Here is a 115,343-nt window from a genome sequence, read left to right as displayed (position 1 = left end):
TATGGTTTTGTTGATCAGACAGGAAAAGAAATAGTTCCTTGCAAATACGACGGTATTACTGCTTTTGAAAATGGGTTTGCTGTTGTGCAATTAAAAGGCAAAAGCGGGGTAGTTGATAAAACCGGAAAAGAAGTAATTCGCTGTATTTATGATGAAATAATTAATAAGCAGAATTGGATAACTATAAGCAATAAAAATGCTAAAACTCAATATTTAATCAAGTCTTCAGATGTTTTGCTAACTAAAAAATACGATGAAGCAAAAACTTTATCTCCAGAAATTACAGCTGTAAAACTAAATAATAAATGGGGTTTTATAGATGTGGTTGGAGAAGAGATAACTCCGAAATATGACGAAATAATTGACTTTGCAGATAGGTTTGCCGTTGTGAAATTAAATGGCAAATTTGGTATCGTGGATCAGATTGGGAAAGAGGTTGTTCCTCCAATTTATGATCAAGTTCAAAATTTTAAAGAAGGTTTCGCAGTAGTAGAATCTAATAATAAGTTTGGGGTAATTAGTGAAGAAGGGAAAATTGTAGTTCCTGTTAAGTACGATATGAATTTTTATTTTAAGGATAATGTATCTATTGTAAAACAGGAAAATAAATATGGCATTTTGGATAACGACGGAAAAGAAATCGTTTCATTAAAATACGATTTTATGTTTTTAAATGATGACTTAATTCAAGTGAAAATAGGCGATAAATACGGATTGATTGATAAAACAGGAAAAGAAATTGCTCCAATTAAATATGATGTAATTGAATCGTTTAAAGACGGAATTGCTGTGATAAAGTTGGATGGAAAATATGGTTTTATTGATAAAGAAGGGAAAGAAATCGTAATGCCTAAATATGAAAAAGCAGATGATTTTAAAGAGGGTTTAGGTCTTGTTAGAATTGAGGCTTCGAAGTAAATTTAGATTAGGGTTCTTTGATAATTTTTTAAATAATTATAATGAGTGAAGAAATTACAAGTCAGATTGAAAGAATTAAGAAGAAGCTGATTTTAGCAAAAGATATAGACAAAGACTTTAAAGTTTTTGGTGCAGAATCTCATGAATATATTTTAGGCGAAACGGTAAATGAAGATGATATTTTAGAATTTGAAAAAGAGTGTATTCTTTCTCTGCCAGAATCGTATAAAGCTTTTTTGCTTTGTATTGGAAATGGTGGGATTTCATATCAAAATTCTGCTGCTGGTCCTTCGTATGGTATTTATCCTTTAGGTAAGTATATAAATGAATTTGTTTATGATAATCCCGAAAATTATTTAAGGAATGATTGTGTTCTTTATCCTGAAATGGCAGATCAGGAATGGCAGGAATTAACTAAAAAGATAGATGAGAATGATGATATTTCTGATGAAGAATTTGATAATGAATTAGGAAAAATGTTCGCTGGAGTTTTACCTATTGGCAGTCAAGGATGTTCTTATTATTATGGATTGGTTTTAAACGGAAAATTTAAAGGGCATGTTGTATATATTGATGTAGACAGACAAAAACCATTTTTTCCTTTTGAATCTAATTTTTTAGACTGGTATGAACGCTGGTTAGATGAAATTACAGCAGAAAATACAGAGGTAGATAATGACTTATTCTCTTATACACTTGGTGGTGCTATAAATCATATTTTGGATGTATACAAATTTGCGGATGATAAAGAAACAAAACAACAATGCTTGTTGGGGATTCTAAAAAAGAAAAATGTAGATTCACAGACTTTAGATTTTTTAGAAAAGGAGTATAAATTAAGTGAAAATGAAATTCAAAAAAGTCTGCTGCAGATACTTACTAAATTTGATTATAATCGTGCGTATCAGTATTTACTTGATTTTGCTGAAAAAGATTTATTAAGTGTTTTTAAATTTGTATACTGGTATGCAAAGAATAAAAGTGCTGATTGGTTGCAATTCATTAAAACTAATATTGAAAGAATTAATGATGAAGAAACATTTCGATTTTGTACTTATTTGTTGAAGGAAATGAATATAGATTACGGTTCAATAATTATTCCGTTTACTACTCATTTAAATGAAGAGATAAGAGTGACGGCTTATTATTCTCTTGGGAAATTAGAAAATAAAGCAGATTATTTGGATATTTTTATTACAGGTTTGAATGACAAAATAAATAGAATTGTACACACTACTTTACAGGCTTTAGATGGTGTGAAAGAAGAAAAACTTTTAAAACATTATAAAAATATAGCAGAAAGGTTTCCGGTGGAACAGGATTATGTCTTGGTTAATTTGAATCATAGATTGAAAGATTATGGCTTGACAAATAAAACAATATTAACTTCAGATTTTGGTGCTTTGCCAAATAAAAGAGGGAAAAAATGGTATATATTTTGGAAATGAAATTTTCTAATTTTTTTGTAAATTTTTACGATTGTGTTTTCGCTTGTAATGCGTCTGTTTAAGCTGTTTCTGATCTTTCGAAATAATACTAATAGTTCCGTCAATTTCAAGCATGGCAAGTTTAATATCCGTTAGATGTTCTAAACCGTGTTCGCGTGCTGCTTCTTTTAGTTCTTCATGCGAAACATCTAATCTGCTTAAAGTTTTAAAATCTAATATGCCATCATGAATTAAGATTTCAGGTTTGTCAAGCAGCAAATCGCTAAGAGTTTTGAATTTCTTTGTCAATTTCTTAATAGCAAAGTTGATCGAAAACAAAACCAATGCAGCAACCAATCCTCCTATTAAACTTGTATCTGGACCAACCATCGCATTTTGAACAGAGTTGCTGATCAATAAAATTAGAATTATGTCGGCAGTATTTAGCTGTGAAAGTTCTTTTTTGCCAAAAACGCGAAGCGCAATTGTCATAAAGAAATACACAGCAACGCTTCTGATAATAATATCTAAATAAGGAAAAGTCATATTTTTTATTTTAAAGTTAAATAAAAAAGCTTTGCCAAAGTTTTAAACTTTGGCAAAGCTGCTAAATTATTTATGAGAAATTAAGTTTAAATGAACTTAATTATAGTTTAAAATTCTTTTCAATCGCTCTAATCATTTCGCCAGCTACATCTTTATTAGTTGCGCCTTCAATTCCTTCCAGACCTGGCGAAGAATTTACTTCAAGCAATAAAGGTCCTTTTGAAGAGCGAATGATATCAACTCCGGCTACTTTTAAATCCATTGCTTTTGCAGCTTTAATCGCGATCTTTTTTTCTTCTGCAGTTACTTTAATGACAGATGCGGTTCCGCCCAAATGAATGTTAGCTCTAAATTCGCCAGGCATAGCTTCACGTTGGATTGCGGCAACCACTTTTCCGTCGATTACAAAACAACGAATATCTTTTCCGTTGGCTTCCTTAATAAATTCTTGAACTAAGATATTAGCATTTAAACTTTTAAAAGCATTGATAACACTTTCTGCAGCTTTTTTGGTTTCGGCCAAAACAACGCCTTTTCCTTGTGTTCCTTCTAATAATTTTACAATTAAAGGTGATCCGCCTACCATTTTAATTAAATTGTCTGTATCAAGCGGAGAATTGGCAAATCCTGTAGTTGGAATGTCTATTCCGCTGTTTAAAAGTAATTGCAGTGAATATAATTTATCTCTCGATTGCGTAATTGCTGTAGCTGAATTTAGTACAAAGACTTTTAAAGCTTCAAATTGACGTGTCAAAGCGCAACCATAAAAAGTAATACTTGGTCGGATTCTTGGAATAATAGCGTCAAATTCGTTTAAGATTTTACCGCCTCTATAATGAATTTCGGGTTTTTTAGCGTCCAGTTTCATGTAGCATTCTTTAATATTTAAGAAATGCATCTCGTGCCCGCGCATTTCACCCGCTTCCATGATTCTTTTATTGCTGTATAATTCTGGATTACTGGCTAAAAGACCAATTCGTAAACCTGTCGTTGCTTTTTCTGAGTTCTGGTATAATTCTTTTAAGGATTCTGCTGTAGGCTGTCCTAAGAGATATTTTTGTTCTGGATCGACTAAAACCCTTCCGCTCATCGCTTCGCGTCCTAAAAGCATTCTAAATCCCATAGAATCGCGATTTGTTAGAGTCATTTCGATTGGCCATTTTGCATCGCCAATTTTTAAGTTGGTTTGGATCACATAGCGATGTTCTCTAAATCCGCTCGAACTTTTTACAATTCGCTTATCAACCAAAGGTGCTTCGCAATGAATAATGGTTTTGATATTATTCTGAATCGGGTTAATGTCGAATTTTACCCAATTCGCATCATTTTTTATAAAAGGAGCTATGTTTAGAGCGTGCATTGCCGAAGTTTTGGCACCAGAATCTACACGAGCCTTAATTGTCGGGATTCCTAGTTCTGGAAATGAGCACCATTCTTCGCTGCCTAAAATGACTTTGTTTTGAAGCATATTTTGTTTTGTATTATAGAATTTAAATTCAAAAATAGCTATTTGCTTTTATTAAAGATAGTGATTTTTGATAAAAAAAATACCCGTTATGTTATGAAAACGTAACGGGCATATTATGAATGTTATAAATTTTGACTAATTTATTGATTCGATGGCTCTTCGGCTTTGTGAATTTCAACTGATAATTCTTGAGAATCATCTTTTAAGTCCATCATGATTTCATCGCCAGAATGAATTTTTGAAGTGATAATTTCTTCGGCCAACAAATCTTCAACATATTTCTGAATTGCTCTTTTCAATGGTCGTGCTCCAAACTGTTTGTCAAAACCTTTTTCAGCAATAAATGCTTTGGCTTTGTCTGTTAAAGTTAATTTGTAGCCTAACTCTGCAATGCGAGAATATAGTTTTTTCAATTCGATTTCGATAATCAAATCAATATCTGATTTTTCTAAACTGTTGAATACAATTACGTCATCAATTCTGTTTAAGAACTCAGGAGCAAAGGTTTTCTTCAATGCATTTTCGATAATGCTTTTTGAGTTTTCATCAGCTTGTGCTGTTCTTGCAGCAGTACCGAATCCAACACCTTGTCCGAAATCTTTTAACTGACGTGCACCAACGTTAGATGTCATGATGATGATAGTGTTTTTAAAGTCAATTTTACGACCTAAACTATCTGTTAAATATCCGTCATCTAAAACCTGAAGCATCATGTTGAATACATCTGGGTGTGCTTTTTCGATCTCATCTAAAAGAACTACACAGTAAGGTTTTCTACGAACTTTCTCAGTCAATTGACCACCTTCTTCGTATCCAACGTATCCTGGAGGCGCTCCAACTAAACGAGAGATCGCAAATTTCTCCATGTATTCGCTCATGTCAATACGAACTAAAGCATCTTCAGAATCAAATAATTCTTTTGCTAAAACTTTAGCCAATTGCGTTTTACCAACACCAGTCTGACCTAAGAAAATGAATGAACCAATTGGTTTGTTCGGATCTTTAAGACCAGCTCTGTTACGCTGAATAGAACGAGCAATTTTAAGAACCGCTTCGTTTTGACCAATTACTTTGTTTTGAATTAGTTCAGGCAAGTGCGCTAATTTATTGCTTTCTGTTTGTGCAATTCTGTTTACAGGAATTCCAGTCATCATAGAAACAACATCGGCTACATTATCTTCTGTAACTTCAATTCTGTTGTTTTTAGAATCTTCTTCCCATTGTTCTTGTGCTAAAGCAAGATCTTTTTCGATACGTTTTTCATCATCGCGAAGTTTGGCTGCTTCTTCATATTTTTGTTTTTTAACAACCATATTTTTCATTTCGCGAACTTCTTCCAACTGACGTTCTAGATCCAAAATTTGTTTCGGAACATCGATGTTAGTAATGTGTACGCGAGAACCAGCCTCATCCATAGCATCAATCGCTTTGTCTGGTAAGAAACGCTCAGACATATATCTGTTTGTTAATTTAACGCAGGCTTCAATAGCTTCTGGAGTATAAGTTACGTTGTGGTGATCTTCGTATTTATCTTTTACGTTGTTCAAAATCGCAATAGTTTCTTCAACAGAAGTTGGTTCTACAATTACTTTTTGGAAACGTCTTTCTAAAGCACCGTCTTTTTCAATATATTGTCTGTACTCATCAAGAGTAGTAGCACCAATACATTGGATTTCACCTCTTGCTAAAGCAGGTTTGAACATGTTTGAAGCATCAAGCGAACCTGTTGCTCCACCAGCACCTACAATAGTATGGATTTCATCAATAAAAAGAATAATATCATCATTTTTTTCAAGCTCGTTCATCACAGCTTTCATTCTTTCTTCAAATTGCCCTCTATATTTAGTTCCCGCTACTAAGCTTGCTAAATCTAAAGTAACAACACGTTTGTGGAAAAGAATACGAGATACTTTCTTTTGAATGATACGTAAAGCAAGTCCTTCTGCAATAGCAGATTTACCAACTCCAGGCTCTCCAATAAGAAGCGGATTGTTCTTTTTTCTACGGCTTAAAATTTGCGATACACGCTCAATTTCTTTTTCTCGTCCTACAACAGGGTCTAATTTTCCTTCCTCAGCCATTTCTGTTAAATCTCTCCCAAAATTATCTAAAACAGGAGTTTTTGATTTTTTGTTTGACTTATTGGCGGGATTATTAAAACTGCTTTCTTTTAGACTGTCATCTTGTCCTGAATCGTCATTATACGATTCGTTTCTTGGCAAGTTTTCTAAGAATTCTTCTTCGTTTGGAGTCATATTTAAGTACTGTTCTTTAGCTACGTCATAATCTATTTTTAGTTTATTCAATAGCTTGGTTGTTGGATCGTTTTCGTTTCGTAAGATGCATAACAGCAAATGTGCGGTGCTAATCGATGAACTTTGAAATACTTTTGCTTCCAGAAAAGTGGTCTTCAGGGCTCTTTCGGCCTGTCGGGTAAGATGAAGGTTTTTCTTTTCAGCATTTACCTCAACGCTCAGGTTGGCAGGGCTCAGTATTTCTACTTTTCTGCGTAAATGATCTAAATCGACATCTAGGTTATTAAGTATATGAATAGCTTTTCCGTTACCATCTCTTAAAATACCTAGCATAAGATGTTCTGTACCAATAAAGTCGTGCCCTAGACGTAGAGCTTCCTCTTTACTGTACGTAATAACATCTTTTACTCTTGGTGAAAAATTATCATCCATAATATATAATTGGTATTGTAAATTTAGTGAATTACAGTTTTAAAAACAAAAACCGTACCCATCGACATCTCCTGTCAGCTAATAGACGAAAAAAAAGACAATAAAAGAGTTAAAAAACGTTTAATTTATTAACTAAAAGCCAAAATAAAGTTGTTAATAAATCATTTAAATAAGTGTAAGGAAATAGCTGAAAAAATTTTAAAAAAACGTATCTTGGCACGCTTTGAAACTATTATAATTATTTAATATAACAACTTATGTCTGAAGGAGAAAAGTTAATTCCTATTAACATTGAAGATGAAATGAAATCAGCTTACATCGATTATTCGATGTCAGTAATTGTATCGAGAGCACTTCCTGATGTTAGAGATGGCTTGAAACCAGTGCATCGAAGAGTTCTTTACGGAATGTATGATTTAGGTGTAACATCAAGATCTGCCCATAAAAAATCTGCAAGAATCGTGGGAGAGGTTCTGGGTAAGTATCACCCACACGGAGATACCTCTGTTTACGACGCAATGGTTCGTATGGCTCAAGAGTGGAGTATGCGATATTTATTAGTTGATGGTCAGGGTAACTTTGGTTCTGTCGATGGAGATAGTCCTGCAGCAATGCGTTATACTGAGGCCAGAATGCGTAAAATTTCTGAAGAGATTATGGCCGATATCGAAAAAGAGACAGTTGATTTTCAATTGAACTTTGACGATACAATATATGAGCCAAAAGTAATGCCAACAAGAGTTCCTACTTTATTAGTAAATGGAGCAACAGGTATTGCAGTTGGTATGGCGACAAACATGCCGCCACACAATTTAACTGAAGTTATCAACGGTACTTTAGCATATCTTGATAATAGCGATATTGAAGTAGATGAATTAATAACTCATATTAAAGCGCCTGATTTCCCTACAGGAGGTATTATCTACGGATATGAAGGTGTTCGTGAAGCTTTTAAAACGGGTAGAGGACGTATTGTAATGCGTGCTAAAGTCGGTTTCGAAGAAGTGGACGGAAGAGAATGTATTATTGTTACAGAAATTCCATATCAAGTTAACAAAGCCGAAATGATCAAACGTACGGCTGATTTGGTTAACGATAAAAAAATTGAAGGTATTGCCAATATTCGTGATGAATCGGATAGAAATGGTATGCGTATCGTTTATATCTTAAAACGTGATGCTACACCAAACGTAGTTTTAAATACTTTATACAAATACACTCAATTACAATCTTCATTTAGTGTTAATAATATTGCATTAGTAAAAGGACGCCCTCAATTACTGAATCTAAAAGACATGATTCATTACTTCATTGAGCACCGTCACGATGTGGTAGTTAGAAGAACGCAATTTGAATTACGTAAAGCAGAAGAAAGAGCACATATTTTAGAAGGATTAATTATTGCTTCTGATAATATCGACGAAGTAATCGCGTTAATTAGAGGTTCTAAAAACACAGATGAAGCGAGAGAGAAATTAATCGAAAGATTTAAATTGTCGGATATTCAAGCTCGTGCAATTGTTGAGATGCGTTTACGTCAGTTAACAGGTCTGGAGCAAGATAAATTAAGAGCTGAGTTTGACGAGTTAATGAAGTTAATCGAGCATTTAAAAGCTTTATTAGCAGATGTTAATTTGAGAATTGATTTGATTAAAGAAGAGCTTACAGAAATCCGTGATAAATACGGTGATGAGCGCCGTTCTAAAATTGAATATTCTGGAGGAGATGTAAGTATTGAAGATTTGATTGCTGATGAAAATGTGGTAATTACCATTTCGCATGCAGGTTACATCAAACGTACGAACTTGACAGAATACAAAACTCAAAATAGAGGAGGAGTTGGTCAAAAAAGTGCTGGAACAAGAGATCAGGATTTCTTGGAACACATGTTTGTGGCAACAAACCACCAATATATGATGTTCTTTACGCAAAAAGGAAAATGTTTCTGGATGCGTGTTTATGAAATTCCAGAAGGAAGTAAAACGGCAAAAGGTAGAGCAATTCAGAACTTGGTGAATATTGAAAGTGATGATAAAGTAAAAGCTTTCATTTGTACGCAAGATTTAAAAGATAAAGATTATATCAATACTCATAATCTTGTAATGGTAACTAAACAAGGACAGGTTAAGAAAACTTCTTTAGAGAAATATTCTAAACCTCGTGTAAATGGAGTTGCCGCAATTACAATTAAAGAAGGTGATGAGTTGCTTGGTGCTCAGTTAACAAATGGTGAAAGCCAAATTATCTTAGCGGTTAAATCTGGTAAATTAGTTCGTTTTGAAGAAACTAAAACACGTCCGATGGGAAGAACAGCTTCTGGAGTACGTGGAATTACCTTAAAAGATGAAACTGACGAAGTAATCGGAATGGTTACGGTTGATAAAAATGATATTTCTGAATCACAAATCTTAGTGGTAACCGAAAACGGATACGGAAAACGTACTAAATTGGTTGACGAAGATGGAGAAGATGTTTACAGAATCACAAACCGTGGAGGTAAAGGGGTTAAAACGCTTAATATTACTGAAAAAACCGGTAAATTAATCTCTATTAATGCAGTAACTGACTCAGATGATCTGATGATTATCAATAAATCAGGATTGACAATTAGAATGGCAATCGAAGATTTACGTGTTATGGGACGTGCAACTCAAGGTGTTAGATTGATCAATTTAAAAGGAAAAGATTCTATTGCTGCTGTAACAACTGTAATGAAAGATGATGTAGAAGAAGTAGAAGTAGATGAAGATGGAAATGTAATTGGGGCAATCGAGAGAGTTAAACCAGACTTGGAAGTTCTTGAAGATGACGGATCTGCGGAAGATGACGATGATTCTGATGATGAAGAGGTAGAAGATGAAGACGATGCTGAGGCAGAAGATGAAGAATCTGAAGAATAAGTAAAAAACAAAAAATTAAATACAAATAAATACCATTATGAAAAGTAAATATGTAATACTTGCATCAGCATTACTGATCTCTGTAGCTACGTTTGCTCAAAAAGATCAAATTAAAAATGCTGAAAAAGCATTAAAAGGAGGAGATGCGCAAGGTGCTCTTGCTCAATTAAAAGATGCAGAGAGTTTAATTGTGAATGCTAAAGATACTGAGCAGGCACAGTATTATTTCGTTCAAGGAAATGCTTTTCTTGAACTTGCAAACAAAAAGGTTGAAGAAAGTAAAAACTTATTAGCAGCAGCTGATAGTTACAAGAAATTAATTGAAGTAGAAAAAACTTCTGGAAAACAAAAATATTCAACACAAGCTGCGGCTTCAATTACAAACATTAAAGGTTTGTTAATCAATTCTGCAATTGCTGATACGCAGGCTAGCAAACATGTTGAAGGTGCAAAAAAATTGTACGAAGCATATGAATTAGACAAAAAAGATACTATTAACTTGTACTATGCAGCTTCTACAGCTGTAAATTCACAAGATTTTGATCTTGCTTTGCCAATGTACGAAGAGTTGAAAAAAATTAATTATTCAGGAAAAGGAACGTTGTATACAGCTATAAACAAAGCTTCTGGAAATGATGATAGTTTTGCTAATGCTAAAGAAAGAGATTTAGCTGTTAAATTAGGCACTCACGAAAAACCTAAAACTGAAGCTATTCCTTCTAAAAGAGGTGAGATCTACAAAAACTTAGCATTAATCTTAGTTCAAAAAGGACGTACAGAAGATGCTAAAAAAGCAATCGCCGATGCTAGAAAAGCAAATCCAGAAGATTCTTCTTTAATTTTAACAGAAGCTAATTTATATCTAGAGACTAAAGACTACGATATGTACAAAAAATTAGTTAATGAAGCTTTAGAGAAAGATCCTAAAAATGCTGACTTAGTATTTAATTTAGGGGTAATCAGTGCTGGAGCTAAAAACAATGCTGATGCAGAGAAATATTACTTAAAAGCAATTGAAATTAATCCTGAGTATACAAATGCTTATTTGAATCTTGCGGCATTAAAATTGGAAGCTGAAAAACCAATCATTGATGAAATGAATAAATTAGGTACTTCTGCTAAAGATATGAAACGTTACGATGTTTTAAAAGCACAAAGAGAGGCTGTTTTCAAAGGAGTTATTCCTTACCTTAAAAAAGCGAATGAATTAGATCCTAAAAATGAGGATGTTTCTAAAACATTATTAGGAGTTTATAGCGCTCTTGAAATGACTGCAGAAGCTAAAGCTTTAAAAGCAAAAATGTAATTATTGGCATTATAAAATAAAAAAAAACCATTCACAATTGTGAATGGTTTTTTTATGTCCTTAACTGATTAGTTCAGTAGATAAAGTAATAGTTGTATTTAGCAGTTTTGAAATCGGACAGATTTCTTTGGCTTTTGCAGCTGTTGAAGCAAATTCCTCTGCAGATATGGATGGAACTTTACCTTTCAAATCTAAGTGGATCAAAGTGATTGATCCATCTTCAAAAGTTACTGTAGCTTCTGTATTTAAATCATCGGCTGTAAACCCAGCTTCATTTAGTAAAAAGCTTAATTGCATCGTAAAACAGCCAGAATGAGCTGCAGCAACCAATTCTTCAGGATTTGTTCCAACGCCGTCAGCGAATCTTGTTTTAAAAGACAATTGTGCATTATCTAAAGTTGTACTTTGTGTACTGATTGTTCCTTTTCCTTCCATACCGGTTCCTTTCCAGTTGGCGTGTGCTTTTCTTGTAAATTTCATATTCTCCTTATTTAAAATTAGTATTAAATGTTATTTGCTTGATTGCTAGTTAATAGTGGTAACTCAAATATAATCAATATTTTGCAGAATAGTTTTATGAAATTTAATGAGATTGTTAAGTTTCAGGTTTTTGAATTTGGATTTAACCGTAAAGCGAACAATCGTGATGGCTATCGGGATACGCAAAGTTGGCAAAGTCTTTAAGTAAAGCTTTGCGGGCTTTACGTTAAAAAATAAGTGCAAAAAAAAAGTGTAACAATTGCTCGTTACACTTTATTATTCTTTAGAATTTGACTAGAATTACTCTTGTCCTAAGTTTCTTAATTGTTTCAATTTGTCTTTCCAAACCTCAAGGCTCTCTTTGTGAATTGCAATGTTTTTACGAACCTCTGTAACAATTGAATTCTCTTTTTTAGCATTTTTTGTGTTGGTAAAGAACTGAATGTTATTCTCTAATTGGAAAATTTCATTTTGAACTTCTTCAATTTTACGCATAATAAAGATCTTTTCATTGTCTAATTTACGCGTATCATTGCTGTCAGATAAAGAATCAAGACGATTTGCAAAACGCATCATTTCAGATTCTTTTTTGCTTAAACTTAGTTTTTCAAAAAGAGCATCTAAGATTTTATTAAATTTTCCTTCAATATGCCTTCTAGAAAAAGGAACTTTTCCAAAACCTTTCCAAGTTTCAATATGTGCTTTAATGGCATCTAAATCAGTTTTGTGATCTCCAGTTAATTGGAAAGCTCTTAAAACATCCAAGTAAGCTTTCTTATTGTCAAAAGCAGCAACTTCATCACTGTTCTCTTCAGATTTGTGCTCTTTTAATTTGTCAAAATAATGGTTGCAAGCATCCTTAAATTCTTTCCAGATTTTGTCTGAATATTTTTTAGGAACGTGCCCAATTTGTTTCCATTCTTCCTGGATCTGTTTCATTACAGGTGTAGTAGCTTGGAAATCGGTGCTTTCCTGCAATTCTTTAGCTTTTGCTACAAGAGCCAGTTTTTTATTTAAATTATCGTTTTGGTCTTTTTTAATGTCTTTATAAAACGAATTTTTAAAAGCGTTGAAATTTCTAACCGCAGTTTTAAAAGTCGCCCAAGTTTCTTCATTAACTTCAGAAGGTACTTTTCCAGCTGCAAAAAACTCATTTCTTAGCTCTTCTACTTTTTGAATTTGAACAAGCCATTGAGAATGAGAATTTACTTTTTCGCTTCCAAGTGCTTCAATTTTAGCAATAATTTCTTTTTTGGCTTCAAGATTTTTTTGCTCATTTGCTCTTTGACTTTCAAACAAAAGTTCTCGTTTGTCATGTATTTTCTTAGTCAGTTCACTAAACTGATTCCAGATGGCATCACGATGTTCTTTAGAAACAGGTCCGATTTCTTCTTTCCAGATTCTGTGTAAATCTTGTAATTCACGGAAAGATTTGCTCACATCGGCATCGTTTGCCAATTCTTCAACGCGCGCTATAATTTTTTGTTTTAATTCTAAGTTATGTTTAAAATCTAAATCCCTAGCCTCACGGTCTAAATGAAGATAATCGTAGAAATTTTCTACGTGGAAATGGTAATTATTCCAAACGTGATTGTATTTGTCTTTTGGAATAGCTCCAGCGTTTTTCCATCTTTCTCTTAATTCATTAAAATGCTTAAGAGTATCTTTTATGTTTTCCTGCGGATTGATTAGTTCTTTTAACTCTTCAACAATAGCTAGACGATTTTCTAAGTTGCTTTTTAAATTCGTCTGTAAATGTTTAAAATGAGCATTTCTTTTCTCTCTAAAAACATTATAATATTCGTCGAATTTTGATTTTAACGGAAGGTGATATTCAAATTCTTCATTCGGATCTGGATTAGAAGCTAAAAATTCTTCTTTTTTCTCTTCTATAAGATGATGATATTGTAGCAAGAAAGCTTTTTTGATTTCTTCAATATGATCTTTTACAGACATTACCTTGTCTATATTCACCAATTTTTTAAGTTCATCAACAAGTGCGTCCAGAGTAAATGTATTGTAATCTTGCATAGGAATGTCGTGACGTTCCTTTAGCGTTTCGTCTTCACTTTCAGCAGCGTTCGAATTGGTAATAACATCTAATGCCTCCTGATGGGCATCTTCTTGTTTTGTTACTTCGTTTTCAGTTTCTGAGACCAAATCTTCGGTCAAAGTTTCAGAATCTGAGATTTCGATTGCATCATTTGCTACAGAATCATTTATTTCGATTCCTGATTTTCCGTCTGCTTCTTGCAGGTTATCATTCTTTTCTTCTAACATCTTTAAAAATGTATAAGGTTTTTATTTTAAACAGTGCGAAAGATAGTAAAGGTGTTTCTAACTACAAAATAAATCCTTTGTTTATACGCTAATTTGCGATGAAATTCTTATTGTTTACTTCAATTTGACAGTATGATATATTAATTTTTGTTGTTTTAATTGATAAGTTGGAAATAATATTTTTTTCGATTTTTAATTGAAAAACATATAAATCTTAAAAAGTCAAGCTGAAATAGCAGTTTGTTCAAAATCAAAACAAAATCAGCATCCCGACTTCCATACCAAAATTGTATGATTTTTCGCCACCAAAAGCTATGCTGGGGTGTACATAGACTAAGTTTGTTGGAGTTATTTTTCGGCCAAATTCCATAAAAGCATTATTTTGAAAGCCATCCAGGACGTAATTGTATCTAAATGCTACATCTGTAGCAATCCAATTTTTCCCGAAGAACCATAACAAGTTGTTTTCAAGCAGCGTTACGCTTACATCGCTACGATTGCTTGATCCCGCAAAACTCTGAGAATGTTCCAAAGTCGCAAACCATAAGAATCTCTTGTGATTGAAGTATTTTGCAAAAATACCAGCAGGAATTACGACCCATTTTCCACTTCCAAAACTTGGATCAGCGGCAGAATTTGAGATGACACGGGTTCTAAGGCCAATTCCGTTGTTTTTCTTGAAATAGGGTATAAAACTAACTCCAGCACCTACATCACCAAGTCCAGTTTGATTGATAGAATTGGAGTTGGTTGAAATTAAAGGCAAATCAAATCTCAGATTCCAAGCTTTATTTCCTATTGGCTGTAAAACACGTAAATTTGTGGTATTGTACGAACCGTTCTTGGTGTCTAAATATTCGTTGTATAGTAAAATGGTTTGCAGAAAGTAATGATAACGAGGTTCGGCAAACGGACTTTCGCTTCTATCGATATCCTCGTCTTGGGCCACTGCAAAAAATGGAATAAGAAAAAAAATGCTAAAGTAAAGTAATTGTCTCTTCATAACTGTCTGCAAATGAGTAGACTAATTTACGAAAATTACTTTAACGTTTTATCTTTATTTGTTCCAGATTTTCCAAGCTTTTTCCGCTTGAAAAATAAGCATATCGTGTCCATTTTTAATTACAGCTCCCATTTCTTTTGCTTTTCGCAAGAAAGTGGTTTCTGCTGGATTGTAGATTAAATCGTATGCAATATGTTTTTCTGTAAAAAATTCATAAGGCAAATTTGGACAAGCATCAACATTCGGACTTGTTCCAACTGGCGTACAATTGATTATAATTTGAAAATTATCAAAAGTAGTAGCATTAATCAAATCATAATCAATAATGTTTTCTTTTGCTTCTCTAGAAACAAAAGTATACGGAATGTCTAATTCATCCAAAGCAAAAGCAACGCCTTTAGAAGCGCCTCCTGTACCTAAGATAAGAGCTTTTTTATGATGTGGTTCTAATAATGGCTTCAAAGACTTTTTAAACCCGTAATAATCGGTGTTGTAGCCTTTTAATTTGCCATTTTTAGTAAATTTGATTGTATTGACAGCGCCAATTAGAGCGGCTTTTTTTGATAGTTTATCTAAGAAAGGAATAACTTGTTCTTTGTACGGAATAGTAACATTTAACCCTTTTAAATCAGGATTGTTTTTAATTAATTCTGTGAAATAATTAATTTCAGAAATGTCAAAATTCTCATAGCTGTTGCCAGCAAAAACTTCATTATTAAATTTTTCTGTAAAATAACCTTTTGAAAAAGAGTAGCTTATGTTGCGTCCTAATAATCCAAAACGTCTTCTTAATAAAATATCAACCATTCTTATTTACGATGTTTTTCTATATAATTTTTTACTGTTTTTTTTGTCCAAACCACAGGAAACAAATCTTCTATCAAGATATAATTGTCAAAATTTAGACGTAAACCATTGCTTAAATGAAATTTAGCTTTTGTATTATCCTGAATCATGAAATACAATCCTGCTAAACGGTATTCGATTTCATTTTCTTCAGGAAAATATTCTGTAGCCTGCAATAAAGTCTGGATCGCAGTTTCAAATTCTCCTAAAAATTGAAGAATATCAACCCAGTATAACCAAGTATCTAATGCATAATCTCCAAATTCAACTGCTTTTCTAAAACCAAATTCGGCTTCTTCAAAGAAATTCATTTGTTTGTTGATTGTCGCATATCTTTTCCAGTACAAACGATTTTGATTGTCGATTGCCAATGCTTTATTGACAAAAAACAATGCTTTTTGATAGTTTTTCTGGCGAAGATGAAAATCTGTTATCGCAATCCAACCTTTATCTAAAAGCGGATCTTCATGTACAGTTTGGTTATAGTATTGGATTGCTTTCGCTAAATTTCCAAGTTTTTCATAACATTTTCCAATGCGAAGCAATGCATACGATGTTGCATCATCTAATTCGATGGTTCTGTTATAGCTTTCAATTGCTTCATTGTATTTTTTAAGGCGTTCATAAGCTTTTGCTTTTTCCATGAAAGCTCCTAAAAATTCGTCATCAATCAATGTTGCGTAGTCAAATGCGCGAATAGCATTTTCATACTCTTTTACGCCATAATGAAGACGTCCAAGCTGATGCCACGCAATTTCGCTATACGGATTTCTGTTAATATATTCGTTAAGATATACAATAGCCTCTTGGTTTTGATCTAAAAATTCAAAACAATAGACTACGTTATAAAGAGCAGATTGGTCTTCTAAGTCTTCTTCAAGACACTTGATAAAATTCTCCTTTGCCAGCTCGAGATTGTCCATAAATAGATATTCCATTCCAATCAAATTGTACACGTCAGCGTAATCATCAGTGTATTGAAGCGCGATTTTTAACAGTTCGACTGCTTTTTCGTGCTGATCTCTTTTTGAACAGATATTGGCTTTCTGGATATAGATTTCCTCGTTGTTAGGTTCAATTGCGTATAACTCATTCAAAAGCTTTTCAGCAATCTCGAGTTTGTCATCATAAACTAGCATTTCTACTTGTACTAATTTTAAGCCTGTAGATTTTGGATGCTGGTCTAATGCAAGTTTTAAGGCCTTTTTTGCTAAATTAGCCTTGCCTATGTCTAAATAATGAAGAATTATTTCTTCGAATTCTTCAGAATCAAAAAAGAGCACTTTGTTAGTTTTTAACATCGACTCAAATTTGGATAGGGATAGGTTATAATCTTCTTCTTCGTTGCTTAATTGCATACTTCGTATATTTGAAATTAGCCTGTTATAAATTTAGGCAACCATATAATTGTTGTAAGGATAGGAAATTAATTGTTTTGAACAATTTAATTAACAAAATATGGCGTTTTTTATTCTGTTTTGGGAAGAAATCTCCTTTGTAATTAAGGGATTAACTTCAATTTTGTCATTTTTTTAATTAAGGGGAAAGACTAAGCTGAAATTTAATTGTAGTGTTGTTTCCTGTTTTGTTTGTGGAAATCACGCATCAATATTTCAAAAAGAAATTTTCATTTTAGCTGTTTTTCCTTTTCATTATCCCATCCATAACCTCTAAAATAATGGCACATCCTTCTCTAATTTCGTCTTCAGAAATGGTCAAAGGAGGTGTAATTCGTATAGCACATCCTTCAAATAAAAGCCAAAATAAAATAAGTCCTCTGTCTTGACAGGTTAAAATGACTTCGTTGGTAATGTCTGCCGATTCTGTCATAGCAGCAAGCATTAATCCTTTTCCTCTAACTTCTTTAATCAAAGGGTGTACCAAAAGCGATCTGAAGAGTTTTTCCTTCTCCAGCGTTTCTGCCATTAAATTTGTTTCAGTTAATTCTTGCAAAGTAGCCAAACAAGCTGACGCAATGACAGGGTGACCACCAAAAGTGGTAATATGTCCTAATTTTGGATTTTCTGTTAAAAGATCCATTTTTTCAGCAGAAGCAGTAAAAGCACCAACTGGCATACCGCCGCCCATTCCTTTTCCCATAACTACAATATCTGGAACAACATCATAATTTTGGAAACCAAAAAGTTTTCCTGTTCTTCCAAAACCTGGCTGGATTTCGTCAACAATCATTAAAGCTCCAACCTCATCACAGCGTTTGCGTACTTTTTGGAGAAAATTGTTTTCTGGTTGAATAAAACCTGCTCCACCTTGGATGGTCTCTAAAAGAATCGCTGCCGTTCTAGTAGTTATTTTTTGTAGATCTTCTTCGTTATTGAAAGTAATAAAATCAACATCTGGTAATAAAGGTCTAAAAGCCTGTTTACGCTCTTCAAATCCCATAACACTCATAGAACCCATTGTGTTTCCATGATACGCATTGTGGCAAGAAATAAGCTGACTACGGCCTGTAACTCGTTTTGCTAATTTTAGCGAACCTTCGATTGCTTCTGTACCTGAATTAACTAAATAGGTTTTATTTAAAGATTCAGGCAGGAGAGAAGCCATTAATTTGCAGTATTGAACTGCTGGACTCTGAGAATATTCTCCGTAAACCATTACGTGCGAATATTTATCTAACTGATCTTTTATAGCTTGATTTACTCTCGGATGCTGATGTCCTAAAGTACAAGCCGAAACTCCGGCAACAAAATCTAAATATTTTTTATCGTCTGTATCGTAAATGTAAGAGCCGATGGCATGCGAAACTTCTATTCCGAGTGGGTAAGGAGAGGTTTGCGCTTGATATTTTATAAAATCTGGATTCATTTTTTTAGCTTCTAAGTTGCTGAGATACTAAGATTCTGAGCTTCTATAATTTTTAACTGTAAACTGTGACCGCGACTGAAAACTTTTTAGGTTCAAAGTGGCGAAGGTACTAAGGTTCTAAGTTTTTTTACTTTACGCTTAAGTTAACTTTGTGGTTTAAACAATCGTAAAGTGCTATAAACTGTAACTGTGACTGAAAACTACTTGCTTTTAGCTTTTGTGTCTGTCTTAGTAGCTGGGTTTTTCTTATCGTAATTCAAGGTTTCCTTCCTGACTTTCAAAGGAACATTTTTACCTTTTTCTTCTTCGTCTTTACCTTGTTTAATCAGTTTTTCATTCATTTCATTTTCTTCGGCGGTAAAAATATCATCTTTCGACTTTATTCTTTCGTTTCCACGCCAATTCATGCCTCGCAGTTTACGAGCATTTTCGGGAAGTTCATCCTCAGGAAAAATATCTCCATCGACTTTATTGAAGAACGTAATGGTTTCAATCGCATTATTCTCCAATATCATATTGATTTTACTGCTGACATTTTTATTAATACCAATCAATTCATTGGCATCATTACGCATATAATAAATTACTTCGGTATTTTTGATGACATCAACATCATGAAGTTTTCCATCCCGGAATTTTCCAAACAAATTGAGTCCCTTGACTTGATTAAAACCGGTTCCGAGCGTGTCCTTCGATAAGACAAAAGTGTTGTTTAGAACTTTCAAAGAATCAATTTTTCTCGTCTTATTGTCACCAATTAAGTGCATTAAATCTCCAGTAATCTGATTGTCACCATTCCAAAGAATCGGATTTCCAATCAATTTTGTTAAAGCAGTTTTAGAATTCGAATGAATAGAATCGCATTTACCGCTCATGTCTGTTTTATAGAAACGAACATTTTTAAAAGCTCTAAGGATTCTTTCTCCTTCTTTACCAGTAACCATTAATTTTTGTCCGTGAATGTAAACCGAATCATTTTCAACTAGATTTACAGCGACAGCTCTTTTGGTTACAAACATGGAGTCTTTCAGTTTGTAAAGTTCTGCATAATGGCCTTTTACAATTCCTTTATTGATAGAATCGGTAATTTTTACATTTCGAGTTGCCGAAGCAAATTCGGTATTTCGATTATAGTATAAACTATCGCCTTCTATACGCCGATCGTCGTATTTGATATATGATTTTCGAAGAAAATGTGCTAAGTTTTTCTTTGTATCGTAAAAGCCTTTCTCAGTATAAATGTAATTGGCTTTACTGGTAATAGTAGAAGGTCCAAGAAGATAAGTGTGCCCAGAATTGCTGTAATAATCCAAGTGATTAGATTTAATTACATATTTCGGATTCGTAATGGTAACTTCAGTTAAAAACTGAAACTTCTTTTCTTTTACAAAATACCTTCCCGATTTGCTGACCAAAGTATTGTCTTTGTTTACAATAGTTCCTTTTGTATTGTAAAATGCTTCTTGAATATTTCTATCAAAATTAATAGTATCAGTCTGTAAAGTAGCATCAGGCGAAGTTAGAACCGCATTTCCTGTTGCAAAAGCTTTTTTTTCATTACCGCTATACTCTGCGTATTTACTATTTAAAAACAAAGTATCTCCCTGTACCAATTGTACATTTCCAAATGCTTTTAGATAATTCTCTTTTTGAAAAAAATAGGCTTTGTTGCAAGTTAATACAACTCCATCATGGTTTACTTTTACATTTCCAGTAAGTAAAAGTGCATCAGGTACATTAACTTGATCCACGTCAGAAAAGTCAGCATTCTCGATGACAATTGTTTTTGGAGATTGTGCAGGTTTTTTTGCTTGCGCGAAAGTAAATTGAACGCTTAAAAAAGACAGGCAAATAAATATGAAAAAGAGTGATTTCTTCAACTGATTAAATTTTTGTCAAATTTATAAAAAAGGTTAGAACCTGTGGCGGTTATTAGCATTAATTTATAATTAGTCATTAACAGTCTAATGTTGAATTTGAATGCGATTTAATTTTTCAACAAAATCTCCAACTCTCACGTTGTAGTAGTTGTATTTTGAACAGAAAAGGATGTAAATTAGATAAATCGTTTTCGGGGTTTTAAAAAATGAGCTATTTTTAGAAATTGTTCTGATGCTTTTTGGTATCAAAATTAGATAGACAAGACAAGAATAGCCCAAAATATATGATAACTAAAAAAATAATTGCAGCCGGAATTACATTAACGGTACTTTTTTCGGCCTGTAAAACAAAAGAACTAAAAATGAGTACTGCAAAAGAGCAAACTGCAACTGATAAAAAAGTTGTAGTGTATCAAGTTTTTACACGCCTATTTGGAAATAAAAATACAAATAATAAGCCTTGGGGAACAATTGAAGAAAATGGTGTAGGGAAGTTTAATGATTTTACAGATAAAGCGCTTCATGAAATAAAAGATTTAGGGGTTACCTATATTTGGTATACGGGAGTTCCGCATCATGCTTTGGTGCGTGATTATACAGCGTATGGAATTTCAAATGATGATCCAGAAGTAGTAAAAGGCCGTGCCGGTTCTCCGTATGCAGTAAAAGATTACTACAATGTAAATCCAGATTTGGCCGTAAATCCTGCAAAACGATTAGAAGAGTTTGAAGCTTTAATCAAGCGTACTCATAATGCAGGTTTGAAAGTGATTATCGATATTGTTCCAAATCATATTGCTAGAAAATATGAAGGAAAATCAAATCCAGAAGGCGTAAAAGATTTTGGTGCAGATGATGATGTTACGGTTGAATATAAGCGTGATAATAATTTCTATTATATTCCGAGGCAACATTTTGAAATTCCTGACGGAGATATTCCTTTAAACGGAGAAAAAAATGTACTTATTGATGGGAAATTTGACGAAAACCCTGCTAAATGGACAGGAAATGGTTCTCGTAAAATTAAACCAGACCAAAACGACTGGTACGAAACGGTAAAAGTAAATTACGGAGTGCGTCCAGATGGCACTAAAGATTTTCCTGAACTTCCTGCCGGTTTTGACCAGAAATCGTATGAAGAACATTTTGCTTTTTGGCAAGATCAAGATGTTCCTGATTCCTGGAAAAAGTTTAGAGACATTGCGTTGTATTGGACAGCAAAAGGCGTGGACGGATTCCGTTACGATATGGCAGAAATGGTTCCGTACGAATTTTGGAGTTATATGAACTCTTCCATAAAAATGAAAAATCCGAATGCATTTTTATTGGCCGAAGTTTATAATCCGAATGAGTATCGCAATTACATTCGTTTAGGCAAAATGGATTATTTGTATGATAAAGTGGAAACGTATGATAAGCTGAAAGATGTAATTCGCGGAAAATCTTCGCCAGACGAATTAACCAAAATTCAAAACGGAATGGCAGATATCGAGCATCATATGCTGCATTTTTTGGATAATCATGATGAACAGCGTTTGGCAAGTCCTGAGTTTGCAGGAACTCCAGAGAGAGGGAAACCTTTAATGGTGGTTTCGGCAACAATTAGCACTTCGCCCACTATGATTTATTTTGGTCAAGAAGTAGGAGAGGCTGGAAATGAAGATGCTGGTTTTGGAAAACGCTCTAGAACATCAATTTTTGATTATATCGGAGTTCCAAATCATCAGCGTTGGATGAATGATGGTAAATTTGATGGAGGACAGCTTTCTGAATCTGAAAAACAGCTTCGTGATTTTTACAAACGCTTACTAAATTTTACGATTAATAGCAGTGCTTTAATGGGAAGTTTTGAAGAAATTCAAACCGTAAACCGACAAAACAATGAAGGCTATGATTCTTTGCTTTATTCTTATGCGCGTTGGTCTGATAGCCAGAAACTGATTGTAATTGCGAATTTTTCTTCTGAAAAAGGAAGCGAGTTTAATTTGAAAGTGCCTTCGTCGCTTATTTCTAAATGGAATTTGAAAGACGGAGAATATCAAATGAAAGATCAATTGTATCAGAATAAAATTTTTATGCTAAAAGTGCAAAATGGAGTAGGTGAGGCTAAAATTTCTATTCAGCCTTCAGAATCTTTGATTTTGGAATTGAAATAAAAATGTTTGAGATCATAGAAAAAACTTGTTTAGAATGTTCTAAGCAAGTTTTTTTTGCTTTTAAACCTTTTTAAGCAAAGAAAAAATCTCTCTAATAGAAAATGTCGCACCACAGACAAATTCGTCTGAAGCGCCGTAATAAACGATTAGTGTTTCGCCGTCTGGTTCGACAATATGACCGTTTGTAAAAACCACGTTTCCAAAGAAACCGCTTAACTCGTAACTCGTTTTTGGAAACATAATTGGAGTTTCTGTTCTTGAAATGACTTTTGTAGGATCTTCTAAATCCATTAAAAAAGCACCTAGACAATATTGGTGAAATTCATTGGCTCCGTGATAAATTTCAAGCCAGCCCAGTTCTGTTTTTATAGGAGCAGCTCCAGCACCAACTCTTTTGCTGTCCCAGCTTTCTTTTCTGGTTTTGACAATGCATTTATGATTTCCCCAATGAATGCCATCTGGAGAAGAAGCAATCCAAATATAATTTCCGCCAATATCTACGCTGCTTGGTCGATGTAAGGCGTAAAATAAGCCATTGATTTTCTCTTCAAAAATGGCGCAATCTTTATTGTGCGGAGGAAATATTAATCCGTGTTTTTGAAAATTCTTCCAATCTGTAGTAGTTCTCAAGCCAACGGCAACACCACTAGGAGAGACAGATGTAAAAGTGAGATAATATTTTCCTTCAATGAGAGAGACACGACAATCTTCGATCCCAAAAGTTTCTAATATTCCTTCGCCAACCAAATGCGGATAATTTTCAGGTTCATAAAACCGTTTTCCGTCTTCACTGCACAATAATCGAATATGAGATAAAGTAGTTAGGTAATCAATTCCTTGATAGTTAATTACTCGAGCATCTGTTGCAATAAGTTCAGGATGATCTTTTAAAATTTCGATAATTTGAATGGTTCCTGCTTCTGTTAAGATTGGGAATGAGATGATGTTTTCAACTTGTTTTGGTCTTTCTGCAACGCGTACTGCCAGCCATGTTTTATTTTGAAACTGAAACACGCCAGGATTCAACAGACAGGTGATTTCTAAACCTTCTCTGCTGGGCGGTATATCAGATGGCGACAATAAAGGATTTTCTGTAAAACGATTGGCAATATCTTTCATGATCTTCGTTTAAGTACCTAAAAGGTATAAAAAAAAGCTGATACTTACTTGTATCAGCTTCTTTTCTATACTTTTTTAACCTTTTTGAGTGCTTCAACGTAATATTCGTTTACTTTTTCCCAATTTATATGATTGTAAAAGGCATCAATATAGCTGCCTTTACGATTTTGATAATCTAAATAATAGGCATGTTCCCAAAGATCAATTCCCATAATTGGAGTTCCTGGAATCAAGGCGTTTTTCATTAACGGATTATCTTGATTGTCTGTTGTGGTAATTTGTAATTTGCCATAACGGTCTACAACCAACCAAACCCATCCAGAACCAAATTGCTTTTCTGACTGTGCTTTAAATTGATTCGTCAGATTATTAAAAGAACCAAATTCTTTATCAATAGAACCTGCGAGAGTATCTTTTGGTGTCTGCTCTTTTGGAGTCAGAATGTTAAAATACAAAGTATGATTGTAATATCCACCTGCATTCTGACGAAGTTTTAAATTCGTAAGAGGCATTTTCTTTAAAATGTCTTCAATAGGCATATTCTCAAACTCAGTCGATACAATTTCTTTATTAAAAGCGTTGGTGTATGACAAATAATGTTTAGAATAATGTGTTTCTAAAGTCAGAGTTCTAATGTCTGGGGCAAGTGCATCATAATTAAATGGCAGTTTTGTCATTTCAAAAGAACCAGGATCGGCTTTAACATCATTTGGTGAACCAATAGTTATTTTTTCTTCTTTTGTTGGAAGAGGAACTTCAACTACTTCAACCAGCTTATCTTCTTTACAGGAAAATAATAGTAAAAATGAAGCTAAAGTGCTGAAAAGAACAACGTTTTTCTTCATAATGTTTTTATTTTGATGTTAATGAATTGATGATTTCGATATAATTTTCTTTGGCTTCGTCTACAGACATATGGCTAATCTGCATCCAAGCATTGGTTTTAAAAGCATTTCGCAAATCAAAATTTTCAGATTGATTGTAGACTGCTGTACCAAAAGTAGCTTGTTTGTAAAAAGCGTAAAGTCTTAACTGCACATCTTGTGGCAGCGAAGCCTGAGTCATTGTCATAGCAGCTTCTACGGCTTTAGCGAAGCGAATATCTAAATCTTTATCGGCCATTTATGCTTTTGTAGCAATAATTGTTTTTCCTCCAATCGCTTTTTGATTCAACTCAACATTGATTGGTGTACCTAAAGGTAAAAATAAATCTACTCTTGAACCAAATTTAATAAAACCAGCATCAGTTCCTTGTACAACTTGCATTCCTTCTTTAGCGTAGTTAACAATTCGGCGAGCCAAAGCTCCTGCAATTTGTCTGTATAGAACAGCACCAAAAGTTTCGTTTTCGATTACTACAGTAGTTCTTTCGTTTTCTTCACTCGCTTTTGGGTGCCAAGCCACTAAGAATTTACCTGGGTGGTATTTGCTAAATTTAATAATACCATCCATTGCGTAACGTGTTACGTGCACATTGATTGGCGACATAAAAATAGAAACCTGTAAACGTTTATCTTTAAAATATTCTCCTTCATAAACTTCTTCGATCACCACCACTTTTCCATCAACTGGAGCTAGGATATGATCGCTGTTTCTAACTGCAATTCTCTTCGGGTTTCTGAAGAATTGTAAAATAATAATCAAAATCACAAGCGCTGCAATTTGAACAAGCATTCTAAGCCAATTGATATCTATAAATCTTTCAGCAATTAAAAGTACAGCTACAGTAAATACAGTACCTAATAAAATGGACGGGCCTCCCTCTTTATGAAACATAATATAAAATTTGATAAAATAAAAATATAATTGGTGCTACAAATATAACACTATCTAATCGATCTAAAATACCTCCGTGGCCTGGCATTATCGAACCGCTGTCTTTTATGCCAGCAATTCGTTTAAATTTGGATTCTATTAAATCTCCAATAGTACCAAATATGCTCACAATTAATGCGATAATCGTCCAAATTAAGATCGATGTGTTGCTAAATTCAGGCTTAGGCTGAATGTAGAGTTTAGAAATCAAAAAGCCGGCAAAAGCTGCAAAAACAACCCCGCCAAGAAAACCTTCGATTGTTTTTTTAGGAGAAACTCTCTCGAATAATTTGTGTTTTCCCATTGATTTTCCAACGAGATAGGCAAAAGTATCGTTGGTCCAGATTAAAACAAATAATCCTAAGATGATTTTCGGATTATAATCATTTGTTCCAAAAGAGATTTTTACAATAAAAATAAATGGAAGGGTAATGTATCCAAGAAGATATAAATACTTTGAAGAAGTGCTTATTTTCTGAATAGAATCATAAAATAAGAATATGATACATTTTATTGATACAACAATAGTAACAGCAAGAAGAATTAAGTCCAGCTGTTTAATGTTAACTTCAAGGTTTATGTTGGAATTAAAAGTATCGTTTAAGAATTTGCTTGTCTGTTTATTGTAATGACTTACTAGAATAGTGGTCGAATAAATCAGAATTCCAAAAAGTATAGAAAACACTTTATTCAGGTTTACTATATTAGAAAATTCATATATCGTAATAATTAAGAAAACGCCAAAAAGAGTAATGAAGCTTTCAGTAGAAAACAATATTGAAGTTAATAATAAAGCGATATAAACAGCACCAGAAATGGTTCTCTTCAGTGTTTCGTTCATCTTAAAGATCTTCTAAAAGCAATAAATAAAGGTTCTTAGCAACACTTCCGTATTGTGTAAAATCTTCTTCTTTCGCTTTTTCGAAATATTTTATGGTAGTGATATTAGTAGGATAGTCCCTTTCGTATTTATGTTTTATTGCACTTAATCCGTCACTTTTCATAGGAAGGATTTGGCTGGTAGTGGCTATTATGACAATATTTGCGGGTAATTCGTTTGGTTTGTTTTGTTTAATTTGTCTAGACGAAAATAAGATAGAACCTTCATCGGCAATAAGGTTTTCACAGCTTGCTAATAAGAACCTTGGTTTGGTTGGTGCACTGTAAAAAAGTTTGTTTTCTTCTAGTAAACCAAATAAAGCAGGTTCATAGCATAAAACTTCTTGTTCAAACCAGTCATTTTCTTCTAAAATGTTTTCAAACTGTTCAGAAAGTTCTCCTGTATTTTCGCAGTACAAAAATTTACCTCCATTTTTTTTGAAATTGAAAATAAATTGCTCGTCTAAAGATAAATGACTGTTCTGCGCAGAAGTTCCCGCATATTCGCTTTCGTTCTCTTCGTCAGAAGCGGCTTCACTAGAGCCAAATATTTTTTTGAAAAAATTCATTTTTTATATGAAATGCTTTACATGTTAATTGAAAACGTTCAAAGATAAAAAAATCTTAATTCAAAAGGATGTTTTGAATTAAGATTTTAAAAAATTATTACGTATTTCGTAATTACTTATGAAACTACTTCTTCTAAATTTTTGTCAAAAGTACGTTTTCCGAATATGTTTTCTAAGTCATCTTTAAAGATTACTTCTTTTTCAATCAGAATATCAGCAAGTTGGTTTAACTTGTCTTTGTTTTCCTCTAAAATCTGAATTGCTCTCTGATATTGACCTTCAATTAACTCAGAAATTTCTTTGTCAATAATTTTTGCAGTCTCATCAGAATATGGTTTAGAGAAGTTGTATTCGCTTTGTCCAGTTGAATCGTAATACGTAACGTTACCGATTTTGTCATTCAATCCGTAAATAGTTACCATAGCACGAGCTTGACGAGTTACTTTTTCTAAGTCGCTTAATGCGCCAGTCGAAATTCTGTCAAAAGTTACTTTTTCAGCAGCTCTACCTCCCATAGTAGCACACATTTCGTCTAACATTTGATCTGTTCTAACGATTTGTCTCTCTTCTGGTAAATACCATGCAGCTCCTAAACTTTGTCCACGAGGAACAATTGTTACTTTAATAAGTGGTGCAGCATGCTCTAACATCCAGCTTACAGTAGCGTGACCAGCTTCGTGAATTGCAATTGCTCTTTTTTCGTCTGGAGTAATGATTTTGTTTTTCTTTTCAAGACCACCAATAATTCTATCAACAGCATCAAGGAAATCTTGTCTGTCAACCGCAGCTTTGTTGTTACGTGCAGCAATAAGAGCGGCTTCGTTACAAACATTGGCAATATCAGCACCAGAGAAACCTGGAGTTTGTTTTGCTAAGAAATCTAAATCTAGACCTTCGACTTTTTTGATAGGAGCTAAGTGTACTTTGAAAATTTCAGCTCTTTCGCGAATGTCTGGTAAGTCAACAAAAATTTGTCTGTCAAAACGTCCAGCACGCATTAAAGCTTTGTCTAGAACGTCAGCTCTGTTTGTTGCAGCTAGAACAATTACGTTAGAGTTTGTACCAAAACCATCCATTTCTGTCAGTAATTGGTTCAAAGTATTTTCTCTTTCGTCGTTTCCGCCAGACATATTGCTTTTTCCTCTCGCTCTACCAACAGCATCGATCTCATCAATGAAGATAATAGCAGGAGATTTTTCTTTAGCTTGTTTAAATAAGTCACGTACACGTGAAGCACCAACTCCTACGAACATTTCTACGAAATCTGAACCTGATAAAGAGAAGAAAGGTACTTGCGCTTCACCAGCAACTGCTTTTGCTAATAAAGTTTTACCAGTTCCCGGAGGTCCTACCAATAAAGCTCCTTTTGGAATTTTACCTCCAAGATTCGTGTATTTTTCAGGGTTTTTAAGGAATTCAACAATTTCTTGAATTTCTTCTTTAGCGCCTTCTAAACCTGCAACATCTTTAAATGTAGTTTTAATGTCTGTTTTTTCATCAAACAATTTAGCTTTAGATTTTCCGATGTTGAAAATCTGTCCGCCTCCACCAGCGCCTCCGCCAGACATTTTACGCATAATGAAAATCCACACACCAACAATAATGATGATAGGAAGTAAGCTAATTAAAATATCGCTCCAGTTATTTTTTTGAAGAAAGTTGAAGTCTTTCAATTTCCCTTCGCTAACTGCTTTTTCTAATTTAGTCTGAAAGATTTGATCATTACCAATTTCCAAAGTATAATGTGGACCTTTGTTTGGCTGTTTGAAAATATCTTCAGCAACTTTTTTGTTTGCTGGGTCTTTAAGAGCCGCAGCATTCAAGTATACCTCAGCTTCTGCTTTGTTATAAACAATTACTTTTTCAATTTGTCCTTTTTCTAGAAGGGTGTTGAATTTAGAAGAAGTTAATTGGGCAGGTTCGCTTAAGCTTGATCCTCCTGTGGCAAAACTTATGAATAAAAAAACTAAAAGTATTGCGGTGTATATTAACCAAGGACTTATTTTAAATTTATTCGGATTTGGATTATTATCTTTAGCCATTTAATGAAAGTTTCTTTAGTATTTGTTCTCGATTGAAGTTATTTTGGCATCGCCCCAAAGGCTTTCGATGTTGTAATATTCGCGAATATGTTTTTGGAAAACGTGTACTACAATATGTACATAGTCCATTAAAACCCATTCTGCATTATCGGTTCCTTCTACGTGCCAAGGTTTATCTTTTAAGTCTTTTGATACAATTTTTTGAATTGAGTTTACGATGGCGTTTACTTGGGTGTTTGAGCTACCGTTGCAAATAACAAAATAGTCGCATACAGCAGTATCTATTTCTCTTAAGTCAAGAATATCGATATCATTTCCTTTTACTTCCTCAATCCCTTTGATTATGTTCGCCAGTAGAACATCATTATTAACAGTCTTTTTCGCCATGAATTATTTTATATGAATTTGTAAAGTTACCAAATTTTGTGATTATTTTTGAACCTTAACAAAATATTAAACTAAGATATTTAAATTATTTAATGAAACTAATCAAACTCGATGCCATAGATTCTACAAACGACTTCTTAAAAGCTTTGTCAAGTCAAGATGAACTGGAGAATTTTACAACGGTAACAGCTGAAAATCAGACAAAAGGCAAAGGACAAGTAGGTGGCGTATGGAAGACTGAAGCGGGTAAGAACTTAACTATGAGTGTCTTGGTGAAAGATTTTCTGTTTATTAACGACGAAGTTTTTAATTTGAGCGTCTTGGTATCTTTATCTGTTGCAGAGGTCTTAAAAGCATTAAATATTCCTGATATTTGTATTAAATGGCCAAACGACATTCTGTCATACAATAAGAAATTGGTTGGCATATTAATCGAAAATACCTTAAAAAGTGATGGCAGAATCGTGTCAGTTGCCGGAATCGGAATCAATGTCAATCAAACCGATTTTATCGAATTGCCAACTGCTTCTTCTATGGCAGTAATTGCGGGTAAATCTTTTGATAAAGAAGAATTAGCTATTTTAATTGTTGAAAAACTAAAAGAGAAAATCCAATTATGGAATACCTCAGCACAGATTTTCTGGGACGATTACTTTAATTTTTTATTTAAAAAAGGAGTTCCGACAGCATTCAGGGATAATAATGACCAAGATTTCATGGGAATCATTCAGGGAGTTTCTCCAATTGGAAAACTGCAGGTTCTATTAGAAGATGATTCTGTTGCAGAGTTTGAGATTAAAGAGGTTAAGATGCTTTACTAAGTTGCTAAGGTTCTGAGATGCTGAGATTCTAAGTTTTTTTAAGGTTTTCTGAAGAGACGTACTGTAGCGAGTAACGTGTTTATGAAATCTCGCAAAGATATTAATTCGCAGAGTTTTATAAATAATAAAGTTTAAATGTAGTTTGTCATTTCGACGTAAGGAGAAATCTCCACAAGTAGCTCTGCTCCTAAAATTGCCAATCTTTGTAGAGTTTCTCGTGAAGATTTCTCCTTACGTCGAAATGACAAAAATGCGGTGAAATTTTTGCGAACTTTGCGTAATTCCTTGTGTCATTTGCGGTTAAAAAAAATGTCCAACAATAGTCGGACATTTTCATTTATAATTTACAATTAATAATTTACCATTATTAAAGCTTGTTCATATTGTTTGCTAAAGTTTCAATAAACTTACTGATTGGACCTTTAACCATCATCGCCATCATCGCGTTGAATTCGCCCTCAAAAAATAACTGAACAGCGCTTTCTGAATCAGAAACAGTGTCAATGTTTGAAGTTAGTGTAAACGGAAGTTTATCACTTGCAGCACCCAAAACAATTTTGTTTGGAGCTACTTTATCTTTCATTTTTAATTTGATTTCAGGCATCCCTTTCAATCCAAAAATAAAAGCGTCTTCGCCAGTCACTTCAAATTTAGCAATGTTGTCTGGCATTAATTTTTCGAAATTCTTTACGTCAGTCAATTGATCGAATAAATCTTGAGCTGATTTCTGAACAGTAACTTTTGGACTTTCTAAGTTCATATTGTTTTTTGTTTTTTTTGTTTTACCGCAAATATTTTTTTACCGCAAAGACGCAAGGTTTTTATGTTATTTTGACTTTATTTAAGTTCGCAAAGCTAAAATTAAAAAAAAGAGCAGAGCGATTTTTAGAAAATCTAAAATCTAAAATCTTATTCCTGTCCCCAAGTAGATGGGCTTACGCTCCATTCTTGCAGAGTAGATTGCTGATCTTCTGTGATGTATTGCTTTTGAACTGCTAAATCTAATAGGTTTTCGTAGTTGCTTAAAGTGAACAAATCAACATTAGCTTCTTTGAAATTTTCTTCGGCAACACCAAAACCATAAGTAAATACAGCTGCCATACCTTTAACATTAGCACCTTCATTTCTTAAAGCTTCAACAGCCAATAAACTACTTTTTCCGGTACTAATTAAATCTTCTACAACCACAACATTTTGTCCTTTTTGTAAAAAACCTTCTACTTGGTTTTGTCTACCGTGTTTTTTTGGTTCCGGACGCACATATACGAACGGAAGACCTAAACTTTCGGCAACCAAAATTCCAACTCCAATGGCTCCAGTAGCAACACCAGCAATCACATCAGGTTTTCCAAATTGTTTTTCGATGTTTTTAGCAAACTCATCACGAACATAGTTTCTGATGCTCGGAAATGAAAGAATTAACCTATTATCGCAGTAAATAGGAGATTTCCAACCAGAAGCCCATGTAAAAGGATTTTCGGGATTCAATTTAATTGCATTTATTTGCAAAAGCAATTCGGCTGTTTTTTCGGCAGTATCTTTATTAAAAATCATAGTACAAATGTATAAAGTTTTTGTAAACGACAAACCACTTTTTTTGACAAATGAAATCTCGCGTGAAACAGATTTCCAATTGTTCTTGTTGGAGAGTATTGATATCGAACAGCTTATTATAAAAATTTTTCAAAATAAAATTCAAAAAGCCATTCTATATCATCCCGACGAAAGTGAGATAATGAAAACCCTTAAAGCCAAGATTCCTGTGAATAAAGCAGGTGGAGGTTTTGTCTACAATAAGAAAGGCGAAGTCTTGTTTATCTTTAGAAACGGAAAATGGGATCTGCCAAAAGGCGGAATCGAGAAAGGGGAAGACATTGAAGCGACGGCTATGCGTGAGGTAGAGGAGGAGACAGGAGTAAACCAGCTTCGTATTACGAATAAACTTCAAAAAACCTATCACATCTTTAAACGCAACGGAAAATACAAACTTAAAATTACGCATTGGTTCGAAATGTTCTCCGATTTTGAAGGAACACCACACGGACAAATCGAAGAAGGAATAGAAAAAGTAGCGTGGTTAAATCCAGAACAAATCAAAGAAGCACTTAAAAACTCCTACGAAAACATCAAATTGTTATTTGAAGAAGAAAAAAATCCAAAAGAAAAAATGGCTGCGCCAATTGCTTATCGCTCAGGCCCAGATTCTAAAATAAAAGATATTTAAAGTTTTTTAAATTAGAAATCAATCATTTGGACGTGCCACCAATAAAAAAGAGACCCAATCAACTTTGCGTTCATTGGGTCTTTTTTTTATTGCTGTCGGGCTTTCGCCGCTACTTCGGTAGCTTGGCTCTATCCCTCACGCGGCACTCGTCTTTAAAAGTTCATTTTGTTTGTAGTGAGAACTTTTTTATTCGCTATCCTCGTTTTTAATGCCTTTAAGCAACGCATAAATTGCCATTGCATGACCTTGCCCTAAGGCGAAATCATTTTTAAGCCAGTTTACAATATCTCCAGCTTTTACTTCAGGTTTTAATTCGCCGTTTGCAGTAAAACCATTTTGCTCTGCCAAAGTTCTAAACTCAGCAGGACCATTTCCTGTTTTTTCTTTAATCGTTTTTAGGTATCCTTGAAATGACATAAAATATAAGTTAGAAGTTAAGTAAAACGAAAATACAAATTAAAAGTAGGATTAATATTCGGTTTTTTGAATTTCTTTAGCTCAACTTTTTTATAAAATTAGCCTAGTGCATTCTAGGACTATTTATTTTATTAGCTATAACTTATTTAACTTTTTTATAAACTTTGTACAGCAAATAAAGTATTGCTATCCCAAAAAGTAAACAAAAAAATTGCCAAGCCATCAACGAATAATCGTAATCTTTTATAACTGCATTCATAATGTCTAAAGTTTCTGTTTTACGGTTAAAAAAATAAGGTTAAGGTAATTTAAATTGATCTTTTTATTAATTATCAAAAGAGATATTTTAGAAAGCAAATTAAGACTTTTTTTTAATCTAATTTTAAGTTTGTCAAAGTTTTAAACTTTGACAAACTTAAAAGTTAACACCTTAGAATCTCAGAAACTTAAAAACTTACTTAATTTCATGTCTCAAAAATCGTACTTTTGTTTAAAACCTAGTAACTAAAAAGATTAAATCATTTTAATGGTACGATACCATTTAAATCTGTTTGTTACTAGATATTTGTTATGACCTTTTTATATTATCTTTGACTTATGAGCACACATACAAAACCAAGCCATATAGGGCGAAAAATAAGCCGAATTCGTGAACTTCGTGACATGAAGCAAGAAGCTTTGGCACAGGCTTTAGGAATGAGCCAACAAACTGTTTCAGCTTTAGAAAATAGCGAAGAGATTGATGATGAAAAGTTAAAGCAAATTGCTAAAGCTTTAGGAGTAACTGTTGAAGCGCTAAAAAACTTTTCAGACGAAGCAGCAATTAATTTTTTTAATAATTTCTATGACAATAGTGGAAGTCATGGCACTAATTTCGGAACCAATAATGTATGTAATTTCAATCCGCTTGATAAGCTAGTTGAAGTTTACGAAGAAAATAAAAAGCTTTACGAACGTTTGGTTCAAGCTGAAAAAGATAAAGTGGAGTACTTAGAAAAAATATTGAAGGATAAATAAGTTTTTTGTTCTTTTTGGATATAGAAAAGCCTAATAAAAGTTGTTTTTTATTAGGCTTTTTTGTTTGGTTTATTGTAGCTGGCGCGAGCGTCTCTTTCCGATAGCGCGGATTTGTAATGTGTGCCCACAAAATAAAACATCCTCGCTTTTTATAGTTACTTTTGTTACATGAAGGAATGTAAATCTGAATTATTGTGATTTCAAATGTTTAATGTAATTATCTAATAGGCCTTGAATTTGCTGGCTAGCGACAGGGTTCGCAGAATGCACATTAAACATTAAATTTTGCAAATCAATTCCAGATTCATAAACCAGCCATTTAGCGCAAGCGTAACCATCTTCGGCAACTTGATCATTTGCATCGAGACCTAAATCATTATCAAAACTAATTAATTCAGGAAGTCCTTTTTCTAGAATTACGGCTTTAAAATCCTCAAAATTTCTAACTATAACAAAATCATCATTAGTTAGATTTTTGTAAACGATGTTTACATCTCTAATATCGTCGAGAAAAAGTTTGTATGGCATTTTCAATTTTTTTAAAATTACAGAATATTTTGTCATTTCGAGGAACGAGAAATCACACTAGTAATTCCATGCAGAATATTGACAATCTTTGTCGAGCTACGAGTATGATTTCTCGTTCCTCGAAATGACAAACGTTGTGCAACAAAACTTTGAGCAAGAATTTTGACAAAGTTGTACACTTATAGCTTTGCGTTCTTATCGCAAACAAAACCCAATCAAAATCAAAAAAACTTAGCGCACTTTGCGTTAAAAAAAAAGCAATAAAAAATCTACAAAACGCGATAAACAGGATACTGCATATGCGCCTTTTCATAATAAACAGAATGCTTGTAAATCCAATCCAATTGCGCTTCTGCACTTTTAGCAAACTCGCGGTCGTTTTGCTTTTTTGTTTCTAATTCTGCTTTTAGAGCTGGGTTTTCTTTTAATAGTTGTCCAGCAGTATCTTCAAAAATATATTCTGAGTAATGCTCTTTTTGCTGTAAAATAGCATCAAAGAAATTCCAGTTAAAAAACGAATCAACGCCTTCTGGCTCAAAAGCTTCTAAAAGATATTTTACGCCTTTTTGGTTTGTTGGCACGATGTAATCTCCTTTGGCGAAAGCCATTTTAACGATTTTAGAAGTTACGGTTGTGTTTCTGTGCAAATAATGCCCTTCATAAGCAGACGGAACGGTTTTAAAATCGGCAATTCTGTAGCTTTCGACTTCAATAATCGTATCGTTTTTAATTTGTTTAAAGGAAATATTATTGTTTTTTAAAAGATCGATAATGTTCCAATATCCTCTTGGAACAACATAAGCAGTCGGAATCATGACTTCTTTAATCGATTTAAACTCTTTAATGTACGTAACATCTTTTTTGTACGGTTTTGTGCGGTCGTAATACAAACGATTTCCTGTTGTAGCGTCGCTTTTTTTGTAACCTGCTTCATAACCTAAAAACGAAAAAGTAGTCGCTTTTGTACTGTCCAATTCCCATTTTAAAGTGTATGATTTTTTTGGCTGATATTGCTCTAAATTCTGTACTCTTAAATCTTTTATTTTTTGATAATTAGCATCGGTAAAATCCAAAGTCGATTTCATGTATTCGTAGGTCATTTTTACACGTTCGGCATATTTTTTCAGCATGTGTGTTTCGACCACAAAACCAATCGTATTAAACAATGAAGTGTAACCCGTTGTATATCGTGGACTATCGACAAACTGCCCAAAACCTTTGTCTGGTGTATCTTTAAAAGAATCGACATAAGGCGTAGTTTCGATTTTCTTTTTCTGAAGATCTTTTACCAAAGCCGGCATCATTTCGTTATTCATAAAATCGCCCAAAACTGTTCCCAGTTTGTTGTGCTGTGTCATGATGTACGTCAGTTTGTATTGATAATCAGAGCCGTTACTTACATGGTTATCGATAAAAACATCGGCGTTTATTTTCTGGAAAATTTCCACAAAACTTTTTGTATTTCGAGTATCCGATTTCATTAAATCACGATTCAAATCATAGTTTCTTGCATTTCCTCTAAAACCATAAATTTCTGGTCCGTCTTGGTTGGCGCGAGTTGTAGAATTTCGATTTAAAGCTCCGCCAATATTATAAACTGGAATGGTAACCAAAACGGTGTTTTTTGGCGCTTTCATTTTTCCTGTTGCCAAATCTCTGTAAAATTGCATTGTCGCGTCGATTCCGTCAGGTTCTCCAGCGTGGATTCCGTTATTGACAAACAAAACGGCTTTGGTTTTCTGGATTTTATCAAAATCAAATTCCTTGTCAGGATTGAAGGTAATCATGTGTAGAGGTTCACCAGAATCTGTCAGTCCCATTTCTTTCATTTGAATCGTTGGGAAATCAGCAGCAAGCATTTTCCAGTAAGCGATAGTTTCCTGATAAGAAGCAGATTGATTTCCGTTTCCTTTCTCAAAAAAGGTATCGTATTTCTTATTGTTTTGAGCGGAAATAGTGATGGTGAAAAGTGAAAAGAGAAATGTAAAAAGTTTCATGGTTTTGGTTTTTTGATGGTCAAATATAATAGTTTTATTTGTTTCAGGTTTCAAGTTTCAAGTTGATACGCTTTGTGGTTATTAGTCTCTCGCAGATTTTGCAGATTTAGGAGATTTTTTATTTTGGTATTTGAAATTTAATCTGCTTGATCTGCAAAATCTGCGAGAAAAAATTTTTTCGATAGCTATTGGAATTGCCGTTAAGAGAACTTGAAACAAAGAAAACCTGAAACTTGAAACCTTTTAATTACTTTTGCAGCATGAAAAAACACCATTCCAACGATATACTTTCGAATTTAGGAATTCAGAGCCTGAACGAAATGCAGGAAATGGCACACGATGCTATTTTAAACGAAAACAACGTTTTATTACTTTCTCCAACAGGATCTGGAAAAACATTAGCTTTTTTGCTTCCTATTTTAGAATTGTTACAGCCTGAAATTCTTTCTGTTCAATGTTTAATTTTGGTTCCGTCACGTGAATTAGGGCTTCAAATCGAACAAGTTTGGAAAAAAATGGGAACGCAGTACAAAGTAAATATTTGTTATGGCGGACATTCAATTGACACTGAAATCAAAAACTTAAGCAATCCGCCAGCGGTTTTAATTGGAACGCCTGGAAGAATTGCCGATCATATTGACAGAGAAACTTTTAGAACCGATAAAATTCAGATTTTAATTTTAGACGAGTTTGATAAATCACTTCAATTAGGGTTTCACGAGCAAATGTCTTTTATCATTGGGAGATTACCAAAAGTCAATAAGAGAGTTTTAGTTTCAGCAACTTCAGATATTGAGATTCCGAAATATACAAGAGTTGTTAATCCGACGGTTTTAGATTTTATTCCAGAGGAAGAAGAAAAAGCCAATCTATCTATGAAAATGGTGATTTCGCTATCAAAAGATAAATTGGAGAGTTTATTCAATTTGATTTGTTCATTGAAATCAGAATCAGCAATTATTTTCTGTAACCATCGCGATGCGGCAGAACGTATTAGTGACACGTTAAACGAAAAAGGAATCTATTCGGTGTATTATCATGGCGGAATGGATCAAGAAGAACGTGAGCGTGCGCTGATTCAGTTTAGAAACGGAAGTGTAACGTATTTGGTTACAACCGATTTGGCAGCAAGAGGTTTGGATATTCCAGAAATGAAACATGTTATTCATTATCATCTGCCATTAAAAGAAGACGAGTTTACACATAGAAATGGTCGTACGGCGCGTATGCAAGCAACAGGAACGGCGTATATTATCATTCACGAAAGTGAAAAGCAACTAGATTATATAGATTATGAAATGAAGGTTTTGGATGTTGAAGGAAAAGTTTCGCTTCCGAATCCGCCTCAATTTCAGACTATTTACATCAGTGGCGGAAAGAAAACCAAGTTGAATAAATTTGACATTGTAGGCTTCTTTTCTCAAAAAGGAAAATTAGAAAAAGACGATTTAGGTTTAATTGAAGTAAAAGATTTTGTTTCGTTTGCTGCCGTAAAATACAATAAAGTAAAAGAACTTCTGAAAAATATCAAGGATGAAAAAATGAAAGGCAAGAAGTTTAAAATCGAAGTTGCCCGAAATGTCATCAAGAAAGTAGAGGAGGAGAAGAAAGGGAAGTATTGATTTTAGTTAATTAAAAGGAAAGATGCGATAAGCAAGATGTAGACATGAAGATTGGAATTTGTAATTTTAATTTTTGGTGTTTATTTTATTGTATTTCAATAGTTTAGAAGTGAGTGGCTAAGTTTTACAATTTTATGTTAAAAAAATAACGAATTGATAGGTGTTTTTTCAATATTTCTATGTTTTTTTGTGTTCGTAAAATTGTAACCCCAAATACTATATGAAAAAGATTATTACTCTTGCCGCATTGTTTTTTACTTTTATTTCGTTTGCACAGGTTAAGGTTCTAGAAACAGTTCCTGTAGAAAAATTAGGAAAAGTAAATAACAACTACATTCAGAAAATTGGTGACGAATACACTGTGTATTACACTATCGTTCAAAGTGATGACGATTCGACTTTGAGAAAATTTTCATTTAAAAACATAGATAATGCTTATAATTCTTTATATAACATTATCATGGGCGGATTTACAGCTTCTCCATTGTACGATATCAAATTAGAGTTACCTAACAACTATATTTGGTTGCACTACACAGGAAATGTGGTTCCAGACAAAGCTACAGTTCAATTTATGGTTTCTGGTAAAGAAAGAGACGCAGCAACAAACAATGTTTCTGAGCCATTCGTAAAAGACCAAATCAATAAATTATTCCAGAAATAATTTTCAAGAATAAACAAAAAAAGCTGTTCTAATAGAACAGCTTTTTTTGTTTTAGGTTCAAAGGCTCAGAGTTACAAAGGGACAAAGATTTTATTTTAGTTTGGAAACTTTGCACCTTTGTCTCTTTGTTTCTCTGAACCTCAAAAATTATATTTTTTTCACATACTGTGTAATAATCACAATCTGCTGTCCGTCTACTTTTCCTTCAATATATTCGGCGTTTTCGTGATCTAAACGGATGTTTCTAACAGCGGTTCCCTGTTTGGCAACCATGCTCGAACCTTTAACTTTAAGATCTTTGATTAAAACAACCGAATCTCCGTGTTGTAGTACTACGCCGTTACTGTCACGATGAACTAACTTATTTTCGTCATCTTCGCCTTCTCCCGTTGCTTTTGCCCATTCTAGAGTGTCTTCATCTAAATACATCATATCAAGCAATTCTTGTGGCCATCCCGCAGCACGCATACGGCTTAACATTCTCCAAGCCACAACTTGTACAGGAATATTTTCGTTCCACATGCTGTCGTTAAGGCATCTCCAGTGATTTAAATCAACATTATCTGGATTTTCGATTTGGTCGATACAAGTGTTGCAGGCTAATACAGCTTCATCAATTCCGCCTTTTCTAGTTGGCAAAACTTGATAGACTTTTAAATTTTCTTCACTACCGCAAAGTTCACATTTAGATCCGCTTCGTTTGCTTAATTCTCTCTCGATACTCATTGTTTGGTGTTTATTTTAAAAATGCGAAATTACTTATAATTTGCTTCGCTGGCAAGTTTGTTGATTTTTATTAGCTGAGATAGCAAATAAAAACTAAAAAGTTATTTTCTTTTGCTTTTGGATTCTAGTGAATTAACTTTCTTTTTTAGAGTGTTTATTTCTTTGTTTTGCTGAATTGTATATAGCGTTAATTCTTCTATTTTTTGTAATAATTTCAATTGAAAATCTTTCATATTTAGTCCGTTTTCAATCATTGTTTTTTCTGAATCTATTTCTGGAAGATGTTTATGAGTATTTACAAAGGATTCAAGTTCATTAAGTCCTAATAATTTATAGTCCTTTTCAAAAACAAAATCGCAACCTCCTTGCAAATCCACTTTTATTTCTTTAGCCCTGATTGTTCCGCAGACATCCAGTTTATATACAGGAACACTGGTACCAATGCCGATATTATTATTTAAGAAACTTAGATCTTCTATTGTATAAACATTTACAATGGTTCCTTGCGGATAGTCATTATTCATATCAGGAACTGCCATAGCATTGGGATTGTAATTTCTATTGATGGTTGCTTTATAGATATTTTGATTCTGTCCGTTAGTTTCTTCTACAAGTATATTTTTATTGCTATAGGTAGACCAATCAATTGTTTTCTCTAAGTGTGGTCCACTAATGACAGTTGCTTGTATTTGATTAGAAGTAATACCACTTATTTTAGGTTTTAAGATGTAAACTTTTACGGATGAGCCTTGTTCGAAATCGTTGTCCAGACCTTCAACAAACATTGCGCTTGGATTTATGGGTCTAGGAGTCGAAAAGTAATATGTTTTACTTTTGCTTCCATCCACTTTTTCTACGATTATGCTTTTAGTGCTAAATCTTGACCAATCAGTAGCTAATATCAAATGGGGACCGCTATAGACCGTCGCAATTACGCTTTGGGATATAGAGTTATTCGAAATAGAGAGTAAAATAAAAAGTATAATTATTTTTTTCATTTTGTAATAGTTTCGGGTTGTTTTTTAATGATTTTTATTTCTTAACCCTAACCGCACTCGGAACCAACATTTCATATTCACCACCATGACGCAATACATCGCGTACAATGCTCGAACTGATAAATGAGGTACTTGCAGCTGTCAGTAAGAAAACGGTTTCTATTTTCGAAAGTTTTCTGTTGGTGTGGGCAATGGCTTTTTCAAATTCGAAATCGGCAGGATTGCGCAAACCTCTTAAAATGAAATTGGCTTTTTCTTTTTTAGCGAGATCAATCGTTAGGCCTTCATAGGTAATTACAGAAACTTTTGGTTCGTCTTTGAAAGTTTCTTCAATAAAGCGTTTTCTTTCTTCTAAGGAAAACATGTATTTTTTTTCGGCATTGACACCAATTGCAATTATAATTTCATCAAATAAAGGAATTCCTCTTTTGATGATATCTTCATGTCCTAATGTAATTGGGTCAAATGATCCTGGAAATATGGCTTTTCGCATTTTTTTTGAGGTTCTAAGGTTCTGAGATTCTAAGGGACTAAGTTTTTTAGGATCGAAGTGACAAAGGTTCAAAGGTTTTGACTTCAACTTCGCTCAGTCTGACATTTGTATTAGGGTAAAAAACAAAGGTGCTAAAACTTAGAATCTTAGCACCTCAGTATCTTAGCGTCTATTTTAAAGCTAGTTCGATTGCGTTTGTGAACAAATCTTCTAGTGAAATTCCCGCTGCTCTTGCTTGCTGCGGAATTAAACTTTCGGTTGTTAAACCTGGAATAGTGTTCATTTCCAGCATGTGAGGCTCGTCATTTACGATAATGAATTCGCTTCTTGAGAAGCCTTTCATTTTTAATACTTCGTAGGCGCGTTTTGCGGTTTCGCTTACTTTTTTAGTCAATTCGTCAGAGATTCTTGCTGGTGTGATTTCCTGAGATTTCCCTTCGTATTTTGCTTCGTAATCGAAGAAGTCATTGTCTGATACAATTTCTGTAATTGGCAACACTTTAATTTCTCCTTGGTAGTTAATTACACCTACAGAAACTTCAGTTCCGTCAAGGAAACTTTCAATAATGATTTCGTTGTCCTCTTTATACGCAACTTCTATCGCGATTGGCAATTCAGCTTCGGTTTTTACTTTTGAGATCCCGAAACTTGAACCCGCTTTGTTTGGTTTTACGAAACAAGGAAGCCCAACTTTTTTAACGATTTCTGCTGTGTCGATTTCGTCTCCTTTGTTTAAGTAATAAGAAATAGCTGTTTTGATTCCGTATGGTTTTAAAACAGACAATAAATCTCTTTTATTGAATGTTAATGCCGATTGGTAATAATCGCAAGAAGACTGCGGCAATCCGATTAATTCAAAGTAAGCTTGCATTAATCCGTCTTCGCCCGGAGTTCCGTGAATAGCGTTGAAAACGCAGTCAAATGTGATTTTTTCGCCATTTACTGTAACAGAAAAGTCATTTTTATCGATTGGGAATTCGGCATCGTTTTGGTCTACATAAACCCATTTTTCTTTGAAAATGTGAATACGAAATCCGTTGTATTTTGTTTTGTCAAGATATTGATACACGACATTCCCGCTGATTAATGATATTTTGTATTCGCTGGAATAGCCGCCCATGATGATGGCAATGTTTTTCATGTTTTTGTTTCAGGTTTTAATTTGTTTCAAGTTTCAGGTTTTGATGTAAATCGTTTAAACCTGTTTTGAAACTTTATTTGATATATGTTTTTTAATAAATAACGTTCTTATGAAATCGAGTGCCCTAGCCCCGATAGAGCCGGTATCTCCCGATTTAGAAAAACAAGGCTTTTTAGCCGTAGTTTTTGTTTATCGGGAATATAGGCGAAAGCGGGAAATAGCTCCTGAAAATTATCCTTCGACTTCGCTCAGGATGACAATCATGCGAGTTTCTTGTTTTAAACAAAATTATCATTTTTTTTGAAACGAAATACTTTATCTTTGTCGCTATTAAAAATAAATTTATGAGTTTACGTCAGTATTTAACAAGCCGAGTTTTTTTCTTGCAATTGCTTGCGGCCGCAGCCATCATTGCGGTTATTGGTTATTTATTTATGCATTGGTTGACTTTTACAACAGATCACGGACATGAAATAGCTGTTCCGAATTTGTCAAAACTAACTGAGGAACAAGTGGAAAACAAATTGGACGAACTTGATTTAGATTACGTTCTTTTAGACAGTGTTGATTACAGAAGTGAATACCCAAAATATAGTGTTGTGGAGCAAGATCCGTTGCCTGGAACAATGGTAAAAGTGGGTAGAAAAATTTATATCAAGATTAATGCTTCTGGTTTTTCTTCTGTGAAAATTCCAGATTTGATCGAGAAAACATATCGTGAAGCTGTACCAACGTTAAAGGCGTTAGGTCTTGAGCCAGGAACGATCACGTATATTCCGAATCTTGGAAAAGATATGGTTTTGGAAATGCGTTACAAAGGAAGAAACTTAAAAGTAGGTGATAGAGTGCTTAAAGCTTCTAAAATTGATTTGGTTTTAGGAGATGGAAAAGCAAGTTATGTTGATGAAAGTCAGGCGACAGATAGTACTGCGGTGCCTGCAGAAACCCCAAATGATGAACAATAATATTGAAGAAAATTTAGATCTGGAAGACGAATTATTTGAGCACTACAGATTTGAAGTCCCAAAAGGTCAAGCGTTTTTGCGTATTGACAAATATTTAATGTATTTGATTCCGAATGCCACACGAAATAAGATTCAGAATGCGGCAACCAATGGAAACATTTTCGTAAATGAGATTCCAGTAAAATCAAATTACAAAGTAAAACCTTTTGATGTGATAACGGTTATGTTGTCGCATCCTCCATTTGAAAATCATATTCTTCCTGAAGATATTCCGTTGAATATTGTTTATGAAGATGATGCTCTTTTATTGATTAATAAAGAGCCTGGAATGGTTGTGCACCCAGGTCACGGAAATTATACAGGAACTTTGGTAAATGCTTTGGCGCATCATTTTGATAATCTGCCAATGAATAGCAGTGAGCGTCCAGGTTTGGTCCATAGAATCGATAAGGACACCTCCGGGCTTTTGGTTGTAGCTAAAACAGAAGCTGCTATGACGCATTTAGCAAAGCAGTTTGAAGCTAAAACTACTGAACGTGAGTATATTGCTCTGGTTTGGGGAAATGTTGTGGCTGAGAGCGGTACAATTGAAGGAAATCTGGCTAGACATTTAAAAGACAGAATGCAAATGGCCGTTTTTGATGATCCAGAAATTGGAAAACCTGCTATTACGCATTATAAAGTTTTGGAGCGTTTTGGTTATGTGACTCTTATTTCTTGTAAATTAGAAACAGGAAGAACGCACCAGATTCGTGCACATATGAAACATATTGGTCATCCGTTATTTAATGATGAGCGTTATGGAGGTCATTTGATTTTGAAAGGAACGACTTTTACGAAATACAAACAGTTTATAGAAAATTGTTTTAAAGCTTTACCTCGTCAGGCGCTACATGCTAAAACGCTTGGTTTTGTTCACCCAACTACGGGAGAAATGATGCGTTTTGATACAGAATTGCCTCAGGATTTTCAGGATTGTATCGAGAAATGGCGTGTTTATGTGAAATCGCATAATACGGAAGAAGAAAATTAATTAGATAATTTGTCAATTTGAAAATTAGATAATTCTTATACTAGATAAAAAAAGCTCCTTTTTGGGAGCTTTTTTGTTTTTATCATTAATGCATTAAGGTAAACCTTTTTAAAGCATTTTAATTCTTAAATTGGTTATTTTGACTTCTCCGTTGGTTATGAAGCCTAATTTTCCTTTTTGGTTTAGATTGCTTTTTTCAAGAGAACATTCTAATGAAGTTTGGCTGTCTATAGAAAAGTATAATTGGCTGTTTTGAACTCTAATTTTTATAGCATACCATTTGTTGTTTTCCAGCTTCATTGGTTTTTTGAATAAGGTTGGGCCGCCACGTTTGCCATACGAATCGTCTTTTTTATCATAAACTCCGTCGCCAATTACTAGGTTTTGATCAATTTGATATAAATATGTTCTAATATATTTTCCTTTGTCCAAATTGAGCATGGTTTCGAATAAAGATGCATTTGTCATGTTGACTTTAAAATCGATTTCATAATTCTCCGGAAGCTGTTTTTTTGAAACCAAAACTCCCCAAGGCGAAAGAGAGCCGTTTCCTGTAAGAGTATCATTTTGTAAAATCCATTCTTTAGAGTTAATCGCCCAATCTGATTTTAATTCTTTTGATGTACTAAAAGTATATTCTTTTTTTGCTGTTGAAATGGTGCTAGAGCAAGAAATCAACACGAATGGTAACAGTAGAAATACTGCAAATTTTATTTTCATTTAATTTAATTCTGATTGCTATTTTATTTTTCCGATTGAACCTGTTTCAGATGGTAAAAGTTCAAAAACAGAAGTAGGAGCAAGGCCCGATTCAATACGATGTGAAACGTAAAGTATAGAGACGTTTGTTTCTTGTTTTATGGTATTGATAAGCTGAATTACCAAATCTACATTTTCGTCGTCTAAACCTTCTACAGGTTCGTCTAGAATCAATAAAGGCGGATGTTTTAAAACGGCACGAACAATTAATGCAACACGTTGCTGTCCGATAGAAAGATCTATAAAACGTTTTTTACGCAAATGTGTCATTTCAATTACTTCAAGCCATTGTGTTACAATATTTTTTTGATGTGTTGTAGGTTCTGTATACAATCCGATCTGGTCAAAGAATCCCGATAATATCATCTGTTCAACCGTATGGCCTTTCTGAAACAGATCCATCATAGAAGTAGCGTAAATCCCGATTTGTTTTTTAATATCCCAAACACTTTCGCCAGTTCCTTTTTTTCTTCCAAATAAAAATAAATTCTGTCCAAACCCTTTCGGATTGTCTCCTGTAATCAAAGACAAAATAGTACTTTTTCCAGAACCATTTGGACCAACTAACTGCCAGAATTCACCTTGTTTGATTGTCCAGGAAATGTTGTTGAGAATCTTTCTTTCGTCATAACTAACTGAAACATTTTCAAGTCTTATTAATTCGTCTTCTGGAAAAGTATGAGTTTCTGTTGCTTTAGGAATTGCAGTTGTATTTAGTGTTTTGAAATGATTTTCGGCTTTTTTAAATGGATGCAATTCGAATGTATTGTCTTTAATTTGAGCTTTATTTGGTACAAATTCAAGCACATCTACCGTACGGTTTAAAAGCTGAATAATCGCAATATCATGGGTTAGCTCTTTTAACGAATTGGCTAAAACAATTCGTGAAGCTTGATCCAAATGATCAAAAGGATTGTCGAAAATAATGTAATCCGGTTTCTGATTGATACAGTATTTTAAAAACTCTTTTTTTCGTTCGCCAGAAGAAAAAGTTCGAAGTTGTCTGTGCGAATCTGGAGAAGCTTCAACGCTGTCGTATTGAAATTCTTTTTCTATAAATTTCTCGATCGCAATATCAGAAAACAGTATTCCTTTTTGATTGTTAAAAACAGCTAATTCTCCAGTTGCTTCGCCGTTTAATATATTTTCTATTAATTTCCTTTTATTTACCTGATTTGATAAAAGTATATCCCAATGTTGCATTGTAATTTTTATTTGTATTATTTTTTTTTAGCCACAGATTATAAGGATTAGAGAAGATTAATCATTCGAATCTTTTTAATCTGTCGCAAAAAAATATATTTTATTCTGTTTTTTGTGTTGCCATTTCGCGGTCGTTTCTTGACCATTCGCTCCAAGAACCAGCATATAATTTCGGAATTGGAAGTCCAGCGTAATCCATCGCCAATAACGTATGGCAGGCTGTAACGCCAGAACCGCAATGTACGATTGTATTTTCTGGTTTTTTATCTTTTAAAACGGCTTTGTACTTTTCAGCCAATTCATCTGCTGGTTTAAAGAATCCGTTTTCATTCAGATTTTCCGTTAGTGGAACATTAACAGCTCCTGGAATATGTCCTGCAATTAAATCAAGCGGTTCTACCAAGCCATCAAATCTATTTTTATCACGAACATCGATCACAATATTTTGATCGTTTTTGCGGGCTTTTTCGACTTCTTCGATATCGGCTAAAAGCAATTTCCATTTTTGAGAAGGATATGTTGTTTTATCAAAAGTCTCAATTCCAAAATTGGTTGGAAAACCTGCTTGAATCGCAGCTTGATAACCGCCATTTAAAACCTGAATTTTTTCATGTCCAATGGCGCGCATCATCCACCAGAAACGAGCAGCGAAATTAGAACCGTTTTTATCATCGTATACGACAACATGATCAGAAGGTGAAATTCCTAATGAAGAAAGTACTTTAGAAAAATCTTCTGGAGATGGTAAAGGATGTCTTCCTCCATTTACTGGATTTTCTGGAATCTTAGCCAGATCGCGATTTAAATCTACAAAACGAGCGCCTTTCAAATGTTCTTTTTGATAATTTTCAAAAGTATTCGCGCCGGCTCTAGCATCAACTAAAATGATTTTAGAATTTGCAATTAATTCTTGAGTTGAAATTATTGGAGATAGGGTAGTTGACATTTTTTATTTTTTCTTTGAATTGCCAAGCCAAAGCAAGGCATTCAGGATTAATTGACTTTGTGTTTTGTTTTCAAAAGTGTGCGATAAGGTTTTGTTTGTTCCTCCTTCATAATCAATATCATTATGTCCCATATTTATATACAGCATTTTGTATTTTTTATTGGTCCAAACAACTGGATAATAACCGCTATGCCAAATTTCATGTGCTTTTGGACCAGTTCCTAAAGGAAAACTAGATTCGTCTATTGCTAATAAAATTTCGATATCAGGATTTTTAGTCAAATCATTCGACCATCTATACCATTCGTTTGGAGCCGAAGAGAAGGTTTTAGGCAGGTTTTTAGTTACAGGATGCTGATTTTCTACTCTTAAAACTGCCGAAGTTGGTTTCCAAGTATTGCTTCCGTATTCGCCAGAACCTAAAAAAGTATTGTGATACCAATTCCAATCTTGCGGATAAGTCGAATTATTTAAAGCAAATGCCGAAAAGTGAAATCCGATGAAACCGCCACCATTTTCCATGTATTTTTGAAAGGCGTCACGCTGTTCTTTTTTCTCAGGTCGTGTGTCTAAAAACAAAACGACTTGATATTTAGATAAAAACTTCGCATTCAAATTATCCCAATTGCTAGTTGAATCATATTGAAAATGATTTTCTTCTGCTAGTTTTGGAAAGTATTTATTGGCTTCATGTACAAAACTAATATGTGCCTGATCGTTTTTTGCTGTATAAAAAGCAATGACTTTAAATTTCGGATTTTCTTTTTTATTTTGCGAAAAGCCAAAAGATGAAACAAGGAAAAGAATTAATAAAAGGCTTTTTTTAAAATAGGTTTGGTGGTTTTGGTTAAAAATAGTCATAAATGGTTAGGGAATTATACTGGAATTTTTTCGATTAAAATTTCATTGTCAGATTTGTCAAAATACGTGCAAGTCATTTCCACAATATCAACTCTCCATTTTGCAATTCCAGCTTGTGCACAGTGCTTGCAGAAAGTCATATAATCGGTTTCTCCATGCTGGTGTTTTACCAAATTTTCTATAAAAAGTTCTTTGTTAGGAAAATCGGCTACTTTTATTTCAGGATATTTTTCTTCTGCAGCTGCGGTGTAATTATTTAATCCATAGTAAACAACGCTTCCGTCATGTACAAAAGTGTCATATCCTTTCACGCCCAGAATTATTAAATCTTGAATGTAATTAGGAAAATCTGCGCCCGTTTTTACTTTTGAATGAGCTTCTTTTATTTGTTCTATTGTAAACATATTTTTAATTTTAGATTGTTGATTTTTAGATTTTAGATTGTTGATTTTGCCACGAATTCACGAATTTTATTCTAAAAAATATAATTTGTGAATTGCTTCGCCTGTTCGCTATCGCTCGAGTCGAGGCTAATAAACTATTTCAAAAATACAATTAATGCTTTTATAAATGAATCAAAAGATTCGATATGTGGCAAATGTCCTGTATTTGGAATCTCTACCAATTTTGAGTTCGGAATTTCTTTTTGGGTTCTTTTACCCAACTCGGCATAATTTCCCATTGTTTTTCTCACTTCTTCAGAAACCAATGGTTTGCCTAAGGCCGTTTTATCTCTTGTTCCGATAATCAATAATGTTGGGCATTTAATGTTTTTAAATTCATACAAAACGGGTTGTGTAAAAATCATATCGTACAAAAGAGCCGAATTCCAAGCCACAAGATCATAATCGGGTGCAGTTGTCCAGCCTGCGCCAAGTTCAGCCCATTTTTGATAATCGGTATTCCATTTTCCGTCATAATAATTTGCCATTTGGTATTGCTTAATGCCTTCGTAGTTCTGTTTCAATTCCGATTCGTACCACCAGTCAACTGGTTTGTACGGAACAACCAATTTCCAGTCTTCCAAACCAATCGGGTTTTCTAGAACCAATTTTTCTGTAGTTTCCGGATACATTAATGCAAAACGTGTTGCCAGCATTCCGCCCATAGAATGTCCTAATATAGTCGCCTTGCTAATTCCTAAATGATCTAAGAGTTTCTTGGTGTTTTCTGCCAGCTGCTGAAAAGTGTATTGAAAATGATCTGGTTTTGACGATTTTCCAAAACCAATTTGGTCTGGAACAATTACGCGATAACCTTCTTTTGTTAGTGCTTTAATTGTAGTTTCCCAATAAGCGCCATTGAAGTTTTTTCCGTGCAGTAAAACGACATTTTTCTGGTTATAGTTTTCGGGAATAATATCCATATAACTCATTTTTAGATACTGTCGCTGACTGCTCAACTCGATAAAATGAACAGGAAATGGATATTCGTAATTACTTAAATTAATATCTAATGCTTTTATATTTCCCTGTTGGGCAAAACTTAAGCAGGGAATAAGTATGAATAATAGTCTTAGGATTTTCATTTTAGAAGGCATTGTTTTTATGATTTATAAAGTTAAACGGAACCATTTTTAAAACAAAGCCTAAAATCTTAAAGTTATCAGAAAAAAAGAGTTTGAAATGATTTTCTTGTTTTTAATGCTAATAATCGATGTTTTGTTGAAATTTTATCGATTAAATGATGCTGATTATGAAAATACTGTATTTTAACGAATAATGGAGCACTTCAAAGGACTTCTTTTATTAATAGGAAAATAGGACGTAATTTAGTGTAAGAATGTTGTAAGCCTTAAATGATAGTATTATGAAAAAAACAATACTTTTGCTCCTGCTCACAGTCCCCACATTTGCCCAAGAACTCAATACTTTTGACTTCGCTGTTATAAACTCAACCTTAATTTCTGCCAATATAGATCTTGACAAAGGCCGAAGTGTCGTCGCGGCAAACCAAGATCAATATTCAGCTTATTTTCAGTACGCTCTTACAATGTGTGAAGACGACATCATTTTTGGTGCTGGAATTGACAAATCTAAAATCGATCGTACTTATGTGGGTTATATCGGAAAGATTTGCGATAAATTTAGAGCTACAATTGGCATAGGATATGTCGATTCTAGAAGTGGTTACGAGGGAACTTTTACAGGTTTTAGCATCTCATGGCATTTTTCTGAAAATACCTATATTGGTGGAAACTTAGAAAATTTACATTCGTCAATAATTGATTATGATACTGACGAAAGTTTTGATTATTATAAGAAACTTGTTCCCAAAGTTTTTGGGAGTTATGAAATTATCCCAAATATAATTGCTTTTGGACAGCTGAGTTCGAGAGTAAATGATATCGCTTTAAAATACCAGGTTCGCCGATTTTCAGCGGGAGGATTTTATTCTGGACATTCGTTTGGTGGGATTTTCGGAACCGTTAATGTCGGACGATTTGCCTTTTCATGCAGTACTACTTTTGAAAGAGTAAATTTTGGATTAAAGTTTGAATAACGAAATTAAAAATAAAGTTTGGTTAAGAGAAAAATCCCAAAGACAATATCAGCAATTGTTTTTGGGATTTTTTATAAGATTAAGATTTTCTGGTTTATAGCCCAACAAAATCATCACTTTTCGGGAAAATGCTCAAAGCTTGAATTGCAATTTCTGGTGTTGGAGAAGCCAATTTTCTAAGTTTGGTATCCATCCATGCGCCATCAACCGTAATCGTTGCGCAAAGTGTATCATCTTCTCTTCTAAATTCGTGAATGATAGACCAGCGTGAAGCATCGGCTTTCATTTTTGAAGTTTTAGTATGAATGAATATTTTGTCTGAAAGCTTTAATTCTTTTCTGAAAACACATTCTTCTCTAAATAAAACAGGACCAAAACCTTGTGTCTGCATTACTTTTAAAGTTAAACCTAGTTCTTCTAAGATTTCGATACGATGCTGTGCACCAAAATCGTAATAAGCACTATGACGAACGTGAAAATTAGGGTCAAGATCTGACCAACGGAAAGATATTTCTTTTACAAATGAAGCCATTTTATAATTGTAATTTTAATGAGAAATCGAAATTACGAATAAAAAATAAAAGAAAATTATAAAATTACTATGCATGCATATTTTTTTTTATTTCTAATTGAGTTTGAAAAAACTTTTTATCCCAATTCTAATTTAGAATAATTTTTTTTCTGTTCAGAAAATTTAAGTAGAAAATCGGCAATCATTTCAATTTCATCATTTGCAAAATTTGGATTAAAACTTTTTATATATGGAAGCAATTCGTTTAATGTGGTAATTTTTACATGTTGAAATTCTTCAATTGGTTTATTGTTTGTAAAGACAATAATGTTTCTGATTGGTATTTTCCTGTTTCCCCAAATATGCTGAAGAAAATTGTTTTTTAGGAGACCAATTTCATTATTTAAAAGAATATATAGTGCAAAATTTGTTCTAAGAATCTGTTCAACGGGAGATCGTAAATTTGGATTGTTTATTGATTTTTCGCTCCAATTTTTTGTTTCAATTAAAAAAATTCCAGCTGGTGAAATTAAAAGATGGTCAATTTGTATGGTGTGAATTCGGTCATTATTGCGTTTATTGTAAATTGGAGGATTGAAAGTGGAACAAAAATCATTTATTAAAATGTATTCATCAGACAGTTTTTTTAAAGTGTTTTCTACTTTTTGTTCGCCAATTGCGCCGTAAATGGTATTATTAAGATTTTCGATTAGTTCTTTTTTCAATCGAAATGTTTTTAGAGCATCGAGACTGCTTTCGTTTACAGCATCTTGAAAATTAGCAGAAACATATTCGTAGCGCTTGCTTTTTTGCAAATACAGTTTTTTTACTTGGCGATTAAAAAGGTAAACTTCGTAATGAAATTTAAGCTGTGCAGACCAAAATTGTGAGCATAGTATAAGATTGTACCAATAGTCTTTGATTGTTGGAATAATCTTAGAATTTGTCTCGGGAAGATTATCAATTTTTTGATTAAGATCGTCAAGTTTTTGTCGTAATTGAATTGACAGATCAGTTTTCTTTTGCGGAATTGTATCATGTAACTCGGAAAGATCTTTTTCGAGCATTATTTTTTCCTCTTCAATCAATAATTTGTGGGTTGAAATAATTTCCTCTTCGTTGATTTTATAATTTTTACGAAAATTAATTACTTCATTCAATGTGTGAAAATCATCAATTTGAGACCTAATTAAATGAATTTGTAAAGTATTAAGACATCCAATGATATTATAAACTCTGCACATATCCTCAATTCATTAATTATGATATAATTTATTTTATCATTTCATCTTCGATAATTCAACTTCCAGCTTATCAAAATTCTCTTCGTTTTTGTCGACTACATATTGTTTTAGTTTCTGGCATTCTGCTTCGGTTTCAAAAAGCATTTTGAAAACGACTTTGGTTTCATTTTCAGAAATGGCTTCAAATGTTGTTAGAATTTGAAAAAGTGGTTTAGAATGACGTTTCCATGCAATTAGATTCGGTTTGTCAATTTTGATGAATTCGCATTCATTTTCAAAATTTCCTCTTTCTGGGCCATGCATGGTAAATTTCCATATTCCGCCTTCGCGAAAATCAAATTCATGAAACGTATTAGTAAAGCCTTTTGGTCCCCACCAATTTTTCAAATGTTCAGGATTGCTCCATGCTTTAAAAACAAGTTCTTGAGGGAAATTCAAAATACGTGTGGTAACAATTTCTGAATCTGGGGTTGTCGAAAGAATCTCTGAAGTCATTTTTTTAAGTTTTAAATTAAACAAAAATTCACGGTTATAAAATTACGTCTATTTTTAAATACTTTCAAGATTGTCCCATTCGTATTCGATTTTATTAATTTTCATGAAATATGGAATTAATAGCAGAATTTCTAATCTAAAAGAAAAATGATCTTTTCCTGTACTAAAAGGAAGTATAAAGAGAGAAGCAATGCATATTGCAATTCCAACTATGGCATCTATTTTGGCAATCATAATGGCGTTGGGCTTTTCAAACCAAAGAGAATATGCTGCAAATCCTTTTAAAACCATAATAGAAATTATAAAAATTCCAGTTCCAGAATAGGCTGTATCGGTTGAGAATCCGTAAAGAGATAAATTTACGTTTGGAACAAAAAGATTTGTAATAAGAGAGCCTATTGCACATATAGCCATAAACATAAAAATCCAGCAGAAAACTTTTATCCACCAAGGCAGAAGTTTGCGTCTTATTATTTCTGGTTTTTCAAATTCATCAAAATGGCTTTTTAATTCTTGTTCCATGGTTTGTTTTTGGTTTAGACTGGTTGGTTAGATATATTTTGAGTTTAATTTTTAAGCTTTCTTTTTTCTTCTATTTCGTTTATTTTTTTGACAATCCATGGGAGCGTTAATCCTTGACCAATTAAGGTAAGAAGTACAACTGCAATAGAAATGAAAATAATAGCATTTCTAAGCGGAAATGGCGTTCCATCTTCTAAGAATTTTGGCAATCCAATTGCAATAGCCAGCGAAACAATGCCTCGCATTCCTGACCAGCTTATAATTAAGCTATTTCCGAAGTCAAGAAGAGCATTTTCGCTTACTTTTCGCTTTTTCTTGTCATTATTTCTAAAGGCTTTCTGAAGGTTTATTTTTTGAAGAAATATACGGACCATTCTCGTGAGTAATGCCACAATTGTTATTATCACTGCATAACCAATATAAGGCAAAATCATGTTATTTTCTATGTCTTCTAAAACGTATCTGAAATTGAGTCCGATTAAGATAAAAATTAATCCGTTGAGTAAAAAGATAATAACGTCCCAAAGGCTTTTAGAACTGTTTTTTAAGTGCTCAGGAAAAACTTTACTGCTTAAACGTGCCATTGCCAAACCTAAGAAAACAACTGCTATAACTCCAGAAACATGTAAATGTTCAGCAACAAGATAGGTGACAAAAGGCATTAAAAGCATAAAACTAACAACGACATTAGTGTTGTTCCTAACCGTTCTTAGTATGATTCCTAATACTTTCCCCATTACCGCACCTACCAAAAAACCTCCTCCCAATAAGAAAACAAATTGAAAAGCGGCTTTCCAGATTATAAAAGTAGCACCCATAACGGCAGCAACTGCAAAATGATAGGCAACTAATGCAGAGGCGTCGTTTATTAAGCTTTCGCCTTCGAGTATGGTTAAAGTTTTTTGAGGTATTCCGAGTCCTTTTGTAATGTTTATGGCAGCTAAAGCGTCGGTGGCTGAAAGTACAGCTCCCAGTACAAATGATAAAGGCCATGTCATGCCGGGAATCATATAATGGGAAACTACGGCGATCCAAAAGGTCGTGAAAAAAACTAATGGTATTGCGAGTGAACTAATTGTACCTATGTTGGTTTTGAAGTGTTTAGGCGAAATATTAAAAGAAGCATCATATAAGAGCGGAGGAAGAAAAATAAGGAAAATGATTTCGGGATTGATTTCGATTTCATTGATTGTTGGAATAAATCCGATGGCAACTCCAACAATTACAAGCAGAATCGGGTAGGGAAGTTTGGCTTTGTCGGCAAAAGCAGATAGTCCTATTACGATGGCAAGTATAAAGATGATAATGCTGTAGTTTTCCATTGTGTAAATGTGCTAGATTTATTTTGGTTTGTATTAAGACGATTAGAAAAAATGATTTTAAATGCTGTTATTGGTTGTTTTTTATCTCAATATTATTAGTTTCACTATTGTAAATCATTATTAAATGTCTGTCCCAGTTTAATAATTCATTACATGTAAATTCAAGCTTTGATTTCTCCCAGTTTTTAAATTCAATTAAATCCATTTGTATTGGACTTTCAATAGGGGATTTTTGTTTTATGCTTGTTGTAACTTTTTCAAAGTCGTAATTGTCGGCAAGAATAAAATCTCCATTCGGTGCAACTGTCAGATTTTGATATTGAGGATGATCCTCATAATCCATCAAATTTCCTGTTTCTCTGTCAAGTTGAAATAAGTAATCAGTAGTCAAGACTAAAACAATATTTCTGATTATCGAAATCGCAACTTCTCTCGGAAATCCACGAAAATGACCGCACCACTCTGTATAGTCATCATTTGTGAACTTTATAAATGTCCAACTTTGAGAATTCCATGAGTTTTCATTGTCGAAAATTCTTTCACTATACTCTCCCGAATATGGTTGATTTATTATTTCTGCTTTAAATATCATTTATAATACAAATTATTAAAATTCCACATGGCATCTAAACTATTGTAGTGTGTATGCGACTAAAATAAACTCTATTTTCGGTTTTGGCAAATCAGATATACAAATTGTCATTTTCTTTGACTTTAGAATTTGTAAAATCTTTAGATATTCTTAAAATTATAAAACGTTTCTCTCATTTTGCTTATGTCAGTTAATTAATAATGACATGATTATGTAAGTATGCCATGCATGTCAGAGACGCAAAATGTCATGTTGTCAGATGATTTTTAATGTGTCAACATGAAAACTGACAATTTTATTTGGTTTTTTATATTGGCACAAAGATTGACTTATGCCACCTGAGTTATTAAAATAAAATCAAAAATTAAATATATAAAAAATGGGTAAAATAATCGGAATTGACTTAGGTACGACGAACTCTTGTGTTTCTGTAATGGAAGGTAACGAAGCAGTTGTTATCCCTAACGCAGAAGGAAAAAGAACTACACCATCTATCATCGCTTTTGTTGAAGGTGGAGAAATTAAAGTAGGTGATCCTGCAAAAAGACAAGCAGTAACTAACCCTACAAAAACGATTGCTTCTATTAAACGTTTTATGGGACACACTTTTGCTGAAACTACAGAAGAAGCAAAAAGAGTTCCTTACAGTGTTGTAAAAGGTGACAACAATACTCCACGTGTGGATATTGATGGACGTTTATACACTCCACAAGAATTGTCTGCAATGACACTTCAAAAAATGAAAAAAACTGCTGAAGACTATTTAGGTCAAACAGTTACTGAGGCAGTTATTACTGTTCCTGCTTACTTTAACGATGCTCAGCGTCAGGCTACAAAAGAAGCTGGTGAAATCGCTGGTCTTAAAGTTATGCGTATCATCAACGAGCCAACTGCTGCTGCACTTGCTTACGGATTAGATAAAAAAGGAACTGATCAAAAAATTGCTGTTTACGATTTAGGTGGAGGTACTTTTGATATCTCTGTTCTTGAATTAGGAGACGGTGTATTTGAAGTATTATCTACAAACGGTGATACTCACTTAGGAGGTGATGATTTTGACCAAGTTATTATTGATTGGTTAGCTGACGAATTCAAAACTGAAGAAGGAATTGATTTACGTTTAGATCCAATGTCATTACAGCGTTTGAAAGAAGCTGCTGAGAAAGCTAAGATTGAATTATCATCTTCTGCTGAAACAGAAATCAACTTACCATACGTAACTGCTACTGCTTCTGGACCAAAACACTTAGTAAAAAAATTAACTAGAGCTAAATTTGAGCAATTATCTGATTCTTTAGTAAAACGTTCTATGGAACCAGTTGCTAAAGCATTAAAAGATGCAGGTTTATCTACATCTGATATCGACGAAGTAATCCTTGTAGGAGGTTCTACTCGTATGCCAAGAATCGCTGACGAAGTGGAAAAATTCTTCGGTAAAAAAGCGTCTAAAGGTGTTAACCCTGATGAGGTTGTTGCTATTGGAGCTGCTATTCAAGGTGGAGTTTTATCTGGAGATGTAAAAGATGTATTGTTACTTGACGTAACTCCTCTTTCTTTAGGTATCGAAACTATGGGTGGTGTATTGACTAAATTAATCGAGTCTAACACAACTATCCCAACTAAAAAATCTCAAGTATTCTCTACTGCTGCTGATTCTCAACCATCTGTTGAAATCCACGTATTACAAGGAGAAAGAGCAATGGCTGCTGATAACAAAACTATCGGTCGTTTCCACTTAGATGGTATTCCACCAGCACCAAGAGGAGTTCCTCAAATCGAAGTAACTTTCGATATCGATGCTAATGGTATCATCAAAGTTTCTGCAACTGATAAAGGAACAGGAAAATCTCACGATATCCGTATCGAAGCTTCTTCTGGATTAACAGCTGAAGAAATCGAAAAAATGAAAAAAGATGCTGAAGCTAACGCTGATGCTGACAGAATTGCAAAAGAAAGAGCTGAGAAATTGAACGAAGCTGACAGTACTATTTTCCAAACTGAATCTCAATTGAAAGAGTTAGGAGATAAATTGACAGACGATCAAAAAACAGCTATCGAATATGCTTTAACTGAATTGAGAATGGCTCACCAATCTCAAGATCTTGATGCAATCCAAAAAGGATTAGACAATGTTAATGCAGCTTGGAAAACAGCTACAGAAGCAATGTACGCTCAAGGAGGTGAAGGACAACAAGCTGCTCCACAACAAGAGCAGTCTTCTGGAGATAACGTTGAAGACGTTGAATTCGAAGAAGTAAAATAATTTACTCCGTAAAGACGTATTGCGTCTTTACAATTAAATATGAAAACCGAGTCAGAAATGGCTCGGTTTTTTTGTTTGTATCAATTAATGTAGATACGCACCACAGTTCGTCTAAATTGAGGTTTTTCACAAACTGATAATTGTCATTTCCTGTTCGGAATCTTTTTCGTAATATTACTATTGTAAATTTTCATGAATGAGAAAGATCAAATACAAGAAAGGACGCAAGCTGCAACACATTACTTTAGAGTATACAGGCTCACATAAAGAGCATGAGACCGAAATGCAGCTTTTTGTATACGATGATGCCGATGTTATTGAATACGATAAGTTTACCGTCTTGGCTCTAAATTCTTGTTTTGATTATACTAAAAACAATTGGTTAAATATTCATGGCTTAAATGACATTGATCTTATTAAAACGATTGGTGCTCATTTTAAACTTGATGATTTTCTTTTAGCCGATATATTAAATACGACTAAAAGAACTAAGCTAGAAGAACAGCAAAACGTTTTATTCTTCAACATAAAATCGCTTTTACCTTCTGAGTATTCGGACAATCTTAGTGTCGAACAAATCAGTTTTATTTTGAAAGATGGACTTCTAATCTCTTTTCAGGAAAAACGAAGTGATTTTTTTACGCATATCAGAGAGCGACTTCGCACACATGCAGGAATTGTTAGAACTAAAAAAGTAGATTATCTTCTTTATTTATTGCTTGATGCTGTAATGGAAAACTTCTATATCACTATTGAAGATGAAGAAGATAAAATCGAAGAATTAATTAATCAGGCTAAAAAAGGAGCGCATCCTGTTATTCTTGAAAAAATTGAAAATCATCGAGATAATTTTAATTTTTTAAAACGTTCTATTGTACCGCTTCGAGATTCACTTTATTATCTAAAAACAATTAAAGATGATGATGAATCAAACGGCTTAATCCAGAAAGAAACATTTAATTTCTTTATCAGGCTACATCAAAAAAGCCTGGAACTTTTGGAACAGGTAGAATCGGATATGAGCGCATTAGAAAGTGCCTCAAACTTTTATTTCTCGGAACAAAGCCGAAAAATGAATGAAATCATGAAAACGCTGACCATTATTTCGGCCATATTTATTCCGCTTACTTTTATTGTTGGAGTGTACGGAATGAACTTTGAAAACATGCCAGAACTTAAAACCCAAAACGGCTATTTTGTGGTCATGGGTATTATGTTTCTGCTGGTAATAGCCCTAATTATCTATTTCAAAAAAAGACGCTGGTTTTAACGTTTGTTACAGCTGTGAGGAATTAGGATTTATGTAATTTTGTTATTTAGAATAAATATAAATAATTATGAGTAAAGCAATATATATTGCCACTAGCGACCATAATAGTGGGAAATCAATTATTACGCTCGGTTTGATGAGCATCTTAATTGGTAAAACGGCCAAAGTAGGGTATTTTAGACCTATAATCGAAGATTTTGTGGATGGTGAGGTAGATAATCATATCGAGACTGTTTTGTCGTATTTTAACCTTGATATTGCGTTTGAAGATGCTTATGCTATTACCAAAAGCAGATTAATTAAGAAAAAGAACAAAGGGAAAATAGGAGAGGTCCTAGATTTAATTATCGAGAAGTATAAAAAACTAGAAGAACGTTTTGATTTTGTTTTGGTTGAAGGAACAAGCTTTACGGGAGAAGGAACTTCTATCGAATTAGATTTGAATGTTTTGATTGCCAAAAACCTCGGAATTCCAACCATAATTGTCGGTTCAGGAGTTGGTAAGACTTTAGAAGAACTTTTAGATAGTTTATATCTCGTTTACGATTCTTTCAAAGTAAAAGAGGTTGAAGTTTTATCTGTTTTTGCTAATAAAGTACAGCCTGAAAATATTGAACTGGTGACTAAAAGTTTGCAGAAAAGTTTGCCATCCAATGTTTTGATAAATACAATTCCGCTTATTTCGAGTTTGAATAATCCGACCATGCAGGAAATTGTAAATGAATTGAATGCCAAAGTTTTGTTTGGGGAAAATTATTTGAATAACGAAATCGGACATTACAGTGTTGGAGCAATGCAGCTTCATAATTATTTGGTGCATTTGCATAACAATGCTTTGGTAATTACACCTGGAGACCGTTCCGATATTATTTTAGGAGCTTTACAAGCTAATGAATCGGCAAATTATCCGACGATTTCAGGAATTATCTTGACAGGAAATATTGTTCCAGAGGAAAGTATTTTAAAGCTTATTGAAGGGCTTTCGGCTATTGTTCCGATTATTGCTGTAGATGGAGGAACTTACCATATTACAAATAAAATAGGTTCTATAAAATCGGAGATTTACGCCAACAATACACACAAGATTGAAACCTCAATTAATACTTTTGAAAAATACGTCGAAATTGAAGCTTTATCGCAAAGAGTGATTACTTTTCAGCCGGAAGGTATGACGCCAAAAATGTTTCAGTATAACATGGTTAAAAGAGCCAAACAGCATAGAAAACATATTGTGTTGCCAGAAGGAAATGATGACCGAATTATTACAGCCGCATCGAGATTACTGGATATGGATGTAGTAGATATTTCGATTATTGGAGATAAAAAACAAATCGAAAGTAAAGTCGCAGAGCTTGGACTTACATTTGATTTTTCTAAAGTAAACATTATTAACCCGATCGAATCTGAAATGTATGAGGATTATGCTAATACGTACTATGAGCTTAGAAAAGCTAAAAACGTAAGTATTACAATGGCAAGAGATTTAATGGAAGATGTTTCGTATTTCGGAACCATGATGGTGTATAAAGGTCATGCAGACGGAATGGTTTCTGGAGCGGCTCACACTACACAGCATACGATTTTACCAGCACTACAATTCATTAAAACCAAACCTAATTCATCTGTAGTTTCTTCAGTATTTTTTATGTGTTTAGAAGATCGAGTTTCTGTTTTTGGAGATTGCGCTATTAATCCAAATCCAACAGCAGAACAATTGGCAGAAATTGCAATTTCGTCAGCAGAATCAAGTTTGGCATTCGGAATTGAACCAAAAATAGCCATGCTTTCTTATTCTTCTGGATCATCAGGAAAAGGAGATGAGGTAGACAAAGTAAGAACTGCAACAGCAATTGTAAAAGAAAAAAGACCCGACTTAAAAATTGAAGGCCCAATTCAATATGATGCTGCGGTGGATTTAAGCGTTGGAAAAAGCAAAATGCCAGATTCAGAAGTCGCAGGACAGGCCAGCGTATTGATTTTCCCAGATTTAAATACAGGAAATAATACTTACAAAGCAGTTCAAAGAGAAACAGGAGCTTTGGCAATTGGACCAATGTTACAAGGTTTAAATAAACCAGTAAATGACCTAAGCCGAGGATGTACTGTTGATGATATTATCAATACAGTCGTAATTACAGCCATTCAGGCTCAAGGAATGTAGTTAATTGTGAATTGTTAATGGTAAATGATTAATTAATTATAATTTGCTTTATAAATCACTTTTATTAACTATAAATTTGTGAAACAAAAACAGAAAGTTTTGAGTCTTTTAAGAAAACTCAGCACCTTAGAAACTTAGCATCTTAGAATCTTTAAAAAAAATGAAAATATTAATTATAAATTCAGGGAGTTCTTCAATTAAATACCAATTGATGATAATGCCAGAAAACGAAGTAATCTGTTCTGGAATGATTGACAGAATTGGTTTAGAAACTTCAAATATTACTTTTAAAACAGCTGTTGCTTCACGAGAAGAAACACTTCCAATTCCCAATCATAAAATAGGTTTGCAGAAAGTGGCTAATATGCTTTTGGACCCTGAAAAAGGAGTAATTAAATCTACTTCAGAGATTGCTGCTGTTGGTCATCGTGTGGTGCATGGTGGAAGCGATTTTAGCGCAACAGTAAAAATTGATGACAAAGTTAAAGAAAAAATCAAACAGCTTTTTGAGTTGGCTCCTTTGCATAATCCTGCCAATTTAGAAGGAATTAATGTGGCAGAAGAAATTTTCAGTTCGGCAGAGCAAATTGCTGTTTTTGATACTGCATTTCATCAAACTATGCCAGAAGTAGCATATAAATACGCAATTCCGAATTACCTTTTGACAGAAAATAAAGTTCGTGTTTATGGTTTTCATGGAACAAGCCATAAATATGTTTCTGAGAAAGCAATTAATTATTTAGTAGATAAGTCTAAAATAATTACAATCCACTTAGGAAATGGCTGTAGTATGGCCGCAGTTAAAGATGGTAAGTGTATTGATACCTCAATGGGATTTTCTCCTTCAAATGGCTTAATTATGGGAACCCGTGCAGGTGATATTGACCAGTCTGTTGTTTTTTATATGATTAAAAATTTAGGTTATACTCCAGATGAGGTAAATGCTGTTTTATTGAAACAAAGCGGTATGCTTGGCCTTACGGGTTATAGTGATTTACGTGACATTGAAGCTGAAGCCGAAAAAGGAAATAAAGATTGTCTCTTAGCATTACAGATGAATGCTTATAGAATTAGAAAAACAATAGGGGCTTATGTTGCAGCTCTAAACGGATTGAATGCAATTGTTTTTACTGCAGGAATTGGAGAAAACTCATCGTATATGCGTAATTTGATTTGTACAGACATGGATTATTTCGGAATTGAAATTGATCAAGCTAAAAATCAGATCCGTTCTAAAGAATTAAGAGAAATCAACTCAGAGAAGTCTAAAGTAAAAGTTTTGGTAGTTCCGACTGATGAAGAATACGAAATTGCAAATCAGGTTTTTCAGTTATTAAATAACTAATTTGCTAAATTATTTAAAATGAGTATTATTTCGCTATTGCTGTTTTTAATTTTTGCCACCATTTCAGGAATTCATTTTTATTGGGGTTTTGGCAGAAAATGGGGAAGCAAGGAAGCTGTTCCTACAAAAGATGATGAAACACCGCTTTTTACACCAGGACCAATTTCGAGTTTTGTCGTGGCAGTTGGGACGTTGCTTTTTGGGGTTCTATATTTGATAAAATTTGGATTTATACAGTTAACTTTACCAGTATGGATCGATAAATACGGATTTTGGTTCATAATTTCGATATTTGCCTTAAGAGCGATCGGAGAATTTAACTATGTTGGGTTCTTTAAAAAACACAAAAAATCGCAGTTTGGTGTTAATGACACAAAATATTATTCACCATTATGTTTACTAATTAGCATATTGACTTTAATTTTAGAATTAAATAAGTAAGTTTTTATAAGATAGCTCCCTTTTAGGGAGCTTTTTTATGGCTTTATAATTAAATATTTGTGAGTATCTTTGAGGTATAAATCCGAATATCTTGAAATCGATACTTTTTAAATCCGTTTTCTTCTTTTTCATCGCTTTACAGCTTCAGGCACAAGAATTACTTCCCTTTGTAGAAAATTATAGCAAATCTGATTATCAGGGAGATAATCAAATCTGGAATGTTGTACAAGGCAATGATAATGCCATGTATTTTGCTAATAATCACTATTTGCTTCGTTACGACGGAGTAAAATGGGAGAAATATACACTTCCGAACAAAACAATTATCCGATCAATTCTGATTGAAGGAGACAAAATATACTCAGGTTCCTATAAAGAATTTGGTTATTGGTACAGAAAAGACGGCACTATGCATTATGTTTCGATTACCAAAAATCTCAGATTATTTGATGAAAAAGATAATGAGGAAATTTGGAAAATTTTCAGATTTAATGGTTCACTTTATTTTCAATCATTTAATGACGTTTTTATTTATAACGGAAAAACAATTAAGAAAATTAAGTTCCCTTTTCTTATTTCGTATTGTTTTGGTGTAGATAAAAATTTATACGTTGCTTCGGTTAAAGATGGAATTTACAAAATGAACGGTAAATATATTGCCAATCCAAAAGGATGGGATATTCTAAAAAACACAGTCGTCCATGCTATCGAAAAGGTTCAAAACACAACTTATATTTTTACACAGAAAAAAGGTGTTTTCATTGTAGAAAAAAATGGACTAAGGAGCTGGGAACATCCAATAAATGAAACTTTAAAAGCAGCAACCATCAATGTCGCTAAATTTGTTAAAAATGATAAGCTGATTATTGGGACTGGAAATCGCGGAATTTTCATTTTAGATTTAAAAAACAACACCTATAAAAATATCGAACGCAATAATGTTTTAATGAACAATTCGGTTCTGAGTATAGGATTGGATAAAGAAAATGATTTATGGGTTGGTTTAGATAATGGTATTGCACATGTCGAGGTTAATTCTCCTATTTCTTTCTTTTATGATAATTCAGGACTTTTAGGATCGGTATATGCTGTGGCAACAATTAATAAAGGATATTTAATTGCATCCAATCATGGAATTTTTGAGTACAGTGCTGGAAAGTTTAATATGATGCCTAATACGCAAGGTCAGGGTTGGAATATTTCTCTAATTGATGGAAAATATATTATTGGTCATAATGATGGCACTTTTTCATACGAAAATAATACTCTGACGAAAATAAATGGTGTCAGTGGGGGATGGAATATGTCTAAAAGCAGCATTAATAATACTTATTTTCAATCTACCTATAGTGGTATTCTGGTTTATGATGATCCTTCAAATATGTCTCATTATAAGATTATCAAAGATCTCGCAAAACCTATAAAATATGTTGCTCAAAATAAGAAAAATGAAATTTGGGCAGCCGATAATTATCGAGGTTTGTATCGTGTTTTGCTAGATGATAATTATAATACATTAAAAGTTGAAAATGTCACACAGCAAGGCAAAATACAAAACGATTTTGGAATAAAGATTTTTGAATTTAGAAAAGAAATCCTTTTTCTAATTAATAACTCTTGGTATACGTACAATTCTATATCTAATAAATTGGAAGAAAATGAGCTGTTCAATACAAATTTTAGAAATGTGACAGATGTTGTTTCGATAGATGAAGATCATTTTATGGTTTTGCAAAACGGAATCTTATATCATATCTATGCTCAAGGAAACAAGTTTGTCTGGAATATTATTCAGGAGAAATATTATAAAGGAAAATTGATTAACGAGAATCTAAGAATTTTCAAAAAAGACAATTATTACTTGTTTAATCTGGATGATGGATTTATATCTCTTAAGCTGCAATATGAAAATAAACAAAATTCAGGAGTAAAAGTTGAAGCATTTAGCAACAATGTTTTAATCCCTGATGAAGAAAAAATCAAATTCAACACCGAATTGCAGATTAATGTTATTTCTGGAATTTACGGAGCAAGTAAACCTAATTTATTTTACAAGCTAGATAAAGAAAAAGATTTTATTCCAATTTCAGACGGATTGATTGTTTTGAATAATTTAAGCAGCGGGTATCATACGGCAGAAATATATAAACACGACGGAGCAACTTATGAAAAAGTTTCGTCTTATAAATTTAAAGTTGCCGAACCGTGGTATTTTTCTTTTTGGATGATTCTACTATATTTTCTTGTTGTTGGAGCAGTTTTATTTTTCTATTATAAATGGAACAAACTTCGTTATATGCAGAAGCTAAAATTGCAGGCCGAGGAATTAAAACATCAGAAAGAAATTCTTGAAATGGAATTGAAGAAAGAAAACGAACTTAATATCCAAGAATACGAAAAACACATTTTAGAATTAGAATTGCAGGCAAAATCTTCAGAAGTAGCAGGCAAGTCATTGTCGATTGCCAAACAAACCGAGATGATTGATAAAATTCAAGGTATTTTGGAAAGTGAAAAAGACTTTAGTAAACTTAAAAATGAAATTAGAAAAGCAATAAAGATTAATGAAGTAAATAAACACGAATGGGAGACATTTGAGACCAATTTGAACCAAATTCATAATGAGTTTATTATTAATCTGTCAAAAAAATATCCGCATCTAACTCCAAAGGATATTAAACTATGTGTTTACCTTAAAATGAACCTTTCTTCTAAAGAAATTGCTCCGATGATGAATATCTCTTTTAGAGGTGTAGAATTACACAGATATCGTCTTAGAAAGAAGCTAAACCTTAATCAGGACGAAAACCTATCAAAGTTTTTATTAACTCTGTAAGATTCCATTTTATTTTTTACAGAATTTATATTTTTCCATATCATTTTTTATATAATTACGATACATCATTACTACATCATAATGTTATGTTAAACGATTTTTGTTAATATTTATGGTATTGATAATCATAATGATAAGATAAAATTTTAACACATTGATGTAGCTATGTTGTAGTGGTAATTGATGTACTACAACGTTGTAATTGCTTAATTTGGCTCTACTAACTTAAACGATTACGTACTGTATGAAAAATTTTATTTTTAGCTTTTTAGCGCTCTTGCTGCTGCCTACCTATATGATGGGGCAAGCTCAAGCAATTAAAGGAAAAGTAGTAGACAGTAATGGAATGGGAATTCCAGGAGCAATTATCGCTTCAGCTGATGCTAGAGCAACTGCAGATGCAGATTTCGACGGAAACTTTACAATTAATGCAAAACCTGGAGATATTTTAAAAATCTCTATGTTAGGTTTTGATTCGGTTTCTGTACCGGCTACTGCCGCACCAATGACAATAACCTTAAAAGAAGCAGGTGATACTGCTTTAAAAGAAGTAGTTGTAATTGGATACGGTACAAGAAAGAAAATTGATAATACTTCGGCGGTTAGCTCAATTAAGTCCGAAGAAATTACCAAAATGAAAGTAATCAATGCTTCGCAAGCCATTCAAGGTAAGGCAGCTGGTGTGCAGGTGGCTACATCAGACGCGCCAGGAAGTACACCATCTATTGTAATTAGAGGTGTTGGTACAGCATTAGGAGGAAGAAATCCTTTATATGTTGTTGATGGTATGCCAGCGGATAACATTAATAATATCAATACAAATGATATTACTTCATATGAAGTATTGAAAGATGCGTCTGCTCTTGCTATCTATGGAACTAGAGGGGCAAACGGTGTTGTCATGATTACTACGAAAACAGGTAAAGGAAAAGTTGTTGTTGATGTTGACAGTTATGTTGGTATCAGAACACCTTTAAAAAAGGTTACAATGGCTAATGCTGATCAATATATTCAGTATAACAATGCTGCTTTTAGTGCTCAGTTTCCAGGAGGAAGATTTTCAGAAAATCAAGCTTATAACACTAACTGGATGGATGAGATTACAAGAACAGGGACTTATACTCAAAATAATATCTCTCTTTCTGGATCTTCAGAAAACGTAAAGTACTTTTTCAGTGTGGGTAATTATGAAGAAAAAGGGATTCTAAATGGAACGGATTATGGAAGAACGACTTTTAGAAGTAATAATGAATACAAAATTTCTGAAAAATTAAAATTAAGCCAAAATTTTAGTGTAAGCTCGATAAAAAATACACCAAAACCTTTGAGTGCATTTACTTCTGCTTACAGACAATCTCCATTAGTTCCAGTTCGTTATGCTGACGGAAAATATGGTGTTCCATTTGTGAAAAATGGAATTGTAGGTGAAACAGGCGACTCATTTAATTCAGTAGGAAATCCTGTAGCTACTTTAGAATTAAATGATGAACAGCAAAAAACAATTGTTCTTCAGGGGGGATTAAAATTGGATTGGGATATTGTAAAATCATTAAAGTTTACTTCACAATTTAATGGAGAATATTTCACATATAAACAATACAATTTTGTTGATAATATTGCAACATGGTTAGCTGCAGATCCAACTAGAGATGCTGCAAATTATGATAAAAGCTCTAATAAAAATACTTTAACAAGAAATACAGATGATTATTTCAACTGGAATTTGTCAAACTATTTTACATATAACAAAGTTTTCGGAGAAATTCATGATGTAGAAGTTACAGCTGGTATCGAAGCTAATGTGAGAGGTACAAGAAGTAAAACGACTGCAGATATTAAAAACGTAAATCCAAATAGTAATTTTTGGGCACTTGATAATTATCCATATGCACAAAATGGAGGGGTGACAAATTACAAAGCTGTTGATGAAAATCAAGAAAGATTAGCTTCTTATTTTGGACGTTTTCAATATAAGTTAATGGATAGATACTTAGTAACAGGGACAATTAGACGTGATGGTTCTTCTAACTATTCAAGTGACTATCGTTGGGGAACGTTCCCATCTGTTGGATTAGGATGGATTGTAACTAAAGAAAGTTTCTTATCTGATGTGAAAGGGCTTGACCTTTTAAAATTAAGAGGTTCATGGGGTAAATTAGGAAACCAAAAAGTGCCACTAAATAGAGCATATTTTAGTTCAGGATTAGATTACAATGGTAATACTGGTCAAAGTATTATTGCACAAATAGATCCTAATTTAGGATGGGAAATTGTTGAAGAGACTTCTGCTGGTTTAGATTTTGAATTATTTAACAATAGATTAAAAGGAACTTTTGACTGGTATAATAAAAATACGACAAATGCAATATTGAATTCGAAACCTTACTCATCTTCGGGTATTACACTTGAATCTCCAACACATGTGGGTGAAGTTTCTAATAAAGGTTATGAAATTTCATTACGTTGGGATGACAAAATAAATGATAATTTGAGTTATTGGATTGGAGGGAATTTTTCTCATAATAAAAATGAGCTAACTAGCCTTAAAGATGTAGAATTGGCTACAATCAATGGAGGTTCATTAGGTAATGGGGAGACTACGAAAATTTTGGATAATTCATCAGTAGGTCATCCTTTAGGAAGTTTTTATATGTATGAATATGCCGGTATTGATCCTGACAATGGAAAAATGTTGTACTATAACGCAAATGGAGACAAAGTTGTTCAAGGTAGTCCAGATTTAGATAAAACTAGAGATAGGAAATATGTAGGTTCAGTTTTACCAACTTTAAATTATGGTGTTACTCTAGGATTGAATTATAAGAACATTGATTTTTCAGTGGATGGGTACGGAACAGGGGGAGCGAAAGTTTATAACGGAAAAAAAGCACAACGTTTTTATGGAGAAAATGTAGAAACTTCTTTATTAAACAATGTGTGGACTGAAGCAAATAAAACAGGTACAAACCCAGCTCCATTTAATCAAGTTCCAGTTGCATCAACTTATTATTTAGAGTCAGCTGATTTCTTTAGAATAAATAACATAACATTAGGTTACAAACTGCCTATTAAAGAGGAAGGTTTTATAAGCTACTGTAGAATTTATGTAAATGCTATGAATCCATTTATTACTCAAAAGTTTTCAGGATTTAGTCCTGAGGTATTGGGAGATGGAGATTTAGTTAAAGGAACTCAGGGTGTTGAGTTAGATGCTTACCCAGCATTAAGAACATTTGTTATTGGGGCTAATTTAAAATTTTAATATTATGAAAAAGTTATATATATCATTTTTTGTGCTTTCAGCATTATGTATGTCTGGATGTACGAATGATTTTCTAGATATAGATCAAACAAAAAATGTACCTGGAGAGCCTGCGCAAGTTAATAGCGATGCTGGAGCTACGTCAATGGTAGATGCAGTTTATAATACATTCTTATCTTGGGATATGTCTTCTTTTGCATGGAACGGAGTAACCAGTATTATGACCGACGATGCAGACAAAGGTTCTGATCCAGGAGATACAGGTACAGATAAGGATGTTTTGGATGCTTTAACTTTTAATGCTTCAACACCGTCATTTCAAAGTATTTGGGATTATAATTATGCAGGTATTAACAGAGCTAATCAGGCATTAGAAATGTTGCCTAAATTAGATCAGGTTACACCATCTTTAAAAACAAGACTTGCTGGTGAGGCTAAGTTTTTAAGAGCGTTCATGTACTTTACATTGGTAAAAGGTTATGGAGCAGTGCCTATTGTAGATCATTTATCTCCAGTTCCAATTTCTCAAGCAGATAAAGAAATGCAATTAACTCGTAAACCAGTTGCAGATGTTTATGCTTTTATAGAAAAAGATTTAAAAGATGCTATAGAGGCTCTTCCTTTAAAATCAGCTTATTCAGGTTCAGATGTAGCGAGAGTTTCTCAAGGTTCTGCCTATGCATTATTAGCAAAAGTAAGTTTATATCAGAAAAAATGGCAAGCTGTAATTGATAACTGTGATAAAGTAACAGGTTATTCTTTAGTTTCTGATTATTCTTTACAATATAAAAAAGAAGGAGAATTTGGTTCTGAATCAATTTTCGAAATTAATGGTATTGGTTCACCTACTGCTCCAGGGTTTGGTATTGGAAATTATACCGTTTCACAAGCACCTCGTGGTGCTGGTGGATGGGGTTGGGGTTTCAATACACCAACACAAGGTTTAGCAGATGTTTACGAACCTGGAGATGTTAGACGTGCAGCTACTATTATTTTTAGAGGTTCGACTTTGTATGATGGTAGAGTAGTTGCTTCAACTGTAAGTAATCCTATGTACAATTATAAAGCATATTCTTCTGCTTTTTACAATCTAGAATTCACGGATACAAACCTTAGATATTTACGTTATGCAGAGGTATTGTTAATGAAAGCGGAAGCGTTAAATGAATTAGGTCAGACAGGTGCTGCTATTCCATTATTAAATCAAGTGAGACATAGAGCTAATCTTGGCGACACTCCAGCAGTATCTCAAGCTGATGTTAAAATTGCTATTTGGAAAGAAAGAAGAGTTGAGATGGCTTTCGAGCATGATAGATGGTTTGATCTTGTTAGAACTGGACAAGCTGAAGCAGCAATGGCAGCAGATAAGAGTGCACAATTTCCTAATGGAAAAACTTTTATTGTTGGAAAACACGAGTTATGGCCAATACCATCAAGTTTTATTCAGCAATCTGTGGGATATTCTTCACAGAATCCTGGTTATTAATCAAAATCTTAAAAATCACTTCCTTCAGATTTCCTGAGGGAAGTGATTATTTATCAAAAATCTTAAATTTTTATAATGGTTAGAATTTCAGTTTTATTTTTAGCTTTTGCTTTTTTTAGTTGTGGATCAAAAGAAGATAAGTCAAAAGAAAATGTACAGGAAAATACTTCTGGCGTTACTGCATTAACAGATGAGCAACTTTTAGATGCTGTTCAAAAACAAACTTTTAAATACTTCTGGGATTATGCAGAACCAAATTCTGGATTAGCCAGAGAGCGTTATCATCCGGACGGAGTTTATCCTGAAAATGACTCAAATATCGTTACAACAGGTGGTTCAGGTTTTGGATTAATGGCGCTTGTTTCAGGAATGTCACAAGGATATATCACTAAAGAACAAGGAGTAGAAAGACTTAACAAAATTGCAGATTTTTTAGGCAAAGCAGATCGTTTTCACGGAGCATGGTCACATTGGATTGACGGAAATACAGGAAAAGTAAAGCCTTTTGGAACCAAGGATAATGGTGGTGATTTAGTTGAAACCTCATTTTTGGTTGCAGGAATGATTACGGTTCGTGAGTATCTTAAAGATGGTTCTGAAAAAGAAAAAGCCGTAGCGCAAAAATATGATGCACTTTGGAAAGGCGTTGATTGGCAATGGTACACAAATCAGAAAAATGTCTTATATTGGCACTGGTCTCCTAGCTATGCTTGGGAGATGAATTTTCCACTACAAGGATATAACGAATGCCTTATTACTTACGTAATGGCAGCGTCTTCGCCAACACATACAATCGATGCGAAAGCATATCACGAAGGATGGGCGAGAAGCGGTGGCATAGTTTCTTCAAAAACAAAATACAATATCCCACTTATTTTAAAGCACAACGGTGCAGAAGAATTTGGTGGTCCATTATTTTGGGCTCATTATTCTTATGTAGGTTTAGATCCAAACCAGTTAACAGATAAATATGCTAATTATTGGGATTTAAATGTAAATCAGACTAAAATCAATTATGAGTATTGTGTTCAAAATCCAAATAAAAATGCAGGTTATGGTCCTGAATATTGGGGGCTAACAGCTTCTTATTCAAGAAACCCTGATGGATCGATCGGATACAATGCACACATGCCAAGCAACGATCAAGGTGTGATTTCTCCAACAGCTGCAATCAGCTCAATTGTTTACACGCCAAAAGAATCGATGGCTGTGATCAGAAATTTATACGAAAATCATAAAGACGAAACTTGGGGAGATGCCGGTTTTTACGATGCTTTAAGTTTAGGGAATAAATGGGTAGCAAAACGTTATTTAGCAATAGATCAAGGTCCTGAAGTTGTAATGATTGAAAATTATAGAACAGGCTTATTATGGAAATTGTTTATGAACGCACCTGAAGTAAAACAAGGTTTAACAAAACTTGGATTTAAATCTGGAAAATACGGGATTCAATAATTGACATGAAATACAAAATAGCTTTTTTATCTTTTTTGTTTTCGCTTTTAGGCTTTAGCCAGAGCGAAACAACTGGCAAAATAAATACAGTTGTAATGGCAAAGTATGAACTTGGTTATGTTTTGCATAAACCGGCAAATGCAAAAGAGAAAAAGCCATTAATAGTTTTTATTTCTGGAGATGGAGAAAAAGGAACTGATTTGGAGAAAGTAAAAATTAATGGACCTTTAAAATATTTAAAGACTCATCAATTAGATGCATACGTGCTAGCTCCACAATGTAAAGAAGTTGAAAACTGGGATATAGAATCAATTTATCAGCTGATTCTAAAAATTCAGAAAGAGAATAAAATTGATTCAGAAAGAATATATGTTACTGGTTTGAGCTCAGGAGGTTGGGCTTCTTGGAATTTGGCTTTTGCACATCCAGATTTATTTGCCGCAAATGTACCTGTCGCTGGCTTTGTAGATTTGATTCAGTTAGAAAAAGCATGTGAAATAGCCAATATTCCAACCAGGATTTTTCATGGATTACTCGATGATGTGGTAAATGTGAATTATGCAATCACGATTTACAAAGAACTAAAAAAATGTAATGCTAAAGATGTGAAGCTGACCATTTTTGATGATGCAGGTCATGACAGCTGGACAAAAGTATACGATAATCAAGAAATCTATGACTGGATGTTGCAGCAAAGAAAAACGAATACAAACAAATAAATAGAATAGAATGAAAAACAAATTAGTCTTACTTTTTTTAGGATGCGCTGTTTTGGGTTATGCTCAAAAAAAGCCAGCTAAAAATACAGTGAAAATTAAACCAAAGTCTGAATTTGTGGCGGAATTAATGTCAAAAATGACTTTAGACGAGAAATTGGGTCAGTTAAACTTGCCAACATCTGGTGATATTACCACTGGGCAGGCAAACAGCTCAAATGTGGCAAAAAATATTGCTGAAGGAAAAGTGGGCGGTTTGTTCAACATTAAATCAGTTCAAAAAATTAAAGAAGTACAGAAAATTGCGGTTGAAAAAAGCCGTTTAAAAATTCCGTTGCTTTTTGGTATGGACGTTATTCACGGTTACGAAACAACATTCCCAATTCCGTTAGGATTATCTTGTACTTGGGATATGGGCTTAATTGAAAGAAGTGCTCAAATCGCTGCAAAAGAAGCAAGTGCAGACGGTATCAACTGGACATTCTCTCCAATGGTTGACATTTCTCGTGACCCAAGATGGGGAAGAGTTTCGGAAGGTTCAGGAGAAGATCCATATTTAGGAAGCCAAATTGCAAAAGCAATGGTTAACGGTTACCAACAGCACGATCTTACTAAAAATAACTCAATCTTAGCTTGTGTTAAACACTTCGCATTATACGGTGCTCCAGAAGGAGGACGTGATTATAATACAGTTGATATGAGCCACATCAGAATGTTTAATGACTATTTTCCTCCTTACAAAGCTGCAGTTGATGCAGGTGTAGGTTCGGTTATGGCTTCTTTCAACGAAGTTGACGGAATTCCAGCAACAGGAAACAAATGGTTAATGACAGATGTTTTAAGAAAACAATGGGGTTTCAAAGGATTTGTAGTAACAGATTTTACAGGAATTCCTGAAATGATTCCTCACGGAATGGGCGATTTACAGCAAGTTTCTGCTTTAGCATTAAACGCTGGAGTTGAAATGGATATGGTTGGAGAAGGTTTCTTAGGAACTTTGAAAAAATCTTTAGATGAAGGAAAAGTAAAAATCGAAACAATCGATAATGCTGTAAAACTTATTTTAGAGGCAAAATATGATTTAGGATTATTCCAAGATCCATATAAATATTGCGACGAGAAGAGAGCAAAAACTGAAATCTTTACAACAGATAGCAGAAAAGAAGCACGTGATATTGCAGCTCAATCTTTAGTTTTATTAAAAAACCAAAATCAGTTGTTGCCTCTTAAAAAATCTGGAACAATTGGTTTAATCGGACCACTGGCAGATGCTAAAGAAAACATGCCAGGAACTTGGAGTGTGGCTACAAAAATGGAAAATGCTGTTTCATTATTGAGAGGTATCAAAGAAGTAGCTGGAACAGGAACTAAAGTTTTATACGCAAAAGGAAGCAATTTAGATTACGATGAAACTTTTGAAACTAATGCGACAATGTTCGGTAAAACGTTACATCGTGATGCTCGTACAAAAGAAGAATTATTAGCAGAAGCTTTAAAAGTTGCTGAACAATCTGATGTAATTGTGGCAGCTTTAGGAGAATCTGCAGAGATGAGTGGAGAATCTAGCAGCCGTACAAACTTAGAAATTCCACAAGCGCAAAAAGATTTATTAAACGCTTTATTGAAAACAGGAAAACCTGTTGTTTTAGTTTTATTTGATGGACGTCCGTTGGTAATTACTGACGAAGAGAAAACAGTTCCAGCAATTTTAAATGTTTGGTTCGCAGGTACAGAAGCAGGTTACGCTATTGCTGATGTTTTATTTGGAGATGTTAATCCTTCAGGAAAATTGACTTCAACTTTCCCAAGAAGCGTTGGGCAGTTACCAATTTACTATGCACACAAAAATACAGGAAGACCACTTTCTAATACAGAAGGAAAATTCGAGAAGTTTAGATCAAATTATATTGACGAAAGAAACGAGCCATTATTCCCATTCGGATTTGGTTTAAGCTATACCAATTTTGATTATTCAAACTTGAAAATTTCTTCTGATAAGATGGATTCAAACGGAAAATTGAAAGTAACTGTTGATGTAACAAATACTGGAAATTTTGACGGAAAAGAAACAGTTCAATTATACATTAGAGATTTAGTTGGTTCAGTAACGAGACCAGTTAGAGAATTGAAAGGTTTCCAAAAAATAGCACTTAAAAAAGGTGAAAAACAGACAGTAAGTTTTGATATTACTGTTGAAGATTTAAAATTTTATAACTCTGATTTACAATTCGTAGCAGAGCCTGGGCAGTTTGATATTTTCGTTGGAGGAAATTCAAACGCCGATAAGAAAGTTAGTTTTGAGTTAACTAAATAGTTGGTTTATTTGATTAGTGAAAAGCCCTTCGTTTGGAGGGCTTTTTTTCTAAAATGAATAACCTTTTTTGTAATTTTTTAACTACGATTATTATGAACAAAATCAAAATATTTAGCGCAGTATGCCTTATTGCTTTTTCATTTTGTAATGCACAAAAAAATGCCATTGTAGCGCATCGCGGTGCATGGAAAAAAAACAATCTGCCTGAAAATTCTATTGCATCTTTAAGACATGCAATCGATTTAAAATTGCCAGGTTCAGAATTTGATGTTTGGAGAACAGCAGACGATTCACTTGTAATCAACCATGATGCGCATTACAACAAACTGCTTATTGAAGAGACGAATTATGCAGATTTGATAAAATTTAAACTTTCTAACGGAGAAAAGCTTCCAACGCTTCATGAGTATATTTTAGAAGGAATGAGAAATAACAAACACACACTTTTGGTATGTGAAATCAAACCTTCGGAAATTAGTAAAGAAAGAGGACAAAAAACGGGTGTAGCAGCTGTCGAAACCATTAAAAAATTAAAAGCCGATAAAAATACCTGCTACATCAGTTTTGATTATGATATTCTAAAGAAAATTAGAGAAATAGATTCTAAAACCTCTCTTCAATATTTAGAAGGAAATAAATCGCCAAAAGAAGTAAAAGCAGATAAAATTAATGGGGTTGACTATCATTATTCTGTTTTCCAAAAACACCCAGAATGGATACAGGAAGCTAAAGACAATAAGATTATCTTAAATGCTTGGACTGTTAATGACGCAAAAGATATGGATTGGATTATAGCTCATAAATTCAATTACATTACCACAAATGAACCTGAACTTTTAAAGGAAAGAAAGGAAGTTAAAAACTAATCTTCTAAAACTTTATTAAAGAAATCTAACCATGAAAAAGATATATAAACAACTTACGCCAATTTTGTTTTCGATGCTTTTCGGAAGTACTCTTTTGGCACAAAATTCTGGTAAAACGGAATGGTTTGACCCTAGCAGACCCGCAACAACCTATTGTAATCCGATAAATATTGGGTACAATTTTACGACTCATAATCACAACGGAATTCCAGAATCACGCCGTTCAAGCGCCGATCCTGTAATTATTACTTATAAAGGCGAATATTATTTATTTGCTACCAATCAGGCAGGTTTCTTTTGGAGTAAAGACATGTCTGACTGGAATTTTGTTTACGGAAGCTTCCAAAGACAGCCAGGCGATGACGATCAATGCGCTCCTGCAGCATGGGTTGTAAATGACACATTATTTTATGTTGGTTCAACTTGGAAAAGAGACCATCCTATTTGGAAAACAGCTGATCCAAAATCAGGAAGATGGACACGCCATGTAGATAAAGCAATGCTTCCAACTTGGGATCCTGCAATTTTTCAGGATGATGATAAAAAAGTATACATGTACTACGGTTCAAGCGGAAAATTACCACTTGTTGGAGTAGAAGTTGATTATAATACATGGCTTCCAAAAGGAAATCAGGCTGATTATGCAACTTTGTATAAAGCGACAGAAGTAGAGGATATTCAGAAACCTTATGGGCAAATTAAAGAAGTTGCCATTTTAGATCCTTCAGCTCATGGATGGGAACGTTTTGGACCCAATAATGATATGGAACCAGCACCTTGGGGAAATTTTATTGAAGGTGCTTGGATGACGAAACATAATGGAAAATATTATATGCAATACGGAGCTCCTGCAACCGAGTTTAAAGGTTATGCAAATGGAGTTCATGTCGGAGATAATCCGTTAGGACCATTTACGTATCAGAAACACAATCCGATGTCTTATAAACCAGGCGGATTTGTAATTGGAGCTGGACACGGAAATACTTTTGCAGATAATTATGGAAATTACTGGAATACTGGAACATGCAAAATTTCTATTAAAGATCGTTTCGAGCGTCGTATTGATATGTTTCCAGCAGGATTTGATAAAGACGATGTAATGTATTCGATCACCGCTTATGGAGATTTCCCAATTGTATTGCCAACAAGCGAGCGCGACCAGACAAAAGGTGCTTCATCTGGATGGATGTTGCTTTCATATAAAAAGCCTGTTACTGTTTCTTCTTCTGAGGAATGTATGGAAGTGGAAACTCATAGAATGGATAATGGCGGTAAAAAAGTGTACGAGAAGTTCTGTTATGGACCAGAAAATTTGACAGATGAAAACATTCAAACCTATTGGTCGGCAAAAACAAGTAATCCAGGCGAATGGCTTCAAATGGATTTAGGAAGACAAATGGAAATTAATGCTTTGCAGATTAATTACGCAGACCATAAAGCGACGCAGTTTAATAAAGCAATGGATATTTATTATCAATATAAAATATTCATGTCTGATGATGCTCAAAATTGGACTTTGGTTGTAGATAAATCTAAAAATGATAAAGATGCACCACATGATTATGTAGAGCTTTCAAAATCGATTAAAGCGCGTTACATCAAAATGGAAAATATTCACAATGCGTCAGGTTTGTTTGCGATTTCTGATTTTAGAGTTTTTGGAAATGGTTTAGGAGCAAAACCAAAAGCAGTTACTTCTTTTAAAGTAGACAGAAACAAAGCAGATTCAAGAAATGCTATGATTTCATGGAAAAAACAGACAGATGCAATTGGTTACAATATTTATTACGGAATTGATCCTGATAAATTGTACAATAGTATTATGGTTTATGGTGACAATACATACGATTTTAGAGGTTTGGATAAAGGCACAAAATATTATTTCACAATAGAGCCTTTTAATGAAAACGGAATTGGAACAAAAAATAAGATTATTGAAGTAAAATAATCTTTATTTAAAGAATACGTAAAAGCTCCGATTGCAAATTGAAGAATTTGTAATTGGAGTTTTTTTTGTGAAAAGGTTGAGGAAAAAACTTCAGAAATGTCAATAATTTTGTTCCTTTGCGAATATGCCATTGGCATGCTAAACTCCAAATTACTACAAAAACTATGAAAAAAACGATTCTTTTAACTGCTTTAGTTTTAAACGGATTGACATCTTTTGCGCAGACAAATGATGAAAAAAACATTAAATTATTTTACAAAAAAGCTTTAACCGAAGCAAAATGCTACACGTGGCTAGAATACTTGTCAAATGATATTGGCGCTCGTTTGTCTGGATCTAAAGGAGCAGAACAAGCAGTTGAGTACACTAAAAGCCAATTAGAAAGTTTAGGGCTGGATAAAGTATATTTGCAAGAAGTTATGGTGCCACATTGGGTTCGTGGCGAAAAAGAAACGGCATATATTCTTAATGGAAAAGTAAAAACTACAGTGCCGATTTGTGCATTAGGAGGTTCAGTTGCCACTCCAAAAACAGGTCTTACAGCAGAAATAATCGAAGTTCAAGGAATAAAAGAATTGAACGAACTTGGAGCTGATAAAGTAAAAGGTAAAATTGTTTTCTATAACAGACCAATGAATCCTGAAAATATTGAAACCTTTACTTCTTATGGAGCTTGTGTTGACCAAAGATATGCAGGAGCAAAAGAAGCTGCAAAATTAGGCGCAGTAGGAACAATTGTTCGTTCTATGAATTTACGTTTAGACGATTTTCCTCATACAGGAGCTCAAAGTTATGGAGACTTGCCAAAGGAGCAATATATTCCAACAGCGGCAATCAGTACAAATGGAGCTGAATTGCTGAGTAAATCTTTAAAGGCAAATCCAGCTTTAAAATTTTATTTCAAACAATCTTGCGAGACTTTACCAGATGCGTTGTCATATAATGTAATTGGTGAATTGACAGGAACAGTGACTCCAGAAAACATAATGGTTGTTGGAGGGCATTTAGATTCTTGGGATTTAGCAGATGGTTCTCACGATGATGGAGCAGGAGTAGTGCAAAGTATGGAAGTGATCCGTATTTTGAAAAACTTAAACTATAAACCTAAAAATACAATTCGTGTTGTATTGTTTATGAACGAAGAAAACGGCGGAAAAGGTGGTGCTAAATACGAAGAAGTTTCAAAACAAAACAAAGAGAATCATATTTTTGCTTTAGAAAGTGATTCAGGCGGATTCTCTCCAAGAGGATTTTCAATTGAAGCTGATGATGTTAATTTGAAAAAAATACAAGGTTACAAAGATCTTTTTGAGCCTTATTTGGTGCACAGTTTTACAATTGGCCACGCAGGTTCTGATATTAATCATTTGACTTCACAAGCTATTGTTAAAGCAGGTTTGAAACCAGATTCTCAGCGTTATTTTGATTATCACCACGCTGCAAATGATAAATTTGATGCAATCAATAAAAGAGAATTAGAGCTTGGTGCTGCAACAATGACTACATTAATGTATTTATTAGATCAAAACGGAATCGAGACTAAAAAAGCAAATTAAGACAAAATAATAAATCGAAAGTGGCTGTCTCAAAGGGATAGCTCTTTTTTGTAGGCTTCGGAGAAGCGACATATTTATAGAAAAGGGAAAATGTTTCCAAATATAAAGCTCCGGAGGAGCGACATATTTTTTGTAATGTATACTATATGTCGCTCCTCTGGAGCTTTTTTCATTTTCCTATTGAAATTCTATAAATATCTTACCCCTCTGGGGTTCGTAGTAGTTTTTTTTTTTGTTAATATGATTTTAAAAGTCAAGATTTCATTACAACCAGATAATACAAAAATGTTATCGGAATGTTAGAAAGGAGAAGCAGTATTTTTATTGCAATTTCTTTTCGTTGATGAGGTAGATGGATAAATCTTTCCATTAAATGAACAAACATGATTAAATTAACCACAATGGCAGCTAAAGCAAACGGCCAAGCAATAACCAAAATCATCGGATTTCCGTAAGAAATGATATAAAGTATAAACAGAATTGTGCTGATTATAAAAGTGCCAACCGCCAATTCAATAGATTGTTTTTCTTCAAAAGGGTTGTGAATTGTTTTCATGATTTTAAATATTAAAAGTTTGCTGAATAGATTGTATAGGCATAAAAAGCATTTTTGAAAAATCGAGATAATGAAACGCATTTGCCTTTTTGCCTCTTTTAAATTGTTGGATGAAGTAATTTATACGTTTTGGATAAAAAATAGTTCCGGCTGCTATTACCATAAACAGATACAAGCTTTTTTTTCCGTTGCCAAGCAAATAATACTGCATGCCAATTTCTTCATAAACTGAAACTCCCGTGTTGGTCAAAATATGAATAATGTCGTGATCTTCTAGTTTTTCCTGAATGTCAAAATGATTTTTGTAAAGAAAACTTCCCAAGCCAAATCCTAAGCTTTCTTCAGGATAATCCATTAGAGTGTTTTTATCAATATTCCAAGGTTCATTCTTTTTAAAATATTTTTGATACGGTTTTTTAGAACATTCATACAGTTTTTCAATCAAATAATCTCTCATAAGGTATTGGTTTAAAAGTTCTTTGAATTTCAAAGTTAATTAGCAAATAAAAAAGCTAGAATGAATAAGGACTAGCTTTTTTGAAATATTAATAAGTATCTATTACTGTTTTTAAGATATTAGATTCGGCAATATCAGAAGGAGCAACGACTTTTTCTTCTAATGGAATATCATTGCCATAACGCTCTTTTAGTACTTTCTGAACTCTCGGATCTTGCAAATTAAAATCTTTCAACTCTCTAAGTTTAGACAATTCAATTCCGGCGGCATTTTTATATATCTTCCAAATCAATTCAGAGCAATATATTCTGTTGTCAGTCCATTCAAAATAGGCATCATATTCTTTACCGTCAAATTGCTGACTGTAATCTTTCATTTTTTGCAAAATCTGCGGACTTAAAGCATTTTCGTCTTTTAATCTTTTTACGACATATTTGCTGTCTTTTCCATGTTTAATCCAATCTTCAAGTGGAGTAAGTTTTATTGGTTGAACGGCTTCAAAAACAAACCAATTTCCGTTAATATCGTAAATAATGCCACAATGTGAGAATTTAGAATTAGTTGCAATTCGAACGGCTTCGCATTGTTTAGATTCTGAGGTTTGAAAAATAAGATCACCATCCTTAAACTTGCTTGCCGCCATTTTTTCTTCTTTGGTTCCAGTAAACGGATTGTTCGGAAAAACTTTTATTGCCACAAACAAGGCACAGCCAAAGCTTATGATAAAAGTAATGATCGGGAATAGGTATTTTTTGAATTTCATAAAGTAAAATTTAAAGTACTTTGAGTTACAAAGTAAATAATAAAAAAAATAGCTGCCAAATAAAATGACAGCTATTTTTTAAAATATATTTTGAGAAATATTAGATTCTGAAAATACCTCCAACAGCAATAATTCGTTGAAAATAAGTAAAGTGTTGAGACGCTTTATCTTCAGGGCTTGTTGTAGTTTTAATATCCGGCATGTTGATATAACCTCCTTTTAACTCTCCTTGAACATAAAAATGTTTGAAAAAAGTAATGTTAAGACCTGCTTTTGCAGAAACTCCATAACCAGAAACATGAAAATCATCGTGACGTTCTTTACCTAAAAGTGTAGTATTAGTTTTTGGATATAAAACCCCAGCGCCAATACCTTCAGTTAAGTTAATCTGAACTTTATCAATATTTGGCAAACCAAACCATTTAGAAATATCATCAAATCTGGCAACTTCTGTATTAATGTAGTTTAAGCCATCTGTATGCTCGTACATTAAAAAAGCTGGACCGTTTACATTTACTTCACCACTGCCATAACCCCCTTCTTTAGCTCCTCCCTGAGACATATCGACAGGAGTATTGTTATAATTACCATTGTAGATTGATGCAGGATCATCTGAAGGCAAATTAATGTTTCCGTTAACGTTTGCAATTTGATTCTGAGCCATTACATACTTCATGTGGTCAACACCAATTGTAACACTATAATGATCACTAAAAAAGTAACCAAGTCTCAAATTCGTTTGAGGAATAGTCATATTTGCAGGATTAACATAATCAACATGCCATCCTTTTGGTTTGTCATGAGCTGACATATTTTCAACAGTAAAGTTGTAATCCTTACCTCTAAAGTTAACATCAGATTTTGAGTAACTTTCTCTATTACCACCCCACATTACAAAGAATTTTCCTTTGTTGTGTGCAGCGTATTTTTGTACTGGTATTTCCTCCTGAGCAAATGTGTTTAAAGAAACACAAGCCAGTAAGAAAAATAAAATTTTTGTTTTCAAAGAACTTAAGTATTATAAAAAATTAAAATGAGTTAACTGTTTTTCTAATAGCTACTAATTTGTTCATCAAACCTTCAAAATAGTCTAAATGAAGCATATTAGCACCATCACTTTTTGCGTTAGCAGGATCAAAATGCGTTTCGATAAAAATACCATCAACACCAACTGCAATACCCGCTTTTGCTACTGTTTCGATCATGTCAGGTCTTCCGCCTGTAACTCCAGCAGTTTGATTTGGCTGTTGAAGAGAGTGTGTCACGTCTAGAACTGTAGAAGCATATTGTTGCATAGTAGGAATTCCTCTAAAATCTACAATCATGTCTTGGTAGCCAAACATAGTTCCTCGATCTGTAACCATAACATTTTCATTATTACAGTCTAAAACTTTTTGAACAGCATGTTTCATGCTTTCTGGGCTCATAAATTGTCCTTTTTTCAAGTTTACCGTTTTTCCTGTGTTGGCAGCAGCCACAACAAGATCAGTTTGACGAACTAGGAAAGCAGGAATTTGCAATACATCTACATATTGTGCAGCCATATCAGCATCTTCATTGGTGTGAATATCTGTTACAGTCGGAACGTGAAAAGTTTCAGAAACTTTTCTTAAGATTTTTAATGCTTTTTCGTCACCAATTCCAGAAAAACTGTCAATTCTAGAACGGTTTGCTTTTTTAAAAGATCCTTTAAATACATAAGGAATCTGAAGATTGTCGGTAATACCAACTAATTTTTCAGCAATTCTAAGAGCCATTTCTTCTCCTTCAATAGCGCAAGGTCCTGCTAATAAAAAGAAATTTCCGCTGTCAGTATGCTTAATTTGTGGAATATGTTGTAAGTTCATAAAATTATTTTTTTGCAATGCAAAGGTAGTTATGATTTATGAATAGCAGATGAAGATTTAAGATTATTTTAAGAAGTCGAATAACTGACTAGGAGCTTAGTAGAATTAACGATTTTCTAAAATTTCTTTAAAATGTTTAAATGCTTTTTCCGAGGCAATATTAAAGCATGGAAAGAACATTATGAATGACATTTATCATGTTCTGAAGTTTTGCAATTTAATGTTGTTTTTTAGTTTTGACTTATATGTCTTTTTGATTTATTTTCTCTCCATCTTTTAATCAAAAATTGAGTGACAATAATCAAAATGAGAACAAAAAGAAAAAAGAAACAAGCTACAGCAATTCCGACAAGAGGCATTCCGCATCTTGGAGTATTTGGTTCATATAGTTTCGCAAGATTATAATCGGCAATATTAAAAGCTATAAAAGAGAGTATAATTTGCAGTATAAAATTAATCCAAGTAACTTGACTGAATTTAAATGAGGCAGGTTTATAGGTAGAAAATGTTCCCAATATTAATTGAGATAATACGGGGAGAATAATAAGCAATAATGGTAATATATTAAGCATAATTTTAATCTGACACCGCTTATTTCAGTCTCAAACCTAGAGGAACCATTAAAATCCCTTTTTCGTAAATATTCAAATACAGTTTTACTGGTTTTTTCTGTCCTTCCCATTTTAACTCATAAACATTCAAAAATCCAGCGCCCATATTGCTTCTTTTAGTAGGGAAAGGACAACACGTTTCTAATCTGGAATACGTTATTTTTTCGCCATTTGGGCCAGCCAAAGCGTTTAAGAAACGAGTTTCGTTTAAAGCTTCGTTATTTGTGTTTTGAAAAAATATATTAATTGGATAATCAGGATCATAACCGTACTTTTTATCTTTGGCAAATTGCGTTATAGCAAAAGTGTTATCCTTTTTCAAAATCAAATCGGGTGCGTTATCGTCGACATTCTTTAAAGTCGATTTTGTACTTACGCAAGAAGAAACACTGATTAATAAAACAATTAAAAAAGCTATTTTTTTCATGGTTGAGGTTGTTGGATAATTAAACTGTTTGCTCTACTGTTTTTGGATTTAGTCTTAAAGTACCAACTACAATCAGATATTGTGCCAGAAGATAAGTCAGCATAATAAAAAAGGAACTTTTAGGAATGGGAGCATAAAATTTATTCATCGCCAAAATGCTATCAGAAATAATAAAGAAAATAGCACCTAAAAATACAAGTTTATTCCCTGGTTTTTCCCATACTAAAAATCCGTTGAAAGCAAATAAAAGCATAATTGAAATCACAGAAGCATAAATGGAAACAGGAATTTCAAGTTCTCCTAAATAAGGCATTAAAACAGAAACCATTCCAATTAAATAGCATGCAATAAAGACACTTCCAAATATAAAAAGCGGTTTGTTTTGTTTTTTTCTGATTCTTTTCTGTTTATTAAAAAGAACGCAATAGACAATATGAGCCGTTAAGAAAAATAAAAGCCCTAAAATAAAATAAATTTCACCAAGATCAGTAAAAAGCAAAATGACATCTCCAAGCCAAGAAAGCGCAAGTGCGGCCAATAAAATATTTTGAGTCGGGAATTTTCTATAAAAATAAGCACCAAATCCGATAATTGGTATCAAAATAGGTTTAAGAAAGATATCAAAACGTTCGTAGCCAAAGAGCAGAATAATGAGATAAACTATACTAAATGCTACATAAATTTTAAAAAAAGATGAGTTTCTCATAATAGGGGTTATGAATTGGTATATTGGTTTTGGTTGGTTTTAAAGTCAAAATTAACAAAATAAAGTGTTGTCAAGAAAGATAAAATTAGGTAAGTAAAAATAATATAATTACTAATTGAAATTGTACGATTTAAACCAAACCAATCTCCATAATAACCAATGATACAAATTACAATTCCCAATCGGATAGCTTCCCATAAAATAGCAAACCGATTTTTATCCATTAACTCTGTGTAGCTGTATATGGTTACAAAAATAAAAAAGCCGTAGAGGAAAATATTTGGAAGACCAATTTTAGCAATATTCTCAAACAGATAACTTACAAATAATAATGTTATCAGCATTTGAATAACAGACCAATAGATCAGTTTTTGAGAATTCTGCGTGCCATATTTTTCAAAATTAAAAACATTTTCGATTTTGTTTACGGGATATTTTTCTTCAAAGTTTTCCGGACGCCAGCCTGTTGGTTTAAACCAAATTGTCAATTTGTCTTTCCATTTTGGAGCGCGCCAGGCATCTTTCATTAATAAACTCAAATGTTGAAAATTTATCTTTATAGGATTCCAAGTATTGGCTGGTCTTGTGATTCCGAAAACAGGAGGTACATCGTCTAATTCTTCTTGAAAAGTACCAAAAAGCTTGTCCCAAAAAATAAAAATCTGCGAATGATTTTTATCGAGATATTCTGGATTAATGGCATGATGCACACGATGATGAGAAGGAGTTACTAAAATATGCTCAATAAACCCCATTTTTTTGATATGTTTGGTGTGATACCAAAATTGTAAAAACAAATGAATAGGCAGGGTAATCGCAATTACAGAAGCAGGAACGCCCAATAAAGCTGCGGGAATCAATAAAAAAGTAAATAAATTGACCAAACTAGCAATGGGCTGACGCAATGCGCAAGCAAGATTAAACTCTTCACTGCTATGATGAATGGCATGTTTGTTCCATAGGAAATTAATCTGATGTGCCAAACGATGGCTCCAATAACCGTAAAAATCGATAACAAAAAAGGCAATGCAATAGGAGAGAACATTTGCTTCCAAATGCTGTAATGCAATTTTAGAAACTAGCCATTCGTAAGAAAGAAAAGTCACGCTCAGTCCTAAAACATCTTTAACCGAATTGGTAATGCCAGAACTGATGCTGGAAACGCTGTCTATTAATGGTGCAGTGTCGTTTTTTTTGTAAATGCCGTAAATTTTTTCAATGATAATCAAGGCTAAAAAAACCGGCATTGCAATAATCAATATCTTTCCGTATTCTTCCATAAAAAATGCATTCTATTTCGTTCAAATATATAATAAAATCAAATGCATTTTGAATTATTTGTAATTAAACAGTTATGATTGTGTTATTTATTCAAAATAGAATTGCAAATTATTGAGACTCAAAAGGATATTTTACAGGATGAAATTTAACTGTTTTTGGGTTCTTTATATTAAATCGTACCGATTCTTTTATGATTTGAAATGAATCGTATTTTATATCTAAGAGTATTTGATTATCAGAACTGACAACTCCGTACTTATTGTTTTTCTTCACAACAAATTCTCCCGTTCCGTAAATCTCTGTAATCGCATCATATTCTGCCGGAATTGCTATTGTATTGTTATTGCTGTAAACACCAAATTTGTTCTTGTCTTTAAAAACTTGATAGTTGCTCTTTGCAAATCCTCTAAAAATAGAATTATCCTTTAGAAATTCATCTACAAAAATTTCAGTTTCATTGTAATTATTGTTTTCAACCGTAAGAAGATATTTTTTAGAATTTTTTACAGCAAAAATTTTGTTTTGAGAAGCACTATAAAAATCATACTCTTCAGGAATTATAACTTCTCCTTTGGCAGAAAGCAAACCTTCTTTGTTTTCAGAGTTAGTTGTGATATAGTATTTAGAAAAAGGATTAATATACTGATACGAAATCGGAATGATTTCTTTTTCCAGATAAGGATTTACAATGCCTTGTAAATTATTTTTATAAGCAAAATAATGATCTTTGAATGAAATACTATCTTTAGAATAAACAGCATAAATGTTATCGTAAACTAAAGGTTTCAAAATAGAATCCTTTTGATCGACCAAACCATTTTTTGCTTTACTTTTTACAATATAAATCGAATTAGAAGGATAAATTTCATCGTATTTGCAGTCAATATTGTATTTTCCATTTGAATTTATAATGCCTTTCTTTTTAGTCAACGTGTTTAAAACGAGGAAAGCATCTTGAGCAAGTATTCTTTCAAACTTATGATTTTTAATAGTATTTAAAACAGTATTTCCGAGAGTATCAATTATTAAAGTGTTTTTGTTTTGAAGTGTTACAATCGATCTTTTATGCTGAAAATATTCAATATCAAAAGCCTGAAAATTGGTAATCTGCTTTCCTTCAGCATTAAATAAATCAATGCTATTATTGCTCTGGACAAATAAAATAGCATTGCTGCCCATTATATTCTCATATTTAATCGGCAGCATGATTTTATTTTTTAGGTCAATAACTCCGCTTTTGTTATTTTTTGAAACTCTTACCAGATTATTTCCTAAGTAGAAAACATCTTCATAATCAAAGGGAATCATAATATTGCCTTGCAAATCAATAAAACCTCTTTTGAATTTTTTATTGACTATTTTACCAGCTTCAAATATATTTTTAAGATCTTTTCTATTATGAATGTATTGATATGTGGGCTTTATAACTACATTTCCGAGAGAATCAATTAATCCCATTTTTTCGTTAAAAGTTCTAAATACAGCATAATTATTTTCAAAACCATACACATATTCGTAAGTCTTATTTTCCATCAATTGCTTGCGAAGAGGCTCAAATTTTGCTTGCCCTTTTGAGATAAAAGATAATAATAGAACCACTAAAAGAAAGATATTTCTCATGATTTTAACTTGATAAAAATAAAAACGCATTCTGTTCAATTCTAGTATAGAATAAAGCAGAATGCGTTTAAAAATTATGTGCAATTAAACAATTTCGGCGCTAAGACCAGCCTCAAGAAGTTGTGTGCATTGCGGTTTAAGTTTTTCTATCGGGCCTGTTTTCACAGTGCATTTTCCGTTGTAATGTACAATCAAAGAGCATTGCTCAGCTTGTTCGGCTGTGTGGCTGCAAACACGCATAAGAGTATCAATTACGTGATCAAAAGTGTTTACATCATCATTATACACAATGATCTCGTTATTAAAAGCAATGGCTTCTTTTTCGCGAACTCTTTCTCTTACTTTTTCTTTAGTACTCATATCTTATAGTTTTTGTACTGAATTGATTATCAGTATCTAATTTACGTATTTTAAAGATACCCAATTGTTTCTTTGTAGCTTTTTAACATAAGTTAAACCCTTTTCAACGCATGATGCGTCGATAAATGGAATATCTTCTTCGTAAAAACCGCTAAAAAGAATAATTCCTTTTGGGTTTAAAGCATCTACATATGCTTGCATATCATTCAGCAAAATATTTCTGTTGATATTGGCAATAATCAAATCGTATTTTTTGCCAGTTAATAATGCCGCATCGCCTTCATAAACGCTGATGTGTTTGCAATTATTGCGTTCTGCATTTTCGATAGAATTCAAATAACACCAATTATCAATATCAATCGCATCAATAGGTTCAGCGCCTTTCATTTCAGCTAAAATAGCTAAAATGGCAGTTCCACATCCCATATCAAGTGTTTTTAAACCTTTAACATCCATTTCAAGTAAATGCTGAATCATCATGTGAGTGGTTTCATGATGTCCAGTTCCAAAACTCATTTTTGGTTCAATTACGATATCAAATTCAGCATCTGTTTTTTCATGAAAAGGAGCACGAACATGGCATTTTCCGTCTACATCAATTGGTTCAAAATTCTTTTCCCATTCCTCGTTCCAGTTTACCTGATCGATCTCTTCAATTGTATATTCAATTTTAAACTCTTCAGATTGCAAAATATAGATATCATCTAGAATATTTTCATCCCATAAATCTTTCTTCACAAAAGCCGAAATTCCGTTTTCAGTTTCTGTAAAACTTTCAAATGCTTTTTCGCCTAATTCAGCCACTAAAATTTCAGAACCCAATTCTTTTGGCTCAATTATAAAATGATATCCTAAATATATATTCGACATAAATAAAAATTTTTGCAAAGGTAAGAATACAAAGCAAAAGTTGTTCATAAATAAATCATATTGTTCTAAATTTTAATACTAATTTTGAATCATATTTTGTAAGTTTTTTAGTATCATGAAAAATGCTTTTTTAGTACTTCTATTTGTCATTTTAAGCTCTGCGAGCTGTGAAAAAGAACATGACGTTATCCGATCCTTTTGTTATTGGAAAACCGATATGTATTTTCAAGAGGCAGAAGATTCATTAGTAAATAAAATGGATGTAAAACATATGTACGTCCGATTCTTTGATGTCGATTATAATCCCTATTCAAAAGAATCCCTTCCAGTGGCTACTATTCAGGACATTTCACTCAATAAAAGCAATCCAGAAATAACGCCAAGCATTTTTATTACAAATGAAGTTGTTTTAAAATCAGATACAAAACAATTGGATAGTTTGGCGGTAAGAATGGCAAAACGAATAGAGCAGATTGGAAAAAGAATGAATGACCGAAAAGCCGAATTGTTGGCTTCAAACATTGTGTATCCAAAAGATTACTACAAACAAAAAGACTTTAAACAATTAAATTACGATTCAGTAAAATCAGCCGAATCAGCCAAATTGAAAGTTGATTTTAAAGAAATCTTAATCGATTGTGACTGGACCGAAAAAACTCAGAAGAATTATTTTTATTTATTAAAGCAGATTAAAAAGCAGTTTCCGTCTTCAAAACTTGTAGCAACAATCAGGCTTTGGCAATATAAATATGCTACAAAAGCTGGAATTCCACCAGTTGATAGAGGTTTGCTGATGTGTTATAATATTACAAAACCAGATGATTTTCAGACTAAAAACTCAATTGGAACTAGCGAAGAATTGGCGCAATATATAACGCATAGCGATTATAAACTCAAATTAGATATTGCATTGCCATTATACAGTTGGGCAGTTGCTTTTAGAGGAAATCAATTTAAAGGCATTTTGTCCGATTACGATCAATTGATAAAAGATACGATTAAAGTAAAGAAAACTTCAGATTCAAAATATGTTTTGCAAGATGATGTTTTAGTAGGTCAGACGTATCTGAGAAATGGTGACGAAATTAGAATCGAAAAAATTTCAGACAATGAATTGGATAAAATGATTTCGATTGTTAAAAATAAAATTCAGATTGATAATGAAACAAAAGTGACTTTTTTCTCTTTTGATAAAAAATACATAAACGATTATGGAACCGAAAATATCTCCAATTTTTATGCGCGCTTTTAGCAGTTTACTTTTACTTTTAAGCGTTCAGTTTTCATTTGCCTGCGGATGGAGTGTTTCTCCAGAAACGAGCCGTTTAGCTTTGTTTAAGGCGCAACGTGAAGGATTCTTTAAGCTTACGCCATTTTATTATTCGGCAGATAATTATTATGCAACCAATACTATTTCTAGTGTTGATCAGGAAAAGAATTGTTTAGAATGGAAAAAGAAATTAGGAAACAGTATTAATCCAGACGATGTTCATGTGATTTTGTATGAAACAGATTCTGAACAATTTCAAACGGCATTCGAAAACAAAACTTTGAAAAATGCATTCCCAAAAAACACTTTTGTAGAAGCTTTATTATTGTCTAAAAACAAAGCCTTTTTAAATTATATTCTGCTGGCTAAAAAACTGGAATATGGTAATGTGGAATATACAAAATGGGAATCTTGGGGACAAGTAGGCAGTAATTATAAGAATGATGATTTAGTAGATAATTTCGATTTTGAAAAGAAAATAAAGTCTGCTAAAGATTCTTTTCTAAAACAGCGTTACGCTTTTTTAGCATTACGATATTATTTTTATGCGCAGCAAAAGCAAAAAGTTGTGCAATTATATAATGACTATTTTGCTTTAGAATCAAATACAATTCTTAAACCGTGGGCATTGTATTATAATGCTTTATGTGTTGATAATAAACCTTTGCAAAATTACTTATTGAGTACAGTTTTTAATACTTGCGAAGAAAAATCGTTTGCCGTTTTACAGCATTATAATTGGAAATTGACAGCAGAAACTCTGGAATTGGCACAAAACGATGAAGAACGAAGCGTAATTTTATCCATCGAAAGTCTTCGAAACCCTGCACCTGATTTGAAAGCGATTAAAGAAATTTTTGAGTTAAGTCCGAATAGTTTGTTTTTAAGCTTTTTAATAGGACGAGAAGTAAATAAACTTGAAGATTGGATTTTTACACCTCAGTACACCAATGACGGAACTCCTTCAGTAACTTTTAGTTCTACAGATTGGTATGAAAATTACGCTAAAGCGAAAGAAGAAAACTTCAATAAAGATATTTTATACTTGAGAGAATTAGAATATTTCCTGATTTCGATTCGCGAACAAACCTCAGGCGAGCAGAAAGATTATATCACTGCAGTAATAGCCCAGTTATGTTTTATTGACGATCAGATTGACGAAGGAAAAAAATATACTGACTTGATTTCTGATAAAGCTAATGCTTCAATACAAATGCAAAAGAACATCCAATTGGCTTTGGTTTCATTAAAACAAGATGATTTAAAGAATGAAAAAGTTCAGAATCAGCTTTATGCTTATTTCAGCTCTGTTGAAGATTTAATAGAAACCGATCACGGACTATTTAAAAATTTATATAGTTTGTATCGAATTGCAAGTGATGATTTTCGTAAAAAAGGAGATGTTGTTGCTGCTGGTTTGCTTTCAATGAAATCGGACATTAAAAATGAAGGAGAATATTCGGCTTACAATAACCCGTATTTTTTTAGTTATATAGGATATTTTGACCGCAATGCATCTGTAAAAGATATGGATATTTTGATCGCTTTACAGGAGAAGTCCAATAAAACGCCTTTTGAAAAGTACATTTGTTCAGGAACAATTGCACCAAATGTCAATTATTATAAAGATTTAAAAGGAACAATCGCTTTTAGAAATAACGATCTAGAATTGGCTTACGAAACTTTTTCAAGTATGCCTCAGGATTTTTGGGAAAAGAATTATGAGTATAAGAATTATTTAAACGAAAACCCTTTTACGCCTAAAATTCTTCAAAACGACAAAGAGCGTAAATTCGATTATCGTTTCAATAAAACTGATTTTATTGCGAAATTAATTCAGCTTAAAAAACAAAATACAGCAAGCAGTAATCTGCAATTAGCACATGCTTATTTTAATGTTTCCTATTTAGGGAATTCCTGGATGATGACGGCCTACGATTGGAGTTCAGGCGGGTCATATACAGATTATGTTTACGGAGATAATACTGAAAATGAAAAGAAATATCAGAACGGTAATTATTACAATCTGAAAATGGCCAAAATGTATTACGAAAAGGCTCTAAAAATGTCTAAAAACAGTAACGAAAAAGCAATGGCCAGTTTAATGATTTTTGAGTGTAATTACTACAATCACTATGCTGATATGATTACTGCCGAAGAAGAAGCTAAAAATCCGTTTAAAGCAGGGAAGGAACTGGTTAATTTTTATTCGATTTATAAAACAACATCAACGTTTAAAAAATATAATTGTCCGTTACTATCTTCATTTATAAATTAGGAAGTTTTTTGAACCATATAAGTTATATAAGTAAATATAAACTTGACTTTGAGTGAACAAGAAGTATAAGCATAAAAAAAGCGTCCCGATGCATCGGGACGCTTTTTTTATATAGGGATTTCAAAATCTAAAATTAGATAGCAGTAACAATTGCTAAGAAATCGTCAGCTTTTAAAGCTGCACCTCCAATTAAACCACCGTCTACGTCTGGTTTAGAGAAGATTTCTTTAGCGTTTTCTGGTTTAACAGAACCACCATATAAAATAGAAACTTCGTCAGCGATTTCAGCTCCAAAAGCTTTACGGATAACTTCTCTGATAAATTCGTGCATTTCTTGCGCTTGTTCTGGCGAAGCAGTTTCTCCAGTTCCAATAGCCCAAACTGGTTCATAAGCTAAAACAATTTTAGACCAAGATTCTTTTGCAATATGGAAAACTCCATCACGTAATTGGTTTTCAACAATGTTGAAGTGATTTCCAGACTGACGATCTTTTAATTCTTCTCCGAAGCAGAAGATTACTGTCATATCATGTTTTAAAGCTGTATCAACTTTATCTGCGATTAAAGCATCAGTTTCGTGGAAAATAGCTCTGCGCTCAGAGTGACCTAAGATTACTGTATTAACGCCAATGCTTGTTAACATATCTGCAGAAATTTCTCCTGTAAAAGCACCGCCTTCTGCTTGGTGAACGTTTTGAGCAGAAACTCCAATAGTTGTATTTTTCAACTTAGCTGCAGCAGCTTGTAAGTTTACAAAAGTTGGAGCTACAATTACTTGTGCATTTGTTTTTGCTGGAATTTTAGCAATTAATTCGTTTAATAACTCTTCAGTTTGCGCAGCATTTTTATGCATTTTCCAGTTTCCTGCAACAATCGATTTTCTCATTTTGGTAGTTTTATATTATTTTTTTGTTTTTTGTTTTGAAAGAAGTCAAAATTTAAATTGAATTTTGATGTTGACATTGTTATTGAAAGATTATTTCAATGATTGTAAAGTAGAATTGATTTTTTCGAAATCAGTTTCGATCGCTCTGTATAAAACAATTTTACCTGTTTTGTCAACCACAATATATCTTGGAATCCAGTCCAAATCAATAGCTTTTCCGAAAAGACCTTTCATGCCATCGTTCATCATATAATGATCGCCTTTATTTAACTCATGTTTTTCGATTCCAGCTTTCCATTTATCAGCCGTTTTATCAGCCGAAATGAATAAGTAAGACACATCAGGATTATTGGCTTGTAATTCTTTTAATTTTGGCATTGCTTTTACGCAGTCACCACACCAAGAAGCCCAAACTTCGATAACCAAAGTTTTGCCTTTATATTTTTTTAAGATGTTTTTGAAAGTAACCTGACTTCCGTCAGTGGCTAGTAATTTCTCAGACAAAGCTTCTTTAGAAAAAGCAGTTTTCTGAGCTTGCGTGCAAGAAAAAGAAATAAATGCAATTACGGCTAGGACTAATTGTTTCATATTTGATTAAAATTATTTTTTATTAGGGTACTGAATTCACAAAGTTAAACAAACAAATCGAATGCCAATTGCAGATTAACAAAATTTGAAGAGTCGTTTATTTTGTAACAAAACGACGTTTTTTGGTTGAAAAAAGTGTTTTGAAATCGTAATAGTAGAGACGAAAAATGGTGTTTTTTTCTAACGGAGATATTTTGCAGATAAAAAAAAGATAAAAATTTTATTTTTAGAAAAAGATTTTAATCAAAAAAACGTCAGATTGCAATAAAGAAAGCCTTCAATAATTTTGATTTTATTGAAGGCTTTCTTTATGTTTTCAAATGCTTAATTTAATTCATAATTGCCATTTGCCCATTTTTTACTTGGAGCAATCCAATTGTCTGCAGCTTTGAACAAAAAACCATGTTTTAGACCTGTGTTAAGTTCAATTTCTTTAAAATGCTCTATTTTGCATTTTGAAGTTTCTTTTCTTTTAATGGCAGAAACTCCGTAAATATCTGATTTTTCATAAATAGTCAAAATATTTCCACACCAATTAAGATCGGGAATTTCTTGAATGTCGATATCTCTAAAGCATCCAATAAAAACAAAATTCAGATCTGTATTAGAAAGATAAGTCGAAACGTATTGAGCAATATAACCACCTTGCGATGTTCCAATTACCGTAATATGATTGGAAGGAACGCCTTTCTTTATAAGACTTTTGATTTGCTTTGCCATCTTCTGGGCATATTCAGCAGAGTTTGTGTTTTTCTTTCTTTTTTCGCTAAAAACAATAAAATTATCCTTTCTGAATGATTCTAATATTTCGTTATATTCGGCTTTTCCATATTCAGGATGAGCGGCATTTAGATCGTTTTCTTGTACAAATTTGTTGTGAAAAAAGAAAATGTAGCGTTGATCTTTACCAGCGGGTTTTTCTTGGCTATGGCTGTTAAGATTTAAAAGAAAACTAAAAATAAAAGTTAGGAAAAACTTTGAAAATTGTTTCATAAAAAGGATTTGTTTGTCGGAGTGTTTTAACAAATATAAAAACAAAATAATCAGCCTTTTGTATTAATTAGAATTTTGTAGACGCCAGTTGTATTATCTTGCTTTAATTCTGCATTTTTGACTTCAACTGATTTTATTGCTACCGATGAGCATTCGCCTCCTGTTCTCTTTTCTGTGACAGCATATATTTCGCAAACATTTTTGCCTTCAATAGTTATAGCATATTTAAGTGATTTTGATTCCCAGCCTAAGCTGAAAGTGAGTCGATTTAATTTATCGCTATTCACATAAGCAGATTCAATTACTTTGTTTTGATCTAAATCTGTAATAGTTACCTCTTTTTTAGAATCGAAAGTACCGTTTTCAAACAGGTTTTCTCCTGAATCTTTGTCAACAAATTCGACAGTAATAGTTGCTGGTCCAGTAGAACAGAGTACATCTGAACCACATCCCGTAGTAAGAATTAAAACTAGAAGTAATGAAATAGATAATAGTTTTTTCATGATTATAATAAGTTTTTGGTTTAATCAAATGTAGGATTATTATTCTGAATCTGAAAGATGGGTTTTTGTATGAAAATAATTAAAATAAAAAAAGCGCTAATAAACGTACTGTTTATTAGCGCTTTCGAAATTTATACTTTTGCGAAATATTATAATTTCAAATCATCAACATCATTGTAATGTACTTTTTGAGCTATAGTTCCGTCATGTACAACCACAATACTTGGGTTTGCTCTTTCAACCGTTTTTAAAGCAGTTCCATCGCAGAAATAGAAATCAATATCTAAAGCGTAATCTTTTTTAGCTTTAGCAATTTCGTCAGCTCCAGAAGCGGTCATCCCAATTACTTTGTAGCCTTTTGCTTTTGCATCTGCAGTAACTTTAGCTAATTTTTTCATTCCTTCAGGATTTGATAAATTCAAATCGTAAGTTACATAGATTAGTAATTTTGGTTCTTTTAATAATTCTTCTTTATAGTCAGAATCATCTTTTGTCATCGTAAAATCGTGAATAGGAGGAACGTAACCTTCAGAAATTACTTTGTCTTTTCTGTCAACAAATACAGCACCTTCGGGAATATTCATTAAATCCTTTTCTGTAAATTCTTTGTCAACGCCATTTACTTTATAAATGAAAATCATTTCTACAACCGATTTTGGAGCACCTTCTGGAATTTCCATTCCTTTCTCGATGTTTGTTCCTACTTTATATGGGCGGAAATCTTTGATAGGATTGTGATTGATCACCCAAACAGCCATAAATACACATAAAATGATGCTGATTAAAGTGATAATATTGGTAACCAATTTAGAGAATAAAGGTTTTACTAATTTTTTATTGATAAATAAAATCAGGATAAAGAATAATAAAACAACATCTTTTGTGAATGATTGCCAAGGCGTTAAGTGTAAAGCGTCTCCAAAACATCCGCAATCTTTAACTACATCAAAATAAGCAGAATAGAAGGTAAGGAAAGTAAAGAAAATGATTAGTAGCAATAATGCCCAGATTGTTAGTTTTGATTTATATCCAACCAAAAGCATAACACCCAAAACTACTTCTAAAATTACTAGAAAAATAGCTAATCCTAAAGCCAATGGTTCTAAGAAAGGCATGTTGAAAACAGGTTCACTAAAATATTCTGCTAATTTATAAGAGAATCCAACGGGATCATTCAGTTTTATTAATCCAGAAATGATAAATAATACACCGACAAATAATCGGGAGAATTGGGTAATGATGTTTTTCATGGCGTAAATATTAAGATATTAAATCTCAAAAAATAAATTCCAAATTCCAATCATGTTTGGATTTTGGAATTTAAAAATTTTGAAATTTTATTTATTTATAGGGTTTAAGATTAAAGCAAAAACAGAATAATTAATCATATCCTGATAATTGGCATCGATTCCTTCAGAGACGATTGTTTTTCCTTTATTATCTTCAATTTGTTTAACGCGAAGTAGTTTTTGAAGAATCAAATCTGTTAAAGAACTAACACGCATATCACGCCAAGCTTCACCATAATCGTGGTTTTTGGCTTCCATTAATTCTTTTGTCAATTTTACTTTAGCATCGTACAATTCAGTTGCTTTTTCGACGTCAAGATCCGGCTGATCCACAACGCCCAGCTCTAACTGAATCAAAGCCATGATAGAATAATTGATGATTCCGATAAATTCTCCTTTTTCATCTTCATCTACTTTACGGACTTCATTTTCCTGTAAACTTCTGATTCGTTGTGCTTTTATAAAAATTTGATCCGTCAGCGATGGTAACCTTAAAATTCTCCACGCACTGCCGTAATCTTTCATTTTATTGATAAACAAAGTGCGACAAACCGCTATAACATTATCAAATTCTTGGGAAGTATTCTTCATTTATATGCTGTATATTTGCTAAAATTTCTTCAAAAATAAGGATAATTTTTTAAGAGTTTCAAGTTTAAGGTTCGCTTTGTGTCAAGTTTTTTCTAAACAAAGTGTTAATGCACAACTTGGAACCTGAAACCTGAAACAAAATAAACAATGACAATTAACTGCAAAGGTGAACTTATAGATTTATCGATTCCTAAAGTAATGGGAATTTTAAATGTTACTCCAAATTCTTTCTTTGATGGAGGAAAATATAAAAACGAAGACGAAATTATTTTGCAAGTAGATAAAATGCTTTCTGAAGGTGCAACTTTCATCGATATTGGAGCATATTCTAGTAAACCAAGCGCTGAATTTGTAACGGAACAAGAAGAAATTGACCGAATTGTTCCGGCAATCGAATTGATTTTAAAGCATTTTCCAGAAGCTTTATTATCAATTGACACTTTTAGAGCTGAGGTTGCAAAAGCAAGTATAGAAAGTGGTGCTGCAATTATTAATGATATTGCTGCGGGAGAACTTGATGATAAAATGTTTGATGTTATTGCGCATTACAACGTTCCGTACATTATGATGCATATGCGAGGAAATCCGCAGACGATGCAGAGTTTGACGCAATATGACGATATTATTAAAGAAATGCTTTTCTATTTTTCTGAAAAAGTGAAAAAAGCAAGAGCATTAGGCATCAACGATTTGATTTTAGATCCAGGTTTTGGTTTTGCAAAAACAACCGATCAGAATTATGAAGTAATGCAGAAAATGGAACTTTTTAATATTTTAGAATTACCCGTTTTGGTAGGGATTTCAAGAAAATCGATGATTTATAAAACGCTTGATATTACACCACAAGAAGCTTTAAACGGAACAACATTCTTAAATACAATTGCGTTGACAAAAGGTGCTAAAATTCTTCGTGTTCATGATGTGAAAGAAGCGATGGAATGTGTTACTTTGTTTGGTAAAATGAGTTTGAATACTATTTAAACGATAGATTTGTCATTCCGAGGAACGAGGAATCACATTAGTATTTCCTCAAAGTATGTCGCCAATCTTTGTCGAGTTTCGAGTGTGATTCCTCGTTCCTCGGAATGACAAAACGTTGTATTAATTCTTTGTGTAAAAAATAAATAAAATGAAATACTTTACCATACTTATAATCTGTCTTTTGTTCTCCTGTGGAAAAAAAGAAGACGTTTTATTGCCAAAATCAAATGTTTCAATTGTAAAAGACGTCCAAGATCATTCGCCAATTTATATCTTTTTTAAAATTGAAGGAAAAGACACGATTGCCGATTTAAATAGAAAAAGTGCCATAATTTCAACCAATTGGATTTTAAATATAGACAAACGTCTTCCATTGAAATTAGTGATTCCGCAAGTAATGAAAATGCAGGAAAAAAAGCGTAACGAGAAAATGCATCAGAACGAAGATTCTGAAAACTATTATTCTTATGCAGATTCTATTGGGAAAAATCTAGCCTTTTTGCCTTTTACGAAAGTGTTTTATAAAATGGAGAAACCTACTGCAGGAAGTTTTGTAGTTTACTTTAGCAAAGGAAAGAAACGAGTTTTTATGGGAAATCAGGAAATAAAAATATCGGAAATATTAAAGCATTTTTATAGTATAAAGTTTGATAAAGTGCCAGATCTGGTGTTTTTATTTGATAAGAATATGAGTTATGAAGAATACATTCAATATAAAATTCTACTTCAAAAAGACGTGACTTATAATCTTGATATACTTCCAGTAGAATTCATTTTCTAACTTGAAACCTGAAACAAAACCTTATTGATGATGATAAGGTTCGTTGCGTAAAATGGTAAATCCGCGATATAATTGCTCGATAAAAAACAAGCGAACCATTTGGTGTGAAAATGTCATTAGCGAAAGCGAAACTTTTCCCTGCGCTTTTTTATAAACGGTTTCAGAAAATCCGTAAGGACCACCAATTACGAAAACTAAAGTTTTAACTCCAGAATTCATTTTCTTCTGTAATTCTTCAGAAAAACCAACGCTTGAGAATGTTTTTCCATTCTCATCCAATAAAATCAACTGATCGGTGGCCGAAAGTTTAGACAGGATTAATTCACCTTCTTTTTCTTTTTGCTGGCTTTCAGATAAGTTTTTTACGTTTTTGATATCGGGAATTATTTCCAGATCAAATTTGATGTAAAAAGACAAACGTTTGGTGTAATCGTCTATCAAAGTCTGAAGCGATTTATTATCTGTTTTGCCTATGGCGATAAGTTTGATGTTCATTGGTTCAGTTTTATTTGCCACTAATTACACTAATTAGCGCGAATTTTATTTTTTATTTTTTTTGCCACAGATTAAAAGCATTAAAAAGATTTTTTTTATTTAAAATAATCTAATCTGTGTTAATCCTTTTAATCTGTGGCAAAATGAAAACTTTATTTTTTGTTTTCAAAAACCGTTTCAAAATGCTCTACAATAGGAAAAGGTTCGTAATAATGATGTAAGATCTTTTTCCATTCCAAATATGCTTCAGAAGTTCTAAAACCTACTGTATGATCTTCTAATGTATTCCAATCGACCAATAAAAGATATTTGTTTTCGACTTCCAAACATTTTTCTAAACGATGACCTAAATAACCATCAATTGATGAAATGTATTGACTTGCTTTTGCAAAATCAGCTTCAAATTTTGATGCTAATTCTGGTTTTACATAGAGAATTGCTGCTTCTAGAACCATATTTATATGAATTTTATCTGCTTGATCTGCCAAATCTGCGAGAAAAAATATACTCTCGCAGATTTAGCTGATTTTTATTTATTAGTTTTTGGAAAACTTTGCTTCAAAAGTTTTAAAACGATTATCTAAATCTTTGATTAATTGTTTTTTAACTGATGCGTCTTGAATAAAACTGTAATTGATGCTGTTGTAAACGTATTTTTTGATCGTTTCGTAATTTACATCGGGATATCTTTTCGCTAATAAAACATATTGTTCTGTCATATTGCTTCTTAAAATTCCTGCATCGTCTGTGCTAATCACAATTGGCACATTAAATTCTTTATAAAGCGTAAACGGATGTCTGTTTTCTTTCACTTTCAAAATGAATTCGTTACTCGTTAAATTGATTTCAACAGGGATGTTATTTTTAGACATGTATTTTAATAAATCATACGAATTGGCTTCGTATGCAATATCAACTCCGTGACCAATTCTGTTTGCGCCTGCAACATAAATAGCGTCATTAATATGCCAGGTCAATTCTTCTGGTTGAACTAAACCTAAAGTCAATTCGCCTGCATGAAGCGTATATTTTACATCAGGAAATTTGGAATGGCAGTATTTAAACATCACCATGTGTAACCAGTAATCTTTCATAGAAGTTTGTCCGTGTTCTGGAGAAACGATATTTACACCAGCCGTTAGTTTGCTTTCGCTTGACGAAATAAAAGCAATCACCAAATTTTTGAATAAATCTACTGGATCCATAAAACGAAGTACAAAGTTTTGATAACGCATTGTAAAACGTTCGTCGTCCATTTTCAAATCTTTATGGAGTTTTGCTATAAAATTATTGTTGAAATCTTCAGCATATTTTTTAGCATCTTTTTTCTGAAGCAATTTATACAATTCATCCAAAAGTTTCAGAACTGCTTTTTCGTCTTTTTGTTCTGAAGCTTGACGAAGTTTGGTATTGAAATCGGTTAAATCCGAAACATTCATATCACAAGGAATTGTAGATAATTGTGTTTCTATATAACTTACATTTTCGGCAATGGCGCGTTTTTTTAATTCTAACATTCCTTCTGCAAAATGGCCTTGAATGGTAGGCTCAAATTTCATAAAAGAATCAAAAAACTGGTCGTCAGAAGGAACCGATCCGTTATAATCTTTAACCGACCAAGTCTGCATAATCTGCTGTTCGTAATATTCTAATTTTCCTTTATTTTTAATAGAGGAGAAATTTTCCCAGTTTCCGTTTGCAGGTTTAGTTTTAGAAACTGCCATCGTTTCAAGATTCAAATAAAAGTCTTCTGCAATTGCTCTTTCTAAAAGAGGTTCTGCATAAACTGATCCTGAAAAATGATGGTGTAAATCGCCTCCTTTAGGCATTTGTTGAAAGAAAGCTGTTAAGAGAGCTTCATTATTTCTGATTTTTTCTAAATAACTCTCAGCCGATTGAGAAAAGCCGATTTGTGCTATAAAAAAACAGAAAAGCGTAATTATTCTTGTCATACTCTAAGATTAAATTACGCGCAAATATACGAGTTTTCGGAGAATTTTGAAAATTTTGTTTTAAAGGGACAAAGCTGCAAAGGAGCTAAGCGACAAAGGTTTTACAATTTTTGTCATTCTGAGGAACGAAGAATCACACTCGGAACTCGACAAAGATTGTCAAAATTTGCTTTGCGGAATTTCTAGCGTGATTCTTCGTTCCTCAGAATGACAAACTGGATGTTAAAAAAAGACGCAAAAATGCGTCTTCAATATAAAATCTTTGTCGCTTTGCTCCTTTGCAACTTTGTACCTTTACGAAAAAAGTACATCACGAATTTCTTCAACCTTATCAAAAACGCTTTTTGAAAAGGGACAAAGCGGGATAATTTTTAAGTTGTTTGTTCTCGCATATTCTACGGCAGCCATAACCAGTTTTTTGCCCACGCCTTTTCCGTTAAAGTCAGGACTTACTTCTGTATGATCAATAATAAATTTGCTGTCGCCTGCCCAAGTGTAGGTCATTTTTCCGGCTTCTTTTCCCTCTTCGATGGCTTCAAAATAGCCTTTTCTTATATCGTTTATTTGTTGAATTTCCATATTGTTTTATACTAAAGAAGTTTCTATTTTAATTGTGTTTATAAGTGTTTTATGAACAGGACAGCTGTTAGCAATTTTCAAAATTCGCTGTTTTTGAGCATCGTCTACATTTCCTGTAATTAAGATTTTAGTTGAAAATAAAGAAACAGTATGTTCTTCATTTTTTTCAAAATCGACCCAGATTGTAAGTTCTGAAACATCCCAAGCTTTGCGGTCAATGTACATTCGCAGTGTAATTAAAGTGCAGGAAGCAAGAGAGGAAGCCAGAAGTTCAAACGGGCTAAATCCTAAATTTTTTCCGCCCACATCTTGCGGTTCGTCAGCAATTAGAATATTCCCTGATTTAGAAGTTATTTCGGTGCGATATTTTCGTGTGTCTATTGTTGCTTTTACTGTATCCATAAGTTATTTAATTCTTGGTTCTGGTAATGGAACAAATTCTGTTTCTCCTGGAACTTTTGGAAAAGTCTGGTTTGTCCAGTCAGTTTTTGCTTTTTCGATGAGGTTTTTGTCTGATGAAACAAAATTCCAAAAGATAAAATGTTCTTCAGGAAAAGGTTCTCCTCCAAAAATATAAACGGTAGAGTTTTCAGCAATTTCAAATTCACAAAGAGAAGCTTCGGTTGTAATTAAAATTTGTCTTGGATCGTAAGTATGTTCGCCATTTTTAATGCTCCCATCTAAAATATACAATCCGCTTTCTCCGAACAAATGGTGTCCGATATTAATTTTCTTAGCTTCTTTGCTTTTAATTTCAATAAAATATAACGGACTATAAACAGGAACAGGTGATTTTCTGCCAAATGCTTCGCCAGCAATTAATTTGTATGAAACGCCATCTTCTTCCCAAGCCGGAATGTCATCTGCTTCAACATGTGTGAAATTAGGCTCCATTTGCTCCAATTCTTTTGGGAGCGCCACCCAAATCTGCAATCCGTGAAGCATTTTATCTGAATGTCTTAAATATTCTGGAGTTCTTTCGGAATGAACGATTCCTTTTCCAGCCGTCATCCAGTTTACTGCTCCCGGTTTTATTTCTAATTCTGTTCCTAAACTGTCGCGATGCATAATGCTTCCTTCAAACAAAAATGTCAAAGTAGAAAGTCCGATATGCGGATGCGGAGGAACATCCATATTTTCATGATCACTTAAATGTGCGGGTCCCATATGGTCGATAAATACAAATGGTCCAACTGCTCTTTTTTCACGGAAAGGCAATAAACGGCCTACCATAAAATTGCCAATATTGGCAGCGCGTTCTTCGATAATTAAACTAATATTTGACATGTGGTATTTTTTATTTGATTTGAAAACAAAATTACGGTGGTGATAGAAATCTGTAACTTAATTTAGATTAAGAAAAGTTGTTTTTTTGTATTATCTATAAAAGTAAGGAAAATGTGGAATAATTCAAATGCTTCTTTTTATGCAGTTCTGTTTGTCATTCCTGTAAAAGTCACTTATTTCGGTAACGGATTTATCATTTCGATCGGTTTTTTACCATCAATACCTTGATGCGGTCTTTCATGATTATAATAATATAAGTATTGTAATAATTCTTCTTTTAGTTCTTCTTGAGAATCAAAATCAGTATCTCTTAATAAATCTTCTTCTAGAGTTCTCCAAAAGCGCTCTACTTTACCGTTTGTCTGTGGTCTATATGGCTTTGTATATCTGTGCACTATGCCTAATTCCATAAGCATTCTTTCAAAAGGATGCTGGCTTTTTACTTTGCTTGTTTTAGGTCCAAATTCAGCTCCATTATCAGATAATATCTCTTCAAATTTTATTTCATAATGGCTGCTTAAGATATTTAAACATTTTAATGAAGCAAACATTACTGTTAAACTGGTAATATCTGAAACTAATTCAGCCCAAGCAATCCGGCTGTAATCATCAATTACACAGACTAAATAAAGCTTTTTGTTTTCTCCACGAATTATACTTTTACTTAAATAATGACAATCAATATGACCCAGCTGTCCCATTCTTTCCTTGATTATTTTCTGATGATTCTTTTTAATCTTCGGAGTTAACCTGTTTATTCTATGCCGTTTTAAAATATTATAAACTCCAGAATATGAAGGTGTATGTTTTCCTAATCTGGGATTTAAGATACTAACAATTTCATATTTATTGTTTCCTTTTTCTCTTAATTCAATTACTTTTTGTTCTATAAAAGGTAAAGGACGTCTTGTCTTGTATTTTGGACCACGTTTTTGAGGCAGTAAATCTAAAGACTTACCGCTCTGCTTATAGCGGTTATAATACTTTAAGAAACTTTTTCTGCAGGTGTCATTTGCCTTATAAAAATCCATCGCCTTTTTATGCACTGGATGAGTTTTACTTTTTACCTGCTCATATTCTCTTATCAAAAATCGATACTTCTCTAAATAGTTTCTTTCTAATGTTGAATCCTGACTGTTATTTCTCATCGCAACAAAATTTATTAAAGTTAAATTTTGTTACCGAAATATCTAACCTTTACAATTCCGAGGAACGAGGAATCACACAAGAAACTCCGCAAAGTAAAGCGTCAATGTTTGTTGAATCCCGAGTGTGATTCCTCGTTCCTCGGAATGACAAAAAAAAAAGAGAATTCTTCACTTTTAATCAATCAACTCAAATTCTAAAGCTTCACTCTCTGTCCCATTAATAATAATAGACAATTGATGTTTTCCAGTATGAAAAACTCGCGTTGTAATGAGTTTAAAAGACTGGTTTCTCTCAATCTTAGTTAATTGATTCGGATGATAAATTTTCTCACTGATTTTAAAGACTTTTTTGGCCAAATGTCCTTTTGCTTTTTTATAATGGACAGCATATTCTAAACGAACTGTTTTTGGTTCCTCGTTTTTATTGTTCAAGTGAAAATGAAATTGAAGATAATCTCCAATTTTTACAGTTGGTGTTTTGATTTCGAAAGAAGAAAGTTCAATATTGGTGCTTTCTAAACCATAATGACTTAAAATTTCAGGATGTCCTTGTTTCAGTAAAGTTCGGCTTCCATGTTTAATAATTCCGTCTGTTTCTTTGCTGTGGCCTTTCCATCTTGAAGCTATTTCTAATACAATTTGCGGATTATCTTTAGCAATATCATTTAAATTATTAGCTACGCTTCTTCGAACATATTCTGAAGGATCGTTTTTTAAATTCTTTAAAATAGGAAGAATAGGAGAAGGGTTTTTCTTCAAAAACGGAATTGCCATTGCCCACGGTAATCTCGGTCGTGAACCTTCACTTGCTAATCTGCGAACATGTTGATTTTCATGTAAGGACCATTTTGTCATTTCGTCAATCATTCTTTCTTTATATTTTAAAATGAAAGGACGAACGGCAAATTCGCAACTTATAAATTGTGTGATAGAAACAAAGGCTTTTACAGATGTTTCAAAATCGTCTAAACCGTAATTTTCAATATAATCGGCAAAAAAAATGAAAGCCAAATTGCCATCAGTGAAACTATTTTTCTTTAAATTTTCGATGATTTTATCAATTAAAGCAACGGCTTCGGGAAAATTTTGAGGCATAAACTGATGTAAAACCACTGTTGTGTGCTTCATTCTTTCTTTCCATTCTTTTTGAGCAAAATTGCCTTCGTAAATCGCTTCAATGAATTTCTCTTTTTTGAATGATGGATGCGCTTCGGCGACGGCCTGACCAAATTTTTCGTAAAAAGAAAGTGAGTAAATATCTTTAATTAATCCCATAAATTTTGCTTGATTGAACTCCAAAGATATTTAATTGATCTCTTATTAAGAGATTAAGTATTGTTAAGAATTGTAACTTTATTTTTGTGAATATCTTAATGTTTAAAAAAGAGGTATTTGATGTTTTATCTAATTTTTCATGTTGTTAGAACTTTCAAATCCATAAAATATATCCTAATTTAGCATTATTATTAAAAACAGAAAAATGATAAGCGAAGCTCAATTTCAAGCAGAATTACAACTTTTAATCAGTAATGCCATTAGAGAAGATGTAGGACCAGGTGATTACAGTTCGCTGGCCTGTATTCCAGATACTGCCCATGGTAAGGCAAAACTATTAGTAAAAGACCAAGGAATCATTGCTGGAGTTGAGCTTGCTAAAATGATATTTGAACATGTTGATCCAAAATTAAAAGTAAAAACATTTATTGAAGATGGGACACGTGTAGAATATGGTGAAATCGTTTTTGAAGTTTCAGGAAGCTCTCAATCTATTTTAAAAGCTGAAAGAGTGGTTTTGAATACCATGCAGAGAATGTCGGCGATTGCTACAAAAACAAGCCATTTAATGCAGCTTCTAGAAGGAACAAATGCTAAAATACTAGATACTCGTAAAACGACTCCAAATTTTAGAGCCGCAGAGAAATGGGCTGTAAAAATTGGTGGTGGCGAAAATCATCGTTATGCTTTGTATGATATGATTATGCTGAAAGACAATCATATTGATTTTGCTGGTGGAATCACGCGCGCTATTTCTAAAACAAAGGAATATTTAAAGGAAAATAATTTAGATCTGAAAATTATTGTTGAAGCCCGCAATTTAGATGAAATCAGAGAAATTTTATTGAGCGACGGAGTTCATAGAATCCTGATAGATAACTTTAATTATGAAGATACAAAAACGGCAGTAAATTTGATTGGTTCAAAATGTCAGACAGAGTCTTCTGGAAATATTAGCGAAAAAACAGTTCGTGAATATGCTCTATGTGGTGTAAATTATATTTCGTCAGGCGCTTTAACGCATTCTGTTTGCAATATGGATTTGAGTTTGAAAGCTTTTTAATGGAGTTATGAATTTTGAGTGATAAGTTATGGTTTTTGTAAAACTAAAATCTCCTGATAGCTTCGGGACTAAAATCTAAAATCAAAAAATATGTCGCAAGAGATAGAAGATCGGATTGAGAAACTGCCTGTGGTGCGGTCATTAGCCCGACTTTTGAAGAAAATTAAACTGCCTTGGCTGGAAGGGTTTTCATTGTATGATTTGTTGGAAATGTATACCATAGGAATTGTTGATGGTGCTTTTTCATATCATGCGAGTGCGGTTTCGTTTAGCTTTTTCATGGCTTTGTTTCCTTTTGCGCTATTTATTTTAAACTTGATTCCGTTTATTCCGATAGATAATTTTCAGGAAGATTTTTTGCAGTTCGTACAACAGAGTGTTCCTCCAAATACGTTTGATGCAATCAGCAAAATTATCAGCGATATTTTAAATAATAGTCACTCGGGTTTGCTTTCGTCTGGATTTTTTCTTTCGATTTTTTTAATGGCAAATGGAATTAATGGCATTCTAAGCGGTTTTGAATCTTCTAAACATGTCTTTGATAAAAGAGGTTTTTTCAAGCAATATTTAGTTGCGTTGGCGATATCTATTGTGATGACTATTATTTTGTTTGTAACAGTCGCAACAATTGTAGTCTTTGAGGTTTTTATTCAAAAAACAATTATTCAGGATGTGCTGAGTGATCGAATTCCGCTTATTATTTTAGGGCGTTATTTGTTTGTTGTTTTAATGATCTTGATAACATCTTCAATATTATTGCGTTATGGTACAAAACAGTATAATAAGGTGCCTTTTATAAGTATTGGTTCAGTTTTTACCACAATCTTAATTGTTATATCTTCGTTCTTTTTTGGGATTTGGGTTATAAAATTTTCAAAATACAACGAACTTTATGGTTCAATTGGAACATTATTAATTCTAATGTTTTATATTTGGATAAACTGTATGATTCTGCTTTTAGGGTTCGAATTGAATGCTTCTATCAGAAAATTAAAACAAAAAAAAGAAAAATAATATGAAAAACTTGATGCTAACTATCGGAGTGTTCTTCTTTGCCCTAACCATGCAAAGTCAAAGTGTAATTGGAAAATGGAAAACAATTGACGATGAAACAGGCGAAGCAAAATCTATAGTAGAAATTTACGAGAAATCTGGAAAAATTTATGGAAAGATTGTAGATATACTTCGTGAAGGCCACAAAAAAGATGTTTGTGTAAAATGCGATGGTGCTGAAAAAAATAAACCGATTTTAGGAATGGTTATTATAAACGGACTTAAAAAAGATGGTTCTGAATATAACGGAGGAACAATTTTAGATCCTACAAGCGGTAAAAAATACAAATGTTATGTTACTTTAGAATCTGCAGATAAATTGAAACTTCGCGGTTATGTTGGAATTTCTTTAATGGGAAGAACACAATACTGGACAAGAATAAAAAATTAATTCATATTTAAATGCGAAAATTAGCTTCGATAATTTTATTCTTAGCGGTAGTTTCAAACAGCTTTGGACAATCTAAGAATTCGCCATTACAAATAAGTCATCTAACAGGTGACTTTTATGTTTATAAAACGTTTCATGATTATAATGGAACTTTAATTTCTGCCAATGCCATGTATGTAGTTGCAGATAAAGGTGTTGTGCTTTTTGATGCACCTTGGGATAAAACACAGTTTCAGCCTTTATTGGATAGTATAAAAACAAAACACAATAAAGAAGTTGTGATGCTTTTTGGCACACATTCTCATGAAGATCGTGCAGGAGGATTTGATTTTTACAGAAAAAAAGGAATCAAAACCTATTCAATTAAATTGACAGATGATATTCTGAAAAGTAAAAATGAGCCAAGAGCTGAATTTATAATTCCAAATGATACTGTATTTACAGTTGGGCAATATAAATTTGAAGTATATTATCCAGGTAAAGGACATGCGCCGGACAATATTGTAGCGTGGTTCGGAAAAGAGAAAGTTCTTTATGGCGGATGTTTCATAAAAAGTACCGAAGCAAAAGATTTGGGGTATTTAGGAGATGCTGATGTTAAAGAATGGGAGAAATCAATAAAAAAGGTTCAGTCGAAATTTAAAAATCCAAAATACGTTATTCCTGGACACGATGGCGGAACAACGAATAAATCTATAAATCATACTTTGGAGCTGGTGAAGGAATATAATCTTTCAAAAAATGCTTCTCTTAAAACTGGTCAGAAATAATTACTGACTTATAAAAATTTTTCATGTATTTCATCGAAGTTATTTTACCGCTTTCCTTAGCAAAGACTTTTACTTATAGTATTTCTGAGGCCGAATATCATTTCATTAAAAAAGGAATGCGTGTTGCGGTGCCTTTTGGTAAAAATAAAATATATACGGGGCTTGTTTTGGATGTTCATGAAAATGCTCCGACATTATATGAAGCAAAAGAAATCCATCAGATTTTAGATGAAAAACCGATCGCAACCGAAATTCAGATTAAACACTGGCTTTGGATTGCAGATTATTATATGTGCGGCATTGGTGATGTGTATCGAGGAGCGTTTCCTAGCGGATTATTGCTGGAAAGCGAAACGATTATTTCACATAAACCAGATGTTGTGGTCAACGACAGCGAACTTTCTGATGATGAGTTTTTGATTTATGAAGCATTGCATCATCAGAGTTCTTTAAAGGTTCAGGAAATTGCTTCTATTTTAAATAAAAAAAATATACTTCCGATTCTGCAAAAACTGATTGCGAAAGATATTATATTTTTAGAGGAAGAAATAAAAGAAACATACAAGCCAAAGTTGGTTCGTTATGTTAAACTGCATTCAAAATACGAATCGGATAGTGGTTTGGAAGAATTGCTGGCAGCATTAAAAAATGCCAACAAACAAAGGGAAATTGTTTTGGCTTATTTTCAGATCAGTGCTTCAGAAAAAAAGCCTATTACAGTAAAAAAACTTATAGAAGTTTCAAATGCAGGTTCGGCAGCTGTAAAGTCTTTGGTTGAAAAAGAGATTTTTGAAGAGTATTATGTACAGCAGGATCGTATTGTATTTAATGGTGAAAAATCAGAAAAAGAATTACAGCTGAGTGACGCTCAAGAAAATGCTTTTTCTGGAATAAAGAATAGTTTTTCAGAAAAAGAAGTATGTCTGCTTCACGGCGTAACTTCGAGCGGAAAAACAGAAATTTATATAAAGCTGATTGAAGAGTATTTGGAAACAGGAAAGCAGGTTTTGTATCTGTTGCCAGAAATAGCGCTTACAACACAGCTGGTTTCTAGATTGCGCCTTCATTTTGGCGATAGAGTTGCAGTTTTTCATTCGAAGTACAGTAATAACGAAAGAGTTGAGGTTTGGAGGCAAACGCTAGAAAATTCGCCGAAAGCTCAAATTGTAATAGGAGCGAGGTCGGCTTTGTTCTTGCCTTTTAATGACTTAGGATTATTAATTGTTGACGAAGAACATGAGCAGACTTTTAAGCAAACAGATCCAGCGCCAAGATATCATGCAAGAGATGCTGCAATAGTTTTGGCTAATTTTCATAAAGCTAAAGTATTATTAGGTTCTGCAACACCTAGCATTGAAACCTATTTTAATACGCAAAATAATAAGTATGGATTGGTAACTCTTTCTGAACGTTACAAAAATGTCCGTTTGCCTGAAGTGGTTTTAGTTGATATAAAAGACAAGCATTTCAGGAAAAGAATGACAGGGCATTTTAGTGATCTTTTAATTGAAGAAATTGCCGAGTCATTGTCATTGGGCGAGCAGGTTATTTTATTTCAAAATAGGAGAGGATATTCGCCTATAATTGAATGTTTAACCTGTGGGCATGTCCCGCATTGCCAACAGTGCGATGTGAGTCTAACATATCATAAGCATAAAAATCAACTTCGTTGTCATTATTGCGGATATTCGATTGCAAAACCTACTAATTGTCATAGCTGTTCAAGTATAGATTTAACTACAAAAGGTTTTGGTACAGAACAGATAGAGCAGGAGCTATCTTCACTTTTTCCTAAAGCGAAAACAGCCAGAATGGATCAAGATACTACTCGAGGTAAATTTGGTTTTGAAAAGATAATAGATGCGTTTAAAAATCGTGAAATTGATATTCTAGTTGGTACACAAATGCTAGCTAAAGGACTTGATTTTGATAATGTGGGCTTGGTTGGAATTATGAATGCTGACAATATGCTTCATCATCCCGATTTTAGGGCTTTTGAAAGAAGTTTTCAAATGATGACACAAGTCGCAGGAAGAGCAGGAAGGTCAGAAAAACAAGGAAAAGTAGTTATTCAGACTTACAATCCGAATCATAATACAATTCAGCAAGTTACAAACCATAATTATATAGGTATGTATAAAGAGCAGTTGTATGATAGGTTGATCTATAAATATCCACCCTATTTTAGAATTATAAAACTTACGTTAAAGCACAAAGATTTTGATAAATTAAAAGAAGGGGCGATGTGGCTGTATCAGGTTTTGAATCAAAATTTAGGAATACCAGTTTTAGGTCCAGAAGAACCTGCAATAAGCAGAATACGAAATGAATATATTAGAACTATATTAATTAAAATTCCGCAAAATCTTCATTTAGGGAATACAAAAAAAACTATCCAGAAAATGCTGAATAGTTTTGAAGCTGTTGCTCAATATAGAGCTATAAAAGTTGTGATTAATGTAGATTTCTACTAAGACGGGTTAATTAAGAAGAAGTTGAAAGTGCTTTTACAAGATCTTCTTTTTTATTACGGCTTAAAGGTATTTTAGTGATGCCTATTTCGGCAAATTTACTGTTAAAGCGTTCTACCTTATCTATATTGATAATATATGATTTGTGGACACGGATGAACTTGTCTTTTGATAAATCATTTTCAAAAGATTTCATAGTAGAAAGGACCAGATTGCTGTCGTCCTCAGTTACTACTCTTACATAATCTCCAAAAGCTTCAATCCATTTTATTTTTGAAGTAAAGATTTTAAGTTTTTTTAGATTACTTTTGATGAATATATGTTCTCCTTCTTCTTCTTTGATATCTTTTTTAAGCAAGTGCATATCAATTGCCCTTTTTACAGAGGCGTTAAAACGATCCACTGCAATAGGTTTTTGAAGATAGTCGGTAGCATCATAGTCGAAAGCTTTTAAAGCATATTCGGCTTTGGAAGTGATAAATATGATTTGCGGTTTTGATTTTAATCCGTCTAGAAAATCAAAGCCGTTTATAACGGGCATTTCTATATCAAGAAATATTAAATCGATATTATTTAATGAGATACAACTTTTTGCTTCAATTGCATTAGAAAAATCCCCGATTAAATGCAAGCCTGGGTGATTATTTACCAATTTGGCAATAATTGTCCTTTGTATAGAACTATCATCTACAACAACACAGTTTAGTTTCATAACATTTAAATTTAGAATAAATTCAGGATAGCAGTAGTAAATGTATTATTTTTTTGTAAAAAAAACTAAAGTTGAGGCATCTTTTTTGCATTATGACGAATAAAAGAAAAAAACTGTTGCATATATAAATTAAATGCTTACTTTTGCACCCAATTTTAACAAATAAAATTTTTATTTATGAATCATTATGAAACTGTTTTCATTTTAAATCCCGTTTTATCTGAGGTTCAGGTGAAGGAAACAGTAACGAAATTTGAAGAATTTCTTACTAGTAGAGGAGCTGAAATGGTATCGAAAGAGGATTGGGGTCTTAAAAAAATGGCTTACGAAATCCAAAACAAAAAAAGTGGTTTTTATCACTTATTCGAATTCAAAGTAGCTGGAGAAGTTCTTTTAGCTTTTGAAACTGAATTCAGACGTGATGAAAGAGTTATGCGTTTCTTAACTGTAAGTTTAGATAAACATGCTATTTCATGGGCTGAGAGAAGAAGAGCAAAATTAAAATCTACTAAAGCGTAATTATTATGTCTACAATCGAGCAATCTGCAAAAGGAAAAAAAGACGGAGATATCAGATATTTAACGCCTTTAAACATTGAAACTAACAAAACTAAAAAGTATTGCCGTTTCAAAAAATCAGGAATCAAATACATCGATTATAAAGATGCTGATTTCTTATTGAAATTTGTTAACGAGCAAGGAAAAATTCTTCCTCGTCGTTTAACAGGAACTTCATTAAAATACCAAAGAAAAGTTTCTGTAGCTGTAAAAAGAGCTCGTCACTTAGCTTTAATGCCATACGTGGCCGATTTATTAAAATAGTATAAAAATCTAGTCGCTGGTTTCTGTTGAAGCAGAACCTAACTTCTAAAATATAAGGACAACAACATGGAAATTATTTTAAAACAAGACGTACAAAACTTAGGATTTAAAGATGATGTAGTATCTGTAAAACCTGGTTACGGTCGTAACTTTTTAATTCCTCAAGGTTTTGCTACTTTAGCAACTCCTTCTGCTAAAAAAGTTTTAGCTGAAAACCTAAAACAAAGAGCACACAAAGAAGCTAAAGTTGTTGCTGATGCTAAGTCATTGGCAGAAGCAATTAAAGCTCTTGAAATTAAAATTTCTGCAAAAGCTGGTGGAGAGAAACTTTTTGGTTCTATCACAAACATCGACATTGCTGAAGCTTTAGAAAAATCTGGAAACGCTATCGACAGAAAATTCATCACTAGTGGTATCGTAAAACGTACTGGAAAATACAGTGCAAGTATCCGTTTACACAGAGATGTAATTGTTGAGTTACCATACGAAATTGTTGCTGAAAAGTAATAGTTTTTAAATCTATACTAAAATCCCGATGCAAATCGGGATTTTTTTTGTTTAATATAGAAAGAATAGTAATAATTAGACTTATAGCTAACAGCTAAAGCATAAAGCCTAAAATGAATGAAATACGCAAGATTAACAAAAGAACAATTTGATGAATTACATGCTGAATTTGCAAGTTTTTTGGCTACACAAGCTATAGACAGAAAAGAGTGGGAGGAGCTTAAAGTTAATAAACCAGAAGTAGCAGAACAGGAGCTTGATGTCTTTTCAGATTTAATTTGGGAAGGTGTATTGACTAGAGCAGAATATTTAGAGCATTTTTCTAAAAACCATATATTTTTATTTCATTGTTTTGATACTTACATCCAATCGATTGTTTTGAAATCACTTTCTTCAGATGTTGATTTTTTGACAAAAGAAGGACTGCAATGGTTAAGTGATAATATGTTTACTGAAAATATAGAAATGAAAATCGGAAAAAAAGTATTCACTGAAGAACGAAATTCTTCGATTTTTGAATTAATTAAACAAGGTGCTTTTTTAAGTGATGGTCAATTATTTAATCAAATTAATACAATTATAGAATCGTAGTTTAATTGTAATAACTTTTTAAGATGGCAAGCAGTTAATAATAATTGTTTGCCATTTTTTGTTTTTTAACTTTTGTTTAATTTTTTTCTAAATTTTATCCCCGTATTTCTACGCGTTTTTTTTGAATCTTTCAAAGAATCCGAAAATTTATGCTTGTTTGAGAAACAGGAGATGTATTTGGTCTATATTACGGATAATTTTGTCGATAAAACTGTATTAATTGTAGGATTATACTTTATTTAAATCGATTTAACATATTATGTTTGATATTTTGTTTAATTAATAAATGGCACTTAAAATATGTTAAAAGTAGCGTATTTTCTGATGTTTTACGATGCTCTTAATTCTGTGGTTTAGGTTTTAAGAATAAATTATAAGAATTTTATGCTTGTTTTGTGTTTTTGTTTTTTCTAATTTTAGGTAACAAAAGTTAAACAAAGTTTTGCTTTTGTTTTTTCTAAACATGAGGGTTAAATTATTTTTCCCAAAAAGTTGAGATTGAAATTCAAAAAAATTAAATAATAACTTAATAAGTCTGTGTATGGAATTGACAATTACTTTCTTTATCAAATTTACTTTAGTTGTTTACTTTGTTTTAGCTTTATATGTTATCCTATTAAGCTTACTTCATCTCAACGAAACTTTTAATCGTTATTCGATATCTAATTTTTTTTCAAAAGGTTTACATTTTAGTTTGCTCTCTTATAGCTACCCCATTTTGCGGGCTGATTGTAAGGAGCAATAATTTTATTGGATATAAAGAGATTCCTGTTAGCTTTTGCAGCTAGATAGTTTAGAATGCCTAATCAACTTTCTAAAGAACGAATCGACATATATATAGAATCCCCATTCTACTTTAAACTAAAATTTTCATTATGAAAATTAGGCCTGCAACAAATCACTCCTCTTGGAAAATTGACTACAATCATTTTTCCTCAAAAAAAACGGAATTTATTTTGTCTCGTGGAGATAGAATAAGTTCTCCGGTATATTTTGATGTACCGAATTCAACATAATTTTTTTTTACTAAAACAGAATTTAGCAGCTTTTTTATAAGTTACTAAGGTTTGTTTTAACTGTTTGATTTTTAACTGATTGTTTAATTGCGTAGGTGCATGCACTTATTGCAAGAGGTGTTTTATTGTCCATTTTCTAATCTTCCAAATTATGAAAAAAAAATTTACTTTTTATGATCTCATCATCCAGAAGAGATTATTTGCCGTATGGCTTCTATTGTTTTTATTGCTTTTGAGTAATAAGAACTTTGCACAAACGTTTTGCCGACCAACAGCAAACACTACCGGTATTGGTGGAGTCTGTTTGGGTACTACTGGAGTGACTAATGCTGCTTTTGCTTATGATTCTAGCTTGAGTACATATGCAACAATAACAAACTCATTGGGAGTTGCTTGTTTTGCCCAGGAAACGGTAACCTTTAATCAAACTGCGAAAGCAGGAGATGAAATTGTGCTATATTATGGTAACGGAAGTGCTGTAATAAGTGCGGGGGTATT

Annotated in this window: 107 protein-coding genes (2 of these 107 only partly in view); 41 read left to right on the top strand and 66 right to left on the bottom strand. The window is 33.0% G+C overall.

Annotated elements, in window-relative coordinates; translation table 11 throughout:
- A protein-coding gene (locus LPB248_RS02960; protein ID WP_177210110.1) for a WG repeat-containing protein crosses the window boundary here: on the top strand, positions 1-918 show its 3' portion. 78 nt of this gene lie to the left of the window's left edge; only the last 918 of its 996 coding nucleotides appear in the window; its start codon lies off the left edge, out of view; the stop codon is at positions 916-918.
- A 41-nt stretch (positions 919-959) separates the two neighbouring features.
- Positions 960-2,366, top strand: coding sequence for an SMI1/KNR4 family protein (locus LPB248_RS02955; protein WP_177210109.1), 1,407 nt, complete (start codon positions 960-962; stop codon positions 2,364-2,366).
- A 6-nt stretch (positions 2,367-2,372) separates the two neighbouring features.
- On the opposite strand, the gene LPB248_RS02950 is transcribed toward LPB248_RS02955, so the two are convergent.
- The 3 genes from LPB248_RS02950 to LPB248_RS02940 form a co-directional block, all read right to left on the bottom strand.
- Positions 2,373-2,891 carry a DUF421 domain-containing protein gene (locus LPB248_RS02950; protein ID WP_177210108.1) on the bottom strand — a complete coding sequence of 173 codons (519 nt, stop codon included), beginning with the start codon at positions 2,889-2,891 and terminating at the stop codon, positions 2,373-2,375.
- Between the two features lie 100 nt (positions 2,892-2,991).
- Positions 2,992-4,359, bottom strand: coding sequence for a 30S ribosomal protein S6--L-glutamate ligase (gene rimK, locus LPB248_RS02945; RefSeq protein WP_095930862.1), 1,368 nt, complete (start codon positions 4,357-4,359; stop codon positions 2,992-2,994).
- A gap of 140 nt (positions 4,360-4,499) precedes the next feature.
- Positions 4,500-7,046 carry an ATP-dependent Clp protease ATP-binding subunit gene (locus LPB248_RS02940; RefSeq protein WP_177210107.1) on the bottom strand — a complete coding sequence of 849 codons (2,547 nt, stop codon included), beginning with the start codon at positions 7,044-7,046 and terminating at the stop codon, positions 4,500-4,502.
- A 257-nt stretch (positions 7,047-7,303) separates the two neighbouring features.
- Between LPB248_RS02940 and gyrA the strand changes: the two genes are divergently transcribed.
- Together gyrA and LPB248_RS02930 are read left to right on the top strand one after the other, a co-directional pair.
- Positions 7,304-9,946 (top strand): DNA gyrase subunit A, encoded by a 2,643-nt coding sequence (gene gyrA, locus LPB248_RS02935; protein WP_177210106.1) that lies wholly within the window; start codon positions 7,304-7,306, stop codon positions 9,944-9,946.
- Positions 9,947-9,983: 37 nt separating this feature from the next.
- Complete coding sequence (locus LPB248_RS02930) at positions 9,984-11,252, top strand: tetratricopeptide repeat protein (RefSeq protein WP_177210105.1); 1,269 nt, start codon at positions 9,984-9,986, stop codon at positions 11,250-11,252.
- Positions 11,253-11,312: 60 nt separating this feature from the next.
- Here LPB248_RS02930 and LPB248_RS02925 read toward each other — a convergent pair whose 3' ends face one another.
- From LPB248_RS02925 to LPB248_RS02895, 7 genes are all read right to left on the bottom strand, one after another.
- Positions 11,313-11,732 carry an OsmC family protein gene (locus LPB248_RS02925; RefSeq protein WP_177210104.1) on the bottom strand — a complete coding sequence of 140 codons (420 nt, stop codon included), beginning with the start codon at positions 11,730-11,732 and terminating at the stop codon, positions 11,313-11,315.
- Positions 11,733-12,032: 300 nt separating this feature from the next.
- The gene (locus tag LPB248_RS02920; protein WP_177210103.1) at positions 12,033-14,012 is read right to left on the bottom strand and encodes a DUF349 domain-containing protein; all 1,980 of its coding nucleotides are present in this window, start codon (positions 14,010-14,012) and stop codon (positions 12,033-12,035) included.
- A 250-nt stretch (positions 14,013-14,262) separates the two neighbouring features.
- Positions 14,263-15,015: a lipid A phosphoethanolamine transferase gene (locus LPB248_RS02915; protein ID WP_177210102.1), complete on the bottom strand. Its 753-nt coding sequence runs from the start codon at positions 15,013-15,015 to the stop codon at positions 14,263-14,265.
- Between the two features lie 54 nt (positions 15,016-15,069).
- Positions 15,070-15,822: a shikimate dehydrogenase family protein gene (locus tag LPB248_RS02910; RefSeq protein WP_177210101.1), complete on the bottom strand. Its 753-nt coding sequence runs from the start codon at positions 15,820-15,822 to the stop codon at positions 15,070-15,072.
- Positions 15,823-15,824: 2 nt separating this feature from the next.
- Entirely contained in the window at positions 15,825-17,219 is a 1,395-nt protein-coding gene (locus LPB248_RS02905) for a tetratricopeptide repeat protein (RefSeq protein ID WP_177210100.1), read from the bottom strand.
- Between the two features lie 274 nt (positions 17,220-17,493).
- A complete protein-coding gene (locus tag LPB248_RS02900) occupies positions 17,494-18,687 on the bottom strand; it encodes an aspartate aminotransferase family protein (protein ID WP_177210099.1) in 1,194 nt (397 codons plus the stop codon).
- Between the two features lie 200 nt (positions 18,688-18,887).
- Positions 18,888-20,567 carry an OstA-like protein gene (locus LPB248_RS02895; protein ID WP_255462999.1) on the bottom strand — a complete coding sequence of 560 codons (1,680 nt, stop codon included), beginning with the start codon at positions 20,565-20,567 and terminating at the stop codon, positions 18,888-18,890.
- A gap of 284 nt (positions 20,568-20,851) precedes the next feature.
- Between LPB248_RS02895 and LPB248_RS02890 the strand changes: the two genes are divergently transcribed.
- On the top strand, positions 20,852-22,723 hold the full coding sequence (locus LPB248_RS02890; RefSeq protein ID WP_177210098.1) for an alpha-amylase family protein: 1,872 nt from the start codon (positions 20,852-20,854) through the stop codon (positions 22,721-22,723).
- Between the two features lie 60 nt (positions 22,724-22,783).
- Here LPB248_RS02890 and LPB248_RS02885 read toward each other — a convergent pair whose 3' ends face one another.
- The 8 genes from LPB248_RS02885 to rsfS form a co-directional block, all read right to left on the bottom strand.
- The gene (locus tag LPB248_RS02885) at positions 22,784-23,842 is read right to left on the bottom strand and encodes a glycoside hydrolase family 130 protein (protein ID WP_177210097.1); all 1,059 of its coding nucleotides are present in this window, start codon (positions 23,840-23,842) and stop codon (positions 22,784-22,786) included.
- A gap of 65 nt (positions 23,843-23,907) precedes the next feature.
- Positions 23,908-24,687, bottom strand: a complete 780-nt coding sequence (locus LPB248_RS02880) for a superoxide dismutase (protein ID WP_177210096.1) — start codon at positions 24,685-24,687, stop codon at positions 23,908-23,910.
- Between the two features lie 7 nt (positions 24,688-24,694).
- Positions 24,695-24,964: an acyl-CoA-binding protein gene (locus LPB248_RS02875; RefSeq protein ID WP_177210095.1), complete on the bottom strand. Its 270-nt coding sequence runs from the start codon at positions 24,962-24,964 to the stop codon at positions 24,695-24,697.
- Positions 24,965-25,618 carry a phosphatidylserine decarboxylase family protein gene (locus LPB248_RS02870; protein ID WP_177210094.1) on the bottom strand — a complete coding sequence of 218 codons (654 nt, stop codon included), beginning with the start codon at positions 25,616-25,618 and terminating at the stop codon, positions 24,965-24,967. It abuts the gene before it with no gap.
- Positions 25,608-26,498, bottom strand: a complete 891-nt coding sequence (locus LPB248_RS02865) for a phosphatidate cytidylyltransferase (RefSeq protein ID WP_177210093.1) — start codon at positions 26,496-26,498, stop codon at positions 25,608-25,610. The genes LPB248_RS02870 and LPB248_RS02865 overlap by 11 nt, the downstream gene beginning before the upstream one ends.
- 1 nt (position 26,499) lies before the next feature.
- Entirely contained in the window at positions 26,500-27,105 is a 606-nt protein-coding gene (locus LPB248_RS02860) for a lactate utilization protein B/C (RefSeq protein WP_177210092.1), read from the bottom strand.
- A gap of 116 nt (positions 27,106-27,221) precedes the next feature.
- Complete coding sequence (ftsH, locus tag LPB248_RS02855) at positions 27,222-29,147, bottom strand: ATP-dependent zinc metalloprotease FtsH (RefSeq protein WP_177210091.1); 1,926 nt, start codon at positions 29,145-29,147, stop codon at positions 27,222-27,224.
- A 15-nt stretch (positions 29,148-29,162) separates the two neighbouring features.
- A complete protein-coding gene (rsfS, locus tag LPB248_RS02850; RefSeq protein WP_177210090.1) occupies positions 29,163-29,534 on the bottom strand; it encodes a ribosome silencing factor in 372 nt (123 codons plus the stop codon).
- Between the two features lie 92 nt (positions 29,535-29,626).
- Here rsfS and LPB248_RS02845 point away from each other — a divergent pair, with 92 nt between their 5' ends.
- A complete protein-coding gene (locus LPB248_RS02845) occupies positions 29,627-30,355 on the top strand; it encodes a biotin--[acetyl-CoA-carboxylase] ligase (RefSeq protein WP_177210089.1) in 729 nt (242 codons plus the stop codon).
- A gap of 367 nt (positions 30,356-30,722) precedes the next feature.
- On the opposite strand, the gene LPB248_RS02840 is transcribed toward LPB248_RS02845, so the two are convergent.
- Positions 30,723-31,115, bottom strand: coding sequence for an SRPBCC family protein (locus LPB248_RS02840; RefSeq protein ID WP_111283220.1), 393 nt, complete (start codon positions 31,113-31,115; stop codon positions 30,723-30,725).
- A gap of 149 nt (positions 31,116-31,264) precedes the next feature.
- A complete protein-coding gene (gene pyrE / locus LPB248_RS02835) occupies positions 31,265-31,909 on the bottom strand; it encodes an orotate phosphoribosyltransferase (protein WP_091130212.1) in 645 nt (214 codons plus the stop codon).
- 7 nt (positions 31,910-31,916) lie between these two features.
- Here pyrE and LPB248_RS02830 point away from each other — a divergent pair, with 7 nt between their 5' ends.
- Positions 31,917-32,579, top strand: a complete 663-nt coding sequence (locus tag LPB248_RS02830) for an NUDIX hydrolase (RefSeq protein WP_177210088.1) — start codon at positions 31,917-31,919, stop codon at positions 32,577-32,579.
- A 186-nt stretch (positions 32,580-32,765) separates the two neighbouring features.
- Here the strand turns inward: LPB248_RS02830 and LPB248_RS02825 are convergent, their stop codons facing one another.
- A complete protein-coding gene (locus LPB248_RS02825) occupies positions 32,766-32,996 on the bottom strand; it encodes a DUF4287 domain-containing protein (protein ID WP_177210087.1) in 231 nt (76 codons plus the stop codon).
- 597 nt (positions 32,997-33,593) lie between these two features.
- On the opposite strand from LPB248_RS02825, the gene LPB248_RS02820 reads away from it, so the two are divergent.
- A complete protein-coding gene (locus LPB248_RS02820; RefSeq protein WP_177210086.1) occupies positions 33,594-34,013 on the top strand; it encodes a helix-turn-helix domain-containing protein in 420 nt (139 codons plus the stop codon).
- A 189-nt stretch (positions 34,014-34,202) separates the two neighbouring features.
- Here the strand turns inward: LPB248_RS02820 and LPB248_RS02815 are convergent, their stop codons facing one another.
- Together LPB248_RS02815 and LPB248_RS02810 are read right to left on the bottom strand one after the other, a co-directional pair.
- A complete protein-coding gene (locus tag LPB248_RS02815) occupies positions 34,203-34,541 on the bottom strand; it encodes a cyclic-phosphate processing receiver domain-containing protein (protein WP_255462998.1) in 339 nt (112 codons plus the stop codon).
- Between the two features lie 269 nt (positions 34,542-34,810).
- The gene (locus LPB248_RS02810; RefSeq protein WP_177210084.1) at positions 34,811-36,538 is read right to left on the bottom strand and encodes a M14 family metallopeptidase; all 1,728 of its coding nucleotides are present in this window, start codon (positions 36,536-36,538) and stop codon (positions 34,811-34,813) included.
- 260 nt (positions 36,539-36,798) lie between these two features.
- Between LPB248_RS02810 and LPB248_RS02805 the strand changes: the two genes are divergently transcribed.
- Together LPB248_RS02805 and LPB248_RS02800 are read left to right on the top strand one after the other, a co-directional pair.
- Entirely contained in the window at positions 36,799-38,160 is a 1,362-nt protein-coding gene (locus tag LPB248_RS02805; RefSeq protein ID WP_177210083.1) for a DEAD/DEAH box helicase, read from the top strand.
- 220 nt (positions 38,161-38,380) lie between these two features.
- Positions 38,381-38,824, top strand: a complete 444-nt coding sequence (locus LPB248_RS02800) for a hypothetical protein (RefSeq protein WP_109192792.1) — start codon at positions 38,381-38,383, stop codon at positions 38,822-38,824.
- A 147-nt stretch (positions 38,825-38,971) separates the two neighbouring features.
- Here the strand turns inward: LPB248_RS02800 and LPB248_RS02795 are convergent, their stop codons facing one another.
- The 4 genes from LPB248_RS02795 to LPB248_RS02780 all read right to left on the bottom strand — a co-directional run bounded on the left by LPB248_RS02795 (position 38,972) and on the right by LPB248_RS02780 (position 42,182).
- A complete protein-coding gene (locus tag LPB248_RS02795; protein ID WP_177210082.1) occupies positions 38,972-39,550 on the bottom strand; it encodes a PhnA domain-containing protein in 579 nt (192 codons plus the stop codon).
- Between the two features lie 101 nt (positions 39,551-39,651).
- Complete coding sequence (locus LPB248_RS02790; RefSeq protein WP_177210081.1) at positions 39,652-40,548, bottom strand: hypothetical protein; 897 nt, start codon at positions 40,546-40,548, stop codon at positions 39,652-39,654.
- Between the two features lie 34 nt (positions 40,549-40,582).
- The gene (coaD, locus tag LPB248_RS02785) at positions 40,583-41,041 is read right to left on the bottom strand and encodes a pantetheine-phosphate adenylyltransferase (RefSeq protein ID WP_177210080.1); all 459 of its coding nucleotides are present in this window, start codon (positions 41,039-41,041) and stop codon (positions 40,583-40,585) included.
- A gap of 169 nt (positions 41,042-41,210) precedes the next feature.
- Positions 41,211-42,182 (bottom strand): D-alanine--D-alanine ligase, encoded by a 972-nt coding sequence (locus LPB248_RS02780; protein ID WP_177210079.1) that lies wholly within the window; start codon positions 42,180-42,182, stop codon positions 41,211-41,213.
- Positions 42,183-42,526: 344 nt separating this feature from the next.
- On the opposite strand from LPB248_RS02780, the gene LPB248_RS02775 reads away from it, so the two are divergent.
- On the top strand, positions 42,527-43,147 hold the full coding sequence (locus tag LPB248_RS02775; RefSeq protein ID WP_177210078.1) for a PASTA domain-containing protein: 621 nt from the start codon (positions 42,527-42,529) through the stop codon (positions 43,145-43,147).
- A complete protein-coding gene (locus LPB248_RS02770) occupies positions 43,137-44,180 on the top strand; it encodes an RluA family pseudouridine synthase (protein ID WP_177212495.1) in 1,044 nt (347 codons plus the stop codon). The genes LPB248_RS02775 and LPB248_RS02770 overlap by 11 nt, the downstream gene beginning before the upstream one ends.
- A gap of 108 nt (positions 44,181-44,288) precedes the next feature.
- On the opposite strand, the gene LPB248_RS02765 is transcribed toward LPB248_RS02770, so the two are convergent.
- The 6 genes from LPB248_RS02765 to LPB248_RS02740 all read right to left on the bottom strand — a co-directional run bounded on the left by LPB248_RS02765 (position 44,289) and on the right by LPB248_RS02740 (position 49,477).
- Positions 44,289-44,900 (bottom strand): hypothetical protein, encoded by a 612-nt coding sequence (locus LPB248_RS02765; protein ID WP_177210077.1) that lies wholly within the window; start codon positions 44,898-44,900, stop codon positions 44,289-44,291.
- An 18-nt stretch (positions 44,901-44,918) separates the two neighbouring features.
- Positions 44,919-46,142, bottom strand: coding sequence for an ATP-binding cassette domain-containing protein (locus LPB248_RS02760; RefSeq protein ID WP_177210076.1), 1,224 nt, complete (start codon positions 46,140-46,142; stop codon positions 44,919-44,921).
- A gap of 100 nt (positions 46,143-46,242) precedes the next feature.
- Complete coding sequence (locus tag LPB248_RS02755; RefSeq protein ID WP_177210075.1) at positions 46,243-47,088, bottom strand: sulfurtransferase; 846 nt, start codon at positions 47,086-47,088, stop codon at positions 46,243-46,245.
- A gap of 3 nt (positions 47,089-47,091) precedes the next feature.
- A complete protein-coding gene (locus LPB248_RS02750; RefSeq protein ID WP_177210074.1) occupies positions 47,092-47,949 on the bottom strand; it encodes a ThuA domain-containing protein in 858 nt (285 codons plus the stop codon).
- A 14-nt stretch (positions 47,950-47,963) separates the two neighbouring features.
- Positions 47,964-48,353, bottom strand: a complete 390-nt coding sequence (locus LPB248_RS02745; protein WP_177210073.1) for a DUF1398 domain-containing protein — start codon at positions 48,351-48,353, stop codon at positions 47,964-47,966.
- Positions 48,354-48,487: 134 nt separating this feature from the next.
- A complete protein-coding gene (locus LPB248_RS02740) occupies positions 48,488-49,477 on the bottom strand; it encodes an alpha/beta fold hydrolase (protein ID WP_177210072.1) in 990 nt (329 codons plus the stop codon).
- Positions 49,478-49,758: 281 nt separating this feature from the next.
- On the opposite strand from LPB248_RS02740, the gene LPB248_RS02735 reads away from it, so the two are divergent.
- Positions 49,759-50,451 (top strand): hypothetical protein, encoded by a 693-nt coding sequence (locus LPB248_RS02735; RefSeq protein ID WP_177210071.1) that lies wholly within the window; start codon positions 49,759-49,761, stop codon positions 50,449-50,451.
- A 94-nt stretch (positions 50,452-50,545) separates the two neighbouring features.
- Here the strand turns inward: LPB248_RS02735 and LPB248_RS02730 are convergent, their stop codons facing one another.
- The 6 genes from LPB248_RS02730 to LPB248_RS02705 all read right to left on the bottom strand — a co-directional run bounded on the left by LPB248_RS02730 (position 50,546) and on the right by LPB248_RS02705 (position 55,137).
- Positions 50,546-50,983: an acyl-CoA thioesterase gene (locus tag LPB248_RS02730; protein ID WP_111366488.1), complete on the bottom strand. Its 438-nt coding sequence runs from the start codon at positions 50,981-50,983 to the stop codon at positions 50,546-50,548.
- A gap of 116 nt (positions 50,984-51,099) precedes the next feature.
- Entirely contained in the window at positions 51,100-52,206 is a 1,107-nt protein-coding gene (locus LPB248_RS02725; protein WP_177210070.1) for a nuclease-related domain-containing protein, read from the bottom strand.
- Between the two features lie 36 nt (positions 52,207-52,242).
- Entirely contained in the window at positions 52,243-52,701 is a 459-nt protein-coding gene (locus LPB248_RS02720) for an SRPBCC family protein (protein ID WP_177210069.1), read from the bottom strand.
- 54 nt (positions 52,702-52,755) lie between these two features.
- Positions 52,756-53,223: a hypothetical protein gene (locus LPB248_RS02715; RefSeq protein WP_177210068.1), complete on the bottom strand. Its 468-nt coding sequence runs from the start codon at positions 53,221-53,223 to the stop codon at positions 52,756-52,758.
- Between the two features lie 44 nt (positions 53,224-53,267).
- Positions 53,268-54,545, bottom strand: coding sequence for a Na+/H+ antiporter (locus tag LPB248_RS02710; RefSeq protein WP_177210067.1), 1,278 nt, complete (start codon positions 54,543-54,545; stop codon positions 53,268-53,270).
- A gap of 67 nt (positions 54,546-54,612) precedes the next feature.
- Positions 54,613-55,137 carry a hypothetical protein gene (locus LPB248_RS02705; RefSeq protein WP_177210066.1) on the bottom strand — a complete coding sequence of 175 codons (525 nt, stop codon included), beginning with the start codon at positions 55,135-55,137 and terminating at the stop codon, positions 54,613-54,615.
- 379 nt (positions 55,138-55,516) lie between these two features.
- On the opposite strand from LPB248_RS02705, the gene dnaK reads away from it, so the two are divergent.
- The 14 genes from dnaK to LPB248_RS02635 all read left to right on the top strand — a co-directional run bounded on the left by dnaK (position 55,517) and on the right by LPB248_RS02635 (position 79,056).
- Positions 55,517-57,400 carry a molecular chaperone DnaK gene (gene dnaK, locus LPB248_RS02700; RefSeq protein WP_177210065.1) on the top strand — a complete coding sequence of 628 codons (1,884 nt, stop codon included), beginning with the start codon at positions 55,517-55,519 and terminating at the stop codon, positions 57,398-57,400.
- 196 nt (positions 57,401-57,596) lie between these two features.
- A complete protein-coding gene (gene corA, locus LPB248_RS02695) occupies positions 57,597-58,670 on the top strand; it encodes a magnesium/cobalt transporter CorA (RefSeq protein ID WP_177210064.1) in 1,074 nt (357 codons plus the stop codon).
- Between the two features lie 67 nt (positions 58,671-58,737).
- A complete protein-coding gene (pta, locus tag LPB248_RS02690) occupies positions 58,738-60,831 on the top strand; it encodes a phosphate acetyltransferase (protein WP_177210063.1) in 2,094 nt (697 codons plus the stop codon).
- Between the two features lie 160 nt (positions 60,832-60,991).
- The gene (locus LPB248_RS02685; RefSeq protein WP_177210062.1) at positions 60,992-62,176 is read left to right on the top strand and encodes an acetate/propionate family kinase; all 1,185 of its coding nucleotides are present in this window, start codon (positions 60,992-60,994) and stop codon (positions 62,174-62,176) included.
- A gap of 18 nt (positions 62,177-62,194) precedes the next feature.
- Positions 62,195-62,617 (top strand): DUF3995 domain-containing protein, encoded by a 423-nt coding sequence (locus tag LPB248_RS02680; protein ID WP_177210061.1) that lies wholly within the window; start codon positions 62,195-62,197, stop codon positions 62,615-62,617.
- Between the two features lie 91 nt (positions 62,618-62,708).
- Positions 62,709-65,453, top strand: a complete 2,745-nt coding sequence (locus LPB248_RS02675) for a LuxR C-terminal-related transcriptional regulator (RefSeq protein ID WP_177210060.1) — start codon at positions 62,709-62,711, stop codon at positions 65,451-65,453.
- A gap of 244 nt (positions 65,454-65,697) precedes the next feature.
- The gene (locus LPB248_RS02670; RefSeq protein WP_177210059.1) at positions 65,698-68,715 is read left to right on the top strand and encodes a SusC/RagA family TonB-linked outer membrane protein; all 3,018 of its coding nucleotides are present in this window, start codon (positions 65,698-65,700) and stop codon (positions 68,713-68,715) included.
- A gap of 4 nt (positions 68,716-68,719) precedes the next feature.
- Positions 68,720-70,201: a RagB/SusD family nutrient uptake outer membrane protein gene (locus LPB248_RS02665; protein ID WP_177210058.1), complete on the top strand. Its 1,482-nt coding sequence runs from the start codon at positions 68,720-68,722 to the stop codon at positions 70,199-70,201.
- Between the two features lie 75 nt (positions 70,202-70,276).
- Positions 70,277-71,656: a glucoamylase family protein gene (locus LPB248_RS02660; protein WP_177210057.1), complete on the top strand. Its 1,380-nt coding sequence runs from the start codon at positions 70,277-70,279 to the stop codon at positions 71,654-71,656.
- Between the two features lie 5 nt (positions 71,657-71,661).
- Positions 71,662-72,375 carry a prolyl oligopeptidase family serine peptidase gene (locus LPB248_RS02655; RefSeq protein ID WP_177210056.1) on the top strand — a complete coding sequence of 238 codons (714 nt, stop codon included), beginning with the start codon at positions 71,662-71,664 and terminating at the stop codon, positions 72,373-72,375.
- Between the two features lie 10 nt (positions 72,376-72,385).
- Positions 72,386-74,686 (top strand): beta-glucosidase BglX, encoded by a 2,301-nt coding sequence (gene bglX, locus LPB248_RS02650; RefSeq protein ID WP_177210055.1) that lies wholly within the window; start codon positions 72,386-72,388, stop codon positions 74,684-74,686.
- 92 nt (positions 74,687-74,778) lie between these two features.
- Complete coding sequence (locus tag LPB248_RS02645) at positions 74,779-75,552, top strand: glycerophosphodiester phosphodiesterase family protein (protein ID WP_177210054.1); 774 nt, start codon at positions 74,779-74,781, stop codon at positions 75,550-75,552.
- A gap of 31 nt (positions 75,553-75,583) precedes the next feature.
- Positions 75,584-77,500 (top strand): discoidin domain-containing protein, encoded by a 1,917-nt coding sequence (locus LPB248_RS02640; protein WP_177210053.1) that lies wholly within the window; start codon positions 75,584-75,586, stop codon positions 77,498-77,500.
- 164 nt (positions 77,501-77,664) lie between these two features.
- On the top strand, positions 77,665-79,056 hold the full coding sequence (locus LPB248_RS02635) for a M20/M25/M40 family metallo-hydrolase (RefSeq protein ID WP_177210052.1): 1,392 nt from the start codon (positions 77,665-77,667) through the stop codon (positions 79,054-79,056).
- Between the two features lie 253 nt (positions 79,057-79,309).
- Here LPB248_RS02635 and LPB248_RS02630 read toward each other — a convergent pair whose 3' ends face one another.
- The 12 genes from LPB248_RS02630 to prmA form a co-directional block, all read right to left on the bottom strand.
- Complete coding sequence (locus tag LPB248_RS02630; protein WP_177210051.1) at positions 79,310-79,612, bottom strand: hypothetical protein; 303 nt, start codon at positions 79,610-79,612, stop codon at positions 79,310-79,312.
- Between the two features lie 4 nt (positions 79,613-79,616).
- Complete coding sequence (locus tag LPB248_RS02625) at positions 79,617-80,069, bottom strand: hypothetical protein (RefSeq protein WP_177210050.1); 453 nt, start codon at positions 80,067-80,069, stop codon at positions 79,617-79,619.
- A gap of 88 nt (positions 80,070-80,157) precedes the next feature.
- Entirely contained in the window at positions 80,158-80,832 is a 675-nt protein-coding gene (locus LPB248_RS02620; RefSeq protein WP_177210049.1) for a YiiX family permuted papain-like enzyme, read from the bottom strand.
- 100 nt (positions 80,833-80,932) lie between these two features.
- Positions 80,933-81,838, bottom strand: coding sequence for a hypothetical protein (locus LPB248_RS02615; RefSeq protein ID WP_177210048.1), 906 nt, complete (start codon positions 81,836-81,838; stop codon positions 80,933-80,935).
- Between the two features lie 22 nt (positions 81,839-81,860).
- Positions 81,861-82,679 carry a 3-deoxy-8-phosphooctulonate synthase gene (kdsA, locus tag LPB248_RS02610; RefSeq protein WP_132990404.1) on the bottom strand — a complete coding sequence of 273 codons (819 nt, stop codon included), beginning with the start codon at positions 82,677-82,679 and terminating at the stop codon, positions 81,861-81,863.
- A 230-nt stretch (positions 82,680-82,909) separates the two neighbouring features.
- The gene (locus LPB248_RS02605) at positions 82,910-83,251 is read right to left on the bottom strand and encodes a hypothetical protein (RefSeq protein WP_177210047.1); all 342 of its coding nucleotides are present in this window, start codon (positions 83,249-83,251) and stop codon (positions 82,910-82,912) included.
- A gap of 19 nt (positions 83,252-83,270) precedes the next feature.
- Positions 83,271-83,717, bottom strand: coding sequence for a 2-dehydro-3-deoxyphosphooctonate aldolase (locus tag LPB248_RS02600; protein ID WP_177210046.1), 447 nt, complete (start codon positions 83,715-83,717; stop codon positions 83,271-83,273).
- Positions 83,718-83,736: 19 nt separating this feature from the next.
- Positions 83,737-84,423, bottom strand: a complete 687-nt coding sequence (locus LPB248_RS02595) for a lysoplasmalogenase (RefSeq protein WP_177210045.1) — start codon at positions 84,421-84,423, stop codon at positions 83,737-83,739.
- An 8-nt stretch (positions 84,424-84,431) separates the two neighbouring features.
- Positions 84,432-85,703 (bottom strand): sterol desaturase family protein, encoded by a 1,272-nt coding sequence (locus tag LPB248_RS02590; RefSeq protein WP_177210044.1) that lies wholly within the window; start codon positions 85,701-85,703, stop codon positions 84,432-84,434.
- A gap of 109 nt (positions 85,704-85,812) precedes the next feature.
- Positions 85,813-87,324 carry a WG repeat-containing protein gene (locus LPB248_RS02585; protein ID WP_177210043.1) on the bottom strand — a complete coding sequence of 504 codons (1,512 nt, stop codon included), beginning with the start codon at positions 87,322-87,324 and terminating at the stop codon, positions 85,813-85,815.
- An 84-nt stretch (positions 87,325-87,408) separates the two neighbouring features.
- On the bottom strand, positions 87,409-87,684 hold the full coding sequence (locus tag LPB248_RS02580) for an ATP-dependent Clp protease adaptor ClpS (protein WP_111376979.1): 276 nt from the start codon (positions 87,682-87,684) through the stop codon (positions 87,409-87,411).
- Positions 87,685-87,720: 36 nt separating this feature from the next.
- Positions 87,721-88,554, bottom strand: a complete 834-nt coding sequence (gene prmA / locus LPB248_RS02575; protein ID WP_177210042.1) for a 50S ribosomal protein L11 methyltransferase — start codon at positions 88,552-88,554, stop codon at positions 87,721-87,723.
- A gap of 217 nt (positions 88,555-88,771) precedes the next feature.
- On the opposite strand from prmA, the gene LPB248_RS02570 reads away from it, so the two are divergent.
- A complete protein-coding gene (locus LPB248_RS02570; protein ID WP_255462997.1) occupies positions 88,772-89,806 on the top strand; it encodes a hypothetical protein in 1,035 nt (344 codons plus the stop codon).
- Entirely contained in the window at positions 89,766-92,102 is a 2,337-nt protein-coding gene (locus LPB248_RS02565) for a hypothetical protein (protein ID WP_177210040.1), read from the top strand. Before LPB248_RS02570 ends, LPB248_RS02565 begins: the two co-directional genes overlap by 41 nt.
- Positions 92,103-92,235: 133 nt before the next feature.
- On the opposite strand, the gene tpiA is transcribed toward LPB248_RS02565, so the two are convergent.
- From tpiA to LPB248_RS02535, 6 genes are all read right to left on the bottom strand, one after another.
- Positions 92,236-92,988, bottom strand: a complete 753-nt coding sequence (gene tpiA / locus LPB248_RS02560; RefSeq protein ID WP_177210039.1) for a triose-phosphate isomerase — start codon at positions 92,986-92,988, stop codon at positions 92,236-92,238.
- Between the two features lie 90 nt (positions 92,989-93,078).
- Positions 93,079-93,576, bottom strand: a complete 498-nt coding sequence (locus LPB248_RS02555; protein ID WP_066035041.1) for a TlpA family protein disulfide reductase — start codon at positions 93,574-93,576, stop codon at positions 93,079-93,081.
- Positions 93,577-93,900: 324 nt separating this feature from the next.
- Complete coding sequence (locus tag LPB248_RS02550) at positions 93,901-94,569, bottom strand: YqiA/YcfP family alpha/beta fold hydrolase (RefSeq protein WP_177210038.1); 669 nt, start codon at positions 94,567-94,569, stop codon at positions 93,901-93,903.
- Between the two features lie 50 nt (positions 94,570-94,619).
- Complete coding sequence (locus tag LPB248_RS02545) at positions 94,620-95,072, bottom strand: hypothetical protein (RefSeq protein WP_177210037.1); 453 nt, start codon at positions 95,070-95,072, stop codon at positions 94,620-94,622.
- A 149-nt stretch (positions 95,073-95,221) separates the two neighbouring features.
- Complete coding sequence (locus LPB248_RS02540; RefSeq protein WP_177210036.1) at positions 95,222-96,322, bottom strand: BT_3928 family protein; 1,101 nt, start codon at positions 96,320-96,322, stop codon at positions 95,222-95,224.
- Positions 96,323-96,409: 87 nt separating this feature from the next.
- Positions 96,410-96,952 (bottom strand): DUF1599 domain-containing protein, encoded by a 543-nt coding sequence (locus LPB248_RS02535; protein WP_177210035.1) that lies wholly within the window; start codon positions 96,950-96,952, stop codon positions 96,410-96,412.
- Between the two features lie 147 nt (positions 96,953-97,099).
- On the opposite strand from LPB248_RS02535, the gene folP reads away from it, so the two are divergent.
- Positions 97,100-97,933, top strand: a complete 834-nt coding sequence (folP, locus tag LPB248_RS02530; protein WP_177210034.1) for a dihydropteroate synthase — start codon at positions 97,100-97,102, stop codon at positions 97,931-97,933.
- A 148-nt stretch (positions 97,934-98,081) separates the two neighbouring features.
- A complete protein-coding gene (locus LPB248_RS02525) occupies positions 98,082-98,714 on the top strand; it encodes a hypothetical protein (protein WP_177210033.1) in 633 nt (210 codons plus the stop codon).
- A 21-nt stretch (positions 98,715-98,735) separates the two neighbouring features.
- On the opposite strand, the gene rlmH is transcribed toward LPB248_RS02525, so the two are convergent.
- The 8 genes from rlmH to LPB248_RS02485 all read right to left on the bottom strand — a co-directional run bounded on the left by rlmH (position 98,736) and on the right by LPB248_RS02485 (position 105,450).
- Positions 98,736-99,209, bottom strand: coding sequence for a 23S rRNA (pseudouridine(1915)-N(3))-methyltransferase RlmH (gene rlmH / locus LPB248_RS02520; RefSeq protein WP_035648259.1), 474 nt, complete (start codon positions 99,207-99,209; stop codon positions 98,736-98,738).
- Positions 99,210-99,361: 152 nt separating this feature from the next.
- Positions 99,362-99,664, bottom strand: a complete 303-nt coding sequence (locus LPB248_RS02515) for an antibiotic biosynthesis monooxygenase family protein (RefSeq protein WP_177210032.1) — start codon at positions 99,662-99,664, stop codon at positions 99,362-99,364.
- Positions 99,665-99,745: 81 nt separating this feature from the next.
- Entirely contained in the window at positions 99,746-101,161 is a 1,416-nt protein-coding gene (locus tag LPB248_RS02510) for an adenosine deaminase (protein WP_177210031.1), read from the bottom strand.
- Between the two features lie 294 nt (positions 101,162-101,455).
- Positions 101,456-101,740 carry a GNAT family N-acetyltransferase gene (locus LPB248_RS02505; RefSeq protein WP_177210030.1) on the bottom strand — a complete coding sequence of 95 codons (285 nt, stop codon included), beginning with the start codon at positions 101,738-101,740 and terminating at the stop codon, positions 101,456-101,458.
- A 6-nt stretch (positions 101,741-101,746) separates the two neighbouring features.
- Positions 101,747-102,142: an OsmC family protein gene (locus LPB248_RS02500; protein WP_177210029.1), complete on the bottom strand. Its 396-nt coding sequence runs from the start codon at positions 102,140-102,142 to the stop codon at positions 101,747-101,749.
- A gap of 3 nt (positions 102,143-102,145) precedes the next feature.
- Positions 102,146-103,027, bottom strand: coding sequence for a pirin family protein (locus LPB248_RS02495; protein WP_177210028.1), 882 nt, complete (start codon positions 103,025-103,027; stop codon positions 102,146-102,148).
- Positions 103,028-103,200: 173 nt separating this feature from the next.
- Entirely contained in the window at positions 103,201-104,175 is a 975-nt protein-coding gene (locus tag LPB248_RS02490; protein ID WP_177210027.1) for an integrase core domain-containing protein, read from the bottom strand.
- Between the two features lie 174 nt (positions 104,176-104,349).
- Complete coding sequence (locus LPB248_RS02485) at positions 104,350-105,450, bottom strand: DNA alkylation repair protein (RefSeq protein WP_177210026.1); 1,101 nt, start codon at positions 105,448-105,450, stop codon at positions 104,350-104,352.
- Between the two features lie 205 nt (positions 105,451-105,655).
- Here LPB248_RS02485 and nadC point away from each other — a divergent pair, with 205 nt between their 5' ends.
- The 5 genes from nadC (at position 105,656) to priA (ending at position 111,201) form a co-directional block, all read left to right on the top strand.
- The gene (gene nadC / locus LPB248_RS02480; protein WP_177210025.1) at positions 105,656-106,513 is read left to right on the top strand and encodes a carboxylating nicotinate-nucleotide diphosphorylase; all 858 of its coding nucleotides are present in this window, start codon (positions 105,656-105,658) and stop codon (positions 106,511-106,513) included.
- A gap of 90 nt (positions 106,514-106,603) precedes the next feature.
- Positions 106,604-107,527, top strand: coding sequence for a YihY/virulence factor BrkB family protein (locus LPB248_RS02475; RefSeq protein WP_177210024.1), 924 nt, complete (start codon positions 106,604-106,606; stop codon positions 107,525-107,527).
- Position 107,528: 1 nt separating this feature from the next.
- A complete protein-coding gene (locus tag LPB248_RS02470; protein ID WP_177210023.1) occupies positions 107,529-107,957 on the top strand; it encodes a DUF2147 domain-containing protein in 429 nt (142 codons plus the stop codon).
- 11 nt (positions 107,958-107,968) lie between these two features.
- A complete protein-coding gene (gene bla-B1-FLAV, locus LPB248_RS02465; RefSeq protein ID WP_177210022.1) occupies positions 107,969-108,727 on the top strand; it encodes a subclass B1 metallo-beta-lactamase in 759 nt (252 codons plus the stop codon).
- A gap of 23 nt (positions 108,728-108,750) precedes the next feature.
- A complete protein-coding gene (gene priA / locus LPB248_RS02460) occupies positions 108,751-111,201 on the top strand; it encodes a primosomal protein N' (protein ID WP_177210021.1) in 2,451 nt (816 codons plus the stop codon).
- A gap of 10 nt (positions 111,202-111,211) precedes the next feature.
- On the opposite strand, the gene LPB248_RS02455 is transcribed toward priA, so the two are convergent.
- Entirely contained in the window at positions 111,212-111,910 is a 699-nt protein-coding gene (locus LPB248_RS02455) for a LytR/AlgR family response regulator transcription factor (RefSeq protein WP_008463025.1), read from the bottom strand.
- A 177-nt stretch (positions 111,911-112,087) separates the two neighbouring features.
- Between LPB248_RS02455 and rpsF the strand changes: the two genes are divergently transcribed.
- The 5 genes from rpsF to LPB248_RS02430 form a co-directional block, all read left to right on the top strand.
- Positions 112,088-112,429: a 30S ribosomal protein S6 gene (gene rpsF / locus LPB248_RS02450; protein ID WP_068842999.1), complete on the top strand. Its 342-nt coding sequence runs from the start codon at positions 112,088-112,090 to the stop codon at positions 112,427-112,429.
- Between the two features lie 5 nt (positions 112,430-112,434).
- Positions 112,435-112,731: a 30S ribosomal protein S18 gene (gene rpsR / locus LPB248_RS02445; protein WP_002987043.1), complete on the top strand. Its 297-nt coding sequence runs from the start codon at positions 112,435-112,437 to the stop codon at positions 112,729-112,731.
- Between the two features lie 66 nt (positions 112,732-112,797).
- Entirely contained in the window at positions 112,798-113,238 is a 441-nt protein-coding gene (rplI, locus tag LPB248_RS02440; protein WP_177210020.1) for a 50S ribosomal protein L9, read from the top strand.
- Between the two features lie 117 nt (positions 113,239-113,355).
- Complete coding sequence (locus LPB248_RS02435) at positions 113,356-113,829, top strand: DUF6495 family protein (protein WP_177210019.1); 474 nt, start codon at positions 113,356-113,358, stop codon at positions 113,827-113,829.
- A 1,167-nt stretch (positions 113,830-114,996) separates the two neighbouring features.
- Positions 114,997-115,343, top strand: partial view of a gliding motility-associated C-terminal domain-containing protein gene (locus LPB248_RS02430; RefSeq protein ID WP_177210018.1) — the beginning only. 9,340 nt of this gene lie beyond the right edge of the window; 347 of the gene's 9,687 nt are visible here — the first part of the coding sequence; the start codon lies at positions 114,997-114,999; the stop codon falls past the right edge of the window.

Source organism: Flavobacterium sp. LPB0248 (assembly GCF_013388355.1).
GTDB lineage: Bacteria > Bacteroidota > Bacteroidia > Flavobacteriales > Flavobacteriaceae > Flavobacterium.
Note: the sequence above shows the minus strand (reverse complement) of the source record. Positions and strands in the feature narration are given on the sequence as shown.

Coding starts and splice junctions, on each gene's coding strand:
- LPB248_RS02955 (WP_177210109.1), top strand. CDS start 960: ATGAGTGAAGAAATTACAAGTCAGATTGAAAGAATTAAGAAGAAGCTG.
- LPB248_RS02950 (WP_177210108.1), bottom strand. CDS start 2,891: ATGACTTTTCCTTATTTAGATATTATTATCAGAAGCGTTGCTGTGTAT.
- rimK (WP_095930862.1), bottom strand. CDS start 4,359: ATGCTTCAAAACAAAGTCATTTTAGGCAGCGAAGAATGGTGCTCATTT.
- LPB248_RS02940 (WP_177210107.1), bottom strand. CDS start 7,046: ATGGATGATAATTTTTCACCAAGAGTAAAAGATGTTATTACGTACAGT.
- gyrA (WP_177210106.1), top strand. CDS start 7,304: ATGTCTGAAGGAGAAAAGTTAATTCCTATTAACATTGAAGATGAAATG.
- LPB248_RS02930 (WP_177210105.1), top strand. CDS start 9,984: ATGAAAAGTAAATATGTAATACTTGCATCAGCATTACTGATCTCTGTA.
- LPB248_RS02925 (WP_177210104.1), bottom strand. CDS start 11,732: ATGAAATTTACAAGAAAAGCACACGCCAACTGGAAAGGAACCGGTATG.
- LPB248_RS02920 (WP_177210103.1), bottom strand. CDS start 14,012: ATGTTAGAAGAAAAGAATGATAACCTGCAAGAAGCAGACGGAAAATCA.
- LPB248_RS02915 (WP_177210102.1), bottom strand. CDS start 15,015: ATGAAGAGACAATTACTTTACTTTAGCATTTTTTTTCTTATTCCATTT.
- LPB248_RS02910 (WP_177210101.1), bottom strand. CDS start 15,822: ATGGTTGATATTTTATTAAGAAGACGTTTTGGATTATTAGGACGCAAC.
- LPB248_RS02905 (WP_177210100.1), bottom strand. CDS start 17,219: ATGCAATTAAGCAACGAAGAAGAAGATTATAACCTATCCCTATCCAAA.
- LPB248_RS02900 (WP_177210099.1), bottom strand. CDS start 18,687: ATGAATCCAGATTTTATAAAATATCAAGCGCAAACCTCTCCTTACCCA.
- LPB248_RS02890 (WP_177210098.1), top strand. CDS start 20,852: ATGATAACTAAAAAAATAATTGCAGCCGGAATTACATTAACGGTACTT.
- LPB248_RS02885 (WP_177210097.1), bottom strand. CDS start 23,842: ATGAAAGATATTGCCAATCGTTTTACAGAAAATCCTTTATTGTCGCCA.
- LPB248_RS02880 (WP_177210096.1), bottom strand. CDS start 24,687: ATGAAGAAAAACGTTGTTCTTTTCAGCACTTTAGCTTCATTTTTACTA.
- LPB248_RS02875 (WP_177210095.1), bottom strand. CDS start 24,964: ATGGCCGATAAAGATTTAGATATTCGCTTCGCTAAAGCCGTAGAAGCT.
- LPB248_RS02870 (WP_177210094.1), bottom strand. CDS start 25,618: ATGTTTCATAAAGAGGGAGGCCCGTCCATTTTATTAGGTACTGTATTT.
- LPB248_RS02865 (WP_177210093.1), bottom strand. CDS start 26,498: ATGAACGAAACACTGAAGAGAACCATTTCTGGTGCTGTTTATATCGCT.
- LPB248_RS02860 (WP_177210092.1), bottom strand. CDS start 27,105: ATGAATTTTTTCAAAAAAATATTTGGCTCTAGTGAAGCCGCTTCTGAC.
- ftsH (WP_177210091.1), bottom strand. CDS start 29,147: ATGGCTAAAGATAATAATCCAAATCCGAATAAATTTAAAATAAGTCCT.
- rsfS (WP_177210090.1), bottom strand. CDS start 29,534: ATGGCGAAAAAGACTGTTAATAATGATGTTCTACTGGCGAACATAATC.
- LPB248_RS02845 (WP_177210089.1), top strand. CDS start 29,627: ATGAAACTAATCAAACTCGATGCCATAGATTCTACAAACGACTTCTTA.
- LPB248_RS02840 (WP_111283220.1), bottom strand. CDS start 31,115: ATGAACTTAGAAAGTCCAAAAGTTACTGTTCAGAAATCAGCTCAAGAT.
- pyrE (WP_091130212.1), bottom strand. CDS start 31,909: ATGATTTTTAATAAAGATACTGCCGAAAAAACAGCCGAATTGCTTTTG.
- LPB248_RS02830 (WP_177210088.1), top strand. CDS start 31,917: ATGTATAAAGTTTTTGTAAACGACAAACCACTTTTTTTGACAAATGAA.
- LPB248_RS02825 (WP_177210087.1), bottom strand. CDS start 32,996: ATGTCATTTCAAGGATACCTAAAAACGATTAAAGAAAAAACAGGAAAT.
- LPB248_RS02820 (WP_177210086.1), top strand. CDS start 33,594: ATGAGCACACATACAAAACCAAGCCATATAGGGCGAAAAATAAGCCGA.
- LPB248_RS02815 (WP_255462998.1), bottom strand. CDS start 34,541: ATGCCATACAAACTTTTTCTCGACGATATTAGAGATGTAAACATCGTT.
- LPB248_RS02810 (WP_177210084.1), bottom strand. CDS start 36,538: ATGAAACTTTTTACATTTCTCTTTTCACTTTTCACCATCACTATTTCC.
- LPB248_RS02805 (WP_177210083.1), top strand. CDS start 36,799: ATGAAAAAACACCATTCCAACGATATACTTTCGAATTTAGGAATTCAG.
- LPB248_RS02800 (WP_109192792.1), top strand. CDS start 38,381: ATGAAAAAGATTATTACTCTTGCCGCATTGTTTTTTACTTTTATTTCG.
- LPB248_RS02795 (WP_177210082.1), bottom strand. CDS start 39,550: ATGAGTATCGAGAGAGAATTAAGCAAACGAAGCGGATCTAAATGTGAA.
- LPB248_RS02790 (WP_177210081.1), bottom strand. CDS start 40,548: ATGAAAAAAATAATTATACTTTTTATTTTACTCTCTATTTCGAATAAC.
- coaD (WP_177210080.1), bottom strand. CDS start 41,041: ATGCGAAAAGCCATATTTCCAGGATCATTTGACCCAATTACATTAGGA.
- LPB248_RS02780 (WP_177210079.1), bottom strand. CDS start 42,182: ATGAAAAACATTGCCATCATCATGGGCGGCTATTCCAGCGAATACAAA.
- LPB248_RS02775 (WP_177210078.1), top strand. CDS start 42,527: ATGAGTTTACGTCAGTATTTAACAAGCCGAGTTTTTTTCTTGCAATTG.
- LPB248_RS02770 (WP_177212495.1), top strand. CDS start 43,137: ATGAACAATAATATTGAAGAAAATTTAGATCTGGAAGACGAATTATTT.
- LPB248_RS02765 (WP_177210077.1), bottom strand. CDS start 44,900: ATGAAAATAAAATTTGCAGTATTTCTACTGTTACCATTCGTGTTGATT.
- LPB248_RS02760 (WP_177210076.1), bottom strand. CDS start 46,142: ATGCAACATTGGGATATACTTTTATCAAATCAGGTAAATAAAAGGAAA.
- LPB248_RS02755 (WP_177210075.1), bottom strand. CDS start 47,088: ATGTCAACTACCCTATCTCCAATAATTTCAACTCAAGAATTAATTGCA.
- LPB248_RS02750 (WP_177210074.1), bottom strand. CDS start 47,949: ATGACTATTTTTAACCAAAACCACCAAACCTATTTTAAAAAAAGCCTT.
- LPB248_RS02745 (WP_177210073.1), bottom strand. CDS start 48,353: ATGTTTACAATAGAACAAATAAAAGAAGCTCATTCAAAAGTAAAAACG.
- LPB248_RS02740 (WP_177210072.1), bottom strand. CDS start 49,477: ATGAAAATCCTAAGACTATTATTCATACTTATTCCCTGCTTAAGTTTT.
- LPB248_RS02735 (WP_177210071.1), top strand. CDS start 49,759: ATGAAAAAAACAATACTTTTGCTCCTGCTCACAGTCCCCACATTTGCC.
- LPB248_RS02730 (WP_111366488.1), bottom strand. CDS start 50,983: ATGGCTTCATTTGTAAAAGAAATATCTTTCCGTTGGTCAGATCTTGAC.
- LPB248_RS02725 (WP_177210070.1), bottom strand. CDS start 52,206: ATGTGCAGAGTTTATAATATCATTGGATGTCTTAATACTTTACAAATT.
- LPB248_RS02720 (WP_177210069.1), bottom strand. CDS start 52,701: ATGACTTCAGAGATTCTTTCGACAACCCCAGATTCAGAAATTGTTACC.
- LPB248_RS02715 (WP_177210068.1), bottom strand. CDS start 53,223: ATGGAACAAGAATTAAAAAGCCATTTTGATGAATTTGAAAAACCAGAA.
- LPB248_RS02710 (WP_177210067.1), bottom strand. CDS start 54,545: ATGGAAAACTACAGCATTATCATCTTTATACTTGCCATCGTAATAGGA.
- LPB248_RS02705 (WP_177210066.1), bottom strand. CDS start 55,137: ATGATATTTAAAGCAGAAATAATAAATCAACCATATTCGGGAGAGTAT.
- dnaK (WP_177210065.1), top strand. CDS start 55,517: ATGGGTAAAATAATCGGAATTGACTTAGGTACGACGAACTCTTGTGTT.
- corA (WP_177210064.1), top strand. CDS start 57,597: ATGAGAAAGATCAAATACAAGAAAGGACGCAAGCTGCAACACATTACT.
- pta (WP_177210063.1), top strand. CDS start 58,738: ATGAGTAAAGCAATATATATTGCCACTAGCGACCATAATAGTGGGAAA.
- LPB248_RS02685 (WP_177210062.1), top strand. CDS start 60,992: ATGAAAATATTAATTATAAATTCAGGGAGTTCTTCAATTAAATACCAA.
- LPB248_RS02680 (WP_177210061.1), top strand. CDS start 62,195: ATGAGTATTATTTCGCTATTGCTGTTTTTAATTTTTGCCACCATTTCA.
- LPB248_RS02670 (WP_177210059.1), top strand. CDS start 65,698: ATGAAAAATTTTATTTTTAGCTTTTTAGCGCTCTTGCTGCTGCCTACC.
- LPB248_RS02665 (WP_177210058.1), top strand. CDS start 68,720: ATGAAAAAGTTATATATATCATTTTTTGTGCTTTCAGCATTATGTATG.
- LPB248_RS02660 (WP_177210057.1), top strand. CDS start 70,277: ATGGTTAGAATTTCAGTTTTATTTTTAGCTTTTGCTTTTTTTAGTTGT.
- LPB248_RS02655 (WP_177210056.1), top strand. CDS start 71,662: ATGAAATACAAAATAGCTTTTTTATCTTTTTTGTTTTCGCTTTTAGGC.
- bglX (WP_177210055.1), top strand. CDS start 72,386: ATGAAAAACAAATTAGTCTTACTTTTTTTAGGATGCGCTGTTTTGGGT.
- LPB248_RS02645 (WP_177210054.1), top strand. CDS start 74,779: ATGAACAAAATCAAAATATTTAGCGCAGTATGCCTTATTGCTTTTTCA.
- LPB248_RS02640 (WP_177210053.1), top strand. CDS start 75,584: ATGAAAAAGATATATAAACAACTTACGCCAATTTTGTTTTCGATGCTT.
- LPB248_RS02635 (WP_177210052.1), top strand. CDS start 77,665: ATGAAAAAAACGATTCTTTTAACTGCTTTAGTTTTAAACGGATTGACA.
- LPB248_RS02630 (WP_177210051.1), bottom strand. CDS start 79,612: ATGAAAACAATTCACAACCCTTTTGAAGAAAAACAATCTATTGAATTG.
- LPB248_RS02625 (WP_177210050.1), bottom strand. CDS start 80,069: ATGAGAGATTATTTGATTGAAAAACTGTATGAATGTTCTAAAAAACCG.
- LPB248_RS02620 (WP_177210049.1), bottom strand. CDS start 80,832: ATGAAATTCAAAAAATACCTATTCCCGATCATTACTTTTATCATAAGC.
- kdsA (WP_132990404.1), bottom strand. CDS start 82,679: ATGAACTTACAACATATTCCACAAATTAAGCATACTGACAGCGGAAAT.
- LPB248_RS02605 (WP_177210047.1), bottom strand. CDS start 83,251: ATGCTTAATATATTACCATTATTGCTTATTATTCTCCCCGTATTATCT.
- LPB248_RS02600 (WP_177210046.1), bottom strand. CDS start 83,717: ATGAAAAAAATAGCTTTTTTAATTGTTTTATTAATCAGTGTTTCTTCT.
- LPB248_RS02595 (WP_177210045.1), bottom strand. CDS start 84,423: ATGAGAAACTCATCTTTTTTTAAAATTTATGTAGCATTTAGTATAGTT.
- LPB248_RS02590 (WP_177210044.1), bottom strand. CDS start 85,703: ATGGAAGAATACGGAAAGATATTGATTATTGCAATGCCGGTTTTTTTA.
- LPB248_RS02585 (WP_177210043.1), bottom strand. CDS start 87,324: ATGAGAAATATCTTTCTTTTAGTGGTTCTATTATTATCTTTTATCTCA.
- LPB248_RS02580 (WP_111376979.1), bottom strand. CDS start 87,684: ATGAGTACTAAAGAAAAAGTAAGAGAAAGAGTTCGCGAAAAAGAAGCC.
- prmA (WP_177210042.1), bottom strand. CDS start 88,554: ATGTCGAATATATATTTAGGATATCATTTTATAATTGAGCCAAAAGAA.
- LPB248_RS02570 (WP_255462997.1), top strand. CDS start 88,772: ATGTATTTTCAAGAGGCAGAAGATTCATTAGTAAATAAAATGGATGTA.
- LPB248_RS02565 (WP_177210040.1), top strand. CDS start 89,766: ATGGAACCGAAAATATCTCCAATTTTTATGCGCGCTTTTAGCAGTTTA.
- tpiA (WP_177210039.1), bottom strand. CDS start 92,988: ATGAGAAAATCGATTGTTGCAGGAAACTGGAAAATGCATAAAAATGCT.
- LPB248_RS02555 (WP_066035041.1), bottom strand. CDS start 93,576: ATGAAACAATTAGTCCTAGCCGTAATTGCATTTATTTCTTTTTCTTGC.
- LPB248_RS02550 (WP_177210038.1), bottom strand. CDS start 94,569: ATGAAACAATTTTCAAAGTTTTTCCTAACTTTTATTTTTAGTTTTCTT.
- LPB248_RS02545 (WP_177210037.1), bottom strand. CDS start 95,072: ATGAAAAAACTATTATCTATTTCATTACTTCTAGTTTTAATTCTTACT.
- LPB248_RS02540 (WP_177210036.1), bottom strand. CDS start 96,322: ATGAAAAACATCATTACCCAATTCTCCCGATTATTTGTCGGTGTATTA.
- LPB248_RS02535 (WP_177210035.1), bottom strand. CDS start 96,952: ATGAAGAATACTTCCCAAGAATTTGATAATGTTATAGCGGTTTGTCGC.
- folP (WP_177210034.1), top strand. CDS start 97,100: ATGACAATTAACTGCAAAGGTGAACTTATAGATTTATCGATTCCTAAA.
- LPB248_RS02525 (WP_177210033.1), top strand. CDS start 98,082: ATGAAATACTTTACCATACTTATAATCTGTCTTTTGTTCTCCTGTGGA.
- rlmH (WP_035648259.1), bottom strand. CDS start 99,209: ATGAACATCAAACTTATCGCCATAGGCAAAACAGATAATAAATCGCTT.
- LPB248_RS02515 (WP_177210032.1), bottom strand. CDS start 99,664: ATGGTTCTAGAAGCAGCAATTCTCTATGTAAAACCAGAATTAGCATCA.
- LPB248_RS02510 (WP_177210031.1), bottom strand. CDS start 101,161: ATGACAAGAATAATTACGCTTTTCTGTTTTTTTATAGCACAAATCGGC.
- LPB248_RS02505 (WP_177210030.1), bottom strand. CDS start 101,740: ATGGAAATTCAACAAATAAACGATATAAGAAAAGGCTATTTTGAAGCC.
- LPB248_RS02500 (WP_177210029.1), bottom strand. CDS start 102,142: ATGGATACAGTAAAAGCAACAATAGACACACGAAAATATCGCACCGAA.
- LPB248_RS02495 (WP_177210028.1), bottom strand. CDS start 103,027: ATGTCAAATATTAGTTTAATTATCGAAGAACGCGCTGCCAATATTGGC.
- LPB248_RS02490 (WP_177210027.1), bottom strand. CDS start 104,175: ATGAGAAATAACAGTCAGGATTCAACATTAGAAAGAAACTATTTAGAG.
- LPB248_RS02485 (WP_177210026.1), bottom strand. CDS start 105,450: ATGGGATTAATTAAAGATATTTACTCACTTTCTTTTTACGAAAAATTT.
- nadC (WP_177210025.1), top strand. CDS start 105,656: ATGATAAGCGAAGCTCAATTTCAAGCAGAATTACAACTTTTAATCAGT.
- LPB248_RS02475 (WP_177210024.1), top strand. CDS start 106,604: ATGTCGCAAGAGATAGAAGATCGGATTGAGAAACTGCCTGTGGTGCGG.
- LPB248_RS02470 (WP_177210023.1), top strand. CDS start 107,529: ATGAAAAACTTGATGCTAACTATCGGAGTGTTCTTCTTTGCCCTAACC.
- bla-B1-FLAV (WP_177210022.1), top strand. CDS start 107,969: ATGCGAAAATTAGCTTCGATAATTTTATTCTTAGCGGTAGTTTCAAAC.
- priA (WP_177210021.1), top strand. CDS start 108,751: ATGTATTTCATCGAAGTTATTTTACCGCTTTCCTTAGCAAAGACTTTT.
- LPB248_RS02455 (WP_008463025.1), bottom strand. CDS start 111,910: ATGAAACTAAACTGTGTTGTTGTAGATGATAGTTCTATACAAAGGACA.
- rpsF (WP_068842999.1), top strand. CDS start 112,088: ATGAATCATTATGAAACTGTTTTCATTTTAAATCCCGTTTTATCTGAG.
- rpsR (WP_002987043.1), top strand. CDS start 112,435: ATGTCTACAATCGAGCAATCTGCAAAAGGAAAAAAAGACGGAGATATC.
- rplI (WP_177210020.1), top strand. CDS start 112,798: ATGGAAATTATTTTAAAACAAGACGTACAAAACTTAGGATTTAAAGAT.
- LPB248_RS02435 (WP_177210019.1), top strand. CDS start 113,356: ATGAAATACGCAAGATTAACAAAAGAACAATTTGATGAATTACATGCT.